At 37.8% G+C, this 115,343-nt stretch carries 119 protein-coding genes, 2 tRNA genes and 1 pseudogene (2 of these 122 cut by a window edge); 67 read left to right on the top strand and 55 right to left on the bottom strand.

The window, feature by feature from the left end; genetic code table 11:
* On the bottom strand, positions 1–292 hold the 5' portion of the coding sequence (locus E6C50_RS01175; protein ID WP_394346660.1) for a winged helix-turn-helix transcriptional regulator. Its footprint begins 23 nt before the window's first position; only the first 292 of its 315 coding nucleotides appear in the window; it begins with the start codon at positions 290–292; its stop codon lies off the left edge, out of view.
* Between the two features lie 148 nt (positions 293–440).
* Here E6C50_RS01175 and E6C50_RS01170 point away from each other — a divergent pair, with 148 nt between their 5' ends.
* The 3 genes from E6C50_RS01170 (at position 441) to katG (ending at position 4,528) form a co-directional block, all read left to right on the top strand.
* A complete protein-coding gene (locus E6C50_RS01170) occupies positions 441–1,358 on the top strand; it encodes a DsbA family protein (RefSeq protein ID WP_136402043.1) in 918 nt (305 codons plus the stop codon).
* Positions 1,359–1,687: 329 nt separating this feature from the next.
* Positions 1,688–2,044, top strand: a complete 357-nt coding sequence (locus E6C50_RS01165) for a cation-transporting P-type ATPase (RefSeq protein ID WP_136401375.1) — start codon at positions 1,688–1,690, stop codon at positions 2,042–2,044.
* 210 nt (positions 2,045–2,254) lie between these two features.
* Positions 2,255–4,528, top strand: a complete 2,274-nt coding sequence (katG, locus tag E6C50_RS01160; protein ID WP_136401374.1) for a catalase/peroxidase HPI — start codon at positions 2,255–2,257, stop codon at positions 4,526–4,528.
* Positions 4,529–4,685: 157 nt separating this feature from the next.
* Here katG and E6C50_RS01155 read toward each other — a convergent pair whose 3' ends face one another.
* The 5 genes from E6C50_RS01155 to E6C50_RS01135 form a co-directional block, all read right to left on the bottom strand.
* Positions 4,686–5,132, bottom strand: coding sequence for a hypothetical protein (locus E6C50_RS01155; RefSeq protein ID WP_136401373.1), 447 nt, complete (start codon positions 5,130–5,132; stop codon positions 4,686–4,688).
* A gap of 6 nt (positions 5,133–5,138) precedes the next feature.
* Entirely contained in the window at positions 5,139–5,516 is a 378-nt protein-coding gene (locus tag E6C50_RS01150; protein WP_136401372.1) for a nuclear transport factor 2 family protein, read from the bottom strand.
* A gap of 48 nt (positions 5,517–5,564) precedes the next feature.
* Entirely contained in the window at positions 5,565–5,987 is a 423-nt protein-coding gene (locus E6C50_RS01145) for a DUF6678 family protein (RefSeq protein ID WP_136401371.1), read from the bottom strand.
* Between the two features lie 121 nt (positions 5,988–6,108).
* The gene (locus E6C50_RS01140) at positions 6,109–6,660 is read right to left on the bottom strand and encodes a hypothetical protein (RefSeq protein WP_136401370.1); all 552 of its coding nucleotides are present in this window, start codon (positions 6,658–6,660) and stop codon (positions 6,109–6,111) included.
* A gap of 61 nt (positions 6,661–6,721) precedes the next feature.
* On the bottom strand, positions 6,722–7,474 hold the full coding sequence (locus E6C50_RS01135) for an ATP-grasp domain-containing protein (protein ID WP_136401369.1): 753 nt from the start codon (positions 7,472–7,474) through the stop codon (positions 6,722–6,724).
* 509 nt (positions 7,475–7,983) lie between these two features.
* Between E6C50_RS01135 and E6C50_RS01130 the strand changes: the two genes are divergently transcribed.
* The 3 genes from E6C50_RS01130 (at position 7,984) to E6C50_RS01120 (ending at position 12,404) form a co-directional block, all read left to right on the top strand.
* Complete coding sequence (locus tag E6C50_RS01130; protein ID WP_136401368.1) at positions 7,984–9,198, top strand: site-specific integrase; 1,215 nt, start codon at positions 7,984–7,986, stop codon at positions 9,196–9,198.
* Between the two features lie 160 nt (positions 9,199–9,358).
* Positions 9,359–10,612 (top strand): DNA-methyltransferase, encoded by a 1,254-nt coding sequence (locus E6C50_RS01125; RefSeq protein ID WP_136401367.1) that lies wholly within the window; start codon positions 9,359–9,361, stop codon positions 10,610–10,612.
* Positions 10,605–12,404, top strand: coding sequence for a DGQHR domain-containing protein (locus tag E6C50_RS01120; protein ID WP_211089509.1), 1,800 nt, complete (start codon positions 10,605–10,607; stop codon positions 12,402–12,404). Before E6C50_RS01125 ends, E6C50_RS01120 begins: the two co-directional genes overlap by 8 nt.
* On the opposite strand, the gene E6C50_RS01115 is transcribed toward E6C50_RS01120, so the two are convergent.
* The 3 genes from E6C50_RS01115 to E6C50_RS01110 form a co-directional block, all read right to left on the bottom strand.
* Positions 12,401–13,870 carry a tyrosine-type recombinase/integrase gene (locus E6C50_RS01115; protein WP_136401366.1) on the bottom strand — a complete coding sequence of 490 codons (1,470 nt, stop codon included), beginning with the start codon at positions 13,868–13,870 and terminating at the stop codon, positions 12,401–12,403. The genes E6C50_RS01120 and E6C50_RS01115 overlap by 4 nt on opposite strands.
* 77 nt (positions 13,871–13,947) lie before the next feature.
* Positions 13,948–14,121 carry a hypothetical protein gene (locus tag E6C50_RS17570; RefSeq protein ID WP_168732718.1) on the bottom strand — a complete coding sequence of 58 codons (174 nt, stop codon included), beginning with the start codon at positions 14,119–14,121 and terminating at the stop codon, positions 13,948–13,950.
* Positions 14,122–14,262: 141 nt separating this feature from the next.
* A complete protein-coding gene (locus E6C50_RS01110) occupies positions 14,263–14,637 on the bottom strand; it encodes a helix-turn-helix domain-containing protein (RefSeq protein ID WP_136401365.1) in 375 nt (124 codons plus the stop codon).
* Positions 14,638–14,824: 187 nt separating this feature from the next.
* On the opposite strand from E6C50_RS01110, the gene E6C50_RS01105 reads away from it, so the two are divergent.
* The 10 genes from E6C50_RS01105 (at position 14,825) to E6C50_RS01055 (ending at position 24,012) form a co-directional block, all read left to right on the top strand.
* Entirely contained in the window at positions 14,825–15,436 is a 612-nt protein-coding gene (locus E6C50_RS01105) for a hypothetical protein (protein ID WP_136401364.1), read from the top strand.
* 12 nt (positions 15,437–15,448) lie between these two features.
* Positions 15,449–15,994, top strand: coding sequence for a hypothetical protein (locus E6C50_RS01100; RefSeq protein ID WP_136401363.1), 546 nt, complete (start codon positions 15,449–15,451; stop codon positions 15,992–15,994).
* A 32-nt stretch (positions 15,995–16,026) separates the two neighbouring features.
* Complete coding sequence (locus tag E6C50_RS01095) at positions 16,027–16,560, top strand: hypothetical protein (RefSeq protein ID WP_136401362.1); 534 nt, start codon at positions 16,027–16,029, stop codon at positions 16,558–16,560.
* A gap of 164 nt (positions 16,561–16,724) precedes the next feature.
* Positions 16,725–18,095: a hypothetical protein gene (locus tag E6C50_RS01090; protein ID WP_136401361.1), complete on the top strand. Its 1,371-nt coding sequence runs from the start codon at positions 16,725–16,727 to the stop codon at positions 18,093–18,095.
* Positions 18,095–19,138 carry a hypothetical protein gene (locus tag E6C50_RS01085; protein ID WP_136401360.1) on the top strand — a complete coding sequence of 348 codons (1,044 nt, stop codon included), beginning with the start codon at positions 18,095–18,097 and terminating at the stop codon, positions 19,136–19,138. The genes E6C50_RS01090 and E6C50_RS01085 overlap by 1 nt, the downstream gene beginning before the upstream one ends.
* Before the next feature lie 8 nt (positions 19,139–19,146).
* Positions 19,147–20,163, top strand: coding sequence for an RHS repeat domain-containing protein (locus tag E6C50_RS01080; protein WP_136401359.1), 1,017 nt, complete (start codon positions 19,147–19,149; stop codon positions 20,161–20,163).
* Positions 20,164–20,166: 3 nt separating this feature from the next.
* Positions 20,167–20,742, top strand: coding sequence for a hypothetical protein (locus E6C50_RS01075; protein ID WP_136401358.1), 576 nt, complete (start codon positions 20,167–20,169; stop codon positions 20,740–20,742).
* A 410-nt stretch (positions 20,743–21,152) separates the two neighbouring features.
* The gene (locus tag E6C50_RS01065; protein ID WP_136401356.1) at positions 21,153–22,055 is read left to right on the top strand and encodes a toprim domain-containing protein; all 903 of its coding nucleotides are present in this window, start codon (positions 21,153–21,155) and stop codon (positions 22,053–22,055) included.
* A 200-nt stretch (positions 22,056–22,255) separates the two neighbouring features.
* Positions 22,256–23,173, top strand: a complete 918-nt coding sequence (locus E6C50_RS01060) for an ArdC family protein (RefSeq protein ID WP_136401355.1) — start codon at positions 22,256–22,258, stop codon at positions 23,171–23,173.
* Between the two features lie 59 nt (positions 23,174–23,232).
* Positions 23,233–24,012, top strand: a complete 780-nt coding sequence (locus tag E6C50_RS01055; RefSeq protein ID WP_230978930.1) for a YoaK family protein — start codon at positions 23,233–23,235, stop codon at positions 24,010–24,012.
* A gap of 145 nt (positions 24,013–24,157) precedes the next feature.
* On the opposite strand, the gene E6C50_RS01050 is transcribed toward E6C50_RS01055, so the two are convergent.
* From E6C50_RS01050 to E6C50_RS01020, 7 genes are all read right to left on the bottom strand, one after another.
* A complete protein-coding gene (locus E6C50_RS01050; protein ID WP_136401354.1) occupies positions 24,158–24,949 on the bottom strand; it encodes a hypothetical protein in 792 nt (263 codons plus the stop codon).
* A 19-nt stretch (positions 24,950–24,968) separates the two neighbouring features.
* Positions 24,969–25,607 (bottom strand): hypothetical protein, encoded by a 639-nt coding sequence (locus E6C50_RS01045; RefSeq protein ID WP_136401353.1) that lies wholly within the window; start codon positions 25,605–25,607, stop codon positions 24,969–24,971.
* 96 nt (positions 25,608–25,703) lie between these two features.
* Positions 25,704–26,075, bottom strand: coding sequence for a hypothetical protein (locus tag E6C50_RS01040; protein WP_136401352.1), 372 nt, complete (start codon positions 26,073–26,075; stop codon positions 25,704–25,706).
* A complete protein-coding gene (mobF, locus tag E6C50_RS01035; RefSeq protein ID WP_136401351.1) occupies positions 26,065–28,803 on the bottom strand; it encodes a MobF family relaxase in 2,739 nt (912 codons plus the stop codon). The genes E6C50_RS01040 and mobF overlap by 11 nt, the downstream gene beginning before the upstream one ends.
* A 226-nt stretch (positions 28,804–29,029) precedes the next feature.
* Complete coding sequence (locus tag E6C50_RS01030) at positions 29,030–29,818, bottom strand: hypothetical protein (RefSeq protein WP_136401350.1); 789 nt, start codon at positions 29,816–29,818, stop codon at positions 29,030–29,032.
* 24 nt (positions 29,819–29,842) lie between these two features.
* The gene (locus tag E6C50_RS01025) at positions 29,843–31,351 is read right to left on the bottom strand and encodes a type IV secretory system conjugative DNA transfer family protein (protein ID WP_136401349.1); all 1,509 of its coding nucleotides are present in this window, start codon (positions 31,349–31,351) and stop codon (positions 29,843–29,845) included.
* Positions 31,352–31,454: 103 nt separating this feature from the next.
* On the bottom strand, positions 31,455–31,871 hold the full coding sequence (locus tag E6C50_RS01020; RefSeq protein ID WP_136401348.1) for a hypothetical protein: 417 nt from the start codon (positions 31,869–31,871) through the stop codon (positions 31,455–31,457).
* A 71-nt stretch (positions 31,872–31,942) separates the two neighbouring features.
* Here E6C50_RS01020 and E6C50_RS01015 point away from each other — a divergent pair, with 71 nt between their 5' ends.
* The 4 genes from E6C50_RS01015 to E6C50_RS01000 are packed head-to-tail and all read left to right on the top strand — an operon-like array spanning position 31,943 to position 33,977.
* Positions 31,943–32,893, top strand: coding sequence for a hypothetical protein (locus tag E6C50_RS01015; protein ID WP_136401347.1), 951 nt, complete (start codon positions 31,943–31,945; stop codon positions 32,891–32,893).
* 3 nt (positions 32,894–32,896) lie between these two features.
* Positions 32,897–33,166, top strand: a complete 270-nt coding sequence (locus tag E6C50_RS01010) for a helix-turn-helix domain-containing protein (RefSeq protein WP_136401346.1) — start codon at positions 32,897–32,899, stop codon at positions 33,164–33,166.
* A 3-nt stretch (positions 33,167–33,169) separates the two neighbouring features.
* Positions 33,170–33,439 (top strand): hypothetical protein, encoded by a 270-nt coding sequence (locus E6C50_RS01005; protein ID WP_136401345.1) that lies wholly within the window; start codon positions 33,170–33,172, stop codon positions 33,437–33,439.
* Between the two features lie 52 nt (positions 33,440–33,491).
* Positions 33,492–33,977: a GNAT family N-acetyltransferase gene (locus tag E6C50_RS01000; protein WP_168732717.1), complete on the top strand. Its 486-nt coding sequence runs from the start codon at positions 33,492–33,494 to the stop codon at positions 33,975–33,977.
* A gap of 65 nt (positions 33,978–34,042) precedes the next feature.
* On the opposite strand, the gene E6C50_RS00995 is transcribed toward E6C50_RS01000, so the two are convergent.
* The 6 genes from E6C50_RS00995 to E6C50_RS00970 all read right to left on the bottom strand — a co-directional run bounded on the left by E6C50_RS00995 (position 34,043) and on the right by E6C50_RS00970 (position 39,020).
* A tRNA-Val gene (locus E6C50_RS00995) sits at positions 34,043–34,120 on the bottom strand.
* An 86-nt stretch (positions 34,121–34,206) separates the two neighbouring features.
* The gene (locus E6C50_RS00990) at positions 34,207–34,581 is read right to left on the bottom strand and encodes a DUF4258 domain-containing protein (protein WP_136401343.1); all 375 of its coding nucleotides are present in this window, start codon (positions 34,579–34,581) and stop codon (positions 34,207–34,209) included.
* Between the two features lie 58 nt (positions 34,582–34,639).
* Positions 34,640–35,833: an alanine dehydrogenase gene (locus tag E6C50_RS00985; protein ID WP_136401342.1), complete on the bottom strand. Its 1,194-nt coding sequence runs from the start codon at positions 35,831–35,833 to the stop codon at positions 34,640–34,642.
* Positions 35,834–35,907: 74 nt separating this feature from the next.
* Positions 35,908–36,318, bottom strand: a complete 411-nt coding sequence (tsaE, locus tag E6C50_RS00980) for a tRNA (adenosine(37)-N6)-threonylcarbamoyltransferase complex ATPase subunit type 1 TsaE (RefSeq protein WP_136401341.1) — start codon at positions 36,316–36,318, stop codon at positions 35,908–35,910.
* A 106-nt stretch (positions 36,319–36,424) separates the two neighbouring features.
* Positions 36,425–37,978: a T9SS response regulator signal transducer PorX gene (porX, locus tag E6C50_RS00975; protein ID WP_136401340.1), complete on the bottom strand. Its 1,554-nt coding sequence runs from the start codon at positions 37,976–37,978 to the stop codon at positions 36,425–36,427.
* Positions 37,979–38,087: 109 nt separating this feature from the next.
* Positions 38,088–39,020 carry a phytanoyl-CoA dioxygenase family protein gene (locus E6C50_RS00970; protein ID WP_230978929.1) on the bottom strand — a complete coding sequence of 311 codons (933 nt, stop codon included), beginning with the start codon at positions 39,018–39,020 and terminating at the stop codon, positions 38,088–38,090.
* A 180-nt stretch (positions 39,021–39,200) separates the two neighbouring features.
* Between E6C50_RS00970 and E6C50_RS17900 the strand changes: the two genes are divergently transcribed.
* From E6C50_RS17900 to E6C50_RS00930, 7 genes and pseudogenes are all read left to right on the top strand, one after another.
* Positions 39,201–39,530 (top strand): DUF6660 family protein, encoded by a 330-nt coding sequence (locus tag E6C50_RS17900; protein ID WP_230978928.1) that lies wholly within the window; start codon positions 39,201–39,203, stop codon positions 39,528–39,530.
* 90 nt (positions 39,531–39,620) lie between these two features.
* A pseudogene (locus E6C50_RS00960) lies at positions 39,621–44,032 on the top strand (CusA/CzcA family heavy metal efflux RND transporter).
* A gap of 4 nt (positions 44,033–44,036) precedes the next feature.
* Positions 44,037–45,305, top strand: coding sequence for an efflux RND transporter periplasmic adaptor subunit (locus tag E6C50_RS00950; RefSeq protein WP_136401337.1), 1,269 nt, complete (start codon positions 44,037–44,039; stop codon positions 45,303–45,305).
* A 10-nt stretch (positions 45,306–45,315) separates the two neighbouring features.
* Entirely contained in the window at positions 45,316–45,918 is a 603-nt protein-coding gene (locus E6C50_RS00945; protein WP_136401336.1) for a methyltransferase family protein, read from the top strand.
* Positions 45,919–45,935: 17 nt separating this feature from the next.
* Positions 45,936–46,271: a cation transporter gene (locus E6C50_RS00940; protein ID WP_136401335.1), complete on the top strand. Its 336-nt coding sequence runs from the start codon at positions 45,936–45,938 to the stop codon at positions 46,269–46,271.
* Between the two features lie 38 nt (positions 46,272–46,309).
* Positions 46,310–48,301, top strand: a complete 1,992-nt coding sequence (locus tag E6C50_RS00935; RefSeq protein WP_136401334.1) for a heavy metal translocating P-type ATPase — start codon at positions 46,310–46,312, stop codon at positions 48,299–48,301.
* A gap of 131 nt (positions 48,302–48,432) precedes the next feature.
* A complete protein-coding gene (locus E6C50_RS00930; RefSeq protein ID WP_136401333.1) occupies positions 48,433–49,098 on the top strand; it encodes a class I SAM-dependent methyltransferase in 666 nt (221 codons plus the stop codon).
* Positions 49,099–49,112: 14 nt separating this feature from the next.
* On the opposite strand, the gene ettA is transcribed toward E6C50_RS00930, so the two are convergent.
* Positions 49,113–50,807, bottom strand: a complete 1,695-nt coding sequence (ettA, locus tag E6C50_RS00925) for an energy-dependent translational throttle protein EttA (RefSeq protein WP_136401332.1) — start codon at positions 50,805–50,807, stop codon at positions 49,113–49,115.
* A gap of 88 nt (positions 50,808–50,895) precedes the next feature.
* A complete protein-coding gene (locus tag E6C50_RS00920; RefSeq protein WP_136401331.1) occupies positions 50,896–51,636 on the bottom strand; it encodes an HNH endonuclease in 741 nt (246 codons plus the stop codon).
* A 178-nt stretch (positions 51,637–51,814) separates the two neighbouring features.
* Between E6C50_RS00920 and E6C50_RS00915 the strand changes: the two genes are divergently transcribed.
* The 5 genes from E6C50_RS00915 to E6C50_RS00895 all read left to right on the top strand — a co-directional run bounded on the left by E6C50_RS00915 (position 51,815) and on the right by E6C50_RS00895 (position 59,177).
* Positions 51,815–52,102: a hypothetical protein gene (locus tag E6C50_RS00915; RefSeq protein WP_136401330.1), complete on the top strand. Its 288-nt coding sequence runs from the start codon at positions 51,815–51,817 to the stop codon at positions 52,100–52,102.
* A gap of 53 nt (positions 52,103–52,155) precedes the next feature.
* On the top strand, positions 52,156–52,767 hold the full coding sequence (locus E6C50_RS00910; RefSeq protein ID WP_136401329.1) for a hypothetical protein: 612 nt from the start codon (positions 52,156–52,158) through the stop codon (positions 52,765–52,767).
* Between the two features lie 78 nt (positions 52,768–52,845).
* A complete protein-coding gene (locus E6C50_RS00905; protein ID WP_136401328.1) occupies positions 52,846–53,244 on the top strand; it encodes a hypothetical protein in 399 nt (132 codons plus the stop codon).
* 3 nt (positions 53,245–53,247) lie between these two features.
* Positions 53,248–57,606, top strand: coding sequence for an nSTAND3 domain-containing NTPase (locus tag E6C50_RS00900; protein ID WP_136401327.1), 4,359 nt, complete (start codon positions 53,248–53,250; stop codon positions 57,604–57,606).
* A 461-nt stretch (positions 57,607–58,067) separates the two neighbouring features.
* Positions 58,068–59,177 carry an alpha/beta hydrolase gene (locus E6C50_RS00895; RefSeq protein WP_136401326.1) on the top strand — a complete coding sequence of 370 codons (1,110 nt, stop codon included), beginning with the start codon at positions 58,068–58,070 and terminating at the stop codon, positions 59,175–59,177.
* A 53-nt stretch (positions 59,178–59,230) separates the two neighbouring features.
* Here E6C50_RS00895 and E6C50_RS00890 read toward each other — a convergent pair whose 3' ends face one another.
* Positions 59,231–59,983: an SDR family oxidoreductase gene (locus E6C50_RS00890; protein WP_136401325.1), complete on the bottom strand. Its 753-nt coding sequence runs from the start codon at positions 59,981–59,983 to the stop codon at positions 59,231–59,233.
* A 72-nt stretch (positions 59,984–60,055) separates the two neighbouring features.
* The gene (locus E6C50_RS00885; protein WP_136401324.1) at positions 60,056–60,418 is read right to left on the bottom strand and encodes a hypothetical protein; all 363 of its coding nucleotides are present in this window, start codon (positions 60,416–60,418) and stop codon (positions 60,056–60,058) included.
* 292 nt (positions 60,419–60,710) lie between these two features.
* Here E6C50_RS00885 and E6C50_RS00880 point away from each other — a divergent pair, with 292 nt between their 5' ends.
* On the top strand, positions 60,711–61,451 hold the full coding sequence (locus E6C50_RS00880) for a LuxR C-terminal-related transcriptional regulator (RefSeq protein ID WP_136401323.1): 741 nt from the start codon (positions 60,711–60,713) through the stop codon (positions 61,449–61,451).
* Here E6C50_RS00880 and E6C50_RS00875 read toward each other — a convergent pair.
* The 4 genes from E6C50_RS00875 to E6C50_RS00860 all read right to left on the bottom strand — a co-directional run bounded on the left by E6C50_RS00875 (position 61,448) and on the right by E6C50_RS00860 (position 63,378).
* Positions 61,448–61,837, bottom strand: coding sequence for a DUF1398 domain-containing protein (locus tag E6C50_RS00875; protein ID WP_136401322.1), 390 nt, complete (start codon positions 61,835–61,837; stop codon positions 61,448–61,450). The two genes, E6C50_RS00880 and E6C50_RS00875, sit on opposite strands and share 4 nt — an antisense overlap.
* A 28-nt stretch (positions 61,838–61,865) precedes the next feature.
* Entirely contained in the window at positions 61,866–62,366 is a 501-nt protein-coding gene (locus E6C50_RS00870) for a MarR family winged helix-turn-helix transcriptional regulator (protein ID WP_136401321.1), read from the bottom strand.
* Positions 62,363–62,860 (bottom strand): GNAT family N-acetyltransferase, encoded by a 498-nt coding sequence (locus E6C50_RS00865; protein ID WP_136401320.1) that lies wholly within the window; start codon positions 62,858–62,860, stop codon positions 62,363–62,365. The genes E6C50_RS00870 and E6C50_RS00865 overlap by 4 nt, the downstream gene beginning before the upstream one ends.
* 143 nt (positions 62,861–63,003) lie before the next feature.
* Complete coding sequence (locus E6C50_RS00860; RefSeq protein ID WP_136401319.1) at positions 63,004–63,378, bottom strand: winged helix-turn-helix transcriptional regulator; 375 nt, start codon at positions 63,376–63,378, stop codon at positions 63,004–63,006.
* A gap of 88 nt (positions 63,379–63,466) precedes the next feature.
* Here E6C50_RS00860 and E6C50_RS00855 point away from each other — a divergent pair, with 88 nt between their 5' ends.
* The gene (locus E6C50_RS00855; RefSeq protein ID WP_136401318.1) at positions 63,467–63,940 is read left to right on the top strand and encodes a cupin domain-containing protein; all 474 of its coding nucleotides are present in this window, start codon (positions 63,467–63,469) and stop codon (positions 63,938–63,940) included.
* A gap of 41 nt (positions 63,941–63,981) precedes the next feature.
* Here the strand turns inward: E6C50_RS00855 and E6C50_RS00850 are convergent, their stop codons facing one another.
* The 3 genes from E6C50_RS00850 to E6C50_RS00840 form a co-directional block, all read right to left on the bottom strand.
* Positions 63,982–64,713: a YggS family pyridoxal phosphate-dependent enzyme gene (locus tag E6C50_RS00850; RefSeq protein WP_136401317.1), complete on the bottom strand. Its 732-nt coding sequence runs from the start codon at positions 64,711–64,713 to the stop codon at positions 63,982–63,984.
* Between the two features lie 29 nt (positions 64,714–64,742).
* Positions 64,743–64,813: transfer RNA gene (locus E6C50_RS00845), tRNA-Cys, on the bottom strand.
* A gap of 49 nt (positions 64,814–64,862) precedes the next feature.
* On the bottom strand, positions 64,863–65,309 hold the full coding sequence (locus tag E6C50_RS00840; protein WP_136401316.1) for a GNAT family N-acetyltransferase: 447 nt from the start codon (positions 65,307–65,309) through the stop codon (positions 64,863–64,865).
* 89 nt (positions 65,310–65,398) lie between these two features.
* Here E6C50_RS00840 and pdxR point away from each other — a divergent pair, with 89 nt between their 5' ends.
* On the top strand, positions 65,399–66,847 hold the full coding sequence (pdxR, locus tag E6C50_RS00835) for a MocR-like pyridoxine biosynthesis transcription factor PdxR (protein ID WP_136401315.1): 1,449 nt from the start codon (positions 65,399–65,401) through the stop codon (positions 66,845–66,847).
* 57 nt (positions 66,848–66,904) lie between these two features.
* Here pdxR and E6C50_RS00830 read toward each other — a convergent pair whose 3' ends face one another.
* Positions 66,905–67,492: a hypothetical protein gene (locus tag E6C50_RS00830; RefSeq protein ID WP_136401314.1), complete on the bottom strand. Its 588-nt coding sequence runs from the start codon at positions 67,490–67,492 to the stop codon at positions 66,905–66,907.
* A 204-nt stretch (positions 67,493–67,696) separates the two neighbouring features.
* On the opposite strand from E6C50_RS00830, the gene E6C50_RS00825 reads away from it, so the two are divergent.
* From E6C50_RS00825 to E6C50_RS00755, 15 genes are all read left to right on the top strand, one after another.
* Positions 67,697–68,377: a GNAT family N-acetyltransferase gene (locus tag E6C50_RS00825; RefSeq protein ID WP_136401313.1), complete on the top strand. Its 681-nt coding sequence runs from the start codon at positions 67,697–67,699 to the stop codon at positions 68,375–68,377.
* A gap of 7 nt (positions 68,378–68,384) precedes the next feature.
* Positions 68,385–69,551 carry a hypothetical protein gene (locus tag E6C50_RS00820; protein WP_136401312.1) on the top strand — a complete coding sequence of 389 codons (1,167 nt, stop codon included), beginning with the start codon at positions 68,385–68,387 and terminating at the stop codon, positions 69,549–69,551.
* Positions 69,552–69,596: 45 nt separating this feature from the next.
* On the top strand, positions 69,597–69,977 hold the full coding sequence (locus E6C50_RS00815) for a VOC family protein (protein ID WP_136401311.1): 381 nt from the start codon (positions 69,597–69,599) through the stop codon (positions 69,975–69,977).
* Positions 69,978–70,142: 165 nt separating this feature from the next.
* Positions 70,143–70,859 carry a hypothetical protein gene (locus tag E6C50_RS00810; protein WP_136401310.1) on the top strand — a complete coding sequence of 239 codons (717 nt, stop codon included), beginning with the start codon at positions 70,143–70,145 and terminating at the stop codon, positions 70,857–70,859.
* Between the two features lie 10 nt (positions 70,860–70,869).
* Positions 70,870–71,289 carry a hypothetical protein gene (locus tag E6C50_RS00805; RefSeq protein WP_136401309.1) on the top strand — a complete coding sequence of 140 codons (420 nt, stop codon included), beginning with the start codon at positions 70,870–70,872 and terminating at the stop codon, positions 71,287–71,289.
* 51 nt (positions 71,290–71,340) lie between these two features.
* Positions 71,341–72,090 (top strand): hypothetical protein, encoded by a 750-nt coding sequence (locus E6C50_RS00800; protein WP_136401308.1) that lies wholly within the window; start codon positions 71,341–71,343, stop codon positions 72,088–72,090.
* A gap of 10 nt (positions 72,091–72,100) precedes the next feature.
* Positions 72,101–72,511, top strand: coding sequence for a hypothetical protein (locus tag E6C50_RS00795; protein ID WP_136401307.1), 411 nt, complete (start codon positions 72,101–72,103; stop codon positions 72,509–72,511).
* 8 nt (positions 72,512–72,519) lie between these two features.
* Positions 72,520–72,936 (top strand): META domain-containing protein, encoded by a 417-nt coding sequence (locus E6C50_RS00790; RefSeq protein ID WP_136401306.1) that lies wholly within the window; start codon positions 72,520–72,522, stop codon positions 72,934–72,936.
* A 79-nt stretch (positions 72,937–73,015) separates the two neighbouring features.
* A complete protein-coding gene (locus E6C50_RS00785) occupies positions 73,016–73,765 on the top strand; it encodes a hypothetical protein (RefSeq protein WP_136401305.1) in 750 nt (249 codons plus the stop codon).
* A gap of 13 nt (positions 73,766–73,778) precedes the next feature.
* Positions 73,779–74,186: a hypothetical protein gene (locus tag E6C50_RS00780; RefSeq protein ID WP_136401304.1), complete on the top strand. Its 408-nt coding sequence runs from the start codon at positions 73,779–73,781 to the stop codon at positions 74,184–74,186.
* Positions 74,187–74,194: 8 nt separating this feature from the next.
* Positions 74,195–74,620: an META domain-containing protein gene (locus E6C50_RS00775; protein ID WP_136401303.1), complete on the top strand. Its 426-nt coding sequence runs from the start codon at positions 74,195–74,197 to the stop codon at positions 74,618–74,620.
* 79 nt (positions 74,621–74,699) lie between these two features.
* The gene (locus E6C50_RS00770; protein WP_136401302.1) at positions 74,700–75,422 is read left to right on the top strand and encodes a hypothetical protein; all 723 of its coding nucleotides are present in this window, start codon (positions 74,700–74,702) and stop codon (positions 75,420–75,422) included.
* A 25-nt stretch (positions 75,423–75,447) separates the two neighbouring features.
* The gene (locus tag E6C50_RS00765) at positions 75,448–75,882 is read left to right on the top strand and encodes a hypothetical protein (RefSeq protein WP_136401301.1); all 435 of its coding nucleotides are present in this window, start codon (positions 75,448–75,450) and stop codon (positions 75,880–75,882) included.
* Between the two features lie 78 nt (positions 75,883–75,960).
* The gene (locus E6C50_RS00760) at positions 75,961–76,707 is read left to right on the top strand and encodes a hypothetical protein (RefSeq protein ID WP_136401300.1); all 747 of its coding nucleotides are present in this window, start codon (positions 75,961–75,963) and stop codon (positions 76,705–76,707) included.
* 13 nt (positions 76,708–76,720) lie between these two features.
* On the top strand, positions 76,721–77,128 hold the full coding sequence (locus E6C50_RS00755; protein WP_136401299.1) for a hypothetical protein: 408 nt from the start codon (positions 76,721–76,723) through the stop codon (positions 77,126–77,128).
* Between the two features lie 67 nt (positions 77,129–77,195).
* On the opposite strand, the gene E6C50_RS00750 is transcribed toward E6C50_RS00755, so the two are convergent.
* Positions 77,196–77,378 carry a CAL67264 family membrane protein gene (locus E6C50_RS00750; RefSeq protein WP_136401298.1) on the bottom strand — a complete coding sequence of 61 codons (183 nt, stop codon included), beginning with the start codon at positions 77,376–77,378 and terminating at the stop codon, positions 77,196–77,198.
* A 62-nt stretch (positions 77,379–77,440) separates the two neighbouring features.
* Positions 77,441–78,445: a DNA polymerase III subunit delta gene (gene holA, locus E6C50_RS00745; RefSeq protein ID WP_136401297.1), complete on the bottom strand. Its 1,005-nt coding sequence runs from the start codon at positions 78,443–78,445 to the stop codon at positions 77,441–77,443.
* A gap of 55 nt (positions 78,446–78,500) precedes the next feature.
* On the opposite strand from holA, the gene E6C50_RS00740 reads away from it, so the two are divergent.
* The 3 genes from E6C50_RS00740 (at position 78,501) to E6C50_RS00730 (ending at position 80,876) form a co-directional block, all read left to right on the top strand.
* The gene (locus tag E6C50_RS00740; protein ID WP_136401296.1) at positions 78,501–78,950 is read left to right on the top strand and encodes a type I restriction enzyme HsdR N-terminal domain-containing protein; all 450 of its coding nucleotides are present in this window, start codon (positions 78,501–78,503) and stop codon (positions 78,948–78,950) included.
* 13 nt (positions 78,951–78,963) lie between these two features.
* The gene (locus tag E6C50_RS00735; RefSeq protein WP_136401295.1) at positions 78,964–79,959 is read left to right on the top strand and encodes a glycosyltransferase family 2 protein; all 996 of its coding nucleotides are present in this window, start codon (positions 78,964–78,966) and stop codon (positions 79,957–79,959) included.
* 77 nt (positions 79,960–80,036) lie between these two features.
* A complete protein-coding gene (locus E6C50_RS00730) occupies positions 80,037–80,876 on the top strand; it encodes an OmpA/MotB family protein (protein ID WP_136401294.1) in 840 nt (279 codons plus the stop codon).
* A 198-nt stretch (positions 80,877–81,074) separates the two neighbouring features.
* Here E6C50_RS00730 and E6C50_RS00725 read toward each other — a convergent pair whose 3' ends face one another.
* Together E6C50_RS00725 and E6C50_RS00720 are read right to left on the bottom strand one after the other, a co-directional pair.
* Positions 81,075–81,695, bottom strand: a complete 621-nt coding sequence (locus E6C50_RS00725) for an L-threonylcarbamoyladenylate synthase (RefSeq protein WP_136401293.1) — start codon at positions 81,693–81,695, stop codon at positions 81,075–81,077.
* A 31-nt stretch (positions 81,696–81,726) separates the two neighbouring features.
* The gene (locus tag E6C50_RS00720; RefSeq protein ID WP_136401292.1) at positions 81,727–84,066 is read right to left on the bottom strand and encodes an ATP-dependent helicase; all 2,340 of its coding nucleotides are present in this window, start codon (positions 84,064–84,066) and stop codon (positions 81,727–81,729) included.
* A 155-nt stretch (positions 84,067–84,221) separates the two neighbouring features.
* On the opposite strand from E6C50_RS00720, the gene E6C50_RS00715 reads away from it, so the two are divergent.
* Positions 84,222–84,737 carry a DUF7935 family protein gene (locus E6C50_RS00715; protein WP_136401291.1) on the top strand — a complete coding sequence of 172 codons (516 nt, stop codon included), beginning with the start codon at positions 84,222–84,224 and terminating at the stop codon, positions 84,735–84,737.
* Positions 84,738–84,816: 79 nt separating this feature from the next.
* On the opposite strand, the gene E6C50_RS00710 is transcribed toward E6C50_RS00715, so the two are convergent.
* Together E6C50_RS00710 and E6C50_RS00705 are read right to left on the bottom strand one after the other, a co-directional pair.
* On the bottom strand, positions 84,817–86,571 hold the full coding sequence (locus E6C50_RS00710; RefSeq protein ID WP_136401290.1) for a carboxypeptidase-like regulatory domain-containing protein: 1,755 nt from the start codon (positions 86,569–86,571) through the stop codon (positions 84,817–84,819).
* Positions 86,572–86,722: 151 nt separating this feature from the next.
* Positions 86,723–88,792, bottom strand: coding sequence for a M1 family metallopeptidase (locus E6C50_RS00705; protein WP_136401289.1), 2,070 nt, complete (start codon positions 88,790–88,792; stop codon positions 86,723–86,725).
* A 90-nt stretch (positions 88,793–88,882) separates the two neighbouring features.
* Here E6C50_RS00705 and E6C50_RS00700 point away from each other — a divergent pair, with 90 nt between their 5' ends.
* From E6C50_RS00700 to E6C50_RS00690, 3 genes are read left to right on the top strand one after another with little or no spacing between them, the layout of a single operon-like run.
* Positions 88,883–89,629, top strand: coding sequence for a Dph6-related ATP pyrophosphatase (locus E6C50_RS00700; protein ID WP_136401288.1), 747 nt, complete (start codon positions 88,883–88,885; stop codon positions 89,627–89,629).
* A gap of 32 nt (positions 89,630–89,661) precedes the next feature.
* On the top strand, positions 89,662–90,177 hold the full coding sequence (locus E6C50_RS00695) for a hypothetical protein (RefSeq protein ID WP_136401287.1): 516 nt from the start codon (positions 89,662–89,664) through the stop codon (positions 90,175–90,177).
* 3 nt (positions 90,178–90,180) lie between these two features.
* Complete coding sequence (locus tag E6C50_RS00690; RefSeq protein ID WP_136401286.1) at positions 90,181–90,873, top strand: aspartyl/asparaginyl beta-hydroxylase domain-containing protein; 693 nt, start codon at positions 90,181–90,183, stop codon at positions 90,871–90,873.
* A gap of 122 nt (positions 90,874–90,995) precedes the next feature.
* On the opposite strand, the gene E6C50_RS00685 is transcribed toward E6C50_RS00690, so the two are convergent.
* Genes E6C50_RS00685 through E6C50_RS00675 form a run of 3 tightly spaced genes read right to left on the bottom strand, consistent with a single transcriptional unit; the run spans position 90,996 to position 92,132 of the window.
* Positions 90,996–91,274 carry a hypothetical protein gene (locus tag E6C50_RS00685; RefSeq protein WP_136401285.1) on the bottom strand — a complete coding sequence of 93 codons (279 nt, stop codon included), beginning with the start codon at positions 91,272–91,274 and terminating at the stop codon, positions 90,996–90,998.
* Between the two features lie 49 nt (positions 91,275–91,323).
* A complete protein-coding gene (locus tag E6C50_RS00680) occupies positions 91,324–91,764 on the bottom strand; it encodes a hypothetical protein (protein ID WP_136401284.1) in 441 nt (146 codons plus the stop codon).
* A 20-nt stretch (positions 91,765–91,784) separates the two neighbouring features.
* Entirely contained in the window at positions 91,785–92,132 is a 348-nt protein-coding gene (locus tag E6C50_RS00675) for a hypothetical protein (RefSeq protein WP_136401283.1), read from the bottom strand.
* A gap of 288 nt (positions 92,133–92,420) precedes the next feature.
* On the opposite strand from E6C50_RS00675, the gene recG reads away from it, so the two are divergent.
* The 3 genes from recG (at position 92,421) to E6C50_RS00660 (ending at position 96,470) form a co-directional block, all read left to right on the top strand.
* Positions 92,421–94,523, top strand: a complete 2,103-nt coding sequence (recG, locus tag E6C50_RS00670; RefSeq protein WP_136401282.1) for an ATP-dependent DNA helicase RecG — start codon at positions 92,421–92,423, stop codon at positions 94,521–94,523.
* Between the two features lie 59 nt (positions 94,524–94,582).
* A complete protein-coding gene (locus tag E6C50_RS00665; protein WP_136401281.1) occupies positions 94,583–95,446 on the top strand; it encodes a bestrophin family protein in 864 nt (287 codons plus the stop codon).
* 106 nt (positions 95,447–95,552) lie between these two features.
* Positions 95,553–96,470, top strand: coding sequence for an AraC family transcriptional regulator (locus tag E6C50_RS00660; RefSeq protein WP_136401280.1), 918 nt, complete (start codon positions 95,553–95,555; stop codon positions 96,468–96,470).
* Here the strand turns inward: E6C50_RS00660 and E6C50_RS00655 are convergent, their stop codons facing one another.
* Together E6C50_RS00655 and E6C50_RS00650 are read right to left on the bottom strand one after the other, a co-directional pair.
* Positions 96,471–96,848, bottom strand: coding sequence for a DUF779 domain-containing protein (locus tag E6C50_RS00655; protein WP_136401279.1), 378 nt, complete (start codon positions 96,846–96,848; stop codon positions 96,471–96,473).
* A gap of 82 nt (positions 96,849–96,930) precedes the next feature.
* On the bottom strand, positions 96,931–98,436 hold the full coding sequence (locus tag E6C50_RS00650) for an aldehyde dehydrogenase family protein (RefSeq protein ID WP_136401278.1): 1,506 nt from the start codon (positions 98,434–98,436) through the stop codon (positions 96,931–96,933).
* 252 nt (positions 98,437–98,688) lie between these two features.
* On the opposite strand from E6C50_RS00650, the gene pheT reads away from it, so the two are divergent.
* Positions 98,689–101,115 carry a phenylalanine--tRNA ligase subunit beta gene (pheT, locus tag E6C50_RS00645; protein ID WP_136401277.1) on the top strand — a complete coding sequence of 809 codons (2,427 nt, stop codon included), beginning with the start codon at positions 98,689–98,691 and terminating at the stop codon, positions 101,113–101,115.
* 68 nt (positions 101,116–101,183) lie between these two features.
* Here pheT and E6C50_RS00640 read toward each other — a convergent pair whose 3' ends face one another.
* From E6C50_RS00640 to E6C50_RS00600, 10 genes are all read right to left on the bottom strand, one after another.
* Positions 101,184–101,642, bottom strand: a complete 459-nt coding sequence (locus E6C50_RS00640; protein WP_136401276.1) for an HAD domain-containing protein — start codon at positions 101,640–101,642, stop codon at positions 101,184–101,186.
* A 9-nt stretch (positions 101,643–101,651) separates the two neighbouring features.
* Entirely contained in the window at positions 101,652–102,077 is a 426-nt protein-coding gene (locus E6C50_RS00635; RefSeq protein ID WP_230978927.1) for a hypothetical protein, read from the bottom strand.
* Between the two features lie 167 nt (positions 102,078–102,244).
* Positions 102,245–102,811 carry a fasciclin domain-containing protein gene (locus E6C50_RS00630; RefSeq protein ID WP_136401275.1) on the bottom strand — a complete coding sequence of 189 codons (567 nt, stop codon included), beginning with the start codon at positions 102,809–102,811 and terminating at the stop codon, positions 102,245–102,247.
* Positions 102,812–102,934: 123 nt separating this feature from the next.
* Complete coding sequence (locus E6C50_RS17895; RefSeq protein ID WP_230978926.1) at positions 102,935–103,726, bottom strand: T9SS type A sorting domain-containing protein; 792 nt, start codon at positions 103,724–103,726, stop codon at positions 102,935–102,937.
* 66 nt (positions 103,727–103,792) lie between these two features.
* Positions 103,793–105,154 carry a leucine-rich repeat domain-containing protein gene (locus E6C50_RS17890; protein WP_230978925.1) on the bottom strand — a complete coding sequence of 454 codons (1,362 nt, stop codon included), beginning with the start codon at positions 105,152–105,154 and terminating at the stop codon, positions 103,793–103,795.
* A gap of 182 nt (positions 105,155–105,336) precedes the next feature.
* Positions 105,337–106,368, bottom strand: a complete 1,032-nt coding sequence (locus E6C50_RS00620; protein WP_136401274.1) for an MvdC/MvdD family ATP grasp protein — start codon at positions 106,366–106,368, stop codon at positions 105,337–105,339.
* Between the two features lie 89 nt (positions 106,369–106,457).
* Positions 106,458–107,432, bottom strand: a complete 975-nt coding sequence (locus E6C50_RS00615; RefSeq protein WP_136401273.1) for an MvdC/MvdD family ATP grasp protein — start codon at positions 107,430–107,432, stop codon at positions 106,458–106,460.
* 55 nt (positions 107,433–107,487) lie between these two features.
* Positions 107,488–107,766 (bottom strand): microviridin/marinostatin family tricyclic proteinase inhibitor, encoded by a 279-nt coding sequence (locus E6C50_RS00610; RefSeq protein WP_136401272.1) that lies wholly within the window; start codon positions 107,764–107,766, stop codon positions 107,488–107,490.
* A gap of 339 nt (positions 107,767–108,105) precedes the next feature.
* A complete protein-coding gene (locus E6C50_RS00605; RefSeq protein ID WP_136401271.1) occupies positions 108,106–109,038 on the bottom strand; it encodes a peptidylprolyl isomerase in 933 nt (310 codons plus the stop codon).
* A 63-nt stretch (positions 109,039–109,101) separates the two neighbouring features.
* On the bottom strand, positions 109,102–110,259 hold the full coding sequence (locus E6C50_RS00600) for an MFS transporter (RefSeq protein ID WP_136401270.1): 1,158 nt from the start codon (positions 110,257–110,259) through the stop codon (positions 109,102–109,104).
* Positions 110,260–110,404: 145 nt separating this feature from the next.
* On the opposite strand from E6C50_RS00600, the gene E6C50_RS00595 reads away from it, so the two are divergent.
* The 6 genes from E6C50_RS00595 to E6C50_RS00570 all read left to right on the top strand — a co-directional run.
* Positions 110,405–111,205, top strand: a complete 801-nt coding sequence (locus tag E6C50_RS00595; RefSeq protein ID WP_136401269.1) for a class I SAM-dependent methyltransferase — start codon at positions 110,405–110,407, stop codon at positions 111,203–111,205.
* Positions 111,206–111,208: 3 nt separating this feature from the next.
* Positions 111,209–111,655 (top strand): DUF1569 domain-containing protein, encoded by a 447-nt coding sequence (locus E6C50_RS00590; protein ID WP_136401268.1) that lies wholly within the window; start codon positions 111,209–111,211, stop codon positions 111,653–111,655.
* 11 nt (positions 111,656–111,666) lie between these two features.
* Positions 111,667–112,401: a hypothetical protein gene (locus E6C50_RS00585; RefSeq protein ID WP_168732716.1), complete on the top strand. Its 735-nt coding sequence runs from the start codon at positions 111,667–111,669 to the stop codon at positions 112,399–112,401.
* Between the two features lie 44 nt (positions 112,402–112,445).
* Positions 112,446–113,123: a tRNA (guanosine(37)-N1)-methyltransferase TrmD gene (gene trmD, locus E6C50_RS00580; RefSeq protein ID WP_136401266.1), complete on the top strand. Its 678-nt coding sequence runs from the start codon at positions 112,446–112,448 to the stop codon at positions 113,121–113,123.
* Positions 113,124–113,290: 167 nt separating this feature from the next.
* Complete coding sequence (gene rplS, locus E6C50_RS00575) at positions 113,291–113,644, top strand: 50S ribosomal protein L19 (protein ID WP_136401265.1); 354 nt, start codon at positions 113,291–113,293, stop codon at positions 113,642–113,644.
* A gap of 241 nt (positions 113,645–113,885) precedes the next feature.
* Positions 113,886–115,343, top strand: partial view of an NADP-dependent isocitrate dehydrogenase gene (locus E6C50_RS00570; protein WP_136401264.1) — the 5' portion only. The gene runs 765 nt beyond the window's last position; only the first 1,458 of its 2,223 coding nucleotides appear in the window; it begins with the start codon at positions 113,886–113,888; the stop codon falls past the right edge of the window.

Genomic DNA, 115,343 nt, shown 5'->3' with positions numbered 1-115,343 from the left:
GTTTGAAAATCGGTACGAGCGAAAGCCCTTTTTCCGTTAGATTGTATTCAATATGAAGCGGCTTTTGCTGAATCACTTTCTTTTCCAGTAAGCCGATTTCTTCCAATTCGCGTAAGGCAACCGAGATGGTCTGCTTATTGGCGCCTTTTATCATCCGTAACAACGTGTTAAACCGTACAGGTCCCTCCAGCGCCTGGCGAAGTACCTGCAATTTATATTTTCCGGATAAGAGCTTTAACAATGCCTCAGCCGGGCAATCGTAAGTGGCATTTGGTTCTTTTTCCATAGTCATCTTTTTCAGACTAGTTGACTTGTATCAAAATTCTTTCAAACTTTGTATCAAAGCTACAAATTTATTAGCAATCAAATTCATGAAGTTACTATCCTTACTATTAATTCTGATTGGCAGTATGAGTTGTCAATCGCAACCCCATTCAAAAATGACTGAAAACAAAACCAATCCGTTATTATGTGATCCGGAAACCGGATTCTGTGAAATGCCTTCGGTGGCCACACCCGGACAATCCACAAGCATTCCTGTCGATAACAAACCGGTCAAAATAATTTATTATACCGATCCTATTTGTTCGTCCTGTTGGGGAATCGAACCGCAATTGCGCAAGCTAAAACTAGAATACGGTGCCTACATTGAGATCGATTACCGTATGGGCGGCCTTTTACCCGACTGGAGTTATAACAGCGGTGGCATTAGCAAACCCAGCGATGTGGCACACCATTGGCATGAAGCCAGTTTACACTATCAAATGCCAATCGATGGCGCTGTATGGTTGGAAGATCCATTGGATTCCTCTTATCCGTCTTGTATCGCAATGAAAGCGGCACAAATACAGGATAAAAACAAAGCGATAACATTTATGAGAATACTGCGCGAAAAACTGTATTTAGAGAAAATGAATATCGCCAAATGGGACAATATTGTTTTATGTGCCCAACTGGCTGGTTTGGATACCAAAAAATTAAAACAGGATTACGATACTGATGCGAAAAAACATTTCCAGGACGATTTACAACTGGCGCGTCAATTGGGCGTAAGAGGATTTCCAACCTTATTTTTTTCGGATGGTGACGGCAATAAACTGACGGTTTATGGTTCGAAGCCATACACTTCCCTCGAAAATGCGCTTTTAGCCTTATACCCGGAGGCTAAAAAGAAAAAAATAACGAACAACAATCCACTAGCGTTATTTGATCATTATCCTACGCTTTCCGTACGGGAATATGCCGAGCTATTGGATATACCAGTAAGCCAGGCGGTAGTTATTCTTGAAAAATATACTGCGGATGGTACTTTGAATAAAAAAGTAATCAAAACCGGTGCTTTATACCTGAAAAAGTAAGCATACGCTTTTAGTCGAATGCTATAAAAGTTTCTGCTAAACTCAAAAACACCATTGTTTTCAATGGTGTTTTTGATTAATACCAGTACGTTAAAAATTTAAATGACGTTTTCATGGTATCCTGTTTTAGGTTAAAAATTATTTCGATACAAATATGTGACGTGGTTTGTACCTATATGCTTTACTGTATGATTGATCAAAAGAGACAAATCTTGTACTGGAATTTCAATAACTTGGGAAACTCACTTTGTTTCCGTTTTTTATCGCTCATTTTGATATAAATATTATAGTAATTTGGCTTACCTTTATGAAAATCAAAAACATAAAGTATGATAACACGTAAATCTGATGTCGAAAATAGTTTTTGGAATTTAAGTATTGAAGAAGCCTGTCATACGTTCGCTGTAGGTCCAAAAGGGTTTGAAGATTCAGAGGTCGCCCGAAGATTGAAGCAAAAATGGTCCCAATACTTTAAAAATAATACCAATACTTCGATCTTTATTCTGTTTATTTCGCAGTTTAAAAGTCCTATCACCATTTTACTTATCGTTGCTGCTATATTATCTGCTGGTTTAGGAGATATCTCAGATAATTTGATCATTCTTTGTATCATAACAGTAAGCAGTCTGCCTGGCTTTTGGCAGGAAAAAGGAGCTGTAAATACTGTAAATGAACATCAAAAGTAGCGATAGTAGAAAGGAGGTTCTTTTTTATTTACAATCGTAACCGTTTTTTATAGCTTATCCTTCTTGTACGTTCTAAAAGGTAGCAATTAAGCACTTTCTACTATTCATTCGATAGATTTTATCTATAAAATAAGATTTATTTATTATCGCCACTGATAATATCCTTTTTGTTTAGTTTGTAAATTAGTATCAAAATAAAATATTCTAAATATGGAAAATCAACCAAACGACATTAGCAAGTGCCCTTTTCATAATGGGAACATAAATAATGAAGCCGCGACAGGTACAAAAAACCGTGATTGGTGGCCAAAGCAATTAAAGGTTAATATCCTGAGACAGAATTCAGCATTGTCAAATCCGATGGATCAGGATTTTAATTATCCCGAAGCTTTTAAAAGTCTTGATCTTGAAGCTCTAAAGAAAGATTTGCTGGAACTCATGACGGATTCACAAGATTGGTGGCCGGCAGATTTTGGTCACTATGGCGGTCTTTTCATTAGAATGGCATGGCACAGTGCAGGAACATATCGGGTACAGGACGGACGTGGCGGTGCGGGAGCAGGACAACAGCGCTTTGCGCCTCTTAATAGCTGGCCTGACAATGTGAGCCTTGATAAAGCAAGAAGATTGCTGTGGCCGATAAAACAAAAATATGGTCAAAAAATTTCCTGGGCTGATTTGATCATACTAACTGGAAATGTCGCTTTGGAATCTATGGGCTTTAAAACATTTGGTTTTGCAGGTGGACGAGCTGACGTATGGGAACCGGATGAATCGGTTTACTGGGGTTCTGAAACTACCTGGTTAGGTGGGGATGAGCGTTATAAAAACGGTTCCGGAGGTATACCGAAAGATCATGGCGTTGTATCATCGGATGATAATGCCAGTGGTACTATACACAGTAGAAATCTGGAAAACCCTCTTGCTGCAGTACAAATGGGACTTATATATGTGAATCCTGAAGGTCCTGATGGAAATCCGGATCCTGTTGCCGCAGCAAAAGATATAAGGGATACGTTTGAACGTATGGCCATGAACGATGAAGAAACAGTCGCATTAATTGCTGGTGGTCACACGTTTGGCAAAACTCATGGAGCTGCTTCTTCTGACCATGTAGGCAAAGAACCGGAAGCAGCTGATATCGAACTACAAGGTTTGGGTTGGAAAAATAGTTTTGGTTCGGGAAAAGGTTCTGATGCCATTACAAGCGGATTGGAAGTGACCTGGACCAAAACACCTACACAGTGGAGTAATAACTTTTTCGAAAATTTGTTTGGCTTTGAATGGGAGCTCACCAAAAGCCCGGCCGGTGCACATCAATGGGTCGCTAAAAATGCCGAAGCAATTATTCCGGATGCTTTTGATAGTACAAAAAAACACCTGCCAACAATGCTTACCACTGACTTATCGTTAAGATTAGATCCTGTTTATGAAAAAATATCACGTCGTTTTCTCGAAAACCCTGATGCTTTTGCAGATGCCTTTGCACGTGCATGGTTTAAGTTGACACATCGGGATATGGGACCACGTGCCCGTTATCTCGGACCTGACGTTCCTCAGGAAGTATTATTATGGCAAGATCCTATTCCAGAGATAAACCACAAATTAATCGATGAGAACGATATAACTCAATTAAAAGAAGAAATAGTAAATTCAGGGCTCAGTATATCTCAATTGGTAGGAACGGCATGGGCTTCGGCATCTACCTTTAGAGGATCCGATAAGCGTGGAGGCGCAAATGGTGCGCGTATACGACTGGCTCCTCAAAAAGACTGGGAGATCAATAATCCCGCACAACTTAAACAGGTTTTAGACAAACTGGAAACTATCAAAACAGCGTTTGATGCTTCACAAAAGGATGGAAAAAAAGTTTCACTCGCAGACTTAATCGTTTTAGCGGGTTGTGCAGGAGTCGAAAAAGCAGCTAAAGCGGCTGGATATATCGTTGTAGTACCTTTCACTCCGGGTCGTATGGACGCCTCTTTAGAACAAACGGATGTTGTATCATTTGGCTATCTTGAACCTAAAGCAGATGGTTTTAGAAATTATCGCAAAATAAAATCGACCGTTTCGACAGAAGAACTTCTTATTGATAAAGCAAATTTATTAACCCTTACGGCACCAGAAATGACAGTACTTTTAGGAGGACTTCGTGTTTTGGATATCAATGCTGATGGCACCAAAAACGGGGTCTTTACTCATCGCCCGGGGCAGCTTACCAACGACTTTTTTATAAATCTCCTTGATATGAATACACAATGGCGAGCGGTTTCGAATGATCAAGAATTATATGCCGGAAACGATCGAACTACTGGTCAACCGAAATGGATGGCAACGCGTGCCGATCTTGTTTTTGGATCAAATTCAGAATTAAGAGCTATAGCTGAAGTATACGCAAGTACTGATGCTCAGGAAAAATTTGTAAATGATTTTATAAAGGTCTGGAATAAAGTATTAAATCTTGACCGATTCGATTTAGTCTGATTATCCATAATCATTTCAGATAAGAAAGATGTATACTATAAAGAATTATTAATGTAAAAAATAACGCCATTGTTTCCAATGGCGTTATTTTTTTTAAGTGCCGGGCATGGAAGACATCCCATCGACCTATTCCCTAAAATACTTGTAGTCTCGGTACTCATTTTATACCTTTTGGCAATACAATTATCTCCAGAAATTGCAACGCATCTTCAATTATATAGGGTCTTGTACTTTGTTTAGGATTCCAATCGGTTTGAAGAAAATATCGGATCAACGCAGTAATAACAGCCGGACGATTCAAATTGATTTCAATCGTTTGCTCCTGATTATCGGAGTTCGGTTCGTTATCCGCTAAAAAAGGTTGTTTTTTGCACAACCAAATCACGCCGTCATCCGGATAACCGACGCACCATTTTTCTTTTTCGATATCGGTTATAACCTTTAAATTATCCTCTTCCCGAAATAATAATTGAAGCGGCGATTTTTTATATCCTTCAAGATAAAGCACAACCTTTTCAATGCATTTAAAGTGTTCGTCTGTTGTTAGATGAAGATGCTCTCTTTTCCATAAATAGACCGCATCATCTATTGTAATTTTTCTCATGCTATTTTATAGGGCAGTACAACTTCCGGCTATAACTTTTAGTTGATCATCGAATAGTTTCCAAACCCGTAGATAACGAAAATTCCCTTCGAAGTGCTGCTCCGACATTTTCCCTTTAATCTTAGAAGACAACGTAACCACTACGTTTTCACCGATTTGTGTTATGGCATCTATTGATGAAATGATTTCTTCTAAAACCAGGTTTCCGGATTGGTGCGTTTCCAAATCCATTTGCTTGGTAATGACGTCACCGCCGGGAAGAACAAAAAGCAAATCATCATGAAGCAATTGATCCAGGATTTCAATATTGCTACTCTTCATCGCTTCGAGAAGCTGACTTTCAATTGCTATAATTTTTTGTTTGTTGAGAAGTGTTGTATTCATAAATTGCTTTTTATACGATTTCTAATACGTTGACAGTCTGTTTTACAGCTATTTATATCCGTAGATTTTTAGTCCGTCTTCCGTTATATCATACTCAAATTGTCCCAAAAGATTTAAGATTTTTTCAAGTTGATCTATTGGTTGGGCAATAACTTCGGATGTCAGTTTTTCATTCCTGTTCCAACGCTCTATTTCGTGTTTTGCTGGAATTGTTATCCATTCTATTTCTTTGAATGTAAAGGGGCCTAATTCACTCACGTCGCCAAAACCTGTTTTGTCAAATCCACCAAAATGGAATGTATATTTTCGGTCAGTCAGTAGGAATTTGATGCATGCCGAATGGATTATAATTTTTTCTTTCTCAATTGCTGAAAAGAATTTAAACCATTTTGCATTGTTCATATAGGAAGTCCGTTTTAAGATTTCCTTTTCTAGTTTATTTTTAGTAATGGAATAATTATCTGACTTCATATCTGATTTTTTAGTGTGGCGTATTTTGTGATTGATTACCGCTAACAATTTACAGATTTAAATAGCTCGCTTTATTTTGTTCGTAACGCATTTACTATGAGATGTACAACTTCATCAGCTGTTAATTACAATAGCTATTATTATTGGGAAACTCTTTTTCATTCCATTTTTCAAATACTGTATTTCCTGTAGCATCGTCACTTATATAGGAACTCCATTTAAAACTACACTTGGAGCATTCATAAATTATGTAATTGTAATAGCCATCACAACCGAAACCTACTTTAATCAAATGCGCTTCAGTAGGTATTTGATTGTATCTGTATTTGATTTCACAATCGCAAACCGCCTCTTTAGCTTTCTTTTTTGCCAAATGAAATTCTATTTCTTCTACAATTTTTGTTAGTTGTCCGGTTAGCAAACGCGGGTTGACTAAAATGTAGAATTTCCCCATAAACGGTAATTCTGAAATGTCATTTTGGTATGACTTTAGTAACACATACAATTCACTAAAATTGAAATTTTCGTTTTCGGCTTCAATTCGAACTAACTTTTTAAAATCATCTAAAATTTCGTTGTATACTTCCGATTGCTTTAATCCATTGTCCATTTTATTAAAACGGACCCAGTCTGTTTGAATTAAGTTATCCAAAAACGCTTTTATTCTATTCATAAGTTATCAAAATAGTAGTATATTATCCTATGGTTTTATAATAATTGAAACTTGGTAGAGTTTATGAATTCAATTTATCACATTGTGTAATTTCCTCCCATCTTTTCAAGATCAAATCCGTATAAATTTCTTTTTCTAAACCATAAGAACCTAACGCAAAACCATCATTCCACTCTACCAAAGCAGTTTCTCCGTTTTTCAGAATTCCAAAATCAATTCCATAACCACTTGTTCTTTCATTTGAATTTTCAAACTCTTTAATAGCTGTCTCTACTGTATCCATATTCAATTGGATAGTTTCATTTCCACTGTAATTTTTTATCCCTACTATTTCAGATTCATTAACAAAAACTCGAAATTCGGAAAGCCATTCTACGACAGGTGAACAGAATAATTCGGTCTCTTTGGGAAGCGATTCCAAACGGAGAAGATCATAATTCGATTGGATCACAAAACCGGTGAAAAGTTTGGCTTTAGATTTCGGTTTCACGAAAACATTAATTAAATCATCGTTACCATTCATTATTAATTTTCTTACAGTCGTTTCCCAAATATTTCTCTTTAGATATTTTCTTAGGCTTTCAGGATATGATGATGGTAACTGGGTGCTTCGTTTTTTGAAAATATGTGACATACTGATGTGATCACCAACTACAAAAGTTTCTCTATTAATCTGCAACTGATCACGTAGAAGGCGTTTGATCGTAAAAAACTCACAGTCAATCCCTCTTGATTCCAAAACCTTTTTTACCCCTTCAAATTCAGGTTCCGTTTTACGATTCCCATATTCTTGAATATAAGCCTTTTTAATCATTTTAAAAAAATAAAATTCAGGATAAATTTATTATTAATTTTTATTATCCAGAGGATACTTTTAAAATATGTTTCAATTTTTATTTATTGAAAACCAAAATATAAAAAGTCAATAATATAGATTTTCCGAGCTATATTAATTACTGTCAAATCGCAACATTAAAACTTACAAATCAGGCATCTTATACTACTATATTAAAACGATTCAAGCTAAAATACAGCACTTTACACCTGTATAATCCCCTCATTGATGAGCGAGTAATTTAGTTGTATCAAAAGACATAAAACAAAAAACTCCAACATTTCTGTTGGAGTTTTAAAAGTTGTGGGCGATGAGGGGTTCGAACCCTCATTTTATGTGTCAATATGGTTTAATATGTTCTAAAACTCCTTTATTTACTGATATTTGTAAAAATATCATTTTAGAAAAAGTCACAAAAAAACACATATTGTTGTACCTATGTTGTACCAATTTCGTATCTTTGTATTGAAGTTAAAACTCCATGCAATATGGCTACAATCAAAGTTGTTTTGCGAAAGAAAGCAAACAAAGACGGTACTTATCCCCTCGCTATTCGTATTACCAAAGATAGAAAAACTTCTTTTATCCACCTCGGTTACAATCTCAAACCAGAAGAATGGATTGAAGCCGAACAGCGCGTTAAATCCTCGCACCCCAATTCTAAACGCCTAAACAATTTTATCCTTGCCAAAAAAGCGGCAGCCAGTGACAAGTCGCTTGAAGCCGAAACCCTGAAAGATGAAGTTTCGGTACGGGCGATCAAGCAAAAGATAAAGCCTAAAGGCGGGGCGACCTATTTTGCACAGGCCGCAATTTATCTACAGCGGATGCAGGATGCAGGAAATTTTAACTGCTACAACGCCGATAAAGCCCGTGTGAAATATTTCAGGGAATTTCTGAACGGTAGCGACATTGCCTTTTCTGATATTAATGTCGGATTGATAGAACGCTTTAAAGTACACCTAAAATCTGAACGAAAACTAAGCGATAGAACGATTGCCAACTACTTAATGGTGATCCGAGCCGTTTTCAATCAGGCTATCAAGGAGGGTGCACTTGATCAAAAATATTATCCTTTCGGCAATAGCACTGAAAAAATCGCTATCAAGCTGCCTGAAACCACCAAGCGCGGATTAAGTGCAGAGGACGTAGCTAAGCTTGAAGCGGTAGAGCTTGATAATCCCAAATGGGATGATGCCCGCAATAAATGGCTTACATCCTTTTATTTTGCAGGAATGCGCATATCAGACGTGTTGCGTCTGAAATGGTCTGATTTTCAAAATAACCGTTTATACTATACAATGGGAAAAAACAACAAGTCCGGCTCGTTGATCGTGCCTGATAAGGCATGGCAGATTTTGCAAAAATATGAACACCTGAAAACGTCAGAGGATGATTTTATCTTTGCCGACCTGAAAGGAATTGATCTGAAAGACACATTTAAAATCAAGGAAGAAATCTTTTTAGCGGTCAACAGGTGCAATAAACTCTTGACTGAATACATTACGCCTGTAGCGAAGATCGAGGGGAAATTGACTACCCATATTGCCCGCCATACTTTTGCTACTTTGGCGGGTGACAAAGTGCCGATCCAAATGTTGCAAAAACTTTATCGTCATAGCGATGTCAGAACCACGATCGGCTATCAGTCTGCTTTTATTTATAAAGATGCAGACGAGGCACTTAAAGCAGTTATTGGCTAGTATTTTGCTCAACACAATGAGGTATTTGTCATATTTAAGATTTGCATTATTTACTTAAACAATTGATGATTAGCTTTTTAAATCTTGATTATTATTGGGATTATTGTTGTATTATTGTGCTTATATAGATACGTAAGAATCTTTGCATACGATGTTTAAAATGAAAAAAAATAAAAACAAAACTCTAAATAAAGTATTTAATAATGATGCGCGAGAAATTTTAAAATTTCTTGGTTCTGATATCAAAATTAAAACCACAATTACTTCCCCTCCATATTTTGACATGAAAGATTATGGGTCAGAAAACCAAGTAGGTTATGGACAGACATATGAACTTTATTTGCAAGATTTAAAAAGTATATTTGAAAGTATTTATAGCATTACTGATAATGATGGCAGTTTGTGGGTTATAATAGATACTTTCAAGAGAGATAATCAGGTGGTGACTTTGCCTTTTGACTTATCTAATAAATTGAAAGAAAGTGGGTGGCTTTTACAAGATATTATAATTTGGAAAAAAGATAAAACTGTCCCTTGGTCAACGAAAGGATTTATGCAAAGAAAATTTGAATATATTCTCTTTTTCACTAAATCTAATGAGTTTAAGTACAATAAAGATCGTGTACGAAATTTTGATACGAGCCAATTAAAAAGATGGTGGGTAAAATATCCTGAGAGATATAATCCAAAGGGTAAGGCTCTAGACGAAATTTGGGAATTTCCAATACCAGTTCAAGGTTCTTGGGGAGATCAATATGTAAGGCATTTTTGCCCATTACCAAAGGAAATGGTAGCAACAATGATAGAAATAAGTACTGATAAAGAGGATTTAGTTTTAGATCCTTTTGCAGGTAGCGGATCTGTGCTATTTCAGTCATCAATAATGCAAAGGAACTATGTGGGATTTGAACTAAATATTGAGTATATCAATATGTTCGAAGATTACATAAAAAAAATGCATTCAAAACTTAAAAAAGAGCATTCAAAAATAATTGATAATTCAGATCAGACTCTTTTTGAAAAGAGAATTTTAGAATTGAGAGCTTTAAAGTTTGGTAGGATACTCGTCAATAAAATTGAAGAGAATTTTGAAATTGAAGCAAAAGTTTATGTTACTATAAGAAAGTTTTTGACAGAAAAAACTAAATTATTAGAAGTGGATTATGAACTGTTGATGAGTGAAAATATAGAACTCAATACATTCTTAAATGATATTCTAATTAAACCACCCTTTTCGAAATTTGGCATTACTGCCAAAATTAAATTCAAAAATAATCAAGAGTTGAAAAGAGGAAAATATTATGGGTACACTAAAACAAATTCATACGCTTATTCAAGTTTACCAATAGAATCATCAAAAATTAAGGTAATTAGTAAGATTTGTGTAAATTTGAAAGAAAGTGATTATGAATAAATCTATGACCAGAAAAAATTCTAAAAAAAAGCCTAGAAAAAAACTCTCAGCTGAAGTAAAAGCCCAAAGAAAGGAACAGCGAGATCAGCGTAATGAAATCACGACTATTTTAAAAAATATCGGATTTCAAAGAATTGCTAATGTTGATGGTAAGGAAATAGTCTATAAAGACAGAACATCTGAGATGGATGATATTTTCGTCTGCGAGAACGTAATTTTAATAACAGAATACACATTAAAATTAAAACCAGGCGACCACATAAAAAATAAAACACTATTTTATAATAAGGTTTTAGAAAGCGAAAGAGATTTTATAGAATTCCTAATTGAGGAACCAAAGTTAAGTGGATTTAAAAAGTACTATGATGAAGTAATCAAGGATAAGTTCTCAATCAATGAATTAAAGTTGAGAATATTATATTGTTCAAAACATTCAGTTGTCGACGAGCATAAAATAAATGCTCCAGGTGTTATATTTTTTGATTACCACATTGTTCAATATTTTAAAAGTTTGACCAAGGTTATTAAAAAGTCTTCTAAACATGAGTTCTGCGATTTCATAAATCTTCCATTTGCTGAATTTGGTGACAACATTCAAAATAGTGATCAAGAACAAACGAACAAATATCTAGGTCACATCTTACCAGAAGAAAAAAGCTCTTTTAAAAATGGATATAAAATTGTTTCGTTTTATATCGATGCAGATTCATTAATTAGAAGGTCATTCGTGTTAAGGCAAGAAGGATGGAGGGAAAAGCAGAACATTGGATATTATCAAAGAATGTTCGAAGGAAAGAAGATTACTGGAATGCGGAAGTATCTCTCTGAAAGGGGAAGAGTTTTTATTAATAATATAATTTCTACTATTTCAGAAGATAAAATAAAATTGTTAGATGATGAGGGGCAAGAATTAGAGATTAATGAAGATGGTCAATTCATATCCTCTAATTCCAAAACCAAAGTTACTCCTACCCAAATTATTATAAATGATGAATCAAATATCATTGGATTAATTGATGGACAACATCGAACATATGCATATCACGAGGGCGACGACCAGTATGAAAATACTATAAAAAGACTTCGTAAAATACAGAATTTACTAGTTACAGGCATAATATTTCCAAAAAAAGAAAAAAAAGAAAATAGGCTTAAATTTGAAGCTAATTTATTCTTAGAAATAAATTCAAATCAAACAAATGTTAGATCACAATTAAAGCAAGAAATTGAATTAATGATCAGTCCATTTTCTTCGATAGCAATTGGTAAAAGAATATTGTCTAAATTAAATGAGAATGGGCCGTTAGAAGCATGTATTGAACTCTATAGTTTTGAAAAAGGAAAGATAAAAACCGCTTCCATAGTCAGTTTTGGTCTTAGGCCCTTAATTAAGCTTGATGCAGAAAAATCTACAGACAGCATATTTTATATTTGGAATAACGAGAATAAAAATAAGCTGAAAGATAAGGATTCAGACGAGTACGAATTATTAGAGGAATATATTGGTTTTTCTGTTACAAAAATCAGGGATATTTTTATTGCTATAAAAGATAGTGTAGATAAAGATAAATGGAATACTTATAGTGCTAAATCTCCTAATGGAATACTATCGGTAACCTTTGTAAATGGAATTTTAAATGTGTTAAGATTGCTGATTGAAAATAATAAGCTTAATACTCCTGAAAATTATAAAACAAAACTTTCAGAATTAGATAAATTTCCTTTTAAAAGCTATAAATCCAGTCAATATCGAAAGATGGGACAAGATATTTATGATAAGTATTTTAATTAAGTTCTCTCCTCAGAAGATAATTTAATTTTTACTAACCATTCAAGTTTTTGTTCAAGGTCTGCCCCATTCCCGTAATTCGGTCGTAGAGAAAATTTATGTCCCATAAGTTCTGCCTGCACCCGATCAGGGGTATTAACCTTTAAAATACGATCTTGGAAACTATGCCTGAACGAATATACCGAGTGCTTATCACTAGGTAATAATCCATGTTCACGAAGAAATTTATTTGTGGTTGCGCTTAATAAATCAGGTTTATCTCTGTATTTAGGAAAACCATTAGGCATCGCTTTAAATGCTTTCAAAGCATAACCGACCAAAGGGATATTTCTTTGGCTATGATAATTTTTAAGAGGCCGTTCTTTTCTGTCCGTAATCGAAATGTAAGGGATATCAGCATCCAACTTAATATCCTCGGGTAACAGCCCGACAATTTCAGACGGACGCGCACCTGTTTCCGCAGCGACATGTAAGAACCAACGAGCTTCAACATTCAACTTATGCAATTTTTCCGATTGCAGAATATTGATAATTTGCTCATTAGAAAATGGCAAACGTGCCTGTTTAAAGCGAGTTTTGAGTTTAATTTTCTTGAATAAGAAATCTGTATCTAGGCCGAGTTTCTCGTGATCTGAAACTGTCTGTAAAACGTCTTTCAAATGAATGAAATCCTTATTGGCACTGGACGGGTTTTTATCTTCAGTTTTAATACGTTCAACCCACCAATCACGCAAAATCCACGTGTGTTCTCGGGTTATTTGTTTCATATCCATATCTCCGTTCAGATGGACGAAATTTTCAACAGCTTTAATTCGTGGATTTCTCCACTTGCGACTTTGGTTTTCTGTTTTGTTGATTGTTCGGTCTTTCGATAATTTCCAGAATAATTCCAAAGCCTGCTTAACTTTCAGTTCTGGTTCAGGGCGACCACCCAACACCGCCTCAACCTGTTTAGGGGAAGCATCTGGCAAAACCAAGATACGTTCAACAATCTCTTGATCTGGTAGTTTGGCTACGACTGCCATTGGTTGATATGAAAATCCCAATTGTCGCGCGATTCGTACTGTTTTTCTAAATGCAGAATTACTATGCACCTTGTTTTCAGCAACCAGAGACTGCCAATAGGCTTCCATCTGTTCATTGAACATACTCGCCTTACGCGTCGCAAGACGCTTGCTGTCGGTCTTTAAGGCGACACGAACCGCTATGCGACGGTCATACTCCCGCACAATTTCAGGGATGCGACGATAGTAGTAATAGTTTGCTCCAACTTTCGTAACGTACTGCATTTTGTGACCCCATTTGTACGCAAATTTGTACGCAAACGTAAAATAGGAGCATTTTCTTGGGGAAAATACTTGCATAAAATAAAATAAAACTAATGAGATAAATAGATATATACTACCAATAAACTGGCGGACAGAGGGGGCGCGTATATTTTGCACTCCTGCTGACACTTTGTATTTCATTTCAGTAGTCTAATTCTTTATGCAATTTTACGTGTACGCAAATAAGAAATCCGTTTTGTAAATACTAAGAATTACTGCTATTCTATGTGAGTTTGCGCCACAAGTAAAGCAATATTTTTTAAATCTCGGTTTGACTTATGGGCTTCTCTGATCTCATGCATTCGTTCAAAAATAGGCATATATTTTTCGCCGTAATCGCGGACAATTTTAGCCATGATGATATAAGCTTTTTCGATATTTTCTTCGGTCATAATATTAAGTTTCCGCATTTTTCTACTCCTGTCGAAAAGGTATAAAGATTACAAGATAAACCAAAAAAAATGAGATTGTCTTAATTCTGTTAATAAGGATAAATCATAAATAAAAATGCCCGGTCATAGACTGGGCATTTTTTATGCTTTGCTTTCTAAAAGACGCATTAACCGATCATTCTGCTCCTTGAGATATTCAATTTCAGCAGTCAAATGATTTATATATTCTTCTGATGAAACATTATAAAACGTACCTGAATTATTCACCTTGTCGTAATAATTAAAGACGTTTGTTTCATTGTCTAGTAATGCACTTGGCTCGACTTCAAGCAAGTCGGAAATCTGCTTTAAACGATCGATATCCAATTTAACATTACCGCTTTCAATGCGACTGTAGGTCTTTTGAGAAATATTCATTTTCTCGGCCATAAAATCCTGACTGTAACCTTTTACCTCACGGATAGCTCTGATTTTGTTTCGTGTTTGTGTCGCCATAAAAGGGTATAATTTAGACAAAATTGGTATGATTTATCCCGAAACCGTCACAATCAAATTTCAAGTTTCTATAAATCTTTGTAGAAACAAAAATACATAAAAAATAATGAAAACATAATCTATTACATAGTAACCTAAGCATTCCTGTTTGCTTAGTACGCTGAAAAACAGGTTAAAATAAAAAACATCTATTTAAAATATCTTTTCTATGAGTAATACAGTACAAGCAAAATACAACTTCACAACGCACAAAGAGGGAGACGACACGGTATTTCAATATAAGAAAACGCCATTCAACTACAAACTTACATTCTCACTGCCTTTAATTACAGCCATCCCCTCTATTGTTATTGTCTTTATGTTAGAACCGAGCAGTTTTGTTATGGGGTTTATCTTATGGTTTGTCGTAATGATCGTTTTGGGGTTGATTATCACATTCGTGATTAATTTCTTACGCACTCGAAACGCATCCGAGTTCAGAGTTGGTAAAAGCGGTATCAAAATCGGAAACAAAACCTATGACTATCAGCATATACATAGCTATCTAATTCAAGACACTTACGGCAATGAAAGCGAACTTACAGTGACTACAACCGTTGGATATGCACCAAGCCTTGTCGGTGCAATGTCGCAAACGGGAAATCTTGCAAGACAAAGTGGTCGTGAGATTAGAAAAATTGTTGCCGATTCCAATTATAAAATCTGTATGCGATACGGCACAAAGAACGTAGCGATTGCCAAAGGTTTAGGGCTAAACGAAGCCGAAGTCCTGTTTGATAAGATACGAGAAATCATTCTGAAAGATACCAATAACCAATAAAAAACTAGATATATGAGAAAAGCATTTTTATTTTTTTCGATGTGTTCATTGCTGTTATCATCATGTTCTGGCGATGATAATGACACAACAAATAGTGGCAATACTATTACGCTTCCGATTGCCTTTGACTTTAGAGGTGTCACCGTACCTGATAATGCCACATCAATTGATCTGAACGATATAAACGTCAAAGCAGGAAATACCTACCATCATACCACAGGCTGGACAGATTGTGCCGATTCAAACAATGCCGTCTTGGAGAATGTGACCTACGATGTAAGCGAGCAAAGTGCAATCGCAATCGGTACAGGAAATTACAACACCTTAATTGCCGATATTGGTAATCTACCTGCTATTCAGAAAATCATAATAGATATGGCAAGCTATGGCATGACAAGAATTAGTCTATGTGACGGAAACAATGTTATTGCAGAAAATAACATAGGCGAAAGCCAAAACGGTCGTACAACTGTTACTTTAAACGTGAATAACAAGAAAGCAGACAAGCTGTACATCGGGTGTTTGGAGGGTGGCTTGTACTCTATCCGCATCGAATAATTAAACTCAATAATCATCTAAATTCCATCAAAATGAAAAAACATATATTATCTGCATTTTTATTCCTCATTTCTCTTACTGCTTTTTCACAGAACCCCGAATATTCAGGTCGTCCGTATTTGTGGGAGAATAAGAAACTATCCGAATTGGAACGTGCAGAAGCACAATTCGACACCAAATCAAAAGGGTTTGGATATGGCGGTGTCGATATTTTATACACTGTCTTTACCGACAAATCAGATATTCGTTTTACGAAAGAGAAACTACCGACTTTCGTAATTAAGGTTGATAAAGGCATTGATCCCGCCGAAGCCTATGTGATTTTAAAAGCCACAGTGAAAAAGAAAAAAAGAAGCTTCCTTGTAGGCAGTTATGCAATGGGCGGAAAAGCGAAAGATACGGGAGAGCCTAAAATCAAAACTGTTTATAAAAAGCTAAAAGACGGCATCTATGAAGTTACATTACCAAGCGATACATCTACAGGGGAATATGCTTTTGTACCGAACTCGACCGAGGGTATGAGTATGGGAAACAAAATCAAAATTACCTGTTTCGGGATAGACTAATCCCAAATTTGCTATGTGCAAAAACTCTATTCAAACGAAAGCCCCGATATATTTTATGATCGGGGTTTTTACTATTAACAACTAACTTATACGTATAAACACGTACTCCTTATAAGTACTTTTTGTACTATATTTGGCTCCCTGCTTAATCAATCATTTGCTATATGAACAAGACCAAACAAATTATAATCCTGATTGCGTTGCATTTCGGCTGTATTTGTCTTGCTCAACAGACTCCCTATTTACCGATGCCTAAAGCGGCCTCAATGCCGAATTATTCTACACAAACTAATTCTAATCACATCAATCGGGGTATTTCTAATCAATCTGACCTCTTTAATCAAATTACAGAGCGAACACAGCGACAAAACGAGATTACAATACAAAAAGCTAATTACAATATAGGACAATCCGCTATCCAAAGACAGGCAAAGAAAGAAGCAGAAGCTGATATACTGGCTTTACGCCCAAGCATCAACTATTCTTTACCCTCTTGGGCTTCTCACACAGGAACGGAATATTACTTTCAAGCTTTCGACAAGCTACTTTTATCGGATAGCCTTTATTCTCTTAAAGAGAATACATTTTTGATTGAGAATGCCTTTTTTAACAATCAACTGGATAAATCAGCATTTGACCAAACAATAAATAATTGCCGGACATTTCTAATCTCAATTATGAAAGAGCGCGGATATGATCTCAATAGCAATACCGTTAAAAACTTAGTTCTATTTCAGTTTTTTTCGGAAACATTACAACTAAAGAAATCAAAAGAAAAACATCTGCCCTTCCAATATGATTTTGATGATTATATGGGAATAAAAGATCATTCTAAAATGTTTATCACAAAGCTACTTAAGACAGGAACAGGACAATGTCATTCAATGCCGCTTTTGTACCTGATATTAGCAAACGAAATCGGTGCAGAAGCCTACTTATCTCTTTCTCCGAATCATTCCTATATACGCTTTCCCGATGATAATGGTAAATGGTACAACATTGAATTAACCAACGGGATGTTCTCAACAACGTCCTATATTCTACAATCGGGTTATATCAAATCCGAAGCATTGCAGAATAAAATATATATGCAGAATTTAAGCCGTAAAGAACTTATGGCACAACAACTTGTTGATTTAGCGCAAGGCTATATTCGTAAGTTTGGTTATGATGAATTCATCGCCGAGATAATTACCAAAGCATTGCAACTTCACCCAAACAGTATCAATGCAAATATGATCAAAGCTAATCTTGATACAGCACGGTTTCAATACGTAATGAAGCAATTAAACATTAATCCACTTGATACCAAACAACTTCAGCAAATTGGATATTTCCCAAAAGCGGTTGAATTGTTGAACATGGTTAACGAGCAATATAATACTGTTGACAATCTTGGCTACGAACCTATGCCTGCCGAAGCTTATCAGAAGTGGCTACAAGCTATGAAGAATACCGAGCAGAAACAAGAAAACGACAGAATACAAAAAATGTTTAACGGGCTTAATGCTAAAGCCAAAACCTTGCATGATTAATGAAGCTGATCACAATTTTATTCTTTTTTCTGATAAACGCTAACACCATTATTATAGCGCAAGACCAACAAAAGACTTACGAAGACAGTTTCACACTTTTAAACGGCATGTTGAAAGGTGAAAAAACATACAGCTTTAAGAAGGCGGTATTCTCGGTGGAGAACGCTTATTATAACGGGCGTATTGATAGCGTTTTTATAAATCAAGAAATCAGAATTCTAACAAACCTTTGTAATTCATTGGTTGAGAACCGATTTTTAGCCTATCTCGAAAACGACAAAAAAGATGTAAACAAATGGGCAGCTACCTATCAGGTTTTATGTGACAGCATCCCATTAGTAATTAACGACAAAGAATATAAATACATTCCTTTTAAATATGATTTTGAGGATGTTTTCGGCAATAAAGACATATCCAATATGTTTGTCTCAAAACTGCTTTATTCCAGAAAAGGAAATTGTCATTCACTCCCCTATTTATACAAAATTTTATGTGAAGAACAGGGAACAACCGCGCATTTAGCCCTTGCACCAAGTCATGTTTATATCAAGCACCAAAACAAGAAAAACGGTTGGTACAATACAGAATTAACAAGCGGAATATTTCCAAATGATGCATGGCTTATGGCTTCTGGATTTATCCATGTAGATGCCATTGCAAACGGTGTTTACATGAAGGCTTTAAACGACAAAGAAAGTATCTCGCTTGTACTGATTGACCTTGCGCAAGCTTACGAAAGATCATTCCCTGATAATAACGGTACTTTCCTTTTAAAATGTGCCGAAACTGCAATTAAAGCATATCCGAATTTTGCGACAGCTTTAATTTTAAAAGCCGAAGTACATAAAAAACAGATTGAACAGGAAACCGATCCGGATATAGCAAAAAAGAAATTCCGATCATTAGAAAAAGAATATGCCTATATCCATGAATTAGGTTATCGGTTTATGCCGGAACAAATGTATTTGAACTGGCTAGTATCACTTAAAACAGAAAGGGATAAATACGAAAACAAAAAATTGAATACTTTTAACAAACAATAAAACCAAACATGAAACAGTTTTATTTTATTATGATATGTTTACTTATTTCCGGTTCAATAGTCGCACAGGAAAAAACAAAGCTTTCCAAAGAAGAAAAAGAGCGTAGAGAAAAAAACATACAGGCTGCCAATCCTTTTGCTAAATTTGGATATAAGGCAAAAGTAGCAACATTAAGTAAAGGCAAATACCTTGAAGTACATGATTTGGACAGTATCGTTACAATCGGATCAGTTCGTTTCCATGTAGATAGAAAAGAAATTGTTGGTTTTATACACCCCGACACAACTAGTGGTGAATACACAAGACCTATCGGGGATATTGCCAGTCGTTGGTTATCACCTGACCCGTTAGCCGAAGAATTTCCGAGTTGGTCACCTTATACATTCAGCTTTAACAATCCCCTGCGATTTGTTGATCCAGATGGTCAAGCACCTGAAGATATAATCTTTATAATACGCGGAAAAACAAGAGCCGAGGATAGGAGTCTAACATACAAAAATGGTAACTTTCATTGGAAAGACACGAATAAAATATATGATGGCAAAGGTGGTAATAGCACTTTAAATGGTGTATTAGGTGCTTTTAGAAAAATTGAAAAATCAGGTGATAATGTATTGAAAAACCAATTACATACATTGGAGAAGAGTAAAAACTCACATTTTATCGAAGCTGGTAACAAAAATGAAGTAGAAGGCTTTGGAATAGGCATCCCAAAAGAGGGCGATCCAATAGGAACACAAACAACATTTAACTTCTCAAAAGAAGAAAAAGCTAAACTTGAAAATAGCACAGGTGTACCAGAAACAGATTTAACAATTGTTGCCCATGAAATGCGGCATCAATTTGACTATGACACGGGCAACATGAAAGACAGAAAAACACCAGCCTCAAATGAGAGCCCACAAGAAATAAGAGGTGTGAACAATGAAAATAGAGCGCGAAAAATTGAAAATTTACCAATGCGTACAACTTACGGAGGAAGAAAAATTGATCCAGAAAAATTAAAAAACCCACCTAATAACTAACTTATGAGATATACTTTTTTTTCATTTTTGTTTTTACTATTACTATCCTGCCAAAAGCAGCCAACAATCTATTTTAAAGAAAATATTATAAAAGAATTAGCGCAAGGTGATTTTACTTTACCATCGCCTTATCATAATATTCCATTGTTTATTGTTATTGAAAATGGAGAATACTGTAATTCTAATATTACTATATTATATCATATCTACCAAGAGTATTATAAATCGAAATACAAAAGTTTTGAATTATTTTTAGATACAGTTCTAAATCAGAAAATGGCTCTTTCAAAAAAAGATTTTTATAGAATGGATGTACAATATTTCCAACTTGATTCGGAAATTTCAAAGCAATATCACAAATACAGTTTTAAGGATTTCATGGATCAATACTGTCAAAAAGAAGACAATAATAATTATTCGTTGAAAAGCGAATTTTATGATAAATTTTCCAATGATGAACTAAATACACTATCCTATTATCTTTTCATCAATAATTATCAAACTGGTTTAGATGATTACATAGGAAAATACTATTTCAGACCTTTGTTATCTTACAATCCTAATCAAACAAATGAATAGTATAATATGTTAATTGTTATTATTCGTAATTAATGAAGTTCAAATCTTTGAATTGAGTATAGCAACTATGTTACAAGCTTAACCCGCATATGATTCGGTAAAATAAAAACGAGTTATATGCTTGTACATATTAACTATATAAGGACTATTCATTAATGAATTTAAACGATCACGATACGCTATTTAACAGGAAACAAGCGGCACAATACACAGGCTTTACGGCAGGTACACTCGCCGTTTGGGACTGCACCAAACGATACGACCTGCAACCGATCAAAATTGGTCGTTCCGTGCGTTACCGTAAATCTGTACTTGATGCCTTTATCACTTCACAAGCAGTCCGCTAATCTCTGAACGGTAATCTGCCGTTTCTTAATCATTTTCACAATTTGTATTTTTAGGAGGCTTCGATGCAAATCGAAACAGCCAAGCGTATTCCGCTTGCCCAAATTTTGGCAAAACTCAATTTATATCCCGCAAAACAGACCGAAAATGAAAGTTGGTACTTATCCCCTTTTCGCAGTGAAAAGTCAGCAAGCTTTCATGTCCACAACCATAAAAACCTGTGGTTTGATTTCGGCGAGGGAAAGGGCGGTGATACGATCTCGCTTGTCCAGGCTATTTTGCAACTGCTTGGACAAGACGATTCCGTTTCCGCAGCTTTACAATGGCTTGATAACAGCATTGACAGCACTATTGAGTATTCACCGCCACTCGCACGGGAACAGGAAGAACAGCCCCCCGCACTTACTTTAAAATCAGTTTCGCCGATCAAGAATATAGCTCTGAAACACTACACTGAACAGCGCGGTATTCCGCTTACGGTTGCTGAAAAGTTTTTGAAGCAAGTCAGTTTCGTTAATCAAAATACAGGTAAAACGATCTTTGCACTTGGACTTCAAAACGAAGACGAGGGCTATGAAATACGCAATAGCTTTTTCAAGGGCTGCATTGGCAAAAAGAATATTTCGTTTATTCGAGGAATTGATAATAAACCGCCAAAGGGGATCAATGTTTTCGAGGGTATGTTTGACTATCTTTCCGTTATTACGCAACGCAACGGCAAACTACTCAAAAGCGACACGATTATCCTAAACTCTCTTAGCTGTATGAAACTGATTAAGCCGTATGTAAAAAGTTACGGCTACAAATTCGGCTACTCTTGGCTTGACAATGACCTTGCTGGCAAGAAAGCCACTCCACAATTGATTGATATTTTCAAGCAGGAAAACATAGCGTTCTGTCCAATGAACTCGCTCTATAAGCCATATAAAGACGTCAATGCGGCACACATGGCAAAGCTTGAATTGTAATTTGTTGGCACTCTTTACAGTCAAGTAAGGTTGATGATGAGACGGCAGGATATAACCGATGCCGCTCCGTCACCAACTATTATTTTCCTCTGTCTGCTTCGCAGCCATTCACTCGCCCATCCAAAATAACAGCCGGCTTGTCACTCAAGCATCGGTTTGAAATCCCTTGTCATCACAACCTAACAGTAAAGGAGTTTTAAATGACAACACAAGCTTTGCCACAAGAAAAACCGCAAACCAAATACCGTGATATTCACCAAGAAGTCACGGACACGATTATTTCGCAGCTTGAAAAAGGAACTATTCCGTGGCGTCAGCCGTGGCAAGGTCAATCAAGTAAAGGGTTCTTTGATCTACCGTACAATATGGTCAGCAATAACCACTATCAAGGTATCAATATCGTTCTGTTATGGGGTGCAACTTTGGAAAAGAATTTTGATACTGCCGAATGGGCAACATTCAAGCAATGGTCGGAAAAGAAAGAAAGCATCCGCAAAGGCGAAAAGGGTTCGATGATTGTTTATTATGACTTTCTCGAAAAGGAAGATGATAAAGGTGAAATGCAGAAAATCCCTTATCTGAAATCGTACTATGTATTCAATCGTTGCCAATTGAATAGCTACACGCCACAGGAAGCCAAGCCCGAAACCGAAATCGCGCCTTTGGTTCGCCGTATAGAGGTTGTCGATAGTTTTGTAGAAAACACCCAAGCGATAATTGAACACGGGGCTGACGGTGCATTTTATCGTCCGAGTGAGGATAAAATCTATATGCCAAAAGTCGAGGCTTTCCAAGATACCAAAAGCTGTACTGCAACCGAGGGTTATTATTCCACTTTGTTACATGAATTAGTTCATTGGTCGGGTGCGCCAAAACGTCTTGATCGTACCAAAGGTAAGCGCTTTGGTGATAACCAGTATGCGGTTGAAGAACTGGTTGCCGAACTTGGTTCTGCTTTCCTTTGTGCCGAATATGACATTGGCAATGTGGAAAAGGGCGATCATGCGAGTTACATTGCAAGTTGGCTGAAAGTCTTAAAAGACAACAAGTATTGCATTGTTACCGCAGCCAGTGAAGCATCAAAAGCTGTAAACTATATGAAGCAATTAACACCATAGCCAAAAAGGAAGCCCGAACAGATCGGGCTTCCTATACTCATTGTCTAATGAAATTACACATGAACGCTACACTAAAATTTTGTAAATTTGATATTATTTCTAAGCTTATGTTCAGACATAAAGGAAGTGGACGAACCCATTCCTACAATCTCAAACTTGCTTCTATTTTATCGGGTGTTGCGGGAACAGTGAATATAACAAGCGTATTATCTGTCAGTACGTTAACAACCAATATCACAGGGCATTTTGCGTTTCTTTCAGAAGAAATTTTTGAACGAAATTTCAATGCCGCTTTTATCGTATTATCCTATATATTTTCCTTTTTATTGGGTGCATTTACATCGGGACTTATGACCGAGATTGCATCAAGAAAAAAACATTATCTATCCTACGTGATTCCCATATCATTAGAAATTTCGATACTCTTGGCCGCTGGTCTTTCGCAAATTTTCTTTCCAAAAATACTGCAAGAATATCAGATGCTATTATCAAATGCCTTGTTGTTTGCAATGGGATTGCAAAATGCACTGGTAACAAAAATTTCGGATTCAGTAGTGAGAACGACACATTTGACAGGGTTGTTTACCGATCTCGGAATTAATTTGTCTCAACTCTTTTTTATCAAAGGAAATGACAACGACATAAAGGTAAAACGTAGTATTTTCCTAAAGCTGGCAATTATTACTTGCTTTTTTCTGGGCGGCTTGATTGGCGGTTTTCTATACATTTACTTTAATTTAAAAACTCTGTTATTTCCTGCCGCATTACTTCTTTTTGCATTGTGGTATGATCGCATATTGTTCCGCTACTATTCATTAAAAAGAAAACTAAGACATTAACCCCGTGGTTGTGGAAGCTATTGTTCATTGCTATCGCTTTCATAATCTAGTGTTCGGTGTCTCTTTGTTTTCGGTTTCCTTTTCACTCAAGTAATGATTTATGAAAAAGTCAGGGAATATTGTGTGTGGTCATGTGACAAATGAATCATGAACGATTTCTGTCGTAATTATTGATATATTCATCTTCAATTTTTTTCTTTAGTTTATCTCTGACATCTATCATTTTTAATTTATAGACCATGAATTCGTCAAAAATTTTCTTATTTTCCCTAGTATAAAAATACGACTTTATTATAAAAAGTGGGTACGGTAATACACATATAATGACCGAAGACCATATACAAAAATCTTCTTTAAAATATAGCGGCTCAAAACCAGCCAAATTTATTAGCCAATAGCACAAAAAACCTAGTGCATAAATTGATACAATGATAAAAATCGTTGTAAATATGTCTAGCTGCGGGACAAGGCTTTTGTAGTTTTTTTTATTACTAAAGCCAGAAATGAATATATATGCAATTAGAAAAAAAATTAAATAGGAATAGGAAGTTACCACAAATATTATATCGCTACCTAATATTTTGAATAGGCCAATTAGCAAGATTTCAACGATACAAAATATTGCAGAAGCTAAAAACATTCCTATGTAATCTGTAAAAAATCGTAATTCCTTTTTACGCCGTTTTGTAATTATATAGTAATCAAAACTTAGGTCTGCCTTTATCATTTCGATACGTTCGTATCTTTTTCGTGTATGATTTGAAAGATCATTTAATACATGTGGCGGAACTAATACATGTGATAGCTCCTCTAGCGACGATTCAATCTTGAAAATATATGTTTTTAGGTATGTACGAAAATTCTTTAGCCCAGCATAAGCAAGGTTCAAAGCTATAGCTATTGAGAAGAAATTCACTAATTCCTTTAAATCATCCACGTTGTATTGGCATTAATATTTAACCTAATTTTGGATTCTGTTTAAACCCAAAGTCAAATGCATCATTTAGTTTCTCTGAAAAGTCTTTATCATTGAAGCTATAGATTGCATCAATTTCCTGCTGTTGATTGTGACGTTCAGCTAATTCAAATCTATATGCAGCTTGATCGTTTACGATGAAATTAACATCCCTTTTCATGACAATAGCCATATTTTTTTTGATTTCATTATCGGCAACCTTTATTTGAACTTGCTCTGAATTTTCAGCATATTCGGCTAATAATTTATGTGTCGAAGAATTTGGTTTTTCGTCATTTTGCAGAATTATCTTTAATAACTTTCCGGATTTCAGATAGTTTTGTAATTCTGTATAAAAAGATGTGTGTTGCTTGGCAATATAATCTGTTAGCGAGTAATCATAAATTTTTACTTCTCGTTTCGCATGCTTAAAAATTTCAGCCATTACTATGGCTTTCTCAACAGAGTTGATTGTAGGTATAATTGCATCATATCCTTTTTTTGCCACATTATGAACAAAAAACTCCATGGAGGCAGCATCACTTTCTGACACAAAAGCTTGACTGGGGACAGTTTCGTTAGATCTATCATGCTTCATTCGGCTACCTCGTACAGGCCTTCTTGATGTGTATTTGCTCATTATACAGTAAATTAAGGGTATTCCCATTATGACAAATTTAGCCTATTTTTTCTGTAAAGTCAACACTTTTAAGTCTTTATAGAATAACACATAATCCTAGTTAATTCCAATTCCAGTCACAATAGGACTATCCCCTTGCGTTGCTATCCCACTATAGCGATCATTGGTTACGATGATGATTTTCGCCATGTGCATCATTAAATCCTGATACAAATTTTCAAGGTTTTTCCCCGTCAATGTAATTATGTGCGTTGTAAAATGCAGGGTAATTTTGTTTTCTTCTAAGAAGTACTCGCCCGCGACAAGGTAGCTATAGTTTAGAAATATGTGCTTACCGTCCAACATGACAAAGCACACATTCCGAACCCCGTTATAATCCTTGTCGAATTTCGCAATACCGTTATCGCCCGTGTCGCTTTGCTTGCCCGTGTATTGGTGCAGTTTCTTTTTTATTTCCTCATGGTTCATAATCCCGCGTAAAATTATTTCGGTTAAACTCTTTACTTATATGCTTTTGGTTATCGCTCTTTGGCTTGTCCTTATCGGGCATGCGGTCACGAATAAAATCGTGTTGTTCGCCGACCAATTCCAATGCCGATTTTCTGTCGCCCATTTCAGAGGCGTAGTCTAGCAATTGTTCTTTATCATCCGTATAGATATGCACATTATCCCGCCCGCGTGATACCGATACATAAAACTGTTTGGCATCAGTAGCGGGGAATGTCGCCGCAGGCTGGTGAATAAAAACCTCATCTACCGTTTTGCCTTGTGCGGCATACGAAGTAATACAGTGTGCATGATCTAAATGCCCGAAATCCTTATCCAGATAATAAAGATTTTTACTTACGTGGTTCATAAGAACAACACCGTCTTTCTTAGATACCGATTTCACTTGCAGCAACTGCCCGTTATCCATACGGGTATGGTGTTTGTCAAAACCGTTTTTGGTAATATGCACCTTGTCGCCAATCGACAAGGCAATCTCTTTATCATCAAATACGTCAAATTTTTTTGAAGCAGTCACCGGAACGGAAATTTGCTCATTCCCGTTGTTGATCTGGAGCGTGTTTTCATCCACATTGTCAACCGACCATACGCTGCCTCGCTTAATGCCTTTCACGTTCTGGTTAAACTGCAAAACCTGTCCTTTCTTATAAAGGCGATGATCCAGTTTTTCCGCTTCGGTCATATTCGTGTTTACGAGTTTCCTTGCGGTAATTTCACGCTTGCCGAGCATACCCTGTTTTTTAAGTTCCTGACGCACCGCAGCCGTGACTTCCTCGCCCTGCTTGTGTGTGGGCGAGATAATCAGACCTGTCTTGCCTTTTTTTAACGTGCCGACATATTCATCAACCAATTGGCGATTTCCATCCAATGGGTCAATCTCTTTAACTGAACCTATAGTGTCCAGTTTCTCGAAAGCGGTTCTAACATGGCCGCTTGACAAATCTTGCACTGCATCACGATAAGCTTCTTTACGTTGGCGGTGGATTGTATTCACTTCCGCAGTGTGTATCTTTCCGACCGTATTAAGAATACGCAAGGCATCGCCTCGCACGACGCTTGCGTGTTGCCTTGTATCGCCGCCTAATATCAGGCGGGCGTTTTGGTGTTCTGTAACTTGCAATAGACGTTTCATATCTCCCGTTCCGAGCAAACCCGCTTCGTCAACCCAAAGTACCTGGTCTTTGATCTGCGCCTGCATATCTTTATCGACAAGGAACTTTGCGACGGTATTCGCTTCGTCAAAGCCTTCATCTTTAAGAACTCCGCGAGAGGCTTGCGCTGTCGGAGCAATAACCGTCAGTTTCTTGCCGCTTGCCTCAATCTTTTCGGCAGCTTCTTTCATAAGTGTGGTTTTGCCTGAACCCGCTGCACCACGCACAATCGACACACGATTGCTCGTAGTCAGGATATGCTCAACGGCATTTTTCTGCTGTCCTTTCAAATCAAGGGCAGGAGCTTCTTTATAAAGCGGGGCGATCTTGCCGACACCTTTTCGGGCAAGATCGACCATTTCTTTTTCTTCGGATAAAACCGCTTTAGTCGTACACATGGCACGACCTTTTTCCTTTACGCGAATAAACCTGTTATCCAGTAATACCGCTTGATCTATCTGATCGGCAGATACGCTGGATTGTCCTATCGCATGGCGATAGGCTTGGGCTTGTAGCCGCCTTTCAGGAATAACTGAAACGCGCTCAAACACATGACTGAGTGTGAAATCAACAATATTTTTAGCGTCATGGATCGGCAGGCTGTTTTTATCGACAGGCTTGCGGATAAGACCGTTATAATCGGGGTCGCTGTCGAGGTTTTCGGCAGTTTCCAGTTCCCGAATCTGCTTGCGCCATTCCTGCCGCAATTCGGTCATGGATAAGCCTTTTTGCTTCTTGCTACGGGTACGCGCACCAAGACCGTCAAGGTCTTTGGCATCAGTGATACCCTTTTCCTTTGCAATCTGGCCGATTTCATTTGTCCGTTTGGAAAAATGCTCTATGACACGTTTGGGAACGCCCTTGATCTCGAATGAACCTTTGGTTCGTTCGATGTCATAGCCTGCCAAAATCAGCCTATCAGATAGAACCTTGTGGAAACGCGCTTGATGGTACGGCATATCGCGCATGATCTCGCGGAACTGCGCCGCCTTGTATTTGTTTTCTTCCTTGTCACAGGTTGCATTGAAAACAAAACAATGTGAGTGCAAATGCGGGTCGGGGGCATAGCCCTCGACAGGCCGTGCCGTCTGATGCGTAAATTCAGCCCAAACCAATTCGCCTGTTTTCCTGTCAAAATATGCCTCGTCCTTGCGGACGCGGGTCATGGCATCCTGCTCGATCTCGCGCATCGTTTGCGAAACGCTTTGCTCGAAAATTTCGAGGATATCCCGATTGCCGCTTAGGGCATGCACAATCGACACGGATTTAGGGCAGTGGAAATTTATATCATAACCGACCGTGCGATTATCTTTCGTCATATAGGTCAGGTTATCGCCCGTCATAGGATTAATATTTTCGCACAAGGCAAAGAAATTGTCCTTGTCGGCATCCAATCCCAAGCCGAGCCTTGCGGCCAGCTTGCCCTGAAACCGCCCCTTTAACTCTTGGTCGTTGATATAGTAATCCGCTTGGTTCAGTTCGGTTGCAAAATAGCTTTTTGCTCCTGAAGCTGATTTGTTTTGTATCATCCTAATCATAGGACGTGTGTTTATATTGTTCTGTCGGTAAATCGTGAGTATTGGTAATCCGTTTAGAACGAATAACCATTCTTAAATATGCAGGCATAGACCGGATGCTATCTGGGCTATGCTGGCAAAACCGTAATCGTGGTGATAACGTGTATTAAATTATTTCTATCAGACATCTTCCCTTTGCACAGCAAAGGGGTGTTTTCATGCCATTTCGTTGCACAGCTTTACGGATTTAATCGGCTTCTGTAAACTCGAAATCGTCGTCAACCATGTCCTTGTAAATATCCTCACGAGTTTGCTTGGAGTTAGGCTTTTCACCATAGAAACGAAACCCTCGACCTGTCGGTTCATCGGTTGTAAATGTCCTTGCGATTTCCTCGTTGCAAATTCTTTTGTCAATCTTATCGAGCATAAATTCATCCCCATTTGCATAGGCACGTGCATAGCTGATACAGTACACAATCGCACTAAAAATAATTAATGCACCAAGCAACTTTTGTCCGATCAACATAAGTAATATCCCACCGAAGAAAAACGGTAGCGGCTCAATGAATATTTCCAAAGTTCGTGGAGAAAAAGGTTTTCCTTTGAATTTTAGTTGCCAGTAAAATGGTAATATATCGCCACTGGATAAACTGAAATGGTCAAAGTCATAAACTGCTTTAAGGTGCTTAATATCTTTAAATCTTAAATAAGAGAAATAAAGGAATACGGCTATAAAAAGATACCATATCCAATATTCTTTAATAGTTCCCCAGAATGAGGGAGCATAGTAAGAATTAAGAAAGATTGGAAAGACCATTGGCAAAAATGGAATAAGAAATAAAAAAAAGGCGGTAATAATTGCTCCTGATAGCTTGAAATATCGTCTGCCCATATTCTTACGAATAAAAACTTCAATAATTAGTCGACCGAAAGAAGTGCTGCTTTCAAAAAGACTGATAATAAAATTTTTAACTACATTTTGTCTCTTAAACATAGTGCGGAAATAGGTTTCCTTTTGAACGTCTTGTTTTTTCATGTGCTTGGGGGTATTTGTTGATTATTATTTATACTCTTTCTCTTGGTCAAAGATCAATTTATCGTAACTGAACCCATATAGAAGTTTCAATCCTTGGACTTGGATTATGCCGGTTACTTTCAGTTTGTTTTTTTCTCCGCCAGTTTGCAGCGTGTGGAATATTTCTGGACGTATGATTTTTACCAGCTTATGCGAAATCGTTTCAGTTTGAGAGATATTTCCGTCGTGGTGGTTGGTTGATTTGCTTATATCTTCCTCGTAAGCTTCTCCTATCAGATCAGATGCATAGTTGTTGGTTTCTATATCCGCATTGGCATGAAACATTTTTGTAGCGAGCGTACCCAAGAAGCTTTTTACCTTGTATTCTCCTTTAATGCCGCCCATATTGGCGTAGTAGTTCGGAATATTTTGTGTAAGGTAGACTGTTGCTATACGGCTGCTTCGCGCTGTCGCCTGAAATTCTGCATCATGCTCATGTAGAAAGTTCTGCGCTTCATCCGCCCACAAGAAAACAGGGCGTTTATTGATAGCGGTATTCCGTTTTTCCATTGCCCGTTGCCAAATATACTTGAACATAATTTGGGCATCACGCCCTACCTTGTGATACAATTTGACAGGAAGATTAATAACGATGATTTTACCGTTCAAACAATCTTCGGGAGTAAACGTGGATGGCTTATTACAAAATAAGGAATAGACAGGCTCTCTTAGGAAGCGAAATAAAAATCCCGTAAAAGTAAAATCTACAATAGAGCGTGTTTTTTCATTCAAACCTGCGTAGGTTTCAAAGAAAAATTCTTTGATCGCTGTAAACGTCCTCGATTCAGGTACATTTTGCCTTATAGCTTCCTGCTGTTCTTCATCTGTCATTTTGGAATGTTCTTCTGTAGTCAGCGTGGAAGCCCAGTGTGCTATTTTTTCATGCACTTTTTCGATTGCATGAACCATTGCCTTATCAAATGCATTGATGTCGTTTTGTTCCTTATCTACTTCGCCTTTGTCTTTTAAGAATTCAGATTTTAAAGCAGAGCGGGCTATATTATAGAGCAGTTCAATAGAAACTTTGTCATAGGCTAACAGGCAAAGATCAATTGTATTTGAAATCAGCATATCGGATGCGTTTTCCCAAAACGGGTCGTCACCTTTGCCGCTTGATTTTTCTTCACTGGCACGAATAACCGTTTTCAGGACTTGCAAAATATTATCGGTATAGTTTTTATTTTCTGCATGGCTGCTTTCGTATTCCAAGAAATTGAAATATTGCCTGCCGTTTGGCTCTACAATAATTAAATCGCTTTCTCTATTTGCGATCTTGCAATACTTAACCCATTCATCTTTTTCGTCAGGCTTCACGGTCAGAACCAAACCGCCATAACCTTTTGACAAATATTTAAGCGCAAAAAATCGTCCGCTGCCGGATGTTTTGCCAGAACCTATACCGCCGAAAATCTGTAATCCCTGAACCGAATTTGCGATTGTCCACGGTTCTTTTTGTATGCCGATATGGAATATCGGTTCGTTTAAATCAAACATAATTTATTGGTAATGATTTAATTACGAATATAGCAAAATTATTACTTGCAAAAAAAATCTTTCAAAATTCACTATAAATTTTACATTCACTTAATATGAAAGTTTAGTGCATTGTCTTTTCCCAATCGGCGTGAACTTGTGCTTCAGGGATTAAATAACTCAATCGAGCTTCATCATAAGGAATGTCAATTTTAAGTAAATCACCGATGACCATTTTCATGCAATTGTCGATAAACTCCCAATCGTATTGTACTTTTTCCTCGACTTTCACTCTCATGAAATTGCAGATATGTTTCCGCACCATTCGCTCAGTATAACGATCAATCGTAGAAATATTATAAGCATCTTTGGCGTAATGACGCAGAGCTTTTCGCGCTAATGGCGCAAAACGGCGAAACTGTTCAACTCCCAAGCCGTCCTCTAAAAAAAACCAATCCCTGCTTGGCTCACCATAGATAGGTTCGCCTGATAAATTGTTTCTTTCTTCTGCCGTAGCAAACAAATTTTTCTCATAAGGCATTTTTTTTCTACCTTTAAAGTCTTGATTTCTAAAAAATTATACAACAAGATTCAAATAAAATCAATGTTTTTATGAATAAAAGACCAATGCCTGATTGGATGATGCAATACGTATCAAACATTGGAACAGATGATTGTTTTAAGGATTTTCGCCAACTCTCAAAAGACTATTATACGGCGATAGACAGTAAAAGCGGTGGCGCAGGAAAAGCTGTTTATAACTATGAGATGCTTAATATCAATAGGTCTTTCAAATGGGATAAGTCCAAACCAAAGACTGATGCAGAAAAGGCGGATATAACTGAACGATATAAGAAAGAAGCTTCACAATTAGCAGAAAAACACGGTTGCGAGCGACCAAGCTATGAAAGTGCGGTCGATAAAAAAACCAATGAAATGCGACACAATAACCCACAGGAGCAATTCATATCTCGCGAAGATCCGATAGCAAAGAAATCGATCAACGATTATCAGAAGAAATACCCTGAAAAAGCAACCAAAAGTCAGGACAATGCCGATAAGTATAGAGACAGGGAATTGAAAGAGTATGATCGGGATAAATCCCATGAACATAACGCCAAAATGTTTGACAAGACCCAAGACAGATTTGAAGCCACGCGACTGTCTGAAAAAGAAAAGCATGACCAGAGAGATAATCCGTCACCTGATGCCGTGAAGCATTCTATGTCCAGCAAGTTCTTTGTCTCACTCGGTATGGACAATGATAAGCTGCAATCTGTCAAAGACCAATATAATAAATCAGCCAGTCCACAAAAGGATAGTGAAAAAGACGATACTAAAAATAAAGACGGCGGTAAGACTCATGAAAATATGAGCCAAAGTAAGAATACCGATAAATCCGATATGGCTGATAATTTTTTAAAAAATCAAAGTATCAATAAAACTGATATTCCAAAAGCAAACAATACCGGCAAACCTGAGGTAAGTTATAGCTATTTGGGTAGCAAAGGCAGTGATAACTCGCCAAACAAGACCCCTGACGTAAGCCTTGATAAAGACTAATTTATGCAAGTAATCTGTTTAGAAGAAAAAGCCTTTTACGAACTGGTCGAACAGGTCGTTGAGCGGTTGAAAGAAAAAAACAATGTGTTGCGCGATAAATGGGTTTCCAATGAAGAAGCTATGCGCTTATTGAATGTCAAATCCAAAACCACATTGCAGAAATTGCGGGATGAGGGGAAGATACGTTTTTCACAGCCTGAAAAGAAAATCATTCTTTATGATACTGACAGTATCAATTCTTATTTAGAAAAAAATTCAAGAGACACATTTTAGATCATGGAACATACAGAACAAGATGAAATTACTCCGACACCCGAATACGTGAAAGGATTTAATGAGGGTTATATTATGGCTCAATTCAGCCCGAATTTTTCAAATGATAGTATTTCTAATCTGCAAGAATCAGACAGGAACAAGGGTTTTGCTAAGGGCATGATGCAGTTTGCCGTAGAGAAGAAATTGGAAAAAACCATGTCACGATTTACAAATGTTGACCGTAATCCAAACAAAGACCTTACAAAAGACAAGGGGCTTGATAAGGAATAGTGTTTTAGTATTATATCAAAAAATAAGCCCCATTTAAATGTACAGTTATAAAATGAAATATAAAGTTGACGTACCTGAAAATTTCGAAGATGAGCAATTGAATTTATATTTAAATCTGCTTATTAAGCAAGGGCAAGTAGCAAACCCGAATATCGAAAAAATCAAATCATGCTCATTTCTGGGCATGGTGTATGATAACGACAGACCAATAGGTATTGGTGCTATCAAGCAAGTTTATAAAACTCCTTTTGCAAAAGCCGAGATACCAGAACTGGCGGATGAATATGATTTTGAACTCGGCTATATATATATAGTTAATGAAGAAAGATATCGTGGAAAGGGAATTGCAAAAGACTTATGCAATAGACTTTTAGAAAAGATAAGTGGTAAGAATATCTTTGCCACTACCGAAGAAAATGATGAAAATAGCATGAAATTCTTACTGCAAAAATTAGGTTTTGCTAAAAAGGGAAAAGCCTATACAGGCGCCAAAACTGGCAAACTAATAGGGTTATACTTACGAACTGCTAAAATTTAAGTTGTACCTATGTTGTACCAAAGAAAAAGCCCCGCAGAGGAATCCTTGCGGGGCTTGGGTTTTCTTGGTGGGCGATGAGGGGTTCGAACCCCCGACCCCCTCGGTGTAAACGAGGTGCTCTGAACCAGCTGAGCTAATCGCCCTTATGTTTCAACCAACATACTTGTTGCTGATTGCGGGTGCAAATATAGTCAAGTTATTCGACTTTACAAGTGTTTTAAAAAAATAATTACTCTTTTTTTACATCTTTTACAATCACCCTGTCACTGTAATTGATCACCTCTACCATAATATCCTCATTATTAGCATTTCTACCTTCAACAACATACAACTTTCCTTTATCCATAGGAACATTGCTTTTTGAAAAATCAACGTCTCCATGTTGTAAGGTCTTTTTAATATCCTCTAATGATACCCAATTTTCAGCAAACTTTGCCGTGGTTGCATCCGAATACGTAATCGGTTTACTTCTCAAATCCTTTAAAACCCGACAATTGGGCAAATAGCAAAACTCCGTTTTTTTCTCTTTAAAGAAAAATGCCAGGAACATCGATCCCAATAATAAACCAAATAAATAATACGCCAGACGGAATTTGAATTTCATAATCTTTTAATTTGCTGCAAAAGTACTATTTGTTTAGCGCTATGCCAAACAACAGTTGCTAAAAAACAATCAGGTTGATATCGCGGTACGGAATCGAAAACCAATCGGATATGGATCGGTTGGTCAAAATACCATGATAAAAATAAATCCCGTTCTTTAGCGAACGATTGCAGCGGATCGCACTTTCCACACCGCCATCTTCGGCAATTTGAAGCAGGAACGGCGTAATAATATTACTAATCGACATCGAAGCTGTTTTGGAATAGCGCGATGGTATATTCGGCACACAATAATGCACCACATTATGCTTGATAAAAGTCGGCTTTTCGTGCGTGGTGATTTCTGATGTTTCAAAGCAACCACCGGTATCAATACTCACATCGATAATAATGGCGCCACGTTTCATGTTTTCAACCATGGTTTCCGATACGATAATCGGAGCGCGGTTTTTCCCTTTCATACATCCGATGGCTACATCGCAACGCATTAAGGATTTTAAAAGTGATTTTTCTTGTATGGTGGACGTAAAGATACGTTGGTTTAAGGTGTTTTGTAGTCGGCGTAGTTTGGTAATCGAATTGTCAAATACTTTTACGCTGGCGCCTAATCCGATGGCCGTTCGCGCCGCATATTCGGCTACGGTTCCCGCCCCAAGGATTACGACTTCTGTGGGTCGTACTCCGGTTATGTTTCCGAGCAAAAGTCCTTTTCCGAATGATTGGTTGATCATCAACTCTGCTGCGATCAATACCGATGCGGTACCGGCAATTTCACTCAGCGATTTTACCGCCGGATACGAGCCGTCTTCATCCCGGATAAACTCAAATGCCAGTGCAGTGACTCTTTTTTCCGCCAAAGCCTCAAAATAAGCCTTGCGTTGCGTTTTAAGCTGTATAGCCGAAATCACCAGTGTTTGCGGATTCATCAGGTGAATTTCATCTATCGTAGGTGGCTCTACTTTTAAAATCATCGGACAACTAAAAATCTTTTTTCGATCTTTTGTAATTTCCGCACCCGCCTCGCTATATTCCCGATCCGTAAAACTGGAACTCTCCCCTGCTCCGGACTCGATCAAAACGCGATGTCCGTGGAATGTCAGCGAATTAACCGCATCTGGTGTCAGACATATTCTTCGTTCCTGGTAAGAGATCTCTTTGGGTATCCCGATAAAAAGTTCACCTTTTTGTTTGGCGATTTCTAACTTTTCTTCTTGTGGAAGTAATTGTTGTCTGGTAAATGGGGTCAATGACATGATTTTACGCAATAATTTGCACTAATGTACAACTTTTTTTGTGATAAATAGCTTATTAATGACTGACTTAAAGACTAATTTCGCAGTTCCAGTAACCGCTTACCGCCCGGTAGTAATTTTATATGGATAGCCGCATGATCGATTGGAATCAGATTGGGTGTTTTTTCCGGCCATTCAATAAAACACCAGTCACCCGAATAGAAGTATTCATCGATTCCCATATCGTACGCTTCCTCTTCGGTATGCAACCGATACAGATCGAAATGATAAATGCGTTCACCATTGTGGCCTTCGTATTCGTTAACCAGTGAAAAAGTCGGGCTACTCGCCATATCCCGCACGCCTAATTCACCGACCAAAGCTTTGATCAATGTCGTTTTTCCCACACCCATTTCGGCATGAAACGTAACTACTTTTTTCAGGTTTTGCGACAAGATTTGTCGGGCCACATCCTGAATCTCTTCCAGCGCGAAAGTTCTTTGCATACTACTCTCCATATTGAACAAATATAATTATTTTATTCAAACGATATTACATAATTTCCTACATTAAATCGGATCAAAAAAGGGCTTTTTTAGCCCTCTCTGTTTTTTATTTCGGATTAAAGATCAATAATGGAATGATCATCTCCTCCAGCGAGATTCCCCCGTGTTGGTACGTATTGCGGTAGTAACTCACATAATGATTATAATTGTTTACATACGCCAGAAACAGGTCATTTTTGGCAAAAATATACGAACTACTCATATTGATCGCCGGCAAACCAATTTTCTTCGGATCTTTTACCGCATACACATCTTTATCTTCATAGGTAAGACTTCGGCCGGTTTTATAACGTAGGTTCAGACTTGTATTTTTGTCACCAATTACTTTCGACGGGTTTTTACAGTTAATCGTCCCGTGGTCGGTGGTCAAAATCAACTTAAATCCCAATTGTTGTGCCTGTTGAATAATTTCCAGTAACGGCGAATTTCGGAACCAGCTCAGCGTTAACGAACGATAGGCTTTATCATTCGAAGCCAGTTCTTTTACAACATCCATTTCGGTTTTGGCATGCGATAACATATCCACAAAATTGTAGACAATCGTGGTCAGATCATTACTTTTTAAGGTCTTGAAGTTATCAACCAGCTTTTTACCGTCTTTAAAATTCGTAATTTTATAGTATTCCTGTTTGATGTCAATACGCAGTCGTTTTAACTGTTCCGTTAAAAATTCGCCTTCGAACAGGTTTTTACCGCCTTCGTCCACATCGTTTTTCCAGTATTGCGGATACATTTTTTCCATGTCCAACGGCAATAATCCGGAGAATATCGCATTACGGGCATATTGTGTTGCCGTTGGTAAAATCGAATAATAACTAATCTCTTTTTCCAGTTTATAATGATTGTTTACTACGCTTTCAAAGGCTTTCCATTGATCATAACGTAAGTTGTCGATCACCACAAATAATATCGGCGCTTCTTTTTTACGGATTTCCGGCACCACCATTTCTTTAAATAACTGATGGGACATTATTGGCGCATCCGCTTTCGGATCGAACCAGTTTTGGTAGTTCTTTTCGATAAATTTACCGAATTGGGAATTGGCCTCCAGTTTCTGACTTTCAAGGATTTCGACCATACTCTGATCTTCAATATTCTCAAGTTCCATTTCCCAGAATATCAACCGCTTGTACAAATCAATCCAGTCTTCAAACGAATTGACCATCGCCATATCCATTGCTATTTTTCGGAATTCTTTCTGATAATCCAGGGTTGTTTTTTCGGAAACCAAACGGGAATGATCCAGATTCTTTTTCAAACTCAATAGAATCTGATTCGGGTTTACCGGCTTGATCAAGTAATCGGCTATTTTAGATCCGATCGCTTCTTCCATGATATATTCCTCCTCACTTTTCGTGATCATAATCACCGGTACCGCCGATTTTTTCTCTTTAATTTCGGACAATGTCTCCAGTCCGCTTAAACCAGGCATGTTTTCATCCAGAAAAACAATATCGAAATTTTCTTCGTCGAATATATCGATTGCATCCTGACCGTTGTTACAGGTCGTTACGCTATATCCTTTTTTCTCCAGAAATAATATGTGCGGCTTTAACAAATCAATCTCGTCATCCACCCAAAGTATTTTAATCGTGCTCATATGTGCTTGGTTTAGTAATTCTACTGCAATTTATTGTTTTAAGAACTCAACGAGGTTAAATTTATTATAAAAATAATTCCGGTTTATCGTTATTTTTCACGGGCTTTCCCTATAGCCATTCCGATGCGGTTTCGTATTGTTCCGGGAAATACGTCAAATATTGCACCATTCTCGGATGGGTTCCGTGATTGGCACTCGCACAATGCGGTAGCGCCTGATGCCAGATTACAAAATCGCCTGCTTTTCCAACAACCGGAATCGCCTGTAAGGCTTGTAACGCGATCTCCCTCGGATTTTCTCCTTGCGGTATGCCCGATAACCAGTTTCCGATTTCCCGGTGAAATCCCGGTACGCAGTGAAAAGCACCCTCTTCCGGCCCGCAATCCGTAAGATACAACAAGCCCTGTAATCCGAATGGAATCGGTTGTTTTAAGCTGACATCCCAATGCAACGGACTCCCGAGAAAATGATACGAATCCGTTTCCGGTGGGTTAAAACTTACTTTGTCTATAGTTTTGTAAATTTTATCCGTACCATATAATTGTTCGTACGCCTTGCGGATACGTGCGGAACTGCGGTTTTTATTCAGTGCCGGATGATCGCTGAAGGTAAGCATCAAACCTCTTTGTTCTTCATGTTGTCGGTACCAGCCATCACGATCATCAGGTTGTAATGCCAGAAAATCCCATATCGCCTGAGTCGTTGCCTTACAATCTTCTTCCGAAATGGCATTTCGTAAAACGAGATAACCATTTTCTTCCCAAAACTGTAGATCGGCTTCCGATAAAACAGCAGTTGTGATGGTTTCCGACTGTGACATCGTATCGGTATGACGGCTTGCGATCCAATCGTAAAACTGATGTAATTCCGGTTTTTCAAAATACAGGTAACGCATCACTTCTTCTATTCCGATACCATAGCGGTAAAGCGTCTCCAATTCCTGATTCCAACTTTCCGGATTGACTTTTTCAGGATATAAAGCCCGCGTCCAGAGTTGTTCTAAAATCTGATGTTCCATAAGGTTTCTAAAAATCGTACTCAAAAATAAAGATTTTTATTACTAATTAACTTTTAGACCGATACTTTTACACTCAAAATACACTATTATTTTGATTCTCACAATCCACTTTACAAAGAATTTCGTTTTCATCAGTTTGGACACTTTTGTAAAAAGTAAAGACAGCCCTCTTTTTCGTACTAAAAATAATGTATCTTTACCGTCATGAAATGGTTAACAGTCCTTTTATCGTTCTACTTTGTCCTGCTCGCCAGCATACCTTGTGCGGATGCAGCGACGGGTCATACCCATTTTCGGGTACAAAACGAAACACCTGTTGACCATGAAGGACATTCGCACGAAAAACAAGGCGATTTGTGTTCTCCATTTTGTGTATGCAACTGTTGCGGAGCGCAAATTATGAATTATGCTCCTGTAATTGCTTTTGCAGTACAACCAATCACTCCTGTAATTACAACACCTACAACAAGTTACCAGTCCGTATTTTATTCCGGTTACTACGGTAGCATCTGGCAACCCCCTCAATTGGTATAATACCCCTGCAATAGCGGGGTAAGAAGTCATGTAGCATTGCTACCCGATACGGGCATTTCCTGCCTATTCTTATTTATATTATACCAAAACATGCTTGATAAAATAATTCATTTTAGTATCAACAATAAATTTATTGTTGGACTATTTACCCTTATACTAGTAGCAGTGGGTGGCTATTCGGCCTACACCCTCCCTATTGACGCTTTGCCCGATATTACCAATAATCAGGTACAAATCATCACCAGTTCCCCTACACTGGCTACCCAGGAGGTAGAACAATTTATTACCTATCCGATCGAACAGGCGGTAAAACCGATTCCAAAAATCGTCGAATTGCGCTCTATCAGCCGCTTTGGGCTGAGTGTTGTAACCGTTGTTTTTGAAGAAAGTGCCGATATTTACTGGGCGCGCGCTCAAATTTCGGAACGTCTTAAAGAAGCCGAAAACACCATCCCAAAAGGTGTCGGATCGCCCGAAATGGCTCCGGTGAGTACCGGTTTGGGTGAAATCTACCAATATGTGGTTTTCCCTGAAAAAGGTTATGAAGAAAAATACGATGCCACACAACTGCGCACCATTCAGGATTGGATCATCAAACCCCAATTGATTGGTACTAAAGGTGTCGCAGAGGTTAACACGCTTGGTGGTTACCTGAAACAATATGAAATTGCTGTTCAGCCCGACAAGCTGAAAAGTATGAATACCACCATTTCGGAGATATTTGATGCACTCGAAGTGAACAACGAAAATACCGGTGGTGCGTATATCGACAAAAAACCATATGCCTACTTTATCCGTGGTATTGGAATGGTAAACGGCATCGACGATATCAACAAAATCGTAGTCAAAAACCAAAATGGCATTCCAATCCTTATCCGCGATGTAGCCCAGGTCCGCATTGGCAGCAGTATTCGTTACGGTGCTGTGACCAAAGACGGCAAAGGCGAAGAAGTGAGCGGTATGGTGATGATGCTAAAAGGCGAAAACAGTGGTCAGGTCGTAACCCGCGTAAAAGAAAAAATGGAGCAGATTAAAAAATCGCTTCCTGAGGGCGTTTCGATCGAACCGTTTATGGATCGTACCCAATTGGTTAACAAAGCCATCTCTACGGTAGAGAAAAACCTGATCGAAGGGGCCTTAATAGTCATTTTTATCCTGGTTTTACTACTTGGAAACTGGCGCGCCGGACTAGTTGTCGCTTCGGTTATTCCGCTTTCATTACTATTTGCCATTTCGATGATGCGACTGTTTGGTGTTAGTGGTAACCTGATGAGTCTTGGAGCGATCGATTTCGGACTTATTGTAGACGGAGCCGTCATTATCGTAGAAGCCATTATTCACCGATTACAGGTGGGGCGTAAAGGCGCACTGACCAAACAACAGATGAACGAAGAAGTCTTTCAGGCGGCTTCCAAAATCCGTAGTAGCGCGGCTTTCGGAGAAATCATTATCCTGATTGTGTATTTACCAATCCTTGCATTGGTTGGCATTGAAGGAAAAATGTTCGGACCGATGGCACAAACGGTATCTTTTGCGATTTTAGGCGCCTTCATTTTGTCACTAACCTATGTCCCAATGATGAGTGCGCTCGTCCTTAAAAAAGAAACCGGACATAAAAAGAATAGCAGCGATACGATTATTGAAAAACTATATCACTTTTATGCACCCATTTTAGAGAAAGCCTTACGTGTCAAAACCGTTATTATCGGTGTAGCGGTTGCTTTATTTGCAGCGGCATTGCTCCTTTTCAACACACTGGGCGGCGAATTTATCCCAACATTGGATGAAGGTGATATCGCAACACACTTGATCATCGCTTCCGGAAGTTCACTATCACAGGAAGTCGAAGCGACGACCAAAGCCGAGCAAATTTTAAAGGCGAAATTCCCGGAAATCAAGATGATCGTAACGAAAATCGGTAGTGCCGAAATTCCAACCGATCCGATGCCGATAGAAGCCGGTGATATGATCATTCTTCTAAAAGACAAAGACGAATGGACTTCGGCTACGACTAAAGAAGAGCTGATGGAAAAAATGGAAAAGGCGTTGGAAGATATTCCGGGTGCAACAACCGAGTTTTCCCAACCGATTCAGATGCGTTTTAACGAGCTAATGACCGGTGTACGAAGCGATGTCGCTATTAAAATTTTTGGTGAAGATATCGATATGCTCGTTAGCAAAGGTGATGAAGTGATGCAGTTGATTCAGGGAATTCCGGGCGTTTCGGATGCCAAACTGGAACGTGTGGCCGGTTTGCCGCAAATTACTGTTCGGTATAACAAGGACAAAATGGCGTTATACGGTTTAAAAATCGGTGATCTGAATAAAGTGATCCGAATGGGATTTGCCGGTGAAACGGCCGGATTGGTCTACGAAGGCGAAAAACGCTTTGATCTCGTGGTACGTCTGGAAAGCGACAGTCGTCAGGATATTTCCAATTTAAAGGCCCTTTATATCACCTTACCGTCCGGAAATCAGATTCCGCTGGAACAGGTTGCCGATATTAAGTATGAGGATGGACCAATGCAAATTAGCCGTGAAGATGGTAAACGTCGTATCGTGGTTGGTTTTAACGTACGCGGTGCCGATGTCAAATCGGTCGTGGAAAAAATCCAGCAAAAACTCGATGCCCGACTTAAACTTCCGGATGGTTATTATGTGACCTATGGTGGTCAGTTTGAAAACCTTATTGAAGCCAACAAACGACTTGCAGTGGCAGTTCCGGTAGCATTAGCTATGATCTTTATTCTCTTATACTTTACTTTTAAATCGGTACGCCAATCTATATTGATTTTCACTGCTATTCCATTGGCCGCAATCGGTGGTGTTTTTGCACTTTGGCTACGGGATATGCCTTTTAGTATTTCAGCCGGAGTAGGCTTTATCGCCTTATTTGGCGTGGCCGTACTTAACGGCATTGTACTGATCGGTTATTTTAACCAGTTAAAGGGTGAAGGAATGACCAATATTTACGACCGGATTCGCGAAGGGACCAAAGTGCGATTACGACCGGTAATTATGACCGCGGCTGTGGCTTCGTTGGGTTTCCTTCCGATGGCCATTAGTTCCAGTGCCGGTGCCGAAGTTCAAAAACCATTGGCAACCGTGGTTATCGGCGGATTGGTAACAGCAACCTTGCTAACCTTAATCGTGCTTCCGATTTTGTATCTCTATTTTGAAAAAGAAAATCCAAAAAACAATACGGATAATCCGGAAAATAACGCGTTATGAAAATGACATTCAATATAAAAACGGATAGTATTTTATTTAAACATACTATTTATATAATAGCTGTTTTAGCATTAATTACCAAACCTATAAATACTAATGCCCAAACAAATCTATCATTAAAAGAAGCAGTCGAAACGGGTATAAAAAACAACCTGGGCATTCAGGCTTCCGAACTGGAAAGCAAGATGCACAATCAGTTGACGCGTTCGGCTTTTGAGGTTCCGAAAACCGAATTATCCGGTACGTTTGGACAGATTAATTCGAATGCTAAGGATAAAAATTTGGGCGTTTCCCAAAGCTTTAACCCGTTTCAATATGGTGCCAAAAAGAAATGGCTCAACGAAAACAATGTCGCCGGACAATTAAAAGTCAAAGCCACACAGCAGGATATCACGTTTAACATCCGTCAGGCATGGAATACCATGTTGTTTTATACCAAACAAAACCAATTGCTGAACCAGCAAAACCTATTGATGGAAAAATTTGTACGATCGGCTTCCCTAAAATTCCAAACAGGTGAAAGTAACTCACTCGAAAAGACCATTGCGATTGCCAAACAACAGGAATTACAACAACTGATCAAGCAAAATGAAGCCAAACTATGGGTGGAAAAGTCAAAAATTAAAACCCTGATCAACCGGGATACTGACTTCTCTCCTGCTGATACCGTTTTTGCACCGATGGTGACGTTAGCTGTTGCCGACAGTTCACGATTAAAACAGAACAGCAACCTGCAATTGGCGGCCCAACAAATTCAGATTGCCGAAGCAGCCAAGAAGGTCGAAAAGTCCGCTTTTTTCCCAGACATCACCGCGGGTTATGCGATTCAATCCATTACTGGAACACAGGAAATAAACGGACAAAGTGTAGACTATGACAATGCTTTACGTTTCCAAACCTTTTCGGTAGGTATTGCTATTCCGATTTTTGCCGGTAGTACCATTGCTAAAACCAAAGCCGCTCAAAGCAATATCGAAATGCAGCAAAAAAATGCCGCTTATGTGGAAAGTCAGCTAAGAAGTCAGTTTCAGCAACAGTTTGAAGAATTAAAAACCTATCAGTCACTGGTCGATTATTATCAGGGTACCGCTTTACCAAATGCTAAAAAAATCAGTACCAATGCGACAAAGGCCTATCAAAACGGTGACATTTCGTATGTAGAATATGTGCAAAGCATTGAAACCGCCTTAACCATCCGACTGAATTACAGCAATGCCATCCTCAATTACAATCAAACTGCGATTACTATCCAGTATTTAATCCACCAATAATACCATGAAAAAATCCAATTTTATATACCTTAACATAGCCGGCCTTCTGATTATCGGTGCCATTTTGTATTTTAGTTTACGCCATGATCATAGCAATGAAGATAGTCATGATCATACCGAAACAGAAACTGCAGAAAAACCCGGAGCGGATAAAAAAGTTGAATTGAATGAAGCCCAATTTAAAGCAGCCGGCGTAACATTGGGAACCTATTCCCTAAAAAACCTTAGCGAAGTTATCAATGCCAACGGTTATACCAAACTGCCGCCGCAAAACCAGGCCGATGTTTCGGTTCACCTACAAGGTGTTGTAAAAACGATTTCGGTAATCGAAGGACAATTTGTTCGAAAAGGTCAGGTTCTGGCAACGATAGAAAGCCCGGAATTCACTAAATTGCAGGAAGCTTATCTGACGTCGAAAAGCAATCTTGAATTTTTAAGTCAGGAATTCGAAAGACAGAAAACGCTAAGTGAAGAGGAAGTCAATTCGAAAAAAGTATTCCAGAAAACCAAAGCGGAATACCAAATCGAAAAAGCGCGTTTTAATTCGCTAAAACAACAATTAAGCGTTCTTAATATACAATCGGGTAATACCGCTGTGGCTACAGTTCCAATATTGGCTCCTATTTCGGGCTACACAACCGAAATTAATGTCAAAATTGGAAGTAATGTTGAAGTCGGAAAACCGATTCTTAGCATTGTGGACAATTCTAAATTACACGTCGACTTATTGGTTTACGAAAAAGACCTGCATAAAGTAAAACAAGGTCAGAATGTACAATTAGTACTGACCAATCAGGACAATACCGTAATTAGGGGAACGATTTTTAGTATCGGTAAGGCCTTTGAAAACGAAACCAAATCGGTTGCGGTACACGCCGACATCAATAATGAGAAAAATGCCTTGATTCCGGGAATGTATGTCAATGCATTGATCGACATCGGAACCAATGCCGTTAATGCCCTTCCGGTGGAAGCTATTGTAAAAGCCGACGGACGTGAATTTATGTTTGTCCTGGAAGAAGGACACGAAGAAGCGGATCACGATTCGGAAAAAGGACATTCCCATGACGACGGTCACAAACATGATGATACCGAAGGAAATAGCTATCATTTCCGCAGAGTGGAAGTCAAAACCGGAACGTCGCAATTGGGTTATGTTCAGATTACACCGCTACAAAAAGTAGCTCCCAATGCCAAGATTGTTCTAAAAGGCGCTTATTATATCCAAAGTCACCTGCTAAAAACAGAAGGTGGTGGCGGTCATTCGCATTAAATCAAGAAAAATGGAATACTTTTTAAAAATATACTTACCCATTTACCTATTGTTATATTTATTGGTAACATTTGTGATTCCCACTTACCGAACGTATAAACAAACCGGCATCAATCCGGTGACTTTCGGAAATCGGGACAATGCGCATGATTATATCGGTTTTGTCATGAAATTTCTAATTGTACTACTGTTTGTCGCAGTAGTACTCTTTTCCTTTGGTGGAAATTTGTATCACTATTCCGTTCCGGTAGCCTATCTTGAAAACGAATACCTAAAAATTATTGGATTATTTCTGATTCATATTGCCCTATTATGGGTGATGATCGCGCAATATCAGATGCAAAACTCATGGCGAATCGGTATAGATGAAAACCATAAAACTGAATTGCGTACCAACGGTATTTTTGGAATAAGCCGAAATCCTATCTTTTTAGGAATGATCATCAGTGTTTTGGGGCTTTTTATGATACTTCCCAATGCCTTGACATTTTTCACAGCATTAGCGACTTATTTTATTATTCAAGTACAGGTACGACTGGAAGAAGCCTTTCTGGCAACGCAACATCCGGTAGATTATCCAAAATACAAACAAAAAGTAAAACGATTTTTATAACCCTTAATCCGAACAAAATGAGAATTTTATTTTTAATTGCCTTTATGGTTCTTACTTCATTTACAGTAAACGCCCAGGCACAAAAAGCCGTTATTAAAACGACTATCACTTGTGATCATTGTAAAGAATGCGAAACCTGTGGACAATTATTTGAAAAAAAATTGATTCGTCAGAAAGGGGTGCAAATGGTAACCCTTAATGAAAAAGAGATGACCATTACCGTATTTTTTAACGCCAAAAAAACAGATCTTCCTGCTATACGAACTGCAATTAGTCAGTTGGGTTATGATGCCGACGATGTGAAAGCCGATCCTAAAGGTTACGAAGCTTTAGACGGTTGCTGCAAAGTATAACAACGATGATCATTTTTTATTTCTAATCCGAATGTAGTATGAAAAATGACACACACAAACACACAACAGAGGGAGCCGATTGCTGTGCTGCCGATGCCAAAATAAACCATTCAAAAAAACAAGGGCACAATCACGACCATGATCATGGACACGATCACAGTCACGACGAAGCTACCGGATGGAAAATGTTCCTACCGGCAATTCTATCCTTCGTATTATTGATGATCGCAATTGGAATAGACAACTACTTCCCTATCGCAGTTTTTACCGGATGGGTTCGCATTGGTTGGTATATATTGGCTTATTTCCCCGTAGGCTGGCCGGTATTAAAAGAAGCCGTCCAAAACATGCGTAAGGGCGCTTTTTTTACCGAATTTTTCCTGATGTCGATTGCAACATTGGGCGCCTTCTATATCGGAGAATATCCCGAAGGCGTAGCGGTAATGCTGTTTTATGCCATCGGTGAACTGTTCCAGACTCTGGCCGTAACCCGAGCCAAATCGAATATTAAGGCTTTATTAGATCAAAGGCCGGATACCGCAACGGTTCTTTCGAATGGTAATCCGGTTGCCAAAAAAGCGGAAGCCATAACAATTGGTGAGGTTATCCAGCTAAAACCGGGTGAAAAAGTCGCTTTGGACGGTATTTTACTCTCTGATTCGGCTACTTTTAATACCGCTGCTTTAACCGGCGAAAGTAAACCCGATACCAAACGCAAAGGAGATACGGTATTAGCCGGAATGATCAACCTTAATACCGTTGGTTTAGTCGAAGTCACGACCGCTTATACCGATAGTAAGTTGTCCAAAATTCTGGAAATGGTTCAGGAAGCAACAGCCAAAAAGGCACCTACGGAATTGTTTATCCGCAAATTTGCGAATATTTATACGCCTATAGTGGTTTTTCTGGCCATCGGGATTTGCTTGTTCCCTATGTTTTTTGTTTCCAATTATATTTTTAACGACTGGCTGTATCGCGCTTTGGTATTTCTGGTGGTTTCCTGTCCGTGTGCGTTGGTAATCTCAATCCCGTTGGGCTATTTCGGCGGAATTGGTGCCGCTAGTAAAAACGGAATACTATTTAAAGGTTCTACATTTTTAGATACCATGGCTTCCATTCAGGCCGTAGTTATGGACAAAACCGGTACACTGACGAAAGGTGTTTTTAAGGTACAGGAAGTCGTTGCTTCGGGTTATAACGAACAAGAACTGGTACAATATACCGCTGCATTAGAAACTCATTCTACGCATCCGGTGGGAACGGCTATTATATCCTACGCAAACGGGCTGGAAAAAGGCGTTTCGGTAAGTGAAGTGGAAGAAATTGCCGGTCATGGTTTAAAAGGTCGTATAAACGGTAAAACTATTTTGGCCGGAAATGTCAAATTGTTGCAAAAATTTAAGATTCCTTACGATACAGCTATTGAAAATACACCTTATACTATTATTACCGTGGCTATTGACGGACAATATGCCGGTTATTTCCTGATTTCCGATGAGATTAAGGAAGATGCGCCTCAAGCAATAAACCGTCTACACCAATTGGGAATCCAAACTGTGATGTTATCGGGCGATAAACAAGCGGTTGTATCAGCTGTAGCCAGCGAATTGCATATTGATAGCGCTTATGGCGATTTGTTACCGGAAGATAAAGTACGTCAGGTACAACAATTAAAAGATCAGAATTTAAAACTGGCCTTTGTGGGCGATGGTGTTAATGATGCTCCGGTCATTGCTTTGGCTGATGCCGGTATAGCCATGGGCGGACTCGGTAGCGATGCGACCATTGAAACCGCCGATATTGTGATTCAGAATGATCAACCATCTAAAATCTATACCGCTATTGCGATTGGTAAAAAAACAAAACAGATTGTATGGCAAAATATCGGGATGGCATTTATTGTAAAAGCAGTCGTCCTAATCCTTGGCGCCGGCGGACTCGCAACCATGTGGGAAGCCGTATTTGCTGATGTTGGTGTGGCTTTATTAGCAATCCTAAACGCCGTTCGGATACAAAAAATGAAGTTTTAATTTTTAAAGCACACCTGACAGGTTTTCGAAACCTGTCAGGTGTTAATCGCAAAATATTATAACTCTTTCTCAAAATACTACAACAATCGTATAAATTCCGATCAATACCTTCGCATTTTAAATGAATTTATATGACGACACCCTTATCTCCTACTGAAACCGGTAAGCAATTGCGAAAACCGGATGGCGAAGCCGGAATTGCGATTGGTCGCGATATGAACCGTTCCAACCGTCAGATGTATACCGACCTTTTTGCGTTACTAACTCTTAACGATCTCGATACCGTATTAGAAATCGGTTATGGAAACGGCATGCATTTTCCCGGCTATCTTGTGTCCGGAAAAGCCATTACCCTATACGGAATGGACTATTCGAAAGTAATGCATCAGGAAGCCATGCAAAATAATGCCTCGTTCGTCGCTATAGGATCCATAATTCCGGAATACGGCGATATTATAGCCTGTTCTTATCCCGATAATAAATTTGATCATATTATAGCGCTAAATACGGTTTATTTTTGGGAGCCGCTGGAAGACTATCTAAGCGTACTTTTCCGCATACTAAAACCCGGCGGAAAATTATATCTCGGTTATCGTCCGAAGCGGGTCTTACATCAGGTCGATTTTGTCCAGGAAGGTTTTGCGCTATACGAGGAAGCAGTTTTAAATGATCAACTGGAAAAAGCCGGTTTTGAAATTATACAGGAACATCAGCACAACTATACCAAAATGACAGTAAACGATCAGCCGTTAGAAAGTACCGATCTGGTGACGGTTTGTATAAAAAAAGAGGCTTAAAAAGCCTCTTTCAATTATCCCCGGATCAATTTTTTGTATTTGATACGTGTTGGGGTTAAATCGCCACCAAGACGTTTCTTTTTGTTTTCTTCGTAATCGGAGAAACTTCCTTCGAAGAAATATACCTGCGAATCGCCTTCGAAAGCCAGGATATGTGTACAAATCCTATCTAAGAACCAACGGTCGTGGGAAATGACTACCGCACATCCTGCGAAGTTTTCCAAACCTTCTTCCAACGCACGTAGCGTGTTGATATCTAAGTCATTTGTTGGCTCATCCAGTAGCAATACGTTTCCTTCTTCTTTTAAAGTCATCGCCAAATGTAAACGGTTTCGCTCTCCTCCGGAAAGTGTCGCAACTTTTTTGTTTTGATCACTTCCACCAAAGTTAAATCGGGACAAATATGCTCTGGAGTTTACCTGACGACCACCCATCATGACCAATTCCTGTCCATCGCAGAAGTTTTCCCAAATGGATTTATTCGGATCGATATTTGAGTGCGACTGATCGACATAAGCGATTTTCGCCGTGTCTCCAATCACAAATTCTCCATTATCTGGCGCTTCTTCTCCCATGATCATACGGAAGATCGTTGATTTACCGGCACCATTCGGACCAATAATTCCTACGATTCCCGCTTGTGGCAAGGTGAAGTTTAGGTTTTCATATAATAGTTTGTCACCAAAAGCTTTCGAAACATTTTTCGCTTCGATTACATTGGTTCCCAAACGCGGACCATTCGGGATGTAAATCTCTAATTTCTCATCCAGTTCTTTTTGGTCTTCGTTTAATAATTTATCGTAGTTCTGTAAACGGGCTTTTTGTTTGGTCTGACGCCCTTTGGCTCCCTGACGTACCCAGTCTAACTCGCGTTCTAATGTTTTTCTACGTTTGGAAGCTACTTTTTCCTCTTGTTCCATACGTTTTGATTTCTGATCCAACCAAGACGAATAGTTTCCTTTCCAAGGAATACCTTCACCACGGTCCAGTTCTAAAATCCATCCGGCTACGTTATCCAGGAAATAACGGTCGTGGGTTACAGCAATTACCGTTCCGGCATATTGTTGTAAGTGTTGCTCCAACCACAATACGCTTTCCGCATCCAAGTGGTTCGTAGGCTCATCCAGTAACAATACATCCGGCTGTTGCAATAACAAACGACATAAAGCCACACGACGACGCTCTCCTCCGGACAATACTTTGATCGGGGTATCTGGTTCCGGTGTACGTAAAGCATCCATCGCGATTTCCAGTTTGGTATCCAATTCCCATGCTCCTACTGCATCGATTTTGTCCTGAAGTTCGGCCTGACGGTCCATTAACTTCTGCATTTTGTCCGCATCTTCGTATACTTCCGGTAAACCGAACATATCGTTGATCTTGTTAAATTCGTCCAAAATGGCTACTGTTTCGGCCACACCTTCACGTACGATTTCTATAACGGTTTTGGTTTCGTCCAGTTGCGGTTCCTGCTCCAGATATCCTACCGTATAACCCGGCGCAAATACCACATCACCCTGGTAGTTTTTATCTACTCCGGCAATGATTTTTAATAGGGATGATTTACCCGAACCGTTTAATCCCAGGATACCAATTTTAGCACCGTAGAAAAAGCTCAGATAAATGTCTTTTAAGACCTGTTTGTTCGTACTCGAGTAGATTTTATTTACCCGGGACATCGAAAATATTACTTTCTTATCGTCTGACATATCAAAATGTGTTTAGTGTCTATTCAGACAGCAAATATAAGTGAAATACGATAGAATAAAAATTACCGGAAGATTTATGGTTTAGTATTTATTTATCCTGATTTATTTTATTTTTAAGTGTCTTTATAGACATATCGTTTCTATTTCTATGGAGCATCCTATGGCAATTCGAACAAACTAAAGCTAAATCTTCACTTTTCGTTTTTTGAGAAACTTGATATGTCGAAAGTTGTTTTATATGATGACACTCTATAAAGCCTTTACCTACCTCTCCATAAGTCTTATAAAAATCGAAGCTACAAATTTCACATTCTAGCTTGCCTGTCTTTTTGAGTACTTCTTTCTTTTTAGAATCGGTTAACTTTGAATTTCGTTCTCTTGATTTATGTAATTTATACACTATCTCTCCTTCGAATGCTTCATTAATAATATCACTATCCTCATCTTCAATTTTATTCAACTCGTTTAATATTTCAATTTCTCCAAGTGAATGTTCAATTATAGATGAAATTCTTTTAAGTTCATCTAATCTATCACAAAACTCAAAAAAAGTTTTCTCATCAAGTTTAGAATAACTTTCAAGTCCTTTGGTTGTTTTAGATGGATCTATTGCCGTAAAATTACTTAACTTCATCGCCACTCCATTTGGATTTCTAAAGCTCTCGGCTTTTACTTCTTTAGGATGGATTGGTAACTTATTTAAAGTTTTTGACAATGCTATTATTTTAGGATTATCACTCATAAAAGATCCTGAGTTTTGATCAAAATAAAGATTCAGCGTCAAAATTAATTCATCTCTATGCCATTTAGGACTGCGTTTTTTTTTCATGGAGGATAAAATTGAATCTATAAATACTATTTTTTATAGTACTTGAATGCAATCGATTGTATGATTTGTACAACCATTCATTTGTTAAACATACAAAAAATAGCATTATTTAAATTATTATTGCATTAAATATAAATATCACATTATTAAAATAGTATCCTAAAATATCAAAACACCTATGAAGTTTTTAAAATATCTATTCCTATTACTCCCTTTTCTTTCTTTTTCGCAGGATCTTAACGAGTTAATCGGACAGGCGCAATATGCCTATACAGCCAAAAACTACAAAATGGCTTCCGAAACCTATCAAAAGGCGATTGCAATGGAAGATATCAGCAACTATTTTGTGTACTACTATGCTGCTTTGTCGGCCAATCTAAACCACGAGGAAGATCTGGCGATTAAAATGTTACAAAAGGCTACTTCCAAAGGCTTTGGACTGGAAGATAATGAAACTAACGGATAAGAGTAGCAGGACAGTGCAGAAAGTGAAAAAATTAATTAAATAAAATCAAGCGGATGACAAAAATTTTACAAAAGTGGTATATCGGACTTATAATATTACCAATCATAATCAACCTATTAACCTCTTTATTTGATTTTCCAGTTCTATTAAAAAATTGGAATTTCACAGTTATTGGTACTTTAATAATTATAGTAGCAATTCTTATTTATGAATACCATCTATTGAAAAATGAAAATAAAATATTGCGAATAACTCCAAAAGAAAGTGATAAAAAAATTATTCGCAAGCTACTTGATATCCTTGATATAAATATGTTTCAGGATAAAATATGCGAACAGAGTTGTTGGTATGGATATGAAAAAGAAGCTATTCATAAGACAATTAAATTTTGTGAAAAAACTCAATTAATAAAATATAAAACAAGCGACGAAAAATTAAACATACTTATTCAAGATCTGAGAAATGCAATAAAAGAATTTGAAGAGCAAGCAACGAAAATATTATATTCAGATAACGAAAGTTCTTATTCTCCAGACAAAAAAACCGAATTTAATGTTAATCGAACAAAAGAGATTTACCCTATTGTAGATCAAAAGTCTGGGATCGCTTTTAAAAAATTAGAACTGCTACTATCATACTTGAAACAACGAAATTATTTTGAGTAATATGCCATTTTGACACTCGCCTTTTTTAGGCATAATGATTGCAATTAACATATTATTAACCAATTAAACCAAAAAAATATGCCTTTACTGACAGCAACAACATTAGCAATACTATATCCTTTTTTAAAAGAATTGGGCAAGAAAGGAATAGAAAAAGTAGTCGATACAAGTAGTGAGAAATTGACCGAGGGAAGTATAAGCTGGATAAAATCATTATTCTTTAAGGATGATAAACCTAAAAATGCCTTGAAAGAATTAATTGAGAATCCTGATAACGATGAAAAACAAAATGCAATAAAAGCTTTGATTGAAAATTCTATTGAAGATAATCCAGAAGTCAAAAGTTACATCGACGAAATTGCAGAAAAGTTCCCACACATTCAAAATTCAATTACCAATAGTAAGAATGTGATAACTGGTAATGTAAATACTGGAGGAGGAAACTTTATAAACGGGGACAGCAATCAAATATCTTAATTAGTGGAGGCAGGTAAAAATATAATCAGTAGTTCAACGATTAATACTGAAGGAGGTGACTTTATAAATGGCGATAATAATTTTATCCAAAAGATAATTATTAATCTTGAAAATAAGGAAGCAAGACTAAGGGGCATAATCGAGCAAACTAAAAACGTTTTAAACAAAATTCAATCTGATATATCTGGAATACAACTTAAAAGAAATTTAATAAACCTTTCTGTTACAGATTTGATAAACGAAAATCAGTTTATTTTTATTGACGGAGAAGCTGGCTCTGGGAAATCTGCTTATGCTAAACAAATTTTAGAATCTCTTGATGATACTTGTGTAATTTCTTTTGCTGCTGACCAATTTTTAAAAAGTTCGTTGATTAATACTTTACATGAAATTAGTGTTGATTTAAGCATTCAAGAAATATTCAGCGAGTTTAAAGAATTTTCAAATCAGCTAATTTATATAGACAGTTTTGAAAAATTGTTAGAAGGCGATGCAGAAGCTTTTAGAGAATTAATAGCAATTCTTAGAGAAAACAAGAATATAAAATTGATTATTTCTTGTAGAAGTTATGCTTTAGAGATTCTAAAATTTAATTATTTTGATAAACAATTATTGCAGAATAATTCAACCGTTGTAAATGTACCTCAACTCACAGACGAGGAATTAAGTTACTTTGTCGAGAATATTCCAGAACTAAATAGTATTGTCCACAATGTGAACTTGCTGGAAATTATTAGAATTCCTAAGTATTTAGCACTATCGCAAAAACTTATCTCCATACCTCACAATGATTTATCTGAGATTGACATCGTTACATTTAAAAATAAACTGTGGAAAAACATCGTTGGCGGAACTAATGGTTTATTAGAGCAAAAAAGACAAAACACGTTCATTAATCTAGCTGTAAAAAGAGCTAAAAACCTGACACTTCTAACTTCAGCAAATGAATTTGATTCTGAAATTGTTTATGCGCTAAAGGCAGACAACATTCTTTTCGAGGAAAATGATCTATTTGCCCCATCTCATGATATTTTTGAGGATTGGGGTTTAATTAAATACATTAATTCGTTAAAGGTTGACAATCCTAAGAATGACAATTTTTATAAAGCATTGTCTAACGAACCCGCGATTAGAAGAGGCTTTCGATTGTGGGTAGAATCTAAAATAGAAGAGTCTGAGAGTTGGATTTATAATTTCGTCGTTGAAACCATCAACAATAATTCAATAGAAAATCATTGGAAAGATGAAGTATTGATAGCAGTTATTAAATCTAATCTGTGCGGAAAGTTTTTCACTGAGCATAGAGAGGAATTATTGGACGACAATTTAAGGTTACTTAAAAAAATCATCCATCTGCTCAAAATCAGTGGAAAAGACTTTAATCAATCTCCAAATAATAAGGGATGGGATGTAGTTATAAAATTCCTGTATGAGAAAATTGAAGTATTGACAGAAATATACACCCAAATCCTGAGGTTTTTGTATGATTGGGAAAACATCTTGTATTATGGTAAAATAACGACCCCAGATACTCCGCAATATGTTGGCAAAATAGTCTATAAAATATTAGAAAGTTTTGACGAAGGAGTGGATTGGATGAATGCGGGAGAAAGTAATTCGTTGACCGAGAAAGGAATAAAATTACTTTATCAACTAGCGGAATATATACCTGATGAAATTAAGATATTACTTGATAATCTATTCGTTAAAGATGAAGAGGAGAATTATAAAATTCGAGATAAAAAACGTACGCAAATAAAATATGCTCTCTCTCATTTCCATTCAGGAACACTACCAAGATTCTTTCCAGAAGAATTGATTGCATTAGCGAACTTAAAATGGAAATACAAAAAAGTAAAATCCAAAAGTCGATTTGGTTTTGAACATTCAAGCTATGGAATAGATCATCATTTCGGACTGAGGGATAAGCACGACTTAAGTTATTTTCCCCAAAGTGCTTATCAAACGTTCGTTTTTAAACTCCTTAAATTTCATCCCTGGAAAGCATTAGGTTTCATAATAGAGTTTACAAATTATTGCACGGAGCATTACGTCAAATCAGATTTTTTAAAAGATGATGGTTTCGCAAGAACATCTGATGATATTAGTACCGTAGATATTCTGTACAATAAAACAAACTATTCGATTTATGGATCTGCTTATTTATGGTTAATAAATCGCGGAGGACAAATTACCGTTCCTAATTTATTGCAGTCGGTAGTAGTTGCCCTAGAAAGATATTTATATGAGTTAGGTAAAATTGAATCCGAAAAAATTGACGAAATAATTCAATCATTTTTTGATCAGATATATACGAAAAGTAATTCGGTCGTTCTCATTTCCGTTCTTGCAAGTATTGCTCAAGCTTATCCTAAAAAAGCTGGCAATAAATTTTTACCCCTATTAACTGACAAACATTTTTTTGAATGGGAAAGTCAAAGATGGATTGGTGAATATTCCGCCGGTTCTTTGCTCGGATTACCAAATGCTTCTTGGGAAGCGGATTTGTGTGATGATGAAAGAAAAGAAGCATTGAAATGGGAACATAGACAGAAATATCATAAAGGTCTAAATGGTTTTTTAATCCAATATCAACTTTTCTACGGAAATCTGAATGGTGAGCTTTTTGAAATGTTTGATCATTTGGAGAATAAGCATAGTAAAGAAGATGTTTACTTTCTGAAATTGCTATCCGAGATTGATGGTAGGAAACAAAAAGTAGAAGAAGTTGAGCATGATGGAAAAAGAGTGATTCAGATAGCTCCGAATTATTCCCTCGATAATGCTTTAGAATCAGAAATGAAAAAAAATGAGGAACAAGGCAAATTCAGAGATGAATACTCACGATATAGCTTATGGGTATCACAGACTTTTTTAAAGAAATCGGAAGAAAATAAAACTTATGAATATTGGAAAGAATGCTTAGAATATTCTAAAAATGTTGATACGTCAAAACTAACCCTCATAGACTCCTTCCCTATTGGGACGTTAGCCACTTTAGGGTTGGATTTATTTAGTGAGAAATTAAATAATGAAGAATTTGAATTTTGCGTCCATACAATTTTAGAAATAGCGCAAAAACTTTATGAGCGCAAAAAAAGGGAAAGATATGATTTTGAAAATTTAGATTTTTCTTTAAGCATTTATGATAATGATTCTGTTTATGGTTCATTACCAAAATTACTTCTTTTCAAGAATAGATTAAGTGATGATCAGATTGATAAAATCAGAGGTTTACTATTCCTGTTTGTTAGGGACTTTCACACAGATTTAGATATTCACTTAAAACATCTATACTACTCATTTAAAAAATATGTATGGAATGCTGATTACCAATTCGCTTATAACTCTTTTATCGGATTACTTTTATATGCTGAGTTTAACAAAAAACATCCGCACCATTTCCAATATTCAGAACAACAGTTAGATGAAATTCAAACGGAAGAAAAGAAGATTTTAGATTTTATTGAAAATAATTTTGATGAATATGAGTTCTCCGATTTGTCTTATTCAAAATATTCTTATTGGGACTTAGATAAAGCGACACATATTTTCCCAATCTACGAGGAATATAACTTTTCATATAGCTACTTGAAAGCGGTTTTTAACGCTCACATGGAATCTTATTCATTAGAAGAAGACGGATATAGATCGACTAATTACTATAAAATTGGTTTGACTATTAGAGAAACGATTATAGATTTTTTGTTTGAAATTCCTTTTAACAAAAACACAAATTCCTTTTTTGAATTTATAATCGATACAGGAGCGAATTACGATTCGAGCAAACGTAAGAGTCATTACGCAATTGAATATATTGAAAATATTGTAGAATGGATGTATTATAAGATTGATAGCAACCACGGTGTTGAAGCAATGCTAAATAACTTCTGGAATTTTTGGAATACTCTATATGATAAAATAAACTCTGGACTCTATCTATTCAGCAAAGAATTTTTATTCTATGGTAATTATTGGAAATCAGAAGCAGAGGATTGGTTTGTATTACAACATGATAACCAAGCTGATATTTATTTAAAGAAAATCTGCAAACTTGATTATATAAATATCAAAGCTTTAATGCAACTCTTATCGGGTATTGGATTTCAAAGCTTAAATCCTCAAGCAATAAAAATCCTGACAAAACATCTGAAATCGGACACGAAGCAATTACTAAGCGTAAATTACTATTACGGAGAAAAACTAATCATGAGATGCTTTAAAAACAAACTCAAGGAAATCAAAGAAGACGATTCACTATTAGAAGAATTCTTGTGGTTTTTGAATTTAATGATTAATCTTGGATCCTCAAAAGCATATTACATTAGAGAAAATTTGATTTTATATAAAAGGTCAAAATAATAGAATTATTTAAAAACAAGTGATTAGGACTACAAAAAGAAAAAGTGATACACGAGTATCTCTTTTTTATTTAAATCAATTTGATAAGCCCATACCAACTATATTCATTAAACTTTTATGAACAATTCTATCATTGTAAACTGATACAATTCTTATCTAAATTTTCAATCAAACATTCCCACTTAAAAACAAAAACTTCCCACTTTAGAGAAGTTTAAAATATAAACATTTTAAAATGAATAAATTAAAATAATTAGATAACCTTCTTATCGTCTGACATATCAAAATGTGTTTAGTGTCTATTTAGGTAGCAAATATAAGTGAAATACGATAGAATAAAAATTACAGGGCGATTTATGGTTTTAACATACTAATACGCCTGTTTTTATACGATCAATTTTATTTTATCTCCCGAACTTGGATATATTTGTAATTCCAACAATTTAGTTTCAAAACACATTATGAAATCCCTAAAAATACTATTCCTACTTCTTCCCTTTCTTTCTTTTTCGCAGGATCTTAACGAGCTTATCGGACAGGCGCAATATGCCTATACGGCTAAAAACTACAAAATGGCTTCCGAAACCTATCAAAAGGCCATTGCAATGGAAGATATCAGCAACTATTTTGTGTATTATTATGCTGCTTTGTCGGCCAATCTAAACCACGAGGAAGATCTGGCGATTAAAATGTTACAAAAAGCTACTTCCAAAGGCTTTGGACTGGAGGATAATGAAATCGAATTTATCCAGAATATGCCGGATTTTGCCAACCTACATAGCAAAGACGAATGGAAAAAGGTTATTTCCGAAATGAAAAATCAGAATACTGCTAATAAAGAAAAGATTCAAAAAGCATCCGAAGACTGGAAAAAAAATCTGTACGACAATGCCAAAATCAAACCGGGCTATACCTTGCTTTTTCAAAAAGTCGACACGGTTGATTTTCCGTATCTGGTATATGTTCCGAAAAGTCCGAAGCAAAAAAGTAAACTACCGGTAATTGTTTTTCTTCACGGTGGTACCGGATTAACAAATTTTAAAGAACTGTATGAAAACCCGGAGTTACAAAGTGAGCCTATTTTTACCACGGCACGGATCTTAAATGCCATCGTGATTTACCCTATCGCACGGGAATCGTTTAACTGGTATAACAACGAAAAAAGTTTCGAGGCCATTATGCAAATTCTTAACGGTTTTGAGTCGAAATACAAATACGATAAAAAAAATGTAGTCTTAGGCGGTATGTCTATTGGGGGGCGTGCCACTTTTTGGTTTGCGCAACATCATCCGAAACTATTTAAAGGGTTCTATACGTTTTCGGCTATTCCGAAACTCGAATTTGAACCATTGGATTTTAGCAAATTCGACACAACCCGACCGATTATCAGTATCAATACCAAAGATGACGCCACCTATAAAATCGATGACGTACTTAAAATCTACAACCAACATAAATTTGACAAATGGTCAATGGAAGTTCTGGATAGCGGCACACATGGTTTTATCTACAATTCGGCTGTAGACGGTCAGGAAAAAGTGACCGAGACGCTTAAAAAACTTCTGGAATAAGACTAATTTGACGATTTCAAATATATAACGGTGACTAATAGTCACCGTTTTTTTTAGCGGATTACCGAAATACCGGCATCTACTTTTAATTCTGTCCCGTGGATATAGGAAGCCGCTTCCGAAGCGAGAAACAATACCGCATTCGCAATTTCCGAGGGATCGCCTTGCCGTTGAAACGGAATCGTCGGGATTAAGGCCGTAACGGCACTTTCGATCTGTTCGGTCGTAAGTCCTGTATTGCTATAAATATTCGTTTTAATATGCCCCGGACTGATTCCATTTACACGAATACCCTTCGCTGTTAACTCGGCCGCAAAGGTTTTGATAAACGATTGTACCGCCGATTTTGCCGCGGAATACACCGAAAAATTAGCCATTCCCACTTCCGTCACAAAAGACGTATTAAACACAATACTACTTCCCGGTTGCAATAACGGTAAGAGTTGTTGAACGGTAAAAAAAGGTCCTTTTACCAACATATTGAACAACTCATCAAAATGAACCTCATCGGCTTGTTCGATAGTCGCAAACCGACCGTAGCCGGCATTTAAAAAGATCAGATCGAGAGAATCGGTATACGTACGTACCAATTGCTGTAATTGCATCAGATCCTGCATATTGCCCGCATTGGATACAATACCGTGGCTGTTTGGCCCTAATGCTGTGATGGCTTTATTGACCGTTTCGGCACTACGCCCCGTGATGATCACCTGTCCGCCTTCGGCTATAAATTGTTGGGCTGTGGCTAGCCCCATTCCATTGGTTCCTCCGGTTATCAGGGCAAATTTGTTTTGAAATCGCTGCATGGTTTTTATTTTTAATTACCCTGCAAAAATTGACAATACGCCTCTTTTATAAAACCCGAATCTTGCGCTTTATTAAAATACCTGTACCTCTACTGGAAAAGTCGATGAATAGCAATTAACATACGCATCGTTAAAAAACACCCGCCCGTAGGCCACTAAAGCTACATTTCCGGTATAAATAAGTGCTTTATTAATATAAATCCTAAAATTAAAACTCGTCGGTACGTTTAAATTATTGACGATTTCAAAATTGTTGGCACAAGTATGCACCCCGTTAACGACATCGTATGAAAAAATAAAATCATGCGGATTTCCACCTGCCGAATTTAATACATCGACCGTAGCATAATACTGATTGAATGTTTGGGATTGCATTTTAAACGGAGCCAATGTAAAAAAAAGCAAGCATACGGTTTTTAGTAGTACTGATTTCATAGTCTAATGGTTTTATGGTTACTATTATTTTATACACAAAACGCCCCAAAACAAAAGATTCCTCGCAATACAGCTCTGTCATATCTTTACACCTAAAGCTTACTAACTTTCTTGTATTTAGGACTAAAATCAGTATAACAAACCGTTAAACTGAATCAATACTCTAATATATTTCAAATAACGTAACAATAAAATCGCTAATAGTAGTGATTTTTTATTTCTCAATTTGAGAATTTTATTTACATTTACGTGTACTATTTTTCTATTTATGGAGCTACTAAAGTTCAATACAATGAAAAAAACCTGGCATCAGATTGCCCGGTATCACGACGGCAATACACCGCCCTCTTTTGAATTGGAAGTCTATAAAAAGTTACTAAATATCTTCCATGTTGGTGATTTCTACTACTATATTGTAAACCTACCCCATGTAGAAATTGAATTCGTTAGTGATTCCGTAAAAAACGTATTAGGGATTTCCTGTACAACCGATTTTAATGTCGACTATATTCTAACCAATATTCACCCGGACGACTTGAATCGTTTTATGATGTACGAACAACAGGTCACAGCATTTTTTAATGCATTACCGCCGGATAAGGTTTTAAAGTATAAGGTGAGTTACGATTACCGTTTGCGATGTGCCGATGGTTCATACAAATGGATATTGATGCAAACGATCACGATTCAAAGTGATGAAAAAGGATCGGTGATCCGTGTGTTGGGAATACAAACGGATATTTCCCATATGAAAGTCGACACTATTCCTTCGGGGCTTTCTTTTATCGGATTGGATGGCGAACCTTCCTTTTATAATACTGTCGGTCAAAACACAAAACAGGTCCTTTTTACCAAACGGGAACGGCAGATTTTAGAATTGATCATTACTGGAAAAACCACCTGTGAAATTGCCGATTTGCTCAACATTTCCATGCATACCGTCAACACCCATCGCAAAAATATTATGGCAAAATCGGATTGTAAAAGTCTGGTTGAACTGGGTTCAAAGGCGATTCGGGAAGGTTGGATTTAACCTGGTATTCTTTCGATCAGCATTTCATTCTCGGACAGATCGTAATACGTACAGGTTCTTTTTTGCAAATCTACAGTCCACTTTGCTATACCCGAACGGGCGCAATCTTTACAAAAAGTCCGATAATCGGTTTGTCCCTGTTGGTGTGCTTTAAGGTCATTTTGAAAGTCCGTACGGTTGCTTTCCGAAGCAATTATAAACACATCATATACCGGATCAGATGTAATCCGATACTCTTGATTTCCAAAATATTCCGTATGACCATCGGATACAAAAGTCTTATAAAAGGTTACTCCTAATCCAATCAGATCCTGAATATAATTCGGGAAATCGGCACCCGATTTCACTTTTGCATGGGCTGTTTTGATCTGTTCCAGTGTAAACATTGTACTAATTTTTAGCTACTCAAATATACTATTTTTCCAATGTCCCCGCCTTCTGTTCCTGTTTTAATTGCAAGACCCGTTGTAGAAAACTTTGGGTAGCAATTTTATTTTCGGCTTCGGTAATCGCCGCCAACAATGCATTCTGGTTGTCGGCAATTTCGTTTAAAGCGATGCGAATAACGTCCCACACAGGTTTCATCTGTTCGATTAGTTCCAAACCTTTGGATGTTAACAGTATACGCCGTTTACGTTCGTCTTCCTTATCTTTTACCGAACGAATCAGTTTTTGTTTTTCGAGTTCTTTTAGCAAACTAATCGTAGACGGATGCGTATATCCAATCTCATTTGCGATTTCCACGACACTCAGCTTCTCTTTATGGTACAGCGTATAGATCACAGGGAACCATTTGGGTTCGAATGCGATTCCATAAGCCTTATAAACCTGCGCTCCGTCTTTACGAAGTTGTTCACTAAGGCGTTGTAACCTTGTCGATATGGCTAATATTCCGGATTCATCAATTATATTCATGGCTGTTTGTCCAGGTTTAAATGGCAAAATACATTATCGGCACTCATTAACGGAAAAGCATCCGGTAAGTTCGTTTTTTCAATCCGCACAAAGTTATTCTTTTCGTAAAAACGAAGCGCGGCTTCCAAGATTGCAATCGTTCCCAGATACAAATCCCGGATTCCGTTTTCCCTACAATAAGTAATCAAAATATCGAGTAATTGTTGAGCAATGCCGTATTCTTTTCCTCGAAATTCTTTTTTGACAAACATTTTCCGAATCGCTCCTTCCTGATCGGCATATCTGATCAAAGCAATTGTCCCTACGAGTTCGTCGTTGTGAAAAGCGCCCCAAAAGGCACCGCCACCCTGATAATAAAAGGCTTCTATTTGCAACAGATCCGGTTGATCATCTATCGTAATCGGAACGTTAAATTCCTTTTGCTGGATGTTTAAAATCAAGTCAATTGCCGCAGCTGAATGTTCATTTCCGATGGGTTGAATGCGAATTTCCATAGTTGTTTTTTATTTACAAGACAAAACTACGTAGTTGAATACATAAATACAAAAAATTTAACACTTCGAAATACAACAAAACCAGACAGGACTCAAAAGCCTCAGTAAACCTGACAGGTGTTCAAGACCTGTCAGGTTAAAATTTATCGTGTTTTTTTAATCATCATTCTATGATCAAACCCCCATTGTACCAAGGCTTCAATAACCGGAATAACCGATTTTCCGTAGTCAGTTAGTGCATACGTCACGGTAATCGGACGCGTATCCTGAATGGTTCGGGTAACGAGTTCGTTTATTTCGAGTTCTTTTAACTCTTTACTGAGCATTTTTGCGGAGATTCCCTGTATGCCGCGTTCGATCATCTTAAAATGAACCAATTGATCCTGTCGGTTTTTCAGGTAAATCAAAATTAATAATTTCCATTTTCCGCCAAGGATTTCCAGGCTGTCCCGAATCGCAAAAAGTTCTTCGCTACAGCTGGTTTCGCGCAATATGCCCTGATCTTTTATTTGTGTCATAGTTACTTCCGGGTAACTAGTTACTTAAAGTTAATCCCTAACAAATTTATAGTATTTCCCTTTTACTTTTACCAAAAAAAAACAACCTATGCAAGCCATACCCCGACGCGTGGTGACCGGAATAAAAGACGGCAAATCCACCATTATTGAGGACAATACGGTACAAAATGCCGTTGAACATTTTAAAGGACTTATTATTTCGGATATTTGGAATACACAGCAAATGCCAGTTCCTTTGGATAACGAAATCCTTATTCCGAATTCCGCATTTCCGCAAACGCCCAAAAACGGAACGTATTTTCGTTATGTTACGATTCCGCCCGATAGCGATCTGGGACTTACCGTTCAACCGGGAGAACCGCATCCGCTGATGCATCAAACCGATACTCTGGATTATATTATTATCCTTTCCGGGGAATTGTATCTGATCATGGAGGAAGGCGAAACTTTATTAAAACCCGGTGATATTGTAATTCAAAAAGGAACGAATCATGCGTGGAGCAATCGTTCGGATCAAACTTGCATTCAACTGGCAATTCTGATTGATGCAAAAACTGATTAATATCAAATACCTGACAGGTTTCTAAAACCTGTCAGGTGTCGCTAACTATTTTCGTTCCAATAATAACTATCGGGATAACTTCGTTGTCCAAAGATGGCCGTGCCTACTCTAACAATTGTCGCACCTTCTTCAATTGCCGTTTCCAGATCGCCACTCATTCCCATCGAAAGTTCTTTCATTTCGACATTGGGAAGTTGCAACGCTTTAATTTGTTCCTGTAGATGTTTAAGTAGGCGGAAACAGTGTCGTACTTTTTCGGTTTCGGCACTAAACAATCCGATCGTCATCAGTCCTTTTATTTTTAGGGTTTCCAATTGTGCCACCTCTTGTACCAAGGCTATTGCTTTGTCCGGAGAAACTCCAAATTTACTCTCTTCATTGGAAGTATTGACCTGAATGAGTACTTCCATTGTTTTCTTTTCAAACAACAAACGCTGGTGCAATTTTACTGCTAAATCCAAACGATCCAACGACTGAATACAGGAAATATCGTATTTTAAAATATCCTTAATTTTATTGGTTTGTAAGTGTCCGATAAAATGATTAGTATGTAGAATAGCTTTTAAATCCTGGTATTTCTCTTTGATTTCCTGCACTTTATTCTCTCCTATTAAAGTTTGGCCGGCCGTCAACGCTACTTTAATCCGATTCGCCGGTACCGTTTTCGTTGCCAATAACAAACGGATTTCGCCCGGATCACGCTCACTTTTAATAGCTGCTTTTTCGATCCGATCTAGTATTTCTTGCAGATTGATCAAGATATCTTCTTCCATATTCTTAATGCATTACTTGTTATCTATTGAGGCCGGAAATGGATTCGAACCATTGTATAAGGCATTGCATTCCTTCGCCTAACCACTCAGCTATCCGGCCTTTGAATTTTAAGAAAACGACAAACGGTTACTATTTGCCGTTCCAAAAATTAGTGCCACCAATGGTAGTAATTGTGTAGTCCATCGTATTCGAAACCACATCGCGGATACAATTTGTTTCCGATGTCATTCGTTTTTTCGGTTTCCAACATCAATCCGCAGGCATCGGTTTCGGCACACCATTGCTTACTGCGATCAATCAAAGCGACCGACAAACCCTGTCCTCTATAGTCCGGATGTACGTACAAATCGCTTAACAACCATTGTTTTTGCAATTTCGTGTAATGGAATAGTTTATAAAGCTGTACAAATCCCACGGCTTTTCCGTTGACAACAGCCAGAAAAATATCCGATTCGCTGTTTAAAAAACGTTCCTTTAAAAATGCTTTTCCTTTTTCGACATCCGATTCCTGTCGGTAAAAAACACGATAAAGATCAAATAAGGCAGCTGCTTCGTCCAGATCTTCCAGGCTTGCTTTTTTAATTTTGTAATTCATAGTCCTAAATTATTTTGATTTTGTAGGGCAAAAGTAGTTTCAAATAGGACTACCTTTGTAATCCAGTTTTAACATATACAGTAGTCCAGATGATTCCATTCGAACATATTATCACCCTTGATAAAACAAGCAAAACTCCTATCTACCGGCAAATTGCCATAGGTATTAGTACCGCCATACGAGAGGGTTCCTTAAATGCGGGCATGTTACTTCCGGGTAGTCGGGAGCTGGCAAAAACCTTACACGTACACCGCAAAACGGTTATCGCCGCTTACGACGAGTTACAAGCGCAGGATTGGATTAGTGTTGTTCCGCGAAAACAGGTTACCGTTTCGGAACGAATTCCGCTGCTCAAGCCGCAATCCTGGGAGAAAACAACTTCTCAGACCGGATATCACAATACTCTGGAACTTCCGTTTCGTCAGATCATCGAAAATACAGAATACGATACGACCACTAAAATCCCTGATATCACTATTGACGATGGGTATCCCGATGTGCGGTTATCACCGATTGCCGCTTTACTAAAAACCTATCGTTCGAATACCTCCCGAAAGTATGCCATCAAAACCGCCAATACCGGTACCGCACAAGGAACTCCAAAACTCCGGGAAACATTGGTTACCTATTTATCGGAAACCCGCGGATTGAATTGTACTGCCGATAACATATTGATCACCCATGGAGCGCAAATGAGTATTTATCTGGCCGCTCAATTATTATTAGATTCCGATGCGCGTATTATCGTGGGTCAGCCTAATTATCCTGTAGCCGATCAGGTTTTTCAGCAAACCGGAGCGCAACTTCTAAAAGTGAATGTTGATGCCAATGGAATCGACACCGATGCCATCGAGTTGATTTGTCGGAAGAAAAAAATTAATGCCGTATATGTGGTTCCGCACCATCATTATCCGACAACGGTTACTCTTAGCGTAGAAAGACGCATGAAATTACTGGAATTATCCAAACAGTATTTTTTTACGATCATTGAAGACGATTACGATTACGACTACCATTATACCTCATCCCCTTACCTCCCCCTGGCAAGCAGCGGACATAACGGAAATGTGATTTATATTGGTTCGTTTTCGAAAATACTGGATCCGTCGCTCCGTATGGGGTTTATGATCGCTCCGCAAAATTTTATCGTCCAGTGTACCGCACTCCGAAAGTTAATTGATGTGGGTGGCGACGGTTATATGCAGAATGCTCTGGCAACATTAATTCAGGACGGTGAACTCAAACGCCATCTTAAAAAAGCGAAAAAATGCTACCATCAACGTAGGGATTTTCTGGATGCTTTATTGCAGGAACACCTAAATCCGTATATCTCGTACACCTTACCATCCGGCGGTATGGCTATCTGGATCCGGTTATGCGAAGGCTATTCGTTATCGCGTTTCAAAACATCCGATTATTTCCATATCGCCAGAATGGATTCCGAACAAAATGCTTTCCGTTTTGGATTTGCTTCGTTAAACGAAACCGAATTAACAGAAGCCGTTTTATATTTAAAATCAATATTACATAACACCTGACAGGTTTTGGAAACCTGTCAGGTATCGTAGTTCATTCAAAAATTGATCATCAAATCTTTAATATCCTCCACATCTTAAGGGCTCTATTTTTTTTACTGTTCCGAATTTTTTTAGAAATTTTTCTCTGTTTTTCTTATCATATACATACCGATCTATAAATTTCTGATCCCATTCAGCTATAATACTTGGAAAATCGTCTCCTGTAAAGCTTTCAATTTCAGATTTTGTTACATTTACTTCGTACAGTTCCCTTTTATAAGGTAATGTAATAGTTACACTATCGATAAAGTTTAGCTTTTTCATTATCATAACACCTCCTTCAACAAGTGCTTTATCAATTGCATTTCCACTTTCCCAATACGCCGCCAAATCCGCTTCTGTTAATGTTGATTGAGGATTTAATTCCTTATACTCCATATAATTCTTAGCATAAGTTATATGTGCACTACTTTTATTTAATACAACCTCTTTTACAGATCCCCCTGCTCTCAATCTCGAAGCTTCAAGTTTTAAAATTTCTAAGTTTTCATTCTGCATATATTCTGGCTTTTGTGTTATTTCCTTTTCTACACTTTTTACATTGCGACTATCACAACTTGTCAAAAACATCATAACAATTGTTTGAAATATGGCTAGCTTTTTCATAGTAACTAATCGTTTTTTATATAAATTATTTTTCACAAAAAACACATATAATTATCTTACTGTCTTACGGATTACCACAATTAACACCTGACAGGTTTTGAAAACCTGTCAGGTGTATCTGTTAATTTCCTCTTTTTAGTTGTAGGATAATTTTTATTTGAGTTATTTTGAGTAGTTCCGCTTTTCTGAAATAATACCCGCCATATGCCCGAAACAACCTATAAATTAGACAATCCGGTTTACTATTCGCTAACCGAAACACACCAGCCATTTGCACTAGAATTGGACGGTATTCTGTACTATCATCCGGATTTTGGCCCGTTTGGTGGTTTTATACCGCCACTTTCGACCGAAAAAGGTGTAGCACACTATGCCCGGTTAACCGACAACTTTTTTATTGTGGGTGAAAAACCATCGTATGATCATACCGTTAATTTAGTAAAGGAATTGGTTTGCGATCAGATGGTACTATCGCAGCCTATTGCTTTGGTTCCGGAACACGAAATCGTTACCTTGGGTGGTGCTCAAAAAGAAGCCTTGTTAGCACTCGTAAATTTGGTACAACCCGGTTATTTTAAAACCAGAACTCCCGAAATGGGCAACTACTACGGTATTTTTAAAGAGGGTGTTTTAGTAGCCGTTACCGGTGAACGGATGAAAATGGAACACTATACCGAAATAAGCGCTGTGGTAACCCACCCGGAGCATACCGGAAAAGGTTATGCTTCACAACTGGTAGCGCATGCGGCACATCGTATTTTTCTGGAAAACAAAACACCTTATCTGCATGTCGCTTCTTCCAATACCAGAGCGATTGCTGTTTATGAAAAATTAAGGTTTAAAACGCGACGTAAAATCAGTTTTTGGAATCTTACTGCTCAATAGATCAACTATGAAATTAAAATTAATAGCATTCTCCTTATTCACAATTGCCACTCAGGCGCAAACGGAAAACGATTATTATAAATTTTCGGACGATTTGTATCAAAGTCTGGAAAAAGACACCACCGCCTGGAAATACCAGATGAGCGCCACCTCTTTTTCGATCAGCGGGTATTATAAAACAGCCCTGGAGATATGGGGTAAAAACGGCTTTCGAAAACCGGCTCCAATGACAACTTCTGATAGTTTACTGTTTGCAAAATCCAAACCGTTAAATGCCCGTAATTATATCCTTAACCGTTCTAAAAGCGAATCACTTATTGTGATTAATGAGGCACATACCAATGCCCGACACCGGACGTTTACGCGGTCGCTGTTAAAGGGCTTATACGATAACGGTTACCGTTACCTCGGACTGGAAGCGTTACACGATACCCTTATCAACAAACGGAAATTTCCGATACTGGACAGTGGTTTTTATACCCGGGAACCGGAATTCGGAAATCTGCTATCCGAAGCCTTAAAAATCGGTTTTACGGTATTTGGATACGAGGCATCCGATGGCAAAAACGGAAAAGAACGCGAAATCGAACAGGCGCAAAACATCAAACAGTTTATCGACAGTCATCCGAAAGGAAAAGTACTGATTCACTGCGGCCATGATCATGTTTTTGAAAACGAATATAAACCCTGGGAAAAAGCCATGGCTGGTCGACTAAAAGAATATACGGGAATTGATCCGTTTACTATTAATCAGGCGTTGTTTCCAGAAAAAGGAAATCCGGCGCTAAATCATCCTCTTGTAAATCATATCACTCAAAAAGAGTCGGTTGTATTGCAACTGGAATCCGGGGAGCTTTTTAACGGTTTGTCTACTCCGAAGCAAACGGATATTGTGGTGCTCCATCCCAAAACGAATTACCCGGACAACCGCCCCGATTGGCTTCAATCTAACCGGATTTTGTATCGCGTTCCCGGAAAAAAGATCAAAAACAAGCCCGTGTTGATCACCGCCTATCGCACTAAAGAATACGACCTGGGAGGTGTACCGGCCGATATTATTGAAATCACCGGAAAAGAAATTCCGCCCCTATATCTGAATCCGGGTACTTATACGATTATTCTTAAAGATCGGAATTATAAAATCACCGAACGGTATACGGTTACTTTAAAATAAGTATTTTTAATGCTATAGTTCTAAAACATATCCAACTATTATCCTATGTCTATTCCCTCCAATCCTGTCGTTTATTTTGAAATTCCCGTCACCGATCTGGATCGGGCAATACAGTTTTATACCGCTGTTTTCGGTTTTACTTTTGAAAAAACAATAATTGATCATAACGAAATGGCGCTGTTTCCGTTATCGGATGCCTTACCCGGCATTTCCGGAGCGCTGGCAAAAGGAGAAATTTATATCCCAACGTTGGATGGTGTGGTGCTTTATTTTCATTCCGATGCGATCGAAAAAACCCTTGAAAAAGCAATCGCCAATGGCGGAGCAGCATTGTATCCGAAAACGTCTAATGGCGAATTGGGCTATGTAGCCGAGTTTAAAGATTCGGAAGGGAACCGTATTGCCTTACACCAACCTGCCGACTAATCTTTGTTTGGAATTGTCTAAATCCTGACCTTTTTTCTTCGAATATTAGCTTTAACTTTATAACACTGGCTATCAACCTGATAGCAATTCTGCTTTTTTACACCTGTCTGGTGTAACGAATAACATTCCCTCATAAAACGATTATTAATTTAAAATCAGAATTTTATGAGCACAAAATTAGTATTACCTATTCTTTTTGCCTTACTATTTGTATCCTGTGAAGTCGATCCATATGAGGAAACTTCTGGCAAAACATTGGAAATCGGTTCGCTTTCTAAAAAAACGCTTTCCGATGCACTTAAAGACGGACAGCATTGGGTGGAAGCCGCAGACGGAACTATTTATTGGGACGAAAATGCAACCTCACAGGGCACAACCAAACCCGGGGAAACATATTTGGGCCCAAATGTCCTGGTGGGAACTCATAACCGAGATTCCAACCTCAACGAACCGATTAACAGCGCCAAATTTCAACTGTATCTTGAAAAAAACAAAAATGGCTCATCAGCAGAGATCATGGGAAATACCGTCCCGGCTGATGTAAAAAAATATGGAACTTTGGCCGAAGGGTTATATCCGGCCAGAGTACAAGGGAGACGGAGTTATATAGAGCGGGGAGACGAAGATTTAGCAATCATTATTAACGAAGGGAGATCTGTTCCGACTGCTCCAGGCAGTCCGAAAACTTCTATGACCGGAATATTTTTTCATTCGGGAAATGACCATCGAAAATCTTTACATGATTCTAAAGGCAATGCATATTCTGCTGGTTGTCAGACAAGCGGTTGCGGACCAGACTCACGCCCTTTACATAATGAATTTATGAATACAGCTGGATCTAAATTTAACGGTTCTTACTACTTACGTCCAAATCCTAATTAATGCGAATCTTATGAATTACCTATTACTATTACTCACCCTATTTTCCTATACAAAACAGGAACAACAAAATCCATTGGTAAACACCAAATGGGAATATAAAGTCGCCAAAAATTGCATTAGTTATCTTACGTTTAAAGCAGACGGCACCTATGAAGATTATAGCTGTGAAAGGTACCTTACCTATTCCGGAAAATACGAAATTAAAAAAGACACCATAACTTTATTTGAAATAGGTTTTGAATCAGAAGTGCCTAGTGTCAATGAAGAAAATAACAATAAAAAAGTGACTACTTGTCGAAATAAATTGATCTATAAAGGACGTCTCTTACAATATATTAGTTCGGAAAATTATGACTTTGAAAATAAAAAATGGTCCGGCGATATTATTTTTCCTCCAAATGAAATCTTCTATATAAAAGTTGCCCCATAAAGCCCATAACATTCCCTCATAAAACGATTATTAATTTAAAATCAGAATTTTATGAGCACAAAATTAGTATTACCTATCCTTTTTGCCTTACTATCCGTATCCTGTGAAGTCGATCCATATGAGGAAACTTCTGGCAAAACATTGGAAATCGGTTCGCTTTCTAAAAAAACGCTTTCCGATGCACTTAAAGACGGACAGCATTGGGTGGAGGCCGCAGACGGAACCATTTACTGGGACGAAAATGCAACCTCACAGGACACAACAAAACCCGGAGAAACTTATTTGGGTGCCAATGTCCTGGTGGGAACTCATAACCGGGATTCCAACCTCAACGAACCGATTAACAGTGCCAAATTTGAACTATATCTTGAAAAAAACAAGGATGGCTCATCAGCGGAAATTATGGGAAATACCGTCCCTGCCGATGTAAAAAAGTATGGAACTTTGGCCGAAGGGTTATATCCGGCCAAACATACTATTTATAAAAATGATGGGGCCTTATTAATTAATGGTGGACGTAATTTACCAACCGTAAACGGGAATCCCAATAATCCAAAAAATTATTATAACGATGGATCCTTAAAACCAACCTCTGAACATGTTATAGATCAGGTACTATTTCATAAAGGAAATTTTAAACGAGAATCATTATCTACATATCCAGATAAACACGGAAATGTATTTCCCATTTCAGCTGGCTGTCAGACAGGTGGATCAGGTGACGGTAGTTTACCTCTCTATAGAGATTTTATAAAGGAAGCTGAGGGATTTGAAGGGAATTACTATTTAAGAGAACCTTAAAAAATAAATCATGAAAAAAAATTTAAAAAATAGTTGTTGGTTATTTTGTTTTATATGTCTGTCATGTGCGATTTATAAGCATCCTAATCAAGGATTGGCAAACACTAAATGGAGTTATGATTTTGGTAATAATGATGGAATATCAAACTATGTTTTATTTGAAGATCTAAAAAACTATAGCTATTATAACGCAGAAACTGGAGATACTACAATTGGTACTTACTTCTATAAAAATGACACTATAAACTTCAATCAGGAATGTAGCATTTTTGATGAAGATTTTCCAGAAAACTCAAGGCATCGACAAGGAAAAATGGAATATAAAATGCTTATTAGAAATAAGAATCAATTAGGTTTTATGGAACTATGGGATAACAATGCTAAAAAATGGAAAGAAGATTACTTCTTCACAAAAGAATAAATAACGTTATGAATTATCTATTACTATTACTCACCCTGTTTTCCTATACGACACAGGAACAACAAAATCCATTGGTAAACACCAAATGGGAAAATAAAGTCGCCGAAAATTGCATTAGTTACCTTACGTTTAAAGCAGACGGTACCTACGAAAATTATAACTGTGAATGGGGCTATCACTATTCTGGTAAATACGAAATAAAAAAAGACACCATAACTTTATTAGAAATTGACTTGCTATCGGATGTACCCAGTGTTAATGAAGAAAACAACTATAAAACAGGGATCATACGAAGAAATAAATTGATCTATAAAGGAAGTTTTTTACAATATGTCAGTTGGGAAAATTATGACCATGAAAATAACAAATGGTCCGGCGATATTATTTTTCCTGAAAAAATATTTTATATAAAAGTTGCCAAATAAAGCTGCATTATTAACATCTGTCAGATGCAATAAATAACACTCCCTCATAAAACGATTATTAATTTAAAATCAGAATTTTATGAGCACGAAATTAGTATTACCTATCTTTTTTGCCTTACTATTTGTATCCTGTGAAGTCGATCCGTTTGAGGAAACTTCAGGCAAAACATTTGACGTTGGTTCGCTTTCTAAAAGAAAGCTTTCCAATACACTTAAGGACGGACAGCATTGGGTGGAAGCCGCAAACGGAACCATTTATTGGGACGAAAATGCAACCTCACAAGCCACGACCAAACCCGGGGAAACATATTTGGGTCCAAATGTCCTGGTGGGAACTCATAACCGGGATTCCAACCTAAACGAACCGATTAACAGCGCCAAATTTGAACTATATCTTGAAAAAAACAAGGAAGGTTCTTCCGCTGAAATTATGGGAAATACCGTCCCGACTGATGTAAAGAAGTATGGGACTTTAGCCGAAGGGTTATATCCGGCAACTTATCGGATTTATAATAAAGATGGAGCCTTATTAATTAATGGTGGCCGTGATTTACCTACTGTAAACGGTAATCCTAATAACCCTAAAAATTATTATAACGATGGATCACTAAAACCAAACTCGGAACATGTTTTAGATCATATACTATTTCATAAAGGGAATTACGGAAGGGAATCATTGTATAAGCTTCCAGATGAACACGGTTACAGGGCTCCTATCTCAACCGGCTGCCAGACAGGTGGATCAGGTAACGGTAGTTTACCGGTTTATAGAGATTTTATAAAAGAAGCTGAAGGATTTGAAGGTAACTATTATTTAAGAAAACCATAATAGAAGAAAAATTATGAAAGAAATTTTAAAAAATAATTGGTGGTTATTGTGCTTTATAAGTCTGTCGTGCGCTGTTTCTAAAAACTCTAATAAAGAACTAGCAAATACAAAGTGGAGTTATGATTTTGGTCATGATGGAGTTATCAGTTACTTTAAATTTGAAGATAAAAAGAATTATATTTTTTTTGAAGCTGAGACAGGAGTCTCGACTTTCGGTACTTATATTTTTAATAAGGACACAATATATATTCATCAAAAATATGGTGATTGTGATCATGAATTTCCGGAAAACCCTCAGCATAAAGCTGGTGAAAAAAAATACCTGATGCTTATTCGAAATAAGAATCAATTAGGATTCATGAAGTTATGGGATAATAATAACAAAAATTGGATCGAGAATTACTTTTTCACAAAAGAATAAATAACGTTATGAATTATCTATTACTATTACTATTACTCACCTTGTTTTCCCATACGACACAGGAACAACAAAATCCATTGGTTAACACCCGATGGGAATATACAGTCGCTGAGGACTGTATTAGCTATATTACGTTTAAAGCAGACGGTACTTACGAAAATTATAATTGTGAAATGAACTACCCCTATTCCGGAAAATACGAAATAAAAAAGAACACTATTACTTTAATAGAAATTGACTTACTATCGAATGTACCCAGTGTTAATGAAGAAAACAACTATAAAACAGGGATCATACGAAGAAATAAATTTGTGAATAACGGAAAGTCTTTACAATATATTAGTTGGGAAAATTACGACCATGAAAATAACAAATGGTCCGGAGATATTATTTTTCCTCCAAATGAAATCTTCTATATAAAAGTTACCCAATAAAGCTGCATTATTAACACCTGTCAGATGCAATGAATAACACTCCCTCATAAAACGATTATTAATTTAAAATCAGAATTTTATGAGCACGAAATTAGTATTACCTATCCTTTTTGCCTTACTATTTGTATCCTGTGAAGTCGATCCGTTTGAGGAAACTTCTGGCAAAACATTTGACGTTGGTTCGCTTTCTAAAAGAATATTTACCAATACACATAAGGAGGACGGACTGCATTGGGTGGAAGCCGCAGACGGAACCATTTATTGGGATGAAGATGCAACCTCACAGGGTACAGCCAAACCCGGGGAAACATATTTGGGTGAAACCTATAATGGATTATCAATATCCAAATACAAGACACATACTGTAAATGGTGTTGGTGTAGAAATAAAAGCGGGTTATAGTAATAATTCGAAAAGTGATTCTGAAGTCCGGTGGATTCAAACTATTAGAACCAACGATCCATTAGGTGGTGCTACTTCTCCCTATAACGATCCGCAGCCGGCAGATGATTCTAAACCCTTCTATTGGACAGATACAGAATTACCAAATTATAAAAACAAAGAAGGACAAAATTTAATATTTTATGACAGGCCAACAAGGCGCGGTTCACAAAACGGAATTAAATGGGAAGGGGAACTTTCAACAGTCATTAACAATGGAAATGAATACAAACCTGCTGTTACAATAAGATATGGATTTGAAACAAAAGAAGGAGTAGCTGTGCCTTTACCGATAGAAATCAATTCTCCTTCAAGTTTTCAAGACAAAACTATTGCAGATTATAATAAAACGTTACCATAAGCTATAGAACTTAAAAGTATAAAAAATGAAAAAATATACTATTTACATATTCTTTGTTATTTCCTTGACTTCTCCGATTTGTAAATCGCAAGTTATTATTTATGAACCAATTGGAATAATGGATAAGCCACTTGCGAAAATATATATACAGGCAGTATGCAATACTGATAATATAACAAATGAGTTACAAAAATGTTTTGTTTTAGATACTTATAGTCTAAAATCGATAGCACAATCTATTTTAAAACAGCAACATACACATCCTGATACTTTTAACGCTGCAACTGAATACCCCTTTGGTTCCTATATTGTTACTCTTTTATCAAACGGAAGAAAAAAGCAGCTTCTTTTATTAAACAAAAAAACGAGTCATCTTTTTTTCAAACAACAACTAGCTATACTCCCTAAAAACAGCAATCTATACCCTGAAATACAGCTAATTATAAACAGATTAAAATAATCCAAAGAAAGATTTATGGCTGAATAAAAAACTATCATTTCCCTCATAAAACGATTATTAATTTAAAATCAGAATTTTATGAGCACAAAACTACTATTACCTATCCTTTTTGCCTTACTATTTGTATCCTGTGAAGTCGATCCATATGAGGAAACTTCTGGCAAAACATTGGAAATCGGTTCGCTCTCTAAAAAAACGCTTTCCGATGCACTTAAAGACGGACAACATTGGGTGGAGGCCGCAGACGGAACCATTTACTGGGACGAAAATGCAACCTCACAGGACACAACAAAACCCGGAGAAACTTATTTGGGTGCCAATGTCCTGGTGGGAACTCATAACCGGGATTCCAACCTGAATGAACCGATTAACAGCGCCAAATTTCAACTGTATCTTGAAAAAAACAAGAATGGCTCATCAGCGGAAATCATGGGAAATACCGTCCCGGCAGATGTAAAGAAGTATGGAACTTTGGCAGAAGGGTTATATCCGGCCAAACATACTATTTATAAAAATGATGGAGCCTTATTAATTAATGGTGGACGTAATTTACCAACCGTAAACGGGAATCCTAATAACCCCAAAAATTATTATGCCAATGAATCCTTAAAACCAAGCTCAGAACATGTTTTAGATCAGGTATTATTTCATAAAGGAAATTATGGAAGGAAATCATTATATACAAATCCGAATAAACAAGGGAATGTATTTCCTATTTCAGCTGGTTGTCAGACAGGTGGATCAGGTAACTGTAGTTTACCTCTCTATAGAGATTTTATAAAGGAAGCTGAGGGATTTGAAGGTAATTATTTAAGAAAACCATAATAGACGAAAAATTATGAAAGAAATTTTAAAAAATAGTTGGTGGTTATTTTGCTTTATAAGCCTGTCTTGTGCTGTTTCTAAAAACTCTAATAAAGAACTAGCAAATACCAAGTGGAGTTATGATTTTGGTCATGATGATGTTAAAAGCTTCTTTGTATTTAATGATATCGAAAACTACAAATTTTACAATGCTGAAACAGGAGATACTATCATCGGAACGTATTTTTTAAAAAAAGACACGGTCAACTTCAATCAAAAATATGGCGTTTTTGACCATGAATTTCCGGAAAACTCTCATCATAGAGCAGGTTCAAAAAAATATACGATGATTATTAAAAATAAAAATCAATTAGGCTATATCCGATTATGGGATAACGATACTAAAAAATGGAAAGAAAATTACTTCTTTACAAAAGAATAAATAACGTTATGTAAAACACAAAACCCGAAACGTAGGTTTCGGGTTTTGTGTTATCTTGAAAAGAATATTACACTCTTCCTTTTAAAGCATTAAATACCCATGCAATGGCAAAAAATCCGATTCCTACCGCTCCAAATCCCCATCCGGCTACATCGGCATATCGGTAAACTGCCAGTCCGATTAATAATAATCCCATTAAAACCATTATCAGAGTGGCCCACCCCAAAATGGTATTTTTATTCATGCCCATATATCTTTAGTTTTTCTGAATGGCAAATATCGTAATAATATCACAGCCGTAAAAATATTAATCTAATTGAATATCTTAACCAGCATTTCTTTTAGTAAATCCTGTTGCGGCAAAGCATTGGCACCTACTCCTTTACTCTTAACATCGATGTCACGTAAAACGGCTACAATCTGACTTACCTTTTTCATCGGATAGTTTCGTAAAGCTACATCATAATCCTTTAAAAAATACGGATTCACTTTTAGTACTTTCGCGGCATTTCCCGGACTTTTGTCTTTTAGTCCGTGGTATTGTAATAATTGGGAAAAGAAACCAAAAATCAGTCCAGTTGTCACGACCAATGGGTTGTCTTTTGGGTTTTGAGCAAAATAATCCGCAATCTGATAGGCTTTTAACTGGTTCTTCTCGCCTATCGCCTTACGCAATTCAAAGTTGTTATAGTCTTTGCTAAATCCGATATTCTCTTCGATAATCTTCGGACTAATCGTACTTCCTTTGGGCAGAATAATCGCGAGTTTGTCGAGTTCGTTGGCAATCTTGCTTAAATCGGTTCCGAGGAATTCCACCAACATCGCGGCAGCTTTGGGTTCAATCTGATAGCCTTTACCCGATAACACCCGTTTCAGCCAGTCGCCTACCTGATTTTCATACAGTTTTTTACTTTCGAAAACCACTCCGGCTTTTTCCAGGACCTTGGTTACTTTTTTGCGTTTGTCGAGCGTTTTGTATTTATAGCATACCACCAAAACCGTTGTAGGTTGCGGGTTTTCGGCATAACTTTCCAGTTTGTCAATCGTTCGCGACAATTCCTGCGCTTCTTTAACAATCACTACCTGGCGGTCGGCCATCATCGGATAGCGTTTCGCATTCGATACAATCTCTTCTACCGTAACGTCGCGTCCGTATAAAACCATCTGGTTAAAGCCTTTTTCTTCTTCCGATAAAATAGTATCCTCAATATAATCGGTCAGTTTATCGATATAATAGGGTTCTTCTCCCATCAAAAAATAAATCGGTTTAATGTCGCCGGCCTTTATATCTTTTATGATTTTTAGTACTTCCTCCAAAACAGTTTCTTTAGCAATTATCCGGAAATCAAAAACTTCAATTTATATTTGCACTATGCAAAATCTGAATTTTCCGCCTTATTCCTTTCGGTTCAAAAATAGTGAAAATAAAGTGGCTATTTTTGATGCTATCCGTAAAAAATTTATCCAACTCACACCCGAAGAATGGGTACGTCAACATGTAATTCAGTTTTTATTACAGGACAAAAAATACTCCGGATCTTATATCAATGTTGAGAAAGTCATCAAAATCAACGGACTGACAAAACGTTATGATGCGGTGGTTTTTAAACCCGATGGGAAAATTTTCCTATTGGTCGAATGCAAAGCACCCGAAGTAGCGATTACCCAACAGGTTTTCGATCAGATCGCCCGATATAACATGGTTTTGGAAGCCGATTATTTAATGGTCACCAATGGCTTAAATCATTATTTTTGCCGTATGGATTACGAAAAAAAGGAATACCAGTTCCTAAGAACATTACCGGATTTTCCATCCGTATAATACCCCTGAAATTTTGAAAAAAATAGCGATTGTCATACTCAACTGGAATGGTGTAAAATTGTTGGAACAGTTTTTACCTTCTGTTGTCGAAAACTCACCGGAAGCTACGGTATACGTAGCCGATAATGCCTCGACCGATGCGTCAGTTGCCTTTGTAAAAGAACATTTTCCTACGGTTTCCATTATTATAAACCGTGCCAATTTCGGATTTGCCGGTGGTTATAATGAAGCCTTACAATCGGTTCAGGAACCCATTTATGTATTGGTTAATTCCGATATTGAGGTCACACCAAACTGGTTACAACCGGTTATTGCTCTTTTTGATAACGAACCGGAAACGGCAATCGTACAACCTAAAATACTGGATTACAAACGCAAAACTCATTTTGAATATGCCGGTGCAGCCGGTGGTTATATCGACAAATATGGTTTTCCGTTTTGCCGGGGACGTATTTTCGAAACCATCGAAACTGACCATGGTCAGTATAACGATATTCACACTATTTTCTGGGCTTCGGGTGCCTGTATGTTTATCCGGAAAGATGTCTTCCATGAACTCAATGGTTTCGATTCCGACTTTTTTGCCCATCAGGAAGAAATTGACCTTTGCTGGCGTGCTTTTAACAAAGGATATAGTATTAAATATTGTGGTTTATCAACCGTATACCATGTTGGTGGTGCTACCTTAAACACCGGAAGTCCGTATAAAACATTCCTTAATTTCCGCAATTCGCTGTGGATGATGGTAAAAAATTTACCCAAAAAGCAACTATTCCCAATAATTTTTATCCGACTTTGTCTGGATGGAATTGCCGGTATTCACTTTTTTTTTCAGGGAAAACCCAAACATACCTGGGCTGTTATTCGGGCTCATTTCTCATTTTATCGTTTCATTTCCAGATTTTTAACAAAAAGAAGCCATCCTCAAAAAGAAAATTATTTTCGTATTAACTCCATTGTTTACCGCTATTTCATTAAAAATGGCAGGTTTTTTGATACTAAGATTTAACATTTGTTTATCGTTTTAAACTTTAACAAGCAGTAAAATCTTAGTAAATTCGTTATTCCTTATAAATTCAACATTGTATGAAAAAAGTCGTTATCGCCCTTTCGGTACTTGCAATTACACTAACATCCTGCGGATCGAAGAAAAAAATTGCAGCTCTAGAAGAAGAGAACAAAAAAATTCAGGACCTGTTAAACACCTGTACAGTTAAACTGAATACATGTTTAACTGAAAAAGACCATATGGCAAGCCAGATGGAATTTTTGAAGAAAAACAACTCCGATTTAATTAATAATATGGGGAATTTAACTACCCTTTCTTCAAAAGGTGCTGAAAATCTTGAAAAATCATTGGAAAGTCTTAAGGAAAAAGACCTTAAAATTACCCGTTTACAAGATGCTCTAACGAAAAAAGACAGTGTAACGCTTGCTTTGGTTACCAGTTTAAAAAGTTCGGTTGGTATCAACGATCCGGATATTCAGGTAAATGTAGAAAAAGGTGTGGTATTTATTTCCATTGCTGACAAGCTACTTTTCAAAAGCGGAAGTTATGTTGTGAGTGACCGTGCTAAAGAAGTATTGGCTAAAGTGGCTAAAGTAGTAAACAGCAAACCGGACTTCGAATGTATGGTAGAAGGTCACACGGATAATGTGCCTATTAAAAATGCCGTTTTGGTTGACAACTGGGATCTTTCTGTAAAAAGAGCCACTTCTATCGTTCGTGTTTTACAGGATGATTTGGGTGTAAATCCAAAACAATTAATCGCAGCAGGAAGAAGTTTCTATGTTCCGTTGGCCGACAATGATACGCCAGAAAACAGAGCTAAAAACAGAAGAACCCGTATTGTGGTTTTACCTAAAATTGATCAGTTCTACGATATGATCGAAAAAGAAATGAAAAATATGACCGGTAAAAACTAAACCGTTATATACAAAAAATGAAAAAGCAGGTCCAAAAGACCTGCTTTTTATGTATTCCTAATTTTTTTTAATAACCAATTAAATATTTAATTAAGAATGACACCTCTTTTATATTGTTATATTTTTAGCCGATTTGTTACGCTAAGTTATTGATATATTATCGTATAACCAAAGTTTTTCCGATAATTCAATAAACTACTACAAAATATCCGGATCGCCTTTTCCTTCCCGAACCACTACCGGTTCGAATCCGGAAAGGTCGATAACCGTCGAAGCATGGTTGTCACCATAACCGCCATCAATAACCATATCGACCAGGTTTTGCCATTTTTCAAAAATCAATTCCGGATCGGTTGTATATTCAATTACCTCATCATCGTCATGTATGGAAGTGGAAACAATCGGATTTCCAAGCTGTCTTACAATTTCCAGTGCAATAGCATTATCCGGTACACGAATCCCGACCGTATTTTTCTTTTTAAATTCTTTTGGAAGATTGTTGCTTCCCGGAAGAATAAATGTATATGGACCCGGTAAAGCTCTTTTCAGAATCTTAAAAGTAGCCGTATCGATTTGCCGTACATAATCCGATAAATTACTCAAATCACAGCATACAAACGAAAAATTTGCTTTTTCGAGCTTTACACCTTTGATTTTTGCGATTTTTTCCAATGCTCTCGAATTGGTGATATCGCAACCCAAACCATAAACGGTATCCGTCGGATAAATAACCAGTCCGCCCTCTTTTAGGCATTTAACCACTTTTGCAATGGCTGCCGGATTCGGGTTTTCAGGATAAATTTTAATGAATTCTGCCATGATTTTATATTTTAAGGGTTTATATAACTTCTTATCCGATTACCTGTAGTTTCGCAAAACGCAACAGTAATTTTTTAATACCGCCCACTTCAAACTTGATTTCGGCTTTTTTATCGGCTCCGGCTCCTTCCAGATTCAGGATTTGCCCTTTTCCAAAGCGCTCGTGCATCACAATATTCCCTACACTCAATCCATTGTCGTACGGACTTGGCCCAGCGGCAGCCGGTATACCACCCGAAACCGGTTTTAATTTACGGATATTGCGATCCATTTTAGGCTCTTCGTTGTCGGTTATATATTTTGGTGGTGTTCCGGCAACCGGTTTGCTCAGTCGCAATTTTGATTTGTCCACATCACCAAAAATATCGGCATTAATAGTCGGCTTATAACGGTAATTCGTTTCCACCGGTGTTAAGTATTCCAGATATTGTCCGTCGATCTCCTCAATAAAACGAGACGGCTCACTATCGACAAGCTTACCCCAACGGTAGCGCGACTGCGCATACGTCAGATACGCCTGATGCTCGGCTCGTGTTAGGGCCACATAGAACAAACGACGCTCTTCTTCCAGTTCGCTTCGCGTATTCATACTCATCGCACTTGGAAACAGATCTTCTTCCATTCCGACAATAAATACGGTTGGGAATTCCAGTCCTTTTGCTAAGTGAATGGTCATTAAAGCCACACGATCGTCATCGCCGGTATCGTTATCCAAATCGGTTGCCAAAGCCACATCTTCCATAAACTCCGATAAAGCACCACGCGCACCGTCGACTTCCTTCTGACCTTCAATAAAGTCTTTGATACCGCCCATCAACACCTCAATATTTTCGATACGAGCGATACCTTCCGGTGTGGCGTCTTTTTTCAATTCCTGAATCAATCCGGTTTTTTTGGATACGTGATCCGTTAAATACAACGCATCCTGTGTTTCATTGATCACCTGAAAACTTTTAATCATCGTCACAAAATCCTGTAATTTGTTTTTTGTGGTGGAATTTAATTTCAGATCAATCTTATCGATATGTTCCATGATTTCAAAAATGGAACGTCTGTAATGATTGGCTGCAATCGTTAGTTTTTCTACGGTCGTACCACCAATTCCCCTTGCCGGATAGTTGATCACACGTATCAACGCCTCTTCGTCTTTCGGATTAATTACCAATCGAAGGTAGGACAATATGTCTTTGATTTCTTTCCGTTGGTAAAACGATAGTCCGCCATAAATACGATACGGTATGTCTTTTTTACGCAACGCATCCTCCATTGCACGCGATTGCGCATTGGTACGGTATAGAATTGCAAACTGATTGTTACTCATCTGGTGTTGCATTTTCTGTTCGAAAATGGTACTGGCCACAAAACGACCTTCTTCACCATCGGTAAGGCTGCGATGTACTTTGATTTTAGGTCCGAATTCGTTGGCCGTCCAAACGACTTTATCCAGTTTGGTTTTGTTTTTATCGATAATCGTATTCGCCGCTTCTACGATATTTCGCGTTGAACGGTAATTTTGTTCCAGACGATAGGTATTTACGCCTTCGTAATCTTTCTGGAAATTCAGGATATTGTTGATATTCGCCCCACGGAAGGCATAAATACTCTGCGCATCATCTCCTACTACGCAAATATTCTGAAAACGATCGGATAACGCCCGAACAATCAGATACTGGGAATGGTTCGTATCCTGATACTCATCCACCAGAATATAACGGAAACGATCCTGATATTTCATCAATACATCCGGGAAACGGGTTAACAATTCGTTGGTTTTCAACAATAAATCATCAAAATCCATCGCACCCGATTTAAAACAGCGCTCTACATAATTCTGATAAATTTCGCCCAGACGCGGCTTTTTACTCATCGCATCCGCCTCCTGTAATTCCGGATTATTGAAATAGGCTTTTACCGTAATCAGGCTGTTTTTATACGAGGAAATACGCCCTAAAACCTGTTTGGGTTTGTACACATCCTTATCCAATTGCATTTCTTTGATAATCTGCCCGATTAATCGTACGCTATCCTGAGAATCATAAATCGTAAAATTCGACGGATAGCCCAGTTTATCGGCTTCATTTCGCAATATTTTAGCAAAAACCGAGTGAAAGGTTCCCATCCACAGGTTTTTGGCTTCGCTATTCCCTACAATACTTGCAATACGGGTTTTCATCTCCCTCGCGGCTTTGTTGGTAAAGGTTAGCGACAAGATATTAAACGCATCCACACCCTGATGCATCAGATAGGCAATACGAATGGTCAGTACCCTTGTTTTTCCGGAACCGGCTCCGGCAATCACTATCATTGGCCCGTCTTTTTGTAATACAGGCGCCCGCTGGGCTTCATTTAACTGGTCAATATAATTTTGCATGGTCATGATATCAAACCTCAAAAATACTACTCATTATGCTTTATTACAATTAAAATCAGCAGAGTTTTTTATTTTGTTTGTTTATTTCTTTATTCGTTTATTTGTAGCACTTTGAACCGATTTTAAATTCATTAATCAATTATCCCGATTCTATCATGGATACTACCAAAATAGTAGAATTATTAGCCTATACCGTTCCGGCAATTATTACCGGTGGTGTAGCCTATTACTTTTTTAATCTGCATACTAAAAACGAAGAAGGACGCCGTCGTTTCCTATTACATAAAGAAGCACAAAAAAGCGCACTTCCGATACGTTTACAGGCTTTTGAACGCATGACATTGTTTCTGGAGCGTATTAGTCCGGCGAAATTACTGGTTCGTATCGCACCACATTCGTCCGATAAAAACGATTATGAAAATTTACTGATCCAGCATATCGAACAGGAATTCGAACACAACCTGACCCAACAGATTTATATTTCGGAAGAAAGCTGGAACATTATCCTTACGGCTAAAAACACGACGATTCAGATGATCCGAAAAGCATCCATGGGTGCTGAAAATGCCAACAAACTACGCGAAATCATTTTGAGTGATATGATGGAAAAACAATCCCCAAGTTCGGTAGCGCTTTCCTATCTGAAAAATGAAGTAAGCGATTTATTTTAAAGATTCTTTTAATCAAAATATAAAAAAGACTTTTCAAATCAATGAAAAGTCTTTTTAATTTAAATAACAAACAAAACAATTAATTATCGCGAATTACATGGATGACTCCTGTAATCGTATGTGTTATACCTGGATTATTATTATCCTGATAGGTTCCGTTAAAGGTCATGTCAATATACTGTCCTACTGCTCCAAAAGCATTCAGATTAAATACCATTGTATTGGGCAATTGTGACGAAATATAGCCTACAGCTCCACCTTCAATCGTAAAGCTGGAAGTCGTATAGGTTCCCGGAACATTGGTGTTACCCCAGAAGTAAATCCCGGCTCCGGTAGCTCCCTGCGCGCTAATGCTTAGTCCGTTTGGTGTATATCCGGCATTAATACCTGTAAGATGGTAGGTCGTCGGATTGTTATCAATCTGATAGGTTATAAATTCCGTTATGGAATTACAGGCTACCAGATTCCCAATATTCGTTGTCGGCGTGGTAAACGTATAGTTTACATCACCTGTTACCTGTAAATTATCATAATCGGCACCTTCTAAAGTAAACGTTGTATTCGGGCCGCCACAAACCAACGTATTAAAACTAAAACTTCCGTTGGTAACAGTTGTCACCTGTGTCGTATATCCGGTATGTAAAATTACATAGCCATTGGTTACCGGTGCATTACTACAGGTTACCAGATTTCCCTGTACGGTTGTTGGTGTGACCGAAGGATTGGTTACCGTGATCGTTGGTAAAGTTGTATTTGCTGTTAACGGACCTATGGTATTGCTATAAATCGTATTGCCGCAATTATCCAAAACAACCAACGTCAGATTTTCGTTGGATGGTACCAGTCCGCAAACCTGACCATCAGCATTGGTCGTTCCCATAACCGGATAGGTATTTCCGCTTCGGATGATTCCCACCTGAATATTGGCTAACGCATTGCCATTGGCATCTTCCAGATTCACACACATCGATACAACCGGAAACTGCGCATCGCAATTCCACCATGAAAAGTGCGATACGTTACCTACGTATGTATCTCCCTGGCGGATTGCACTACCTTCACGAATCCAATAGCCTTTGTCGTTATCAAAATGCCATAACGGGATTTCACTCGGAGCACTTCCCAACTGACTGTTATCAATTTTCATCACCATCTGAGCCGTATGTCCGGAAGCAATCTGTAGTTTTTGCCCGGCCGATCCACGTAATTCCACATTTAGCATTCCCAAGGTTTCCAGTGCTTTGGCATTGCCGTTTTCATCCTGAGCAAATAAAGCACCCGGCATCAGCATACTCAACTTACTGTCGGATGGTAATAAATGATGCATTGCCACGGCAACACTACCGCTATAGGCCGCACCGTTTTCGTCCTGAAAGGCGCCGTCGAAAACCACTTTGGTTCCGGATAATAACGTGACTTCGCTACTCACTCCCGAATTGATCACCTGAGTTGGCTGTAACGGCAACAACATAATCCGAACGTTATTATCGCCGGATGTTGGTACCATCGTACGGGAACCGTCGATATAACCTGCTTTTTTAGCCGTGATATAGGCAAATCGCTCGTAAACCGTCGCATTTTTAATGATAAAAACGCCATTGGAATCTGTTTGTCCTGTTGTAGTTCCTATTTTGATAGTCGCATTCGAAACGGGATTTCCGTTTGTATCCACCACCTGTCCGATAAAATCTCTTGAAATCTGATTTCCGAAACTGGACGACATAGTACCACCACCGGTATTATTCCCTCCTCCTTCTACGGTACTTTCGGATTCACATCCCGCCAGAAACAGCAGAGACGTGAAGAGTACTAAAAAAAGTTTGATTTTATTCATTTGTTTTGATTTTGTGTTGTTCGTATTCTTTAGATACAACACAAACCTTTTAGTTGCGTATCAAATGTTATTATTTTCACAATAATTTAATACAATAAAAACACATTAACAAACATAAAAACAAATAACATAAATAATAAATACTAAAAAACTACTCTTTCAGTAAATTCTCTAATTGTTTTTTTTCATTTTCAGGTAAAGCCGGTAAAAGTTCCTGAAAATACTCCCGGTGTTTTTCATTTTTCAATAAGGCACGAATCGAATCCTTTGAGAACTTAACAAATAACCATTGATGGTGTAAAGTTCCATTTACCAGATAACGCAGGGTATTCATGTCATTTTTATTCAGATATAACAGATTTACCAAAGCATTTTGCCTTACATTGCTTGCATACTGAGGGGAAGCGTAGTCCAACAGTTCTTCATAGTATTTTAATTTTTCGGAATTCTGATAGTCCGGTGTCGCCAAAGCCAATGTCAACCAACTGATTCGTAGGTTTTTATCATTAAACCCTTGCCAGTCTTTTGTTTGATCGAGTAACGGAAAACGCTGGTTGGGAAATTGTGCCCAGAGTGCTTTTAACGCGATTTCCTGAGTGATATAGGAGCGATCTTCCAATAAGGTTTCATATTGCGGTTTAAACGATTCCGGAATACTGCGCAGCGATTTACTTATCGCCTGTCGAACTTTTAAATCGGTCGATTGCATCGCTAATTCCAGTAAAGGTTTATTCTGTTCGAATGGCGTATTTTCCAGTTGGTAGATAATTTCTTCCTTAACCGGATAGAAAACATCCGATTTTAAAAGTATTTCGAATTGCTTTTGTTTGTCGACCAATAATTTGTCCTGCAATTCGACGACACCGAGATAGGTTTTTATAAACGGATTTTGCTTTATGATAGCCAAAGCTTCTTCGGTTGGAAATGCCGGATTTTCGAGCCATAAGGTTTTAAAAGCCGCCGTATCATAATCGGCAACATTTCGAACCTCAGCCAGAAACGCATCGGTGTCGACATTTTTAAACGCATATTTACGCAGGTAGTTTTGTACCGCCAGACGAAATTTATCTTCTCCTATTTGTGTGCGCAGATAATGTAAAGCCCAGGCCCCTTTCTGATAGAAAGTCAGCGAGCTTGCTTTTTCATGAAGGATCGGTTTGGGATCGGTTTTGGAAGCCCGAATGAGTTTTTCGGCCGATTCGTACAGTTCCCAATTAAAATGATCATCTCCAAAAAGCTGCTTTTCGGCCAGCAAAGCATAATACGTTGCAAATCCTTCCTGTAGCCAATGGTGTTTTCCGGATTGTGCCGTAACCATATCGCCAAACCACTGATGCGCCAGTTCATGGGCATTTACGTTGGTATACGTCCGATCGTTAAATCCGATAGCATCGACCACAAAATCCTGCGAAAAGATGGTCGCTGTAGTATTTTCCATTCCGAGATATAAAAAGTCGAATACCGGAACTTGTCGGTAGACCTTCCAGGGATAGGCTACTCCTATTTCCCGTTCGAAAAAATCAAAAATTTCTTTCGAGTAACGGTACGTCGACTCAAATTTTGCCGCATCCGCTTTGCGAAGGTATAATTCCAAAGGCGTACCCGATGCGGTCATTACGGTCTTTTTATCAAATTTTCCGATAGCCAGCATCGCCAGGTACGAACTCATCGGTTTTTCCATGACATACTGCCAGGTAGTCTGATTATCTTTCGTGACTTTATGTTTTAAAACACCGTTGGAAAGGACTTCAAAAGTGTTATCATAGGTAATCGAAAACGAAAAAATCACCTTTTCATTCACATCATCAAAACTGGGTAGCCAATGACTGGTATATTTCCCCTGTCCTTGTGTCCATATCTGGAAATCCTCGTCTTTTCCGATAAAATAAAGTGTTTGCCGCGGTTGTGCTTCGTAATGCAATTTCAGGGTGTTACGCCCTTTTTTATACCCCTGAAACAACTGTAATTTTTTCCCGGTATTTTTAAATTTTACGGCTCTGTTATTGATCGTAACGCCAGAAATATCCATCCGTTGCGCATCGATGCTAATTGTATCCGTTGCACTGTTCACCTGAAAAGTATAGGTCACATCGCCTGCAATTTTACGGCTTTCGGTGGTAAATGAAACCGCTGCATCGAGTGTGATAAAATCAACTTTTTCGCTTTGTTGTGCGTTTGAAAAGGTATAGATAAAACAGCAGAGAAATGTGAGTCGCTTCATATTTAGAATATAATCAAAAGCTCAAAGTTACAAAGTTTAGCACAACATTATAGCGGCTTTTTTGTAAGTTTACACCTTAAATTTTCTATTTTGAAGGCAAAAACGGTATTTAACTGGAGTAGCGGAAAAGACTCTGCTCTCGCGTTATATGAATTAATACAGAAGGATCAGTTTGAAATCGCGTGTTTATTAACAAGTGTAAGCCAACAATACGATCGTATTTCGATGCACGGTGTACGAAGCAGTTTGCTCGAACAACAAGCCGAAAGCATCGGTTTGCCCTTGGTCAAAATGGAAATTCCCGAAATGCCTTCTATGGAAATCTATGAAAACCTAATGCGGGAAACTTTAACCGGCTTACAGACAAATGGTATTACCCATGCTGCTTTTGGTGATATTTTTCTGGAAGACCTACGGGAATACCGGGAAAAGAAACTGGCCGAAATGGATCTAAAAGCCGTTTTCCCACTATGGAAGCGCGACACCAAAGCTTTAATTCACGAGTTTATTGGTCTGGGATTTAAAACCATCGTTACCTGTGTCGATGCCCGATTACTCGACAAAAGTTTTGCTGGCCGTATTATCGATGCGGATTTTATCCGGGAGCTCCCTGAAAATGTAGATCCATGTGGTGAAAATGGCGAATTTCATACGTTTACATTTGACGGACCACTTTTTAAAAATCCGATTGCTTTTACAAAAGGTGATATTGTGCTCCGCAAATATGAAGCGCCAAAAAACGAGGACGATTGTTATACCACACCACAGGAAACCGAGTATGGATTCTGGTATTGCGACCTCATCCCGATAGTATCCAAATCAGGTAAAATCACCTAAAAGATTCGGATCGTATTTTGTATTTTTGGGATATGCAGAACACACCTACGCTCCAAATAACAACAGAACTAGCCAAAGTACTCGACTTCCTACGGGAAATCGGGATACCGGTTTTTGAAAAAACACTAACAGACACTTTTTTACCGGGTTTGGCTTTAGGGCCGAACAGTATTTATGTAGATTTCGAGCAACTATTATATCCCGGCGATTTACTGCATGAAGCCGGTCATCTTGCCGTAACCACACCAGATGAACGTAAACTTGCCGGAACGGATGCTCAAAGTGTCGACTGGCCTTCGGGTGGTGAAGAAATCGGCGCGATTTTATGGTCGTATGCTGCTGCGGTTCACCTGAATTTACCACTTGATTTTGTTTTTCACAATAACGGTTATAAAAACGGTTCGGAAATGCTGATCTCGAATTTCGAAAAAGGAAATTATATCGGATTGCCTTTTTTGGAATGGGCCGGCTTATGTCTGAGTGAGGCACGTGCCGAACAACAAGGCCAAAAGCCTTTCCCTTTTATGTTACACTGGTTAAGACCTTAAGTTATGGAATTGGTTCGCGCTATAAAATTCCCAATTGCATTTGATATCGACCGTTTACAGGCCGACGTGCAAAAAGTACTTTCCCTGGAATGGACCGATCATTATAACCGCAAGGATTATAACGGCAAATGGACTTCAATCGCCCTGATGTCAGAAGACGGTAAGTCCGATTCTATTTTCGCCTTAAACCAAAACAAGCTACGAGACACAGCCATCCTCGAACAATGTCCCTATTTTAAAAGTATACTCAACGATTTCCCGTTTGAAAAAACAGCTGTTCGTTTGCTTAATCTTACCGCCGGAACCGAAATTAAACCGCATCGCGATTACTGTCTGGGCTATGAAGACGGTTGTTTCCGCCTACATATTCCCATCATCACCAATCCGGATGTAGTATTTTTACTGGACGATGAACGTTTGATCATGAACGAAGGCGAATGTTGGTATATCAATGCCAATTTTACGCATTCGGTTATCAATAACGGCACTCAGGATCGTATTCACCTGGTTATCGACGGATTGCAAAACGAATGGACTGATGCACTTTTCTATAAGGAAGCGCATCCGGAGCAATTCCGAAAACCATTACCCGAAATGAGCGAAGTTGAAAAACAACGTATTATCGAAGAACTGAATCGTATGAATCCGGTACTGACAGCTTCCATTATTCAAAACATGGAAAACAACAAGCTTTGATCCAACCCGAAATGGGCACAAACAAAGAAGGTAGGCTTAACCAAACCTACCCTCTCCTGTCTATAAACACAATTTATTTATGGAACTCTAAACTATGCCTACACTATGACATCTATGAAAAGTTATGATACTCCTATTCTGCTAAATTTTTTAGATACAATTACCGGTTTTTCCAATACCGGCAGGTGATCCTGTTTTCCGTGAACAATAAAATCAAATCGGGCTTTGGCTAATGATTCTTCTGTAAAACCACGCAAACCATAATCGGCTTTGATTTCTTTTAAAACGACATCCGATGAAGCCGGATTATCATAACTCCTGTTGCTAACGGTTTCGGTTCCCAGGTAATATTTTTTTCCGTTAATCGTCGCAAATGCCGACACTATATATATTCCATCCATACTTTGTGCTTTTGAGTTATTATTTTATTTAGAGTTCTTATAATAGTAGTTACTCAACCGGAACCGTTACGGTATCGGTTCTCCTGGAATCGACAAGACTGTTCGCCAATGATCCTAAAACCAGCAATAGTATTCCTGCAATAACAGGCCATTGCGCTACAGGTAAAAACATCCTTCCTGTTAATATAAATAAGGTTCCGATCAGGCTGAGTAAAAAGGGAAAGTATATTTTTTTTTGTCGTACGTTTTTTAACAACGCCCACAAATGGAGCATTAAAAAAAGCAGGAGTGCCGGGAAAAACCATACCACTGGCGATAATTTTGCCATTCCGAAGCTTCCCAGCATACTCATGTATACGGTCCAGCACATTCCGGTTTTGGGATAAAATAATGCCAGAAAACCAAGTAGCTCCACTACACTACCTGTATTTTTCTTTTTCCCCGGAATGGCGTCCCAATCCGTTACGAATTGATCTATTCGCTTAGCCATTTTGAGTCATATTTTGATTATTACCGTCTTAAACTAATTTTAAGATTTTGTAACCAATAAGTATCAACAGGCGGTAAATGCTGAAAATCATCATCTGTTTCCTGTACATCCGGAAAATGAGCAGGAGAATTGTCTGGTGTTGATCCGTTATTTCCGGAACGTTTGCTATGCAATACATTCAGTGCCAGTAAAGATGCTTCGGTAGTAGTATCTTTAATCAGGTTCTGAATCGCTGTCGGATTCGAATCTTTAACCAATTGTCGGCTTTGTTTTTCCTTTACTACAACTGTCGCAGTCGCGGGTGTTTCCCGACAGAAGCTAATTAAAAGAAATGCAATTAGTACTACGGCAATTTGGGGAATCTTCATTTCTACTATCTTTTTTGGTTACAGTTTAGTCGTCAAAAAATACTTAACCTATTAGCTAACAGTATGATCTTGCTACAGCATTTTATGGGATAAAACTATAAAGTCATACTCTATTTTTTATACGTGTTTTTACCTGTTTTTCCGTAGTTGCTTTTTACCTACATTAGTCTTGTTTTTAGGAGGTCAAAAAAAACGACGCTGATGTTGTATTTTCAGTCGGGGTGTTTTTAAATTTCCCAATTAAAATCTATCTTCGTAATGTGATTTATTACTAATCGTGATTCCTGAATGAACAACCTTCTCGAAACTCCCATAGAATACCTCAAAGGCGTTGGTCCACAACGCGGGGAGTTATTACGTAAAGAGTTAAACATTCATCGCTATGCCGACCTGCTGAATCTCTATCCGAACCGTTATATCGACCGTACGCGCTACTATAAAATCAACGAATTGCAAAACAGTAATTCGGAAGTACAAATTGTAGGGCGCGTGATCCATATTAAAACCGTCGAACAGAAACGTGGCAAACGGCTGGTGGCGACTTTTGTAGACGATACCGGCGAAATGGAACTGGTTTGGTTTCAGGGGCAGAAATGGATTCGTGAAAGTCTGAAGTTAAATAGCGTTTATGTTATTTTTGGAAAAGTAACCGCTTTTAACGGTCTGTTTAATATGGCGCATCCGGAAATGGAATTACTCGCCGATCACGAAAAGAGCTTACGCTCGGCCATGCAATCCGTTTATCCGTCAACCGAAAAACTAACGCAAAAAGGGATTACCAATAAAACGGTAAACCGCCTGATGCAACAATTGTTTATCGAAACCCAGGCGTTATTTAAAGAACCCTTGCCAGCGAATCTGATCGACGAATTAAAGCTGATTCCGAAAAATGTCGCTTTATTCAACATCCACTTCCCGAAAAGTCAGGAGCTGTTGGCAAAAGCGCAATTCCGATTAAAATTTGAAGAGTTGTTTTTTATTCAATTACAACTCATCACCAAAAACCTCATCCGGAAACACAAAATTAAAGGCCATCCTTTTGATAGTGTTGGCGCGTATTTTACAACTTTTTATAATCATCACCTTCCATTTGACCTGACAAATGCGCAGAAAAAGGTTTTAAAAGAAATCCGCAACGATCTGGGAAGCAACGCCCAAATGAACCGTCTTTTACAAGGTGATGTAGGATCCGGCAAAACCATCGTTGCTCTAATGACCATGCTATTGGCTTTGGATAACGGTTTTCAGGCCTGTTTAATGGCGCCTACGGAAATACTGGCCAATCAGCATTTTTTAGGAATCCGCGAACTGGCTAAAGACCTTAATCTGAATATTAAAATTCTAACCGGTTCCACTAAAACAGCCGATCGGAAAATCATTCATGAAGAACTGGAAAACGGGAGTCTGCATATTATAATCGGAACGCATGCTTTGTTGGAAGACAAAGTAAAATTCCACAATCTCGGACTCGCAATTATTGACGAGCAACATCGTTTTGGTGTCGAGCAACGTTCTAAATTATGGAAAAAAAACACCATTCCGCCACATGTACTGGTAATGACCGCTACGCCTATACCGCGAACACTAGCGATGAGTCTTTATGGCGATCTGGATATTTCGGTTATCGACGAACTTCCTCCCGGCCGGAAACCTATACAAACCGTACACCGTTACGATAGTAACCGACTAAAAGTTTGGAAGTTTCTTAAAGATGAAATCGCCAAAGGCCGACAGATTTATATCGTATATCCGTTGATTCAGGAAAGTGAAAAAATGGATTACAAAGACCTGATGGACGGTTATGAAGGGATTTCACGGGACTTTCCGTTACCGCAATACAGCGTGAGTATTGTACACGGACAAATGAAACCGGCCGAAAAAGATGCTGAAATGGAACGGTTTGCTTCCGGAAAAACCAACATCATGGTCGCCACTACGGTTATCGAAGTAGGTGTAAACGTTCCAAATGCCAGTGTAATGATCATTGAAAGTGCCGAACGTTTTGGTCTGTCGCAATTACACCAGCTCCGCGGTCGTGTGGGACGAGGTGCCGAACAAAGTTATTGTATTCTAATGACCGGTCATAAACTGAGTAATGATTCGAAAATACGAATCGAAACCATGTGTCGTACCAATGACGGTTTTGAAATTTCGGAAGTCGATCTAAAGCTTCGCGGACCGGGCGATATTATGGGAACACAACAAAGTGGTGTACTCAATTTACAGATTGCCGATCTGGTAAAAGACCGGGATATTTTACAATTGGCCCGCCATGAGGCCATCCGACTTTTAAAAGACGATCCGTCGATGAACAAACCGGAACATCAGGTTTTAAAGCAGGTTTTTATTGAATTATCCAAAAAAAGAAACATTTGGAATCATATCAGTTAACCTTATTTAAAACTTCATATAAAGTAAATTAAAGCAATGTATTACAAACAAATAAATATATGGTAGCCTACAATCCTAAAGACTGGATTACATTTATTTTCCGTTTCCACAAAGCGGATACCTTTCGCCAGTTAATACCTATGATGATCACTATTGGACTTTATTCCGCAGGTGTTGGTTACCTCGAAATGGAATACTGGAAACTGACGGAAAGCAGCCATGTCAAGAACGTCACCATCATGCATAATATGTTGGGTTTTGTAATTTCCTTATTACTGGCCTATCGTACCAATACTGCCTACGATCGTTGGTGGGAAGGACGAAAATTATGGGGCGGATTGGTCAACAATAGTCGGAATTTGTCTATAAAACTGGCTGCGATGCTAAAAGACGAACGCGACCGCAACTACTTTCGTACGATGATACCGGGGTATGCCTCTATTTTAAACCGTCATTTAAAAAATGCCGACACCGGCAAACAGTTGGCTGAAGATTTCGACCTCAGCCTGGATCATAATAAGCACAAACCGAATCAGGTAGCACGTATGCTTTTTAATAAAATCAACGAGCTGTACGATTCCAAAAAGATCACCGGCGACCAGTTAATCGTCCTAAATAGCGAAATCCAGTCGTTTACCGAAATCTGCGGTGCTTGCGAACGGATTAAAAACACGCCTATCCCCTATTCGTACAGCGCATTTATCAAAAAATTTATCTTTTTTTATGTGATGACACTTCCGTTTGGTTATGTATTTAGCCTTGGCTATTATGTCGTTCCGGTAGTGGTTTTTATTTTTTATGTATTAGCGAGTCTTGAATTGATTGCCGAAGAAATTGAAGATCCGTTTGGGGATGATGCCAACGATTTACCTACAGCCAAAATCGCCAGCAATATTAAAATCCATGTAGAAGAAATTCTATAAAAGAACGTTAATTTCGACAACTATTTTTTCGTATCGGGATATTTTCAGTAAATTTAGTAGCTTGTTTTTTTCAGGCTAACGGAATGTTTATTTTGAAAGAATCCCGATGAGTTTATCCAGATCCTTATTACCAACACCGCGTTTGACTCAGGAAAAGTCACTTAAGACTTTAGTTGAAAACAGAACCATTTACTCGCTAAATAACTGCGAGTTAAATATTTTTGAAACGTATAAAACCACCGAAATGGTTCCGTTAAAGTTTAACGACCTGGTGGTTACCAGTATGTTGCGCGGTAAAAAAGTAATGCATCTGTTTGACGAACCCGGTTTTGTATACCTGCCGGGCGAAACCGTAGTGGTTCCTTCCAATGTGGAAATGAAAATTGATTTCCCTGAAGCGTCTCCAAACAATCCGACACAATGTTTGGCATTAGCTATTGATCAGGCAAAAATTAACGAGACGTTGCATTTCCTGAACGAACGCTATCCCAAAGACAGTGATTTCTGGAAACTGGATCACGAAAATTATTTCTTTTATAACAATATCGAACTGGCCACCACCATTAGCAAACTGATCAAAGAATGCATGAGCACTTCGATCACCAAAGATGCTTTGGCCGACCTGACGTTGCAGGAATTACTCATTCGCATTATTCAGACACAAACGGTAAAAGCGATCGACACCAACACTTTTCTAAATACTAACAGCCCTATTGTTCCGGTGGTGGAATACATCCGAAAAAATCTTCAGGGCAATATCAATTTAAAAGATTTAAGCGATAAAGCCTGTATGAGCACTACTTCTTTCTATCGTTTTTTTAAACGTGAATTAGGTATGAGTCCGATCGAGTTTATCTTAACTGAAAAGATCAAACAGGCCAAACAATTATTAAAAAATCCATCGTTACAAATCAATGAAGTTTGCTTCCAATCGGGTTTTGAAGATTGCAATTATTTTATCCGACTGTTTAAAAAATACGAAGGAATCACTCCAAAACAATACCAGCTTCTTTATATCAGCTAATCATTCATCCTCCTTATAACGCAACGGCTCCAGATTAGCGCGCTCTTCGTCCGTAAACAAACGGGAATGAATAATAAAACGCTTGCCATACGGAATTTCCAGTGAAAAACTCGCACCGCGTCCTGCGACCACATCCAACGTTAAATGCGTATGTTGCCAGTATTCAAACTGATCTTTACTCATCCAAAACGGACATCCGGCAACTTTACCAAGGCAAACATCGCTATAGCCCAGTTTAAATTCACCTTCCGGAAAACACATCGGCTGTGATCCGTCGCAACAGCCACCACTCTGATGAAACATCAGGTCTCCGTTACGGGATTTTAATACTTCTACTAAAGCTATTGCCGCTTCTGTTATATCAACTCGTGCTACCATTTTATTATTTTTAAAAACCCGACAGAATTACTCCTGCCGGGTCATTGGGGGAAACCTAATGGGGATTTGTTTTTGAAAAATATTAAAAGAATCCTAGTTTATTTTTATCATATGAAATCAGCATGTTTTTAGTCTGACGGTAATGTTCCAGCATCATTTTGTGGTTTTCTCTTCCGAATCCGGATTTTTTATAACCTCCAAACGGTGCATGTGCCGGATACGCATGATAATTATTAACCCAAACCCTTCCGGCCTGAATCGCTCTCGGAACCTGATACAACTCATGTGCGTCACGTGTCCAGACACCAGCACCTAATCCGTATAATGTATCGTTGGCAATAGCAATTGCCTCTTCCGTGTCTTTAAATGTGGTTACACAAACTACCGGGCCAAAAATCTCTTCCTGGAAGATTCGCATTTTATTGGTTCCTTTAAAAACGGTCGGCTCAATGTAATAACCTCCGGAAAGCTCCCCTTCCAACTGATTACTATTTCCTCCAACCAACACTTCAGCACCTTCTTCTTTTCCAATTTTCAGGTACGATAGGATTTTTTCATATTGATCATTTGAGGCTTGCGCGCCCATCATCACGGTTTTATCCAACGGATGTCCTATTTTAATCGCTTTTACTCTTTCAATTACTTTCGCTATAAAACGATCATAGATAGCTTCGTGCACTAACATACGTGACGGACACGTACAAATTTCGCCCTGGTTTAACGCAAACATCACCGCACCTTCTACCGCTTTATCAAAAAAGGCATCATCAGCATCGGCTACGGATTTAAAGAAAATATTCGGTGACTTTCCGCCTAACTCCATTGTCGACGGGATGATGTTTTCTGCCGCATACTGCATGATCAACCGACCTGTCGTTGTTTCTCCGGTAAAAGATACTTTCGCAATACGAGGTGAAGTCGCCAATGGTTTTCCGGCTTCAATTCCGAATCCGTTTACAATATTGATCACTCCCGGTGGTACGACATCTTTAATCAGACCCATTAATACCAAAATCGAAACCGGTGTTTGCTCCGCTGCTTTTACAACGGTACAGTTACCCGCCGCAATAGCCGGTGCGATTTTCCACGTGGCCATTAACAATGGGAAATTCCACGGGATAATTTGCCCGACAACTCCTATTGGTTCGTGCAGACAAATACTTACGGTGTTCTCGTCGTGTTCGGATATCGTTCCTTCTTCGGCACGGATTACGCCGGCAAAATAGCGAAAGTGATCAATACAAAGAGGCAAATCGGCCGCCAGGGTTTCGCGAACCGCCTTACCATTATCTATCGTTTCTACGGTAGCCAGATATTCTAAATTGGCCTCCATAACATCGGCAATTTTATTTAATACCAGACTTCTATAGGCTGGCGATGCTTTTCCCCAGGTTTTAAACGCTTCGTGGGCCGCATCAAGTGCTAAATCAATATCTTCTTTGGTCGATCGGGCCGCTTTAGCAAACACTTTTCCGTCAATTGGGGATACATTATCGAAGTATTCGCCTTTTACCGGAGGAACAAATTTACCTCCGATGAAATTATCATATTTTTCTTTAAATTGTGGTCTTTGAATTACATTGCTCATAAAATTGTTTTTTGCGTTTATTCAAATTTACGGGCTCTGCAAACAGTAAAATAGCATTATTCTTTCAATCAATAGCATATTTTTTTCAGTTGCATTTTTTTTGTTTTAATTTTTTAAACATTCCCTTATAAATCCTGCGATTTCACAAACAATCGTCAATCTAAAAAAGATCATATCCGGTTTAAAAAAGCGCAACTTTTCTTTATTCTACGCTCGACAATACTTATATTTGCATCCTTAAATTTTTCTGCAATGCGTATATCATACAATTGGTTAAAACAATTCATAAAATTAGATTGGAATTCTGAAGACACCGCTGCTTTACTAACCGACTTAGGTCTGGAAGTAGAAGGCGTGGATAAGTATGAAAGTTTAAAAGGAGGACTTGAAGGTGTTGTTGTGGGTCATGTACTGACTTGCATTCCGCATCCAAATGCCGACCGATTACGGGTAACTACCGTTGATCTGGGCGATGGTACTCCGGTACAGATTGTATGTGGTGCACCGAATGTTGCTGCCGGACAAAAAGTTGCCGTAGCAACCATCGGAACCAAATTATACGACAAAGAAGGTGTTGCTTTCGAAATTAAAAAAGGGAAAATTCGCGGTGAAGAAAGTCACGGGATGATTTGTGCCGAGGATGAATTAGGTTTGGGCGAAGGCCATGACGGAATTATGATCCTTGCCGAGGATTTAAAACCGGGCACACCGGCTTCTAAAGTTTTTAATATTGAAACGGATGAAGTTTTCGAAATCGGATTAACGCCAAACCGTGCCGATGCGATGAGTCATTTGGGTGTTGCCCGTGACCTGAGAGCCGGATTGATTCAGAAAAACATCAATCATACGGAATTGATCACTCCTTCTGTAAGCAAATTTAAAGTTGAAAAACGTACCTTAAAAATCGACATTAAGGTCGAAGACAATAAACTGGCACCACGTTATTGCGGTGTTACCATTTCTGGTATTACGGTAAAAGCATCACCGTCTTGGTTGCAAAACCGTTTGAAAGCAATCGGATTAACCCCGAAAAACAATGTCGTTGACGTTACCAATTATGTTCTACATGAACTGGGACAACCACTACATGCGTTTGACGCCGCAAAAATAAAAGGTGGTAAAGTAACGGTTAAAACCGTTGCAGCCGGTACCAAATTCGTTACGCTTGACGATGTAGAACGCACCTTGAACGAAGAAGATTTAATGATTTGTGACGATAACGGTCCAATGTGTATTGCCGGTGTATTTGGTGGCAAAAACTCCGGTGTTACCGAAAACACAACTGCGATTTTCCTGGAAAGTGCTTATTTTAATCCGATTTCCGTTCGTAAAACAGCCAAACGTCATACGTTAAGCACTGATGCATCATTCCGTTTTGAAAGAGGTATCGATCCTACAATTACAGAATACGCCTTAAAACGTGCCGCTTTATTAATTCAGGAGGTTGCCGGTGGCGAAATCACTTCCGATGTAATTGACCTGTATCCGAAAAAAATCGAGGATTTTTCCGTGTTGTTAAATTTTAACAACGTAACCAAAATCATCGGACAGGAATTATCCAAAGAAACCATCAAAAAAATCCTGGTTTCACTAGACATTAAAGTAAACAGTGTATCCGATGCCGGTTTGGGATTAACGATTCCTGCTTACCGTGTGGATGTACATCGTGAAATTGATGTAATTGAGGAAATCCTACGGGTTTATGGCTACAACAACATTAATTTTACACCAAAATTAAACGCTTCGATTTCGAATTCGTCCCGTACGGAAGATTATAAAATTCAGAATATTATTGCCAACCAATTGGTTTCACAAGGCTTTAATGAAATGATGGCCAATTCACTAACGTCTCCGGAATATGTAAAATTGTCTGAAAAATTAAAAGAAGAGTTTAATGTATTAATGTTGAATCCTTTGAGCAATGACCTTTCCGCTATGCGTCAGTCGTTACTTTTCAGCGGATTGGAGGCCATTTCGTTTAACATCAACAGAAAACGCAGCGACCTGAAATTATTTGAATTCGGAAAAAGTTATCATAAATTACCATCCGGTTATGAAGAAAACAAACACCTAACCCTGTTTGTTACCGGAAACCGATTAATGGAAAGCTGGATCACTCCGCAACAACCTTCGGATTTCTTCTTATTTAAAGGCTATATAACCGGTATTCTTTCCCGTTTAGGAATTGAGAAAACCACTACGCAACCTTTGGATAATGATATTTTCGCAGAAGGTACCGCGCTATCGGTTGGAAAAGATATTATCGTAGAATTGGGTACGATTAAAAAATCGATTTTAAAGCATTTCGACATCAAACAGGAGGTTTTATTTGCCGATTTTAATTGGAGCGCTATTTTAAAATTGCTTTCCACCAAGATCAAGTTTGTGGAAATCCCGAAATATCCGGAAGTACGTCGTGATTTAGCGTTATTATTAGATCAGTCCGTTGCTTTTGATCAAATCCTGACAATTGCTAAGCAGACTGAAAAATCGCTTTTAAAAGACGTTAATTTATTCGACGTATACGAAGGAAACAACCTACCGGAAGGTAAAAAATCCTACGCGGTAAGCTTTACGATTCAGGATAATTCCAAAACCTTAACCGATGTTCAGATTGATAAGATTATGCAAAAATTACAAGCCAATTTGGAAAAGGAATTGGGTGCTACTTTACGATAAGAACTACCAATACAATACAAAAGTCCCGATTATTCGGGACTTTTTTTGTTTATAACTCGCTTGGTATTTTATTTTAAAATTCTATCCAAATCACTGTAACTGGTTCTATTTAAACCGGTATAAGGATTGGTAAGTAATAGTCTTTCTTTTAAATCTTGAGGCAATCCGTTTAACGATTTGTCATCGTCAATAATAAGCACCTCTTCCGGACTATACTTACATTTATTCATCCAATTCACAATCTCGGTTTTTCGTGTCAATCGTTCTTCCTGCGGAATAGCTAAAATAGAAATCGTATCGGTGTATATCATTCTTCTTTTAAAGATTTCCACCCATTCTAAAACCGGAAAACGAAAGCGATGCGACGTCGATAAAATCAATTCTACTTTTTTTACTTTGCTGATGATCTCATTTAATATTGTAACTGCTATTGTATTAAATTGATAAAAGCCATCCTGTCCCATATCCACTTTTCTTTGTGGATTCGCATGAACCATTACCCCATCAATGTCCAGAAAAATTTTCATTTTAACATTCTAATTTATTTTTTCAAAATCGGAAAGAAAATCATCATTACAATATTTCCTGTTATAAGGACAATTATAATCCCAATCTTCTATTGTATCGATTTTTATATCTTTAAATGACCGTCTTATATCGGAAAAAGAACAACCGGATTTTACCGTGTTAATTGCAATGCCGGCCAATTTATAAGCAATATAACGATGATTACCATCGGTAACTAACTCGTCGTTATTCACTTTAATCGATCCAAACCGATATCCTGCCAAAACCCGTCGGTAGATACGCTTAATTATAGCAAAACACACTACCTGATGTGTAGTGAGATATTCATGACATGAATTCTGTATAAACGCTTTTACTGTAAAAATATCAAGCGCTTCACTTCTCGGATCATTTATATTTTTCTTTTGGCGAAAATTCATTTTATTTACTGGCATAGATATGCTAATTTACAAATAAATCCCTGGAATGAAACTCATTATCAACAAAAAATTATCACCAAAACAAGACATTTTCTTCCCAAAATAATCCTTTTTTATTTCCAAAGCAAAACAAAAAAGTCCCGATAATCGGGACTTTTTCTCTCTAATCATCAAATACAACATTATGATTTCGGTAATAAAACCGCATCTACAACATGAATCACTCCATTCGACTGATTTACATCGGCAATAGTCACTTTCGCGCTTTTACCGTTTTCATCAGTTAGATACAAATCTTTTCCTTTCATCCAGGCAGTTAAGGTTCCACCGCTAACGGTTTTAAGCGTGGCCTTTCCTTTTCCGGATTTAATTGCTTTATCGATATCTGCCGCATTCATTTTTCCCGCCACAACGTGATACGTCAAAATGGTTTGCAGTTGTTTTTTATTTTCGGGTTTTAAAAGTGTTTCCACGGTCCCTTTTGGTAATTTGGCAAAGGCTGCGTTGGTAGGCGCAAATACCGTAAAAGGCCCTTTTGATTCTAATGTTTCCACTAATCCTGCGGCTTTAACAGCAGCTACCAAAGTGGTGTGATCTTTTGAGTTTACTGCATTTTCAACGATGTTTTTAGAAGGATACATCGGAGCACCTCCTACGGTTACGGTTTTTTCTTTTTGTGCAAAAGATGCTGTTCCGAAGAATAATGCGCAAGCCACAAAAGCTACGGATAAAATTTTTGACGTTTTCATAATTGATTTTTTTAATTGTTTATAAAATCATTTACGGAACTTTTATAACTATGGTTTTAAAAAAGATAAAAAAAATCCGGTTATAGTATTTATAACCGGATTTTTATATCATTAATTTTTCTTTTAGTTCTTTATAAACTTAGTATTCGAGCTTCCCTTATCCGAATTAATTTTTACAAAATAATTACCTGATGGCAAATTCGAAACATCTACCGATTTTGTATTCTGTGCATTTGTCACAACCAAAACCTGCTGTCCCAATGCATTATAAATACTAATCGAGCTTATTTCAATATCCGACTTTGCCACTATCGACAAATTATCTTTTACCGGATTTGGATACAAATTAAAATAATTTGAAAACTCAAAGTCTTTCGTATTTAATGCCTGAATCGTAGTCGTTGCTGTATTTGTAATAATCGGATGGTTATAATCAAAATAGATACTGGCAGTATTACTAAAGGTATTTCCTAAAACCAATGTTGGTTTTGTTTTGATTTTAAACGTAATATAGCCATCGTTGTTAGCATCGTCAAATGGTAAGTTTATGTTTTCAAAAATAAATTCCACCTTATTACCCGTAATTTTAGCTACAAAAGAATGACTTCCTTTAATTGGTACTAAAGTATTGATGTCAAATTTTGACAAGTCAATCATATCCTTAACCACGATATTCTGAGCAGGATACGTTCCTGTGTTTTCAAAACGTATCATATAATGGACATAATCACCTACTTTAGCTGGCGGAATAACCGAACCTTCCAGACAGGTTTTATCATTCGGATCAAAAGAATTCACAACTCCCTGATTTAATCTAAAAATATTATCATTAGGCCATATGTCCTGATTTGCAGGATCATTGATAGTAGCCGTATACAGCAACATATCACCCCCATTAATGGCCGGTGTTTCCATCGGAGAATTCAAATTAAATGTAAGATCGATTTCTCTTTTTTCAAAAGGTTGTAAATTCGTAAAACTTCAGGATAAATTATCCGTTGTTTGAGTAGTTGCAACTGGATTGACCATAACTAAATCTAAAACCGCATCGTTAAATACAAAATTTACAGTTCCGGACTGGGTTTGATTCCCTTTATTTTTATAGATGAGTTTATAATCGGCATCAAACCCTGGTCTTGCAGGAGAAACCGGAATTAAAACAATTTCCAGATCCTGATAAACACCATTAGCTGTGATACAGAAATTTTGCTCTAATGGATTCGTCTGCGCCGATAAATTCGCATACACAACCGGTGGTTGTATGTTAAAATAATATGCATTTTCAAAGTTTGGTTGTATTGTGTAATTACCTGCACTTAGAGGCAATGAATAATTACCTGTTGAATCGGTGATCATCGTTCCAATAGAATTAGCGCCACTGGTAATTGAAAAACGCATACCTGTCGGATTAATATCCATATCGTTACAACCGTTATTATCATGGTCGTATTTTATTTGTCCATTAACCGTAAAATACTCCCCTCCGGGTGTAAAAGAACAATAGCTATTAATCATGAAATTGGAATATCCGTTAGAAGTTAAATGCGCCTGCACTGATGATAATTCCTGTTCATCAACACAAACATATCTTAAATCAGGACCCTGTATTTTAAAATGAAATTCATCATACGACACTACTTGTTTTCCATTTTTAATATTAAGAGACTCTAGTGCATCACCACCGCAATAAATTTCTGATTCAAGAGGATTATTACTCAAATCCAAAGACACAATCGGATTGGAGCTACAACGAATTGCTTCTAATTTTACATTTTGACTAAGATCTAATTCCGTAATTAAGGAGTTACGGCAATCCAAATGTCCTAACAATAAATTATTGCTCGTATTTAATGCTGTTAACAAAGTATGTTCACATCTCAAGTAATCAAGTCTTACATTCTGGCTTAAATCAATTGTAGCAATATTATTCTTAGAAAAATCTAACACTTGCAAGTCTAAATTATGACTCACATCCAATGATGTCAATAAATTGTTTTCACAGTTAAGCCACTTAAGTGTTGTATTAGAACTTACGTCTAATGCAGTTATATTATTATTTAAACACTCAAGATATATTAGATTAGTAAAGTGTTCAATACCGGTAAGATCCGAAAGAGAAGCATTAGAAATATACAATTGCCCTATCCTAGCTGCTTCTAAAACAGTTATTTCTCCATCCATATCAGCATCAAGTGGATAATTAAGTGGATCCACTACAACATCATTAGTTATGCCTGCTTGCAGCAATAATGCCTTAAAGTTAGGATCCGGAATATTAATAATCTGTGCATTGGCGGCGGTAAAAAAGCATAACGCCATTACTAAAAAATAAAGTTTTTTCATCCTAAAAAATTAACGCGCAAAATAGATCTTTATACGTAAATACTGACGATAATATTGCACCTAATTACATTTTAGTAACATTATAAATACCATAATCTAAACACGATAATCCCCTTGATTACAAATAGAAATAAAAAAAGCCCCCAATGAGAGCTTTTAATTTTGTATGAGACAAATTTTGTTTATGCTAAACTTTCAATATTATTTTTATCAAAAACTGGAGTATATCTACGGTTTGCTTTTCCTAGCAATACTTTAGCAATTTGCTCAGAAATCGGATTATTTTCCATTAATCGGTCCAACCAGAAAAATTCTCCGGCCGAATTAATTTCCAGGAAATAATAATCATCATCTGGCGTGACGATTACATCAATCGCACCGTAGTTGATTTCATACATATCCATCATTTGTAGCAGCTTATCTTTTAAATCGGAAGGCAATTCATAAGGTATCCAATCTCTTAACAATTCAACACCTTCCCTACGCCAGTCTAACTTGGCATTATCCAGTTTTTGAGAATCGATTTCAAAGGCAAAAACCGCATCTCCTACGATTGTAATTCGCAATTCTACTTTTTTCTCCAGTTTTTCCTGGAACTGCATCGGACAATATTGTAAGGTTTCAATTTCGTCCAGATCCTCTTCCTTGATCAGGTTGGTAAATACCACATTTTCAACTCCGTTTCTTTCGATGGCAAACGAGCTTTGCATTTTGGTAATCACCCCTTTCGGATGCTCTCTTACAAAACGTTTCGCCTCTTGCGGGCTATTGGTAATACAGGTTTCCGGAACTTTCATCCCTAGAAAATCGGCAATACGCATTTGTTCTTCTTTGCTATCCAAACGTCTGTATTTACTATATCTTCCAATTTGGAAACAAGGCAAACTTTCCAGAAAGCCAAAAAAAGTGGCACGGATTTCGCCATATACACTACCCAAATATTCTCTTTCGAGCACTTCACTCAGGTTTCCTCCTAAATTATTACTACGTCTATACCATACCGCCACAATATCATGGAGTCCAACCCGATTTCCTTCATGATCGAGATATATTTTCCATTCTCCGTTTTCAAAACAGCTGCTTAAATTATATTTCAGCGGATATTCATCCACATCAAAACGGATGGGTTCTCCGCCATGTTTTCTAATTTTTTCCGATACGATATCGATGCATTCATTATCCTGAGAATGCGTAATAATCAGTACTTTTCCCATAACTATTTTTTTTTGTTATCTACAGACCCGAACCGGGTGTTTTCAATATAACAGTTATTACTAATTTTCAAATTCAAAGCAAAACTGCCTTAGCAGATTCTTGCTATCAGTTTTTCAGCGATGGTTTGCCCAATCGGGTAACCTAAATCCCGCTGAATCATGCCCCACTCGCCTTGTGGGTTTACTTCCAGAAAGACATATTGTCCCTTTTTTTGGCGAATCATGTCAATTGCCCCGAAATACAAACCGATGTCACGCATCATTTTTTCAAGAGCCAGACAAATTGGTTCCGGTAAGCTATATAATTCCCAGGACGGCATAATATCTTTTGCCGCACGCCAATCGGTTTTTCCGGCTTCAGAAGCCTGGGCATTAATTTTACCGGTAAAAAAAATACCGTCGACATAGATAATTCGCAGTTCATATATTTTTTCGATGTTCTGCTGGAATATCATAGGACAGTACACTAACGTTTCCAAACGCTCCAAATCGGATTCTTCAATTCGGGTTGTTGGAAAAAAAGGAGTATCCCCTTTCATGCTACGGGATAATGAGCCGTGTAATTTAGCAATCATATTGCCGTTGCAAACCGTATGGAAAAACGTCTTTACCTTTTCGGGCTCGTTGGTCATAAGCGTTTCCGGTATGTTTAAGCCCCATTTACGAGCAAATACCAGTTGTTCCAGTTTGTTTTCCCCAATCCGATGATCCAGTTCCATTGGATTCATCCAGGGAAGCTGTCGGAGGGATTCAAAAAAAAGACTACGCATGGTAGTATATTCTTGAAAATAAATATTTTGAAAGGCATCGTCAAGATCATTCGGTACATTGATGTGCCATAATTTCCTATAGTAAACCGCTTCGATAGCGTCCAGAGAAACCAAAACATCATCTTGCTTTAACCGAACAAAGTATCCTTGTTGATCCACCCTATATTCAAATTCCAATTGATCGGAAAAAGTATCCGAATTTAAACGGAAAACCTCTTTTCCGAGTTCTTTTAAACGTTCTATTACGATATCGATCGTATAGAAATCATTACTGTGGCTTATACATAATATCATGGCATACAATAAAAACAGGCAATGCCCTCAAAGAGGTCATTGCCCGTAAATTTTATTACAACATAGTTGGATCAGTATCCGGAGATAAAATTGGTCCTCCTGTTTCATCGTTATCCGATGGATATTTCATTGTAACTACCGTATCCATAATTTTTGAAGTTGGAACTCCTGGTCCGTCTTCGTTATCTGATGGATATTTTAAGGTCGTATACATATCAGAAGTTTTCAATGTGATGATATCACCACCTTGTACAGAACTTTTCTCTTCGTTAGACATTTGATTCTCTAAGAAATTCGCAAAAAAAGGCTTTTTAAGGTCTTTATTATTTTTCATAATTACTAAATTTTTAAAGTTAATTGAGTTGTCGTTCGTTATTTGCAAATAATTGACATTCCCAAAATACTATTTTTTTTATCGCTTGGACAAAAAAATTAAGTTTATATAAAAAATAAAAACAAACAACTGGTTACAAGAATATTACACCTTTTAACAAAAGTGATAATTTAATAAAGAAGTGTTAAATTTAACACAATTATTATATGCATGCATATCAAAAAAGCACATTTTAACACTTTAAAAAGAAAACAATCAACAAAAAATACTCAAAATGCATCTGATTAAAAACAAAAAAACTGCCATATAAGGCAGTTTTTACTATAATTGTGAAATGAATTATTTTACATCCATTAATTCTACGTCGAAAATAAGGGTTGCATCCGGTGGAATAACGCCACCAGCACCACGAGATCCGTATCCTAAATAAGAAGGAATCACAAAACGCGCTTTATCGCCAACTTGTAATAAGGCAATACCTTCATCCCATCCTTCGATAACGTGACCTTTTCCTAATGGAAATTCGATAGGTTGTTTTCTTTTATAAGAACTGTCGAAAACCATTCCGTTTTCTAACGATCCGGTATAGTGAACCGAAACCGTTTTACCTTTTTCAGCTTGTTTTCCGTTTCCTTTCTGAATCATTTTATAACGTAGTCCGCTTTCTGTTTTATCAAATCCGGCAGCCAGTTTTTCCAATGCTTCTTCTGCCTGACGTTTTTGCTCCGCTAAACGTTTTTCGCGAGAACCTTCGAATGTACGAAATGCCTCAATAGCATTCCATTTTTGCGCTTCGTCACCTACTCTAACAATTTCAAGGCTTTCGATAACATCATCCTGAGCGATTGCATCAACGATGTCCTGTCCTTCCACTACATGTCCGAAAACCGTATGCTTGTTATCCAACCAAGGTGTTTCCACGTGTGTGATAAAAAACTGCGATCCGTTTGTTCCAGGTCCGGCATTTGCCATCGATAACACACCAGGTGTATCGTGTTTTAATTCCGGGTGAAACTCATCGTCAAACTGATATCCCGGTCCGCCAACGCCACTTCCAAGCGGGCAACCTCCCTGAATCATAAAATCGGCGATAACTCTATGGAATTTTAATCCGTCATAATACGGTTTCCCCTGAGGTTTTACATCGTTCTCTAAACTTCCTTCAGCCAGTCCAACAAAGTTACCAACTGTTCCAGGTGTTTTATCGTGCGTTAGTTTCACTAAAATAACACCTTTGTTCGTATTAAATTTTGCGTAAATTCCGTCTTGCATTTTTTTTAATTTTAAATATAATGAGCAACAAATATAAGTTTATTTTACAAAATGTGAATTTCTTTATTTGCGCTTGTACGTGAGCGCATAAATAATAATTGAGGCTACCGACAACATCGCGCCACCAATTGAAAAGGCATGCCATTTTCCGAAATTCCACAACCAAAGTCCAAAAGCCGATCCGAGTGCCGTACCTAAAAAGCTAAACGACATATATACGGTATTCATCCGGTTACGCGCTTCGGGCAATAACGAATATACCCGCGTTTGATTGGAAATATGTACCGACTGTAATCCGACATCAATAAACACGATTCCGATCATAATTCCGATCATACTTTCCGAGGAAAAGTAGAATACTATAAAACTGATCAATAATAACAAACAACCATAACCAATCACCACTCTCGGATTTCCTTTATCGCCCAGTTTACCCACCAAAGGAGCCGCCAAAGCACCGGAAGCACCTACGATACCGAAAAGTCCGATTGTCGCGCTGTTAAAATTAAACGGATCACCGGATAACAACAATACCATCGTCGTCCAAAAAGCCCCAAACTGCGCAAAACTTAACGCGTTGATCAAAGTGGCTTCACGTAGCATCGGCTGTGTTTTGATCAATGAAAACAACGACTGTAATAATTCGCCATAGGTACCTTTAAAATCGGGTTTATTTACCGGGAATTTTTTCTGAATCACCACTACAATCAGCAAACACAATACGGCTGCAATCCAAAACATCCCGCGCCATCCAAGCCAGGCTCCGATAAAACCGCTAACGGTTCGCGATATCAGAATTCCAACCAATAAACCACTCATCACCGTACCAATGACTTTTCCTCTTTGTTCGGGCGAGGCTAAACTGGCCGATAAGGGTAAAATCAATTGCGGAACAATCGAAGCGGCACCGATAAGAAAACTGGCTATTTGCAGCATTCTGAAATTGGAAGCCGTTGCCGCGATAATAAGCGCTACAACTGCCGCCAATGTTGTAAACTGGATTTGTTTTTTACGTTCCAATTTATCACCCAGCGGAACCATAAAAAACATTCCGATAGCATATCCGGCTTGTGTCAGATAGGTAATTGTACCCGCCTGATCTTCGGGAATGGCAAATTCTTTTGCAATAAGGATAATAAGGGGCTGACAATAATACAGGTTTGCGACAATTAAACCTGTTGCAATGGCCATAAAGCCAACATCTGTTTTGGATAAGTTCATGCTGCAAAATTAATCCGATAAGTCTTAATTAAATCTTAAATTACAGGAAAAGATAAGCAAACCATGTTGAGAAAAACGGACAAACAGTATATTTGTAAAGCACTTTTCTGACTTTTTCCGAAAAGCATCCACCAAAAAACACACTATGGAAATTCCAAAAGATTATTTAGCAACCAATAAAGCCACCTGGAACCAAAAAGTAGACTACCATGTGGATTCCGACTTCTATGCTATGGAAGCCTTTTTAAATGGGAAATCCACATTAAATGATATTGAACTTCATTTATTGGGCGACGTAACCGGAAAAAAAATATTACACCTGCAATGCCATTTTGGTCAGGATACCCTTTCTTTAGCTCGTATGGGAGCCAAAGTCACCGGTATGGATTTGTCCGACAAAGCCATTGCAAAAGCCCGCGAACTGGCCGATCAGCTCAATCTCGATGCTACTTTTGTTTGTTCCGATGTATACGATTTACCCAATCAGTTGGAAGGTGAATTCGATATCGTATTTACCAGTTATGGAACCATTGGCTGGTTACCCGATCTGGATAAATGGGCAAAAGTGATCCATCATTTTTTAAAACCCGGTGGGAAATTTGTTTTTGCCGAGTTTCATCCGGTTGTATGGATGTTTGATTATGATTTTACAAAAATCGAATACAATTATTTTAATACCGAGACGATTATTGAAACGACGTCGGGTACTTATGCCGACAAAGAAGCACCTCTAAAAAACGAGTCGGTAAGCTGGAATCATCCGCTTTCAGAAGTATTCCAATCTCTTGTACAAAATACATTGGAAATTAATACCTTTGAGGAGTACGATTATTCGCCATACAGCTGTTTTAATGAAGTAGAAGAATTTGCGCCAAATAAATTCCGTATCAAACATCTGGATAACAAAATACCAATGGTTTACGCTATTGTCGCCACAAAAAAATAACCTATGAAAAGCTTATATAACACGAATTCCAATCAGGAAATCATTGATCGCATCAACCAATTGTCGCCCCATTCCCTATCACATTGGGGAAAAATGACCGTTAGTCAGATGATGGAACATTGCCAGGCACCGTTAAAAGTGGCTTTTGGCGAATTAACGATACAGCAAAGTCTGATCGGCTTTTTATTTGGCCGAATGGCAAAAAAGAAGCTTGTCAGCGACAAACCTTTCGATCCGAATATCCCTACAGCAAAAGAATTTATCATCACACACGAACCCGATTTCGATGCTGCAAAAAAAACATTAATAGAACATGTTAGCCGTTTTCAAAAAGGCCCATCTGTGATTAAAAATCTAAAACATCCTTTTTTCGGACCAATGACAGCGGAAGAATGGGATATTTCGCAGTGGAAACACCTTGATCATCATTTAAGACAATTTGGTGTTTAACCGAACTGATTATGATTGCTCTGAATAGAATTTTTCTGACAGTTAGTTGTATGACGCTTTTTTCCTGTTCAAAAGGTGACTCTGGCTATAAACTATCGGGGACGTTTATTAATACATCCTATTTAGAGCAATCTAAAATAAAATTATTGCAGAATATTTCATTTTATAGTACCGAAATAACGTTTGAAAAAGACAGTATTCTTTTTTCAAACGGATTTGAAACCGGAAAACTGGCCTATTCGCAAAAAGGAAATCAGTATATTTTAAAGGAAGCCTATCAAAATAACGGTATTTTAAAAAATATGGTTCTGGAAGCGACTTCCGATACTACTTTTATGTTACACGATACCGAATACACAACGGCTTCGACGCCTTCGGTTTTTACAAAATCAAACACAACATTTGAGTCGGCACTGGCCAAAAAAGTAATTGACGGTAGTTATGAACTACTATATCCGGAAAGGTTAAAAAACACCCCTGTTACTTTTTCAGCTTTTACCATTACCGGGCTTCCGGATTACAATCGATACAACCTCTGTTATTCTGGCGATTGTATGCAAATGATCACCGACACCATTAATAGTATTTCTTTAAGTCGGCCGGATGGTCATACCGCTATCTTTGGCTGGCAAAATGGTCCGAAACAAACAATTGAACTGTATCGCATTTCCGATCCGATTCCGGATAGCAAAGGCGGACAACGAATTACTCAAAAGGCGTTTATTCTTAAAAAAACCGGGAAATAATCTCATTTTTATTTTTTAGACTATTTTTGCGAAAATTTTTGAATATGCGCATTGATATTATCACCGTTTTACCCGAGTTAATCAAAAGCCCGTTTGAAGCTTCTATTTTAAAAAGAGCGATCAGCAAAGGTCTGGTAGAAGTTCATTTTCACAATCTACGCGATTATAGCACCAATAAACACAAAAACGTAGACGACTATCAGTTTGGCGGCGGTGCCGGAATGGTGATGAGTATTGAGCCAATTGATGCCTGTATTTCAAAATTAAAAAGCGAACGCGACTACGACGAGATTATTTATATGACTCCGGATGGTGCAACATTAAACCAGAAAATGGCCAATTCGATGTCGTTATTAAAAAACATCATCATTTTATGCGGACATTATAAAGGAGTGGATCAACGCGTGCGCGATCAGTTTATTACAAAAGAAATTTCCATTGGCGATTATGTTTTATCCGGTGGTGAACTTGGTGCGGCTGTTTTGGCCGACAGTATCATCCGATTAATTCCAGGCGTATTGAGTAACGAAACTTCGGCGCTAACCGACAGTTTTCAGGATAATTTGTTATCGCCACCTATTTATACCCGTCCGGCGGAATACAAAGGATGGAAGGTTCCGGATATCTTATTGAGCGGAAATTTCCCTGAAATTGAAAAATGGCGGGAACAAAAAGCCTACGAACATACCAAAACCCGTCGCCCGGATTTGCTGGAAGACTAATAATCAGACGGATAGTATTAAAATTCAATTTTTATTTTTTATTGTTTTTTACTACAAAAACACTTGCAAAATAATGTAAATTCACTATATTTGCGCCCATATTTGGACCAACCTCTGACGATACCCGTGAATGTTGCTCTGATTCAAAACAATTAACATTAACAATCATGTCAAATTTATTAAAATTTGTTCAAGACGAATTCGTAGCGAAAAAAGATTTCCCTGAATTTGGAGCTGGTGATACTATCACTGTTTATTACGAAATTAAAGAGGGTGAAAAAACAAGAACACAGTTCTTCAAAGGAGTTGTTATCCAAAAAAGAGGTGCTGGTGTAACTGAAACTTTCACTATCCGTAAAATGTCAGGATCTGTAGGAGTTGAGCGTATCTTCCCTGTAAACATGCCTGCTTTACAAAAAATTGAAGTGAACCAAAGAGGTAAAGTTCGTAGAGCTCGTATCTTCTACTTCAGAGAACTTACTGGTAAAAAAGCAAAAATCAAAGAAAAAAGAAGAAGATAATTCTATTTCAATGTTTTATAGAACAAGTCCCGACATGGTCGGGACTTTTTTTTTTCGCTAAAATTCAACCCTCAAAATTATCATTTTAGCATTTTTTAAACCTCAAATTAATAAAATCCTAAATCCACCGTTAACCCGCTTATTACAACTGCATTTTCTATTGATTTTCGTATCTTTGCTACGCTTTTTAAAAGCCCGACACTACTAACATTATTTCGATACGATTTAAAAAATTCAAACGATGTCACAAAAATCAAAGATTATCTACACCATCACCGATGAGGCACCGATGTTGGCGACACATTCCTTTTTACCAATTGTACAGGCATTCACGGCTCCATCCGGAATTGAAATAGAAACAAGAGACATCTCTCTTGCCGGAAGAATTTTAGCCAACTTCCCGGAATTTTTACAAGAAGGACAACGCATTACGGATGATTTGGCCGAATTAGGAAAACTGGCTACAACACCGGAAGCAAACATCATTAAATTACCAAATATTTCAGCTTCGATTCCGCAATTAAAAGCGGCGATCAAAGAATTACAGGCACACGGTTATGCGATACCGGATTACCCGGAGGAGCCGAAAAACGATGCTGAAAAAGAAATTAAAGCTAAATATGCTAAAGTATTAGGATCTGCCGTAAACCCGGTATTACGGGAAGGAAACTCCGATCGTAGAGCGCCAAAAGCGGTAAAAAATTACGCAAAAGCAAACCCTCATTCTATGGGTGCCTGGTCAGCTGATTCCAAAACACACGTAGCGAGCATGGATCACGGTGATTTTTACGGTAGTGAAAAATCGGTAACGGTAACAGAAGCGACAGATGTTAAAATTGAATTTACAGCTAACGATGGGACAGCAACTGTTTTAAAAGCCAGTACGCCTTTAAAAGCCGGTGAGATCATCGATAGTTCGGTATTGAGCTTAAAAGCCTTAAAAGAATACGTTTCCAAAGAAATCGAAGATGCAAGAGCGAAAAACGTATTGTTATCCGTACACTTAAAAGCGACCATGATGAAGGTTTCCGATCCTATTATCTTTGGAGCGATCGTTGAAGTATACTTTAAAGACGTATTTGAAAAATATGCGGCTTTATTTAAAGAATTAAACATCGACACCCGTAACGGTTTAGGCGATGTATATGCTAAAATTGCCGGACATCCGCAACAAGCTGAAGTGGAAGCTGCGATTTTAGACACCTACAAAAAAGGACCGGCTTTGGCTATGGTAAATTCTGATAAGGGAATCACCAACCTTCACGTGCCATCCGATGTGATCGTAGATGCTTCGATGCCGGCTATGATCCGTACTTCCGGACAAATGTGGAATGCTGAAGGCAAACAACAAGACACTAAAGCACTTATTCCGGACAGATGTTATTCCGGATTGTATACGGCTACCATCGATTTCTGCAAAAAGAATGGTGCTTTCGATCCAAAAACAATGGGAAGTGTTCCAAACGTAGGATTAATGGCACAAAAAGCCGAAGAATACGGTTCACATGATAAAACGTTTCAGGCTACAGCTACTGGAGTAATCCGCGTTGTGGATGCTAACGGAACTGTTTTAATGGAACAAAACGTAGCAACCGGAGACATTTTCAGAATGTGTCAAACCAAAGATGCTCCAATTCAGGATTGGGTTAAACTGGCTGTAAACAGAGCGAAAGCAAGTAATACACCTGCTGTATTCTGG

It is taken from the genome of Flavobacterium supellecticarium, assembly GCF_004801375.1.
Taxonomy (GTDB): Bacteria; Bacteroidota; Bacteroidia; order Flavobacteriales; family Flavobacteriaceae; genus Flavobacterium; species Flavobacterium supellecticarium.
The sequence above is the reverse complement of the archived record's forward strand: the minus strand, read 5'-3'. Positions and strand labels throughout refer to the sequence as shown.

Coding starts and splice junctions, on each gene's coding strand:
- E6C50_RS01170 (WP_136402043.1), top strand. CDS start 441: ATGACTGAAAACAAAACCAATCCGTTATTATGTGATCCGGAAACCGGA.
- E6C50_RS01165 (WP_136401375.1), top strand. CDS start 1,688: ATGATAACACGTAAATCTGATGTCGAAAATAGTTTTTGGAATTTAAGT.
- katG (WP_136401374.1), top strand. CDS start 2,255: ATGGAAAATCAACCAAACGACATTAGCAAGTGCCCTTTTCATAATGGG.
- E6C50_RS01155 (WP_136401373.1), bottom strand. CDS start 5,132: ATGAGAAAAATTACAATAGATGATGCGGTCTATTTATGGAAAAGAGAG.
- E6C50_RS01150 (WP_136401372.1), bottom strand. CDS start 5,516: ATGAATACAACACTTCTCAACAAACAAAAAATTATAGCAATTGAAAGT.
- E6C50_RS01145 (WP_136401371.1), bottom strand. CDS start 5,987: ATGAAGTCAGATAATTATTCCATTACTAAAAATAAACTAGAAAAGGAA.
- E6C50_RS01140 (WP_136401370.1), bottom strand. CDS start 6,660: ATGAATAGAATAAAAGCGTTTTTGGATAACTTAATTCAAACAGACTGG.
- E6C50_RS01135 (WP_136401369.1), bottom strand. CDS start 7,474: ATGATTAAAAAGGCTTATATTCAAGAATATGGGAATCGTAAAACGGAA.
- E6C50_RS01130 (WP_136401368.1), top strand. CDS start 7,984: ATGGCTACAATCAAAGTTGTTTTGCGAAAGAAAGCAAACAAAGACGGT.
- E6C50_RS01125 (WP_136401367.1), top strand. CDS start 9,359: ATGAAAAAAAATAAAAACAAAACTCTAAATAAAGTATTTAATAATGAT.
- E6C50_RS01120 (WP_211089509.1), top strand. CDS start 10,605: ATGAATAAATCTATGACCAGAAAAAATTCTAAAAAAAAGCCTAGAAAA.
- E6C50_RS01115 (WP_136401366.1), bottom strand. CDS start 13,870: ATGAAATACAAAGTGTCAGCAGGAGTGCAAAATATACGCGCCCCCTCT.
- E6C50_RS17570 (WP_168732718.1), bottom strand. CDS start 14,121: ATGACCGAAGAAAATATCGAAAAAGCTTATATCATCATGGCTAAAATT.
- E6C50_RS01105 (WP_136401364.1), top strand. CDS start 14,825: ATGAGTAATACAGTACAAGCAAAATACAACTTCACAACGCACAAAGAG.
- E6C50_RS01100 (WP_136401363.1), top strand. CDS start 15,449: ATGAGAAAAGCATTTTTATTTTTTTCGATGTGTTCATTGCTGTTATCA.
- E6C50_RS01095 (WP_136401362.1), top strand. CDS start 16,027: ATGAAAAAACATATATTATCTGCATTTTTATTCCTCATTTCTCTTACT.
- E6C50_RS01090 (WP_136401361.1), top strand. CDS start 16,725: ATGAACAAGACCAAACAAATTATAATCCTGATTGCGTTGCATTTCGGC.
- E6C50_RS01085 (WP_136401360.1), top strand. CDS start 18,095: ATGAAGCTGATCACAATTTTATTCTTTTTTCTGATAAACGCTAACACC.
- E6C50_RS01080 (WP_136401359.1), top strand. CDS start 19,147: ATGAAACAGTTTTATTTTATTATGATATGTTTACTTATTTCCGGTTCA.
- E6C50_RS01075 (WP_136401358.1), top strand. CDS start 20,167: ATGAGATATACTTTTTTTTCATTTTTGTTTTTACTATTACTATCCTGC.
- E6C50_RS01065 (WP_136401356.1), top strand. CDS start 21,153: ATGCAAATCGAAACAGCCAAGCGTATTCCGCTTGCCCAAATTTTGGCA.
- E6C50_RS01060 (WP_136401355.1), top strand. CDS start 22,256: ATGACAACACAAGCTTTGCCACAAGAAAAACCGCAAACCAAATACCGT.
- E6C50_RS01055 (WP_230978930.1), top strand. CDS start 23,233: ATGAACGCTACACTAAAATTTTGTAAATTTGATATTATTTCTAAGCTT.
- E6C50_RS01045 (WP_136401353.1), bottom strand. CDS start 25,607: ATGAGCAAATACACATCAAGAAGGCCTGTACGAGGTAGCCGAATGAAG.
- E6C50_RS01040 (WP_136401352.1), bottom strand. CDS start 26,075: ATGAACCATGAGGAAATAAAAAAGAAACTGCACCAATACACGGGCAAG.
- mobF (WP_136401351.1), bottom strand. CDS start 28,803: ATGATTAGGATGATACAAAACAAATCAGCTTCAGGAGCAAAAAGCTAT.
- E6C50_RS01030 (WP_136401350.1), bottom strand. CDS start 29,818: ATGAAAAAACAAGACGTTCAAAAGGAAACCTATTTCCGCACTATGTTT.
- E6C50_RS01025 (WP_136401349.1), bottom strand. CDS start 31,351: ATGTTTGATTTAAACGAACCGATATTCCATATCGGCATACAAAAAGAA.
- E6C50_RS01020 (WP_136401348.1), bottom strand. CDS start 31,871: ATGCCTTATGAGAAAAATTTGTTTGCTACGGCAGAAGAAAGAAACAAT.
- E6C50_RS01015 (WP_136401347.1), top strand. CDS start 31,943: ATGAATAAAAGACCAATGCCTGATTGGATGATGCAATACGTATCAAAC.
- E6C50_RS01010 (WP_136401346.1), top strand. CDS start 32,897: ATGCAAGTAATCTGTTTAGAAGAAAAAGCCTTTTACGAACTGGTCGAA.
- E6C50_RS01005 (WP_136401345.1), top strand. CDS start 33,170: ATGGAACATACAGAACAAGATGAAATTACTCCGACACCCGAATACGTG.
- E6C50_RS01000 (WP_168732717.1), top strand. CDS start 33,492: ATGAAATATAAAGTTGACGTACCTGAAAATTTCGAAGATGAGCAATTG.
- E6C50_RS00990 (WP_136401343.1), bottom strand. CDS start 34,581: ATGAAATTCAAATTCCGTCTGGCGTATTATTTATTTGGTTTATTATTG.
- E6C50_RS00985 (WP_136401342.1), bottom strand. CDS start 35,833: ATGTCATTGACCCCATTTACCAGACAACAATTACTTCCACAAGAAGAA.
- tsaE (WP_136401341.1), bottom strand. CDS start 36,318: ATGCAAAGAACTTTCGCGCTGGAAGAGATTCAGGATGTGGCCCGACAA.
- porX (WP_136401340.1), bottom strand. CDS start 37,978: ATGAGCACGATTAAAATACTTTGGGTGGATGACGAGATTGATTTGTTA.
- E6C50_RS17900 (WP_230978928.1), top strand. CDS start 39,201: ATGAAATGGTTAACAGTCCTTTTATCGTTCTACTTTGTCCTGCTCGCC.
- E6C50_RS00950 (WP_136401337.1), top strand. CDS start 44,037: ATGAAAAAATCCAATTTTATATACCTTAACATAGCCGGCCTTCTGATT.
- E6C50_RS00945 (WP_136401336.1), top strand. CDS start 45,316: ATGGAATACTTTTTAAAAATATACTTACCCATTTACCTATTGTTATAT.
- E6C50_RS00940 (WP_136401335.1), top strand. CDS start 45,936: ATGAGAATTTTATTTTTAATTGCCTTTATGGTTCTTACTTCATTTACA.
- E6C50_RS00935 (WP_136401334.1), top strand. CDS start 46,310: ATGAAAAATGACACACACAAACACACAACAGAGGGAGCCGATTGCTGT.
- E6C50_RS00930 (WP_136401333.1), top strand. CDS start 48,433: ATGACGACACCCTTATCTCCTACTGAAACCGGTAAGCAATTGCGAAAA.
- ettA (WP_136401332.1), bottom strand. CDS start 50,807: ATGTCAGACGATAAGAAAGTAATATTTTCGATGTCCCGGGTAAATAAA.
- E6C50_RS00920 (WP_136401331.1), bottom strand. CDS start 51,636: ATGAAAAAAAAACGCAGTCCTAAATGGCATAGAGATGAATTAATTTTG.
- E6C50_RS00915 (WP_136401330.1), top strand. CDS start 51,815: ATGAAGTTTTTAAAATATCTATTCCTATTACTCCCTTTTCTTTCTTTT.
- E6C50_RS00910 (WP_136401329.1), top strand. CDS start 52,156: ATGACAAAAATTTTACAAAAGTGGTATATCGGACTTATAATATTACCA.
- E6C50_RS00905 (WP_136401328.1), top strand. CDS start 52,846: ATGCCTTTACTGACAGCAACAACATTAGCAATACTATATCCTTTTTTA.
- E6C50_RS00895 (WP_136401326.1), top strand. CDS start 58,068: ATGAAATCCCTAAAAATACTATTCCTACTTCTTCCCTTTCTTTCTTTT.
- E6C50_RS00890 (WP_136401325.1), bottom strand. CDS start 59,983: ATGCAGCGATTTCAAAACAAATTTGCCCTGATAACCGGAGGAACCAAT.
- E6C50_RS00885 (WP_136401324.1), bottom strand. CDS start 60,418: ATGAAATCAGTACTACTAAAAACCGTATGCTTGCTTTTTTTTACATTG.
- E6C50_RS00880 (WP_136401323.1), top strand. CDS start 60,711: ATGAAAAAAACCTGGCATCAGATTGCCCGGTATCACGACGGCAATACA.
- E6C50_RS00875 (WP_136401322.1), bottom strand. CDS start 61,837: ATGTTTACACTGGAACAGATCAAAACAGCCCATGCAAAAGTGAAATCG.
- E6C50_RS00870 (WP_136401321.1), bottom strand. CDS start 62,366: ATGAATATAATTGATGAATCCGGAATATTAGCCATATCGACAAGGTTA.
- E6C50_RS00865 (WP_136401320.1), bottom strand. CDS start 62,860: ATGGAAATTCGCATTCAACCCATCGGAAATGAACATTCAGCTGCGGCA.
- E6C50_RS00860 (WP_136401319.1), bottom strand. CDS start 63,378: ATGACACAAATAAAAGATCAGGGCATATTGCGCGAAACCAGCTGTAGC.
- E6C50_RS00855 (WP_136401318.1), top strand. CDS start 63,467: ATGCAAGCCATACCCCGACGCGTGGTGACCGGAATAAAAGACGGCAAA.
- E6C50_RS00850 (WP_136401317.1), bottom strand. CDS start 64,713: ATGGAAGAAGATATCTTGATCAATCTGCAAGAAATACTAGATCGGATC.
- E6C50_RS00840 (WP_136401316.1), bottom strand. CDS start 65,309: ATGAATTACAAAATTAAAAAAGCAAGCCTGGAAGATCTGGACGAAGCA.
- pdxR (WP_136401315.1), top strand. CDS start 65,399: ATGATTCCATTCGAACATATTATCACCCTTGATAAAACAAGCAAAACT.
- E6C50_RS00830 (WP_136401314.1), bottom strand. CDS start 67,492: ATGAAAAAGCTAGCCATATTTCAAACAATTGTTATGATGTTTTTGACA.
- E6C50_RS00825 (WP_136401313.1), top strand. CDS start 67,697: ATGCCCGAAACAACCTATAAATTAGACAATCCGGTTTACTATTCGCTA.
- E6C50_RS00820 (WP_136401312.1), top strand. CDS start 68,385: ATGAAATTAAAATTAATAGCATTCTCCTTATTCACAATTGCCACTCAG.
- E6C50_RS00815 (WP_136401311.1), top strand. CDS start 69,597: ATGTCTATTCCCTCCAATCCTGTCGTTTATTTTGAAATTCCCGTCACC.
- E6C50_RS00810 (WP_136401310.1), top strand. CDS start 70,143: ATGAGCACAAAATTAGTATTACCTATTCTTTTTGCCTTACTATTTGTA.
- E6C50_RS00805 (WP_136401309.1), top strand. CDS start 70,870: ATGAATTACCTATTACTATTACTCACCCTATTTTCCTATACAAAACAG.
- E6C50_RS00800 (WP_136401308.1), top strand. CDS start 71,341: ATGAGCACAAAATTAGTATTACCTATCCTTTTTGCCTTACTATCCGTA.
- E6C50_RS00795 (WP_136401307.1), top strand. CDS start 72,101: ATGAAAAAAAATTTAAAAAATAGTTGTTGGTTATTTTGTTTTATATGT.
- E6C50_RS00790 (WP_136401306.1), top strand. CDS start 72,520: ATGAATTATCTATTACTATTACTCACCCTGTTTTCCTATACGACACAG.
- E6C50_RS00785 (WP_136401305.1), top strand. CDS start 73,016: ATGAGCACGAAATTAGTATTACCTATCTTTTTTGCCTTACTATTTGTA.
- E6C50_RS00780 (WP_136401304.1), top strand. CDS start 73,779: ATGAAAGAAATTTTAAAAAATAATTGGTGGTTATTGTGCTTTATAAGT.
- E6C50_RS00775 (WP_136401303.1), top strand. CDS start 74,195: ATGAATTATCTATTACTATTACTATTACTCACCTTGTTTTCCCATACG.
- E6C50_RS00770 (WP_136401302.1), top strand. CDS start 74,700: ATGAGCACGAAATTAGTATTACCTATCCTTTTTGCCTTACTATTTGTA.
- E6C50_RS00765 (WP_136401301.1), top strand. CDS start 75,448: ATGAAAAAATATACTATTTACATATTCTTTGTTATTTCCTTGACTTCT.
- E6C50_RS00760 (WP_136401300.1), top strand. CDS start 75,961: ATGAGCACAAAACTACTATTACCTATCCTTTTTGCCTTACTATTTGTA.
- E6C50_RS00755 (WP_136401299.1), top strand. CDS start 76,721: ATGAAAGAAATTTTAAAAAATAGTTGGTGGTTATTTTGCTTTATAAGC.
- E6C50_RS00750 (WP_136401298.1), bottom strand. CDS start 77,378: ATGGGCATGAATAAAAATACCATTTTGGGGTGGGCCACTCTGATAATG.
- E6C50_RS00740 (WP_136401296.1), top strand. CDS start 78,501: ATGCAAAATCTGAATTTTCCGCCTTATTCCTTTCGGTTCAAAAATAGT.
- E6C50_RS00730 (WP_136401294.1), top strand. CDS start 80,037: ATGAAAAAAGTCGTTATCGCCCTTTCGGTACTTGCAATTACACTAACA.
- E6C50_RS00725 (WP_136401293.1), bottom strand. CDS start 81,695: ATGGCAGAATTCATTAAAATTTATCCTGAAAACCCGAATCCGGCAGCC.
- E6C50_RS00720 (WP_136401292.1), bottom strand. CDS start 84,066: ATGCAAAATTATATTGACCAGTTAAATGAAGCCCAGCGGGCGCCTGTA.
- E6C50_RS00715 (WP_136401291.1), top strand. CDS start 84,222: ATGGATACTACCAAAATAGTAGAATTATTAGCCTATACCGTTCCGGCA.
- E6C50_RS00710 (WP_136401290.1), bottom strand. CDS start 86,571: ATGAATAAAATCAAACTTTTTTTAGTACTCTTCACGTCTCTGCTGTTT.
- E6C50_RS00705 (WP_136401289.1), bottom strand. CDS start 88,792: ATGAAGCGACTCACATTTCTCTGCTGTTTTATCTATACCTTTTCAAAC.
- E6C50_RS00695 (WP_136401287.1), top strand. CDS start 89,662: ATGCAGAACACACCTACGCTCCAAATAACAACAGAACTAGCCAAAGTA.
- E6C50_RS00690 (WP_136401286.1), top strand. CDS start 90,181: ATGGAATTGGTTCGCGCTATAAAATTCCCAATTGCATTTGATATCGAC.
- E6C50_RS00685 (WP_136401285.1), bottom strand. CDS start 91,274: ATGGATGGAATATATATAGTGTCGGCATTTGCGACGATTAACGGAAAA.
- E6C50_RS00680 (WP_136401284.1), bottom strand. CDS start 91,764: ATGGCTAAGCGAATAGATCAATTCGTAACGGATTGGGACGCCATTCCG.
- E6C50_RS00675 (WP_136401283.1), bottom strand. CDS start 92,132: ATGAAGATTCCCCAAATTGCCGTAGTACTAATTGCATTTCTTTTAATT.
- recG (WP_136401282.1), top strand. CDS start 92,421: ATGAACAACCTTCTCGAAACTCCCATAGAATACCTCAAAGGCGTTGGT.
- E6C50_RS00665 (WP_136401281.1), top strand. CDS start 94,583: ATGGTAGCCTACAATCCTAAAGACTGGATTACATTTATTTTCCGTTTC.
- E6C50_RS00660 (WP_136401280.1), top strand. CDS start 95,553: ATGAGTTTATCCAGATCCTTATTACCAACACCGCGTTTGACTCAGGAA.
- E6C50_RS00655 (WP_136401279.1), bottom strand. CDS start 96,848: ATGGTAGCACGAGTTGATATAACAGAAGCGGCAATAGCTTTAGTAGAA.
- E6C50_RS00650 (WP_136401278.1), bottom strand. CDS start 98,436: ATGAGCAATGTAATTCAAAGACCACAATTTAAAGAAAAATATGATAAT.
- pheT (WP_136401277.1), top strand. CDS start 98,689: ATGCGTATATCATACAATTGGTTAAAACAATTCATAAAATTAGATTGG.
- E6C50_RS00640 (WP_136401276.1), bottom strand. CDS start 101,642: ATGAAAATTTTTCTGGACATTGATGGGGTAATGGTTCATGCGAATCCA.
- E6C50_RS00635 (WP_230978927.1), bottom strand. CDS start 102,077: ATGCCAGTAAATAAAATGAATTTTCGCCAAAAGAAAAATATAAATGAT.
- E6C50_RS00630 (WP_136401275.1), bottom strand. CDS start 102,811: ATGAAAACGTCAAAAATTTTATCCGTAGCTTTTGTGGCTTGCGCATTA.
- E6C50_RS17895 (WP_230978926.1), bottom strand. CDS start 103,726: ATGGAAACACCGGCCATTAATGGGGGTGATATGTTGCTGTATACGGCT.
- E6C50_RS17890 (WP_230978925.1), bottom strand. CDS start 105,154: ATGAAAAAACTTTATTTTTTAGTAATGGCGTTATGCTTTTTTACCGCC.
- E6C50_RS00620 (WP_136401274.1), bottom strand. CDS start 106,368: ATGGGAAAAGTACTGATTATTACGCATTCTCAGGATAATGAATGCATC.
- E6C50_RS00615 (WP_136401273.1), bottom strand. CDS start 107,432: ATGATATTATGTATAAGCCACAGTAATGATTTCTATACGATCGATATC.
- E6C50_RS00610 (WP_136401272.1), bottom strand. CDS start 107,766: ATGAAAAATAATAAAGACCTTAAAAAGCCTTTTTTTGCGAATTTCTTA.
- E6C50_RS00605 (WP_136401271.1), bottom strand. CDS start 109,038: ATGCAAGACGGAATTTACGCAAAATTTAATACGAACAAAGGTGTTATT.
- E6C50_RS00600 (WP_136401270.1), bottom strand. CDS start 110,259: ATGAACTTATCCAAAACAGATGTTGGCTTTATGGCCATTGCAACAGGT.
- E6C50_RS00595 (WP_136401269.1), top strand. CDS start 110,405: ATGGAAATTCCAAAAGATTATTTAGCAACCAATAAAGCCACCTGGAAC.
- E6C50_RS00590 (WP_136401268.1), top strand. CDS start 111,209: ATGAAAAGCTTATATAACACGAATTCCAATCAGGAAATCATTGATCGC.
- E6C50_RS00585 (WP_168732716.1), top strand. CDS start 111,667: ATGATTGCTCTGAATAGAATTTTTCTGACAGTTAGTTGTATGACGCTT.
- trmD (WP_136401266.1), top strand. CDS start 112,446: ATGCGCATTGATATTATCACCGTTTTACCCGAGTTAATCAAAAGCCCG.
- rplS (WP_136401265.1), top strand. CDS start 113,291: ATGTCAAATTTATTAAAATTTGTTCAAGACGAATTCGTAGCGAAAAAA.